We start from the raw sequence: 115,343 nt of genomic DNA on the forward strand, positions 1-115,343 counted from the left end.
GGGGCCGCCAGCATTACCACACGGCATTATTATGAGCGTGAGCACTGCATCAACAACGATCGCTTACACCACATTCCGGTCGATATTCGCAATCTTGAGTCAGTAGCACCTCGACAGTCACCGAATGATGCCGAGATCGCCGCAGGCATCCAGCGCGTCACCACGTTTGTGAGCGGCAACGTGATTACAATGAACAATGAAAACAGTCCATCGTGGGTATCAAGAGTACCCAATCAGTTTATGCCACCGAAAAAAGACGACTCCCACGACTCCATCACCTATGCTGCCCGCGACAACGTGTACAGCATGGCGCCGTTTGTACTCGGCCCGGATCAGGCACTGCTGATCCGAGGCCGCTTTCCAAAGTGCCGATTTGCCAATGTGGTGTTATTCAATCGATTCCTGCAGACCCTGAACTACGAGGAACGCAGTATCTCACTGAATAGAACGCAAACTGTGCCCAACGAGGACGGCAGCTTCGAAATGATCGTGGCACACCGAGACCCGGGACGCCCTAACTGGTTGGACACCGAAGGGCGACCCTACGGCATCATGTTCTGGCGCTTTCAATTACCCGAAGGGGATATTCCAGCGCTGGAAACCGAGGTCATTACGTTGTCATCGGGCTCTGGCAAAAACGGACAAGCCTCTGCATAAATTAGCCAGCTCAAGGCATTAAGGATCAACTGCCGAAAAACGGGCTGCTCAAAGGATTCTGCTTTGTGCCCCATGGCGGCATAAACACTGCGCCCATCGCCCACGCAGTTAGCCCACACAACCGGATGATCGCCCATTCGCAGGTCTCGCTCATAATCCATAAACTTCTGCACCGGGCTATAGGAGGCTTCGTCTAAAGAGGCTAAAACAGTAAAGCCTTCTACTCGCGGGCTTTGTTCCCACGAGTACCACTCCTCTTCGTGCTGCCAGGTATCAGGCATGTCTAATAGCACCGGGTGTGCCTGATTCTCCATGACAACAGTGGCGCTCTGGAATTGAGGGCCCATGATATGGGCAGTAAAGGTCGCTCCGATCAGGTTGTCTGTGTACCACTGCCACTCGGAATGTGAATCATCACCCGCTGAGTGAATCCCCAGCCATCCGCCACCCGCTTGGAGCCATGACTGAAACTCACCCTCCTGTTCGTCACTGAGCACATCTCCAGAAGCATTTAGAAAAACTACCACGTCAAAACGGGCCAGATCGTTTTCATTGAACACGGCACCGTTTTCCGTATGGAACATCCCCCACTGCTGAGCTCCCGTTATGGTCTGCAGCGCCTTTACGCCTCCGGCAATACCCTCTGTGTGGCGAAAGCTGTTGGTCTTGCTGAACACCAGAACAGCAGGAGACACCATATCTGACGGAATAACGGGCGCCACAATATCGTGATGATGTGATGGAAAAACCAGATTCCAGGCGCCTACCTGCCAGACCACTACCAAAGACACGCCAACAAGCACCAGCCCGAGCAGCAACACCATTCTCAAAAATCTAGTCAGCAAACTTCTACGTTTGGCCATTTTTTTCTACGCCTCTGGATGACTCGTCTGATCAAACTATGCCAACAAAACTAGCTTATCGTGCGTTGATTGAGCTACTTATGATTATTTTGTACCGTCAAACCAGTCGTCGAAGCCCAGTACTGTCGACGGCCCTAAATGCATCTGCTCCAGCACACCATGACCCACCTTATCACCACACGTTGCCTTTACGATCTGCTGGATATGCAGATTCTCCAGCGCCAGCGGATCTAGATCACTGTCCTTCCAACTTTCGCCTGCTATGGCCAGCTCGCCCTGCCACTTACCGTGACCCCACTGAGAATGCTGATAACCCAGGCCTTTCATGCGATGCACCAGCACCGGCTCCAAATGCACTTCCATACTTTCACCGGATCGGTCGTGCATGGTAATGGTCGCTGAGCGGGCGCGCCGCGTACCCGGAATCATATTGAGCTGGTGCTCTACCTTACCTTGCCATACGCGAGCCTGAGGGTCGATGGTGCCTGGAATCGCGTCCATACTGGAGTAGTGTGGCAAAAATGCTTGGTCCGTGTGCCACTGGTAGCCGTTGCCGTCTTCAAACCAACCCGCAAGGCTGCACTCGTTCTCCCAGTGAATCGGCATCCAGCAAAAATGCACGGCCTGATACTCAGCCAAGGGTGCGCCGCCGGTATAGGCATCTCCCACGGGGCGAATGCCCCAGGAGCGATCCTTCAAACCGAAGGTCGTGCGCCCATCAACCTTCAACTCTTTACCGTCGTAGCGAATCCAGCCTGACCAGAAGCCAAACTGATCGAGACGAGTCGCGTCCATCACGATATGTCGCTCGTTGCGCAGCGTCTGACGCCCCTCTTCTATACAAGCGGTGCGGGGGGTAAACAGCAGGTCGCACTCTATACCCGTTTCATTGGCCTCTATCAGGATTCGATGACGTCCCATCGGCTCCAGTATCTGTAACGCAAAGGGACCTACCGTGGTGTCAGTAGGTTCCTGGGGGGCTCTGCGCGAGCCGTGAAAGGCGTACTGGTGTCCGTCTATAGCCAAACTCAAACTACAATCGAGGATGCCGAGGTTAGCGTAGCGGCACATCCCCACACCGAAATAAAAGCTGCCGTCCTGAGCATGCCCGTTATACCAGTAACGATCATAGAAAAAACGATCACTTGAGGCGGTATGAAAGACAGGCTCTGCGGTCTGGTGAATTGGGTAATCATCAAATTTGGATAGCATAGTAATAGACGTCCATAGCATTATTTTGCCCAGCATGGACCACATCGGCGCTATCGACAAGTTGAGATCAAAATCCCAGTAAGCATGTATAATAAATCAAACTCGACGCCCGATTGAAAGCAACCTTCTGGCCTAACAGATTAGCTACAACCGCCAATAACGGCTTGGTTACAAAAAACGACTGCTGCAAAGTAGCCTATTTTGATACGACACGATCGTTTGACGGTATTTCTTCTCAAGAAAATATCAACAACATAGAAAATAGACACTATGAATAAAAAATACGACATCCATCCCGACTTCGAAAAATTTCCCGTGGTGACCTTAACTTTCAACGCAGTGCTACTGTGGTTAATTAACACGGCCATGAAAGCGCAGTGTTTCTTTGCGAGGCGCTCACTCAAGCTGACGGTCGCGCATCACATCATCACAAGAGCCGATGGTAGTCGTCTGAAGATTTTCACCATGACACCTCATAACCTGGCGGCACGGGTTCCTGCCCCTGCCCTCGTTTATTACCATGGTGGCGGCTTCGGAATCACCTATGCAAGCCTCCACCTACAAAGCTGCGAACGCTATGCCAATGAAACGGGATGCATCGTACTCTTTGTCCCTTATCGACTGGCACCCAAACATCCATTCCCCGGTGGCTTCGACGATTGTTACGCTAGCCTAGAATGGGTCATCACAAAGGCTGGAAGTTTAGGCATTGACGCTAATCGCATCGCCGTCGGAGGCGATAGTGCCGGCGGCGCGCTAGCAGCAGGCGTGGCACAAAAATCCCGGGACGAAAAGCTCATCAAACTCTGCGCACAGCTACTGATTTATCCGGTACTGGATAACACTTGCTCAACGCCGTCTGCAACCGAGTTTGTCGACGTGCCGGTGTGGAATGCCCGCTCCAACAGACACATGTGGGATATGTATCTGAGCCGCTACCGAGAAACAGCTATCCCTGCCTATGCGGCCCCCGGCCATGGGCAATTGCACCACCTGCCAATGACCTATGTGGAAACGGCTGAATTTGACCCGCTCAGAGATGAGGGTCTAAGCTATATTGCGGCCCTGCAGCAGCAAGGCATTGAGGTTTTCATCAACGAAACCAAACAAACAGTGCATGGTTATGATGCCATGGCGAAGAGTGAGATTTCAAAACGCTCAATGCTGGCGAGAATTGCTTTCCTCAATCAGGCATTTGCGCCATCCGATGATTAAATGACGCTATGACTACTTTAGGTAAGCACTGAACTAATTAAAAAAACACTGCATATCGACACTATCGCATTGAATTAATTAACATTTATTATACACTGTGGCGTGGTTAATTTTGATTAGGCAACTTGAATGCAGACTTTGTGACCAAGATAATCATCATGCGCTTATTGCCGGCTCTGGCGTTCGGCTTGCTTGCCACTATGCAGGCAAGGGCTGATGACTCTGCCCTGGTAAGCGGCCTCGCCCCAACACTGAACCCTGCCGTAATAGCAGAAGCCGTTGCCGCTATGAAATGCGCGCAGAATAATGGTGTTGGACAATCGGCCAGCCGCCTGGCTATTATCGACTACACTATCCCCTCTCAGCAGCAGCGTCTGTGGGTAATTGATTTGAACAATCGGACATTATTATTCAAGGAGCATGTTGCGCATGGTCAGGGTTCTGGCGGTGACATTCCCAACGCATTTTCAGATCGTGAGGGCAGCCATCAAACCAGCTTAGGTTTATTTCTGACACAGACAACCTATCAAGGCGGCAATGGCTATTCACTGAGACTGCAGGGGTTAAGTAAAGGCTTCAATGAGTCCGCGTTGCAACGCTTTATCGTTATGCATGGGGCGCCCTATGTGGATCCCGTCGCGGCAAAAGTACAAGGTCTTCTGGGGCGCTCATGGGGTTGCCCTGCAGTACGGGCCGAGATTGCCGAATCCATGATTGACACGCTAAAATTAGGCCAGTTTATTTATGCCTACGGGCCAGGCACCAACCAACTCTTGACCTGCAAAAAAGAAAACCTGTCGTTAGCGCATAATGCAACATTACGTTTTGCGAGCATGTGACTCAGATGCGCAAGGAATGAGCATGGTAGACGCACAACGAATTCAAAGGGTTTTGTGAATCCTACAACTGTATTTTTTAAGGAGCATATATTGTGACGTTCATGCAGAAACTATTTTGGTTTATTGCTCTGGTACTTTTCCCAGCCTCTATCTATATAGCATCCAGTCATTGGGCCCCAGCTCACGTCATCTCCCTCATTCTTGGACTGTACGTGGTGGTTGGTATACATGATTTATGGTTCAGTCCTCACACGCTAAATCGACTGTATCCAGTGGCGGCCTATATGCGTTACGCGCTGGAGTTTATCCGCCCGGAAATTCGCCAATACTTTATCGCCGGCGATACCGAAGAACTGCCCTTCAATAGAGAGGAGCGTGATCTCGTTTACCGCAGAGCGCAGGGGCTGGACGACACCCAACCTTTCGGCACCGCACATGACATCACGCAAGCAGGCTGGTTAGGCGCTGCACACTCGATCGCACCGACCGAGGTGCTCGAGGAATCTAAACGTGTGTTGATTGGTGGCGACCAGTGCACCCAACCCTACAATGCTGCGCGCCTGAATTGCTCCGCCATGAGCTTCGGTGCACTCAGTGCCAACGCCATTATGGCAATCAACAAGGGCGCAAAGCTGGGCGGTTTCTACCATAACACCGGCGAAGGAGGCTTCAGCCCCTATCATCGACAGGGTGGCGACATCGTCTGGCAGATCGGTACTGGCTATTTTGGCTGTCGCTTACCTGATGGCGGATTCGATTCAGAATCATTCAAAGCCTCAGCCACGCTTGACCAGGTCAAGATGATTGAAATAAAAGTATCACAGGGTGCAAAGCCATCTCATGGCGGCGTGCTACCCGCGGCCAAGGTATCGAGCGAAATTGCCCAAATCAGACTGGTCCCTATGGGTGAAGATGTGATCTCACCGCCTGGACACAGAGAGTTCAGCACCCCAAAAGGTCTGCTGAATTTTGTGACTAAACTCAGGGAGTTGAGTGGCGGAAAACCCGTGGGCTTTAAATTGTGCATTGGTCGCAAGTATGAATTTTTAGCCATTTGTAAAGCCATGCTCGAGACCGGCATTACGCCCGACTTCATCACAGTCGATGGCGCCGAGGGAGGCACCGGCGCAGCACCAGTAGAGTTCAGCAATCGACTAGGGGTTCCCTGTCTGGAAGGCACAAACTTCGTGCACAACTGCCTAGTCGGCACGGGCCTGCGTGGAAAAATTCGCATCATTTCGTCGGCAAAGACAGCAACTGGCTTTGACATAGTCACCAAGTTGGCGATTGGCGCTGACGCTGTTAATGCAGCCCGCACCATAATGCTGGCGCTAGGCTGCCTTCAATCTCAGGCCTGCAACACCAACAAATGTCCTACCGGTATCGCCACGCAGGATCCAGTGCGCGGAAAGGCATTGGACGTAGAGAGTCGACACAAGCGGGTTGCCAGTTTTCAGCAGCGCACACTGCGGTCAGCCTTCGAAATCATCGGCGCAATGGGTCTTGACGACCCCAAAAAAATGTTTCCTCATTTGATCTGGCGGCGCGGCGCAAATGGCATCAACCAACATTTTGACGACGTTTTTCCACCTCTTGCAGCGAATGTTTTATTGAGTGATGTTGTGCCAGACGACTGGGCCCGCGACTGGGAATTAGCTTCGGCCGATACGTTTGCGCCTCAGTTGTGAGTGCATTCCTCTGGTGTCATTCTATTTTAGTGTTTAGCGTCTTGGACATTGCATAGGCACTGGCGAGAGAACCTATCAAACGTGACGCGGTGGAGGGGACATTGTTTAATGGGCATTGCGATCAGCGCTCGATGAAAATACCCCTCTAGCTGACTTTTACCACCAGCTTTCCGAAATTTTGACCGGAAAAAAGACCGAGAAATGCCTGTGGCGCATTTTCCAGACCATCGACAATATCCTCTCGGTATTTAATTTTCCCCGCGGCAAGCCAATTGCTCATGTCGCCGATAAAAGCCGGAATACGGTCACGGTAGTTGCTCACAATAAAGCCCTGCATTTTCAGGCTGCGCTGTAGAATAAGCCCTTGAAGCAGCGACATGCGGTCAGGCCCGGAAGGCAACTCGGTCAGATTGTATTGTGAAATCAAACCGCAGATCGGCACCCGTGCAAAATTATTGAGCAGCGGCATGACCGCTTCCCAAGAACTGCCACCCACGTTTTCGAAATAGACATCAACACCATCCGGACAGGCCGTGGCCAACTGAGCTGCCAAATCATCGTCATAGTGACTCACACAGGCGTCGTAACCCAACACGTCTACTGCATAGGCACACTTCTCTTTCGCACCCGCAATACCCACCACACGACAGCCTTTGAGTTTTGCAATTTGGCCTACCACCGAGCCCACCGCTCCGGTTGCGGCAGCCAACACTACCGTGTCCCCAGGTTTAGGTTGGCCAATATCGAGTAATCCTACATATGCGGTCAGCCCTGGCATGCCAAGCACACCCAGTGCGTAAGAGGACGGGACAATACGCGGATCAAGTTTGGTTAAATCACTGCCGTCAGACAACGCATAGTCCTGCCAACCCGCATAGGCCGTTACCAGGTCACCCACCTCAAAAGCAGCATTGTTAGAGCGGGTCACTTGGCTCACCGTGCCCCCGACCATCACGTCACCTAACTCAACTCTGTCCGCGTAACTTTTACCCGCGTTCATCCTGCCTCGCATATAAGGATCCAGCGATAGAAACCGGGTCTGGAGTAGCACCTGACCGTCCTGCGGCACAGGTACGGGTAATGTTTCCAGCTTAAAATCGTCTTTCGTCGGCATACCGACAGGGCGCGCAGCCAGCACAATCCTGCGATTGACCGGAGGCCCAGCTGCTTGGACCGGATTTAGCGCCAGTGCACTCAACGCAGTGAGAGAAGCGAGGGTAAAATTACGGCGATTAAGATCCATGGGGCTGCCTCTTGTTGTTAAATAGCATCAGATTAACCGTAGACCTGTATCGACCGGTTGTCTAGGCTATGGCGAGGATAGCGCATATTCAGTCGGGCAGAAAAGGAATGCAATAGGTCGTCTACAGATCGCCACAAATCCGTAAAATTTAAACCGACTGAAGCATTTAACAAGCGTGGACTAGCATGGGCCTCAGTAAGTTAAGTACACTGTATGACGATATCCGTTGGAGACAATAAACATGTACGATCTAGTAATCCGTAATGCAAACATAGTCGATGGTACGGGCCTACCCGCATTTTCTGGTGACCTCGCCATCAATAATGGCAAGATCGCTGCAGTGGGCGATGTCAAAACCAAAGGCAAAAAAGAAATCGATGCCCAGGGCAAATTGCTGACCCCAGGCTGGGTGGATGTGCACTCTCACATGGACGGACAGGCCACTTGGGACCCCCTTTGCAGCCCCGCTGCGAACCACGGCATTACCACTCTGATCATGGGTAACTGTGGTATTGGTTTTGCGCCCTGCGAGCCCAATGCAGACGCTCAAGGTCGCCTGATCACAGTGGTTGAGGACGTGGAAGACATTCCCGGCGCTGCGCTGCATGAAGGTGTGAAATGGGATTGGGAAACTTTCCCTGAATATCTCGATGCTGTCGAAAAATTCCCGCGCGCCATCGATGTCGGTGCTCAGGTGCCTCACTGTGCTGTAAGAACCTATGTGATGGGTGAACGTGGCGCCAAAAATGAGATAGCAACGCCTGCAGATGTCAGCGCTATGGCAGCCATTGTCAAAGAAGGTATCGAATCCGGTGCTATCGGGTTCACCACATCACGCACCGAACTGCACACCACTGGCGGCGACCAGGCCATGCCGGGAACCTATGCCGACGAAGCTGAGCTACTCGGCATTGGCAAAGTCATTGGCGAACTGGGCGGCAAGGGTATCTTCGGCCTAGTATCTGACTTCCATAACTGGGAGCAGGAAATGGACTGGATGAAGCGGCTGTCGGTCGACAATAACTGCCAGATTAATTTCGTGCTTTTTTTCCGTGAAGAGGCGGACTGGGATCGTGTCCTCAAGCAGCTGGACTACTGTCGCCAGGCCAATGCTGAGGGCGCCCAACTGATTCCTCACGTTGGCGCTCGTCCGGTGAACATCTTGCTTAGCTGGGACGGCACCATCAACCCGTTCAGCTTTCATGCCAACTATGGCCCTCTCTCAGTCATGTCCCATGAGGATCGCTTAGCTGAACTGCAAAAACCTGAAGTCCGCGCTGCCATTGTCGCTGAGGACTTGCCGCTAATGGGCGATTCGTTTATGGATACCATCATCGGCGGCTATGACAAATTGTATCCTTTAGGTAATCCGCCGAACTATGAGCCGGCCCCCGAAGACAGCATTGCAGCCAAAGCGGCAGAGGCTGGCGTGTCTCCGCAAGAATTCTGCTATGACCTGATGATGCAGGACAGCGGAAAAACGGTCGTGTACTTTCCCTGCTTTGGCTACGGCGCGAATGATCTCAGTCGACAGGTTGAACTGCTAGAGGATAGCAGCACCGTTATCTCTCTCGCAGATACCGGTGCGCACTGCGGCGTATTGTGCGACGCCAGCATTCCTACCCAGATGCTCAGCTATTATGTACGTGACCGCGAGCGCGGCCATCGCCTGAAACTCGAAGATGTTGTCAAGATGCAGACCTTTGACACCGCGCGCTGCGTAGGTCTTGAAGATCGCGGTACGCTGGAAGTCGGTATGAAAGCTGACCTTAACTTGATCGACTTCGAGACGTTACAACTGGAATCACCGCAAATTATTTACGACCTCCCTGCGGGCGGACGACGCATGTTCCAAGGTGCAAGTGGATATATCGCCACCATCGTCAATGGTGAGATCATCATGGAGAATGGCAAACACACAGGAGCCGTGCCCGGCGCGCTAATCCGAGGTGCCCAGCCCGCGCCAAAAGCGGCCTAATAGAACGGCTCAATGCTGAATACCAGCGCCAACCTGCGTCTGAACATGACGGGCGCAGAGTTCGACCCGGCTCTTCAGTCCGCACGGTATCGCACCGCTATTATTAGGACAGGGAAACACTCATGCGTAAAACATTGGATTTCTACTTTGACTTCGGCAGCCCCACGGCCTATCTGGCGCACAAGCGGCTCGGTCAATTGGCTGCGCTGTACCCTCTGGATGTGACCTACAAACCAATGCTGCTCGGCGGTGTATTCAAGGCCACCGGCAACACTTCCCCGGTAGCCATTCCGGCAAAGGGGCACTACATGATGGCGCACGATCTACCGCGTTTTGCACATCGCTATGGTGTGGAGTTGAATCCCAACCCCTACTTTCCGATCAACACCCTAAACCTGATGCGGGCTGCCATCGCTGCCCAGCGTCTCGATTGTGCGCAGACCTTTATCAATGCCATGTATGACGCGGTGTGGGTGCAGGGGAAAAACATGGGCGACACAGAAGTCGTCGTAGCCGCGCTGACGGCACATGCACTGGATGCACAGGCGCTGCTGGCCTTGTCCCAAGATCCGGAGGTAAAGACAGAGCTCATCGCCAATACCGAGGCGGCTGTCGCACGCGGCATCTTTGGTACGCCAACATTCTTCATGGAGGACCAGATGTACTTCGGCCAGGACCGCCTGGATTTTGTAGAAGAGGCACTGCGCCACTAGCAACGGGTATTACTTGACCACAACTGGCGCCCTATACCGGGCTTATAAGAGCTTTTGATAATGTTCAGCAGTGAAGCCCCGATACTGCATAAAGCGAGCGCGTCGAGCTTTCTCTTTTATATCACTGGGCGCTAGAGCACCAAATTTCTTAAGTATCACCTCAGACGCGGCAGCGAACCAGTCAACCTGTAACGCTTTCATTGCAGCGGCAACATCAAGGCCTGACGCTCCCCGCTCCCGCAGTTCCTCACGCACGCGCACAGGACCGTAACCGCGACCGATGCGCTGTCGGGCATAACTTTCAGCAAAGCGCAGATTGCTCTGCAGATTCTGACCGGTGAGGCGAGCAATCTGCTCATCAATCATTGAATCATCAGGAAACCGACGTTTCAGTTTATTACGCAGCTCACGCACCGAGTGTTCTCGACGCGCCAACAGGTTCATCGCAGCCAAGCGAACATCCGCTGGCGTTATTTCAGCGCTCGCCGCCTCCTCCGCTTGGTTGCTTTCTAGTGAAGGGTCTTCAGACATGATAGGAACAGGCGCCGAGAGCTGGAGAGAGATAAGCGGGACCTCGGCACCTGTGATAAATGTTCAAAAATAATACTGCGACCAGAGTATCGCTACTTCAGCGCAGTTTCCTCGGTGTTTTCCGCAACATCAGCAGAAATTGCAGCCTTCTCCGGCGTAGTTGGCGTCAGCATTTGCGCGCGGATCTGATCTTCGATTTCACGAGCGACTGCAAGATTGTCGCCTAGGAACTTGGCGGCATTGGCCTTGCCCTGCCCGAGCTTGTCGCCCTTGTAGGCATACCAGGCGCCGGACTTTTCCACCAGGTTCAACTTCACACCCCAGTCGACCACCTCACCCATCCGATAAATACCATGACCATACATGATCTGAAATTCTGCCTGTTTAAAGGGTGGCGACACCTTATTTTTCACCACCTTCACTCGCGTTTCGTTGCCTATTACTTCATCGCCATCCTTGACCGCGCCAATACGGCGAATATCCAGACGTACAGATGAGTAGAACTTCAGAGCATTACCACCGGTGGTGGTTTCCGGACTACCAAACATCACTCCGATTTTCATACGAATCTGGTTGATAAAAATAACCAGACTGTTGGTCTGCTTGATGGCAGCCGTCAACTTTCGCATCGCCTGACTGAGCAACCGCGCCTGCAGACCCACATGAGAAGCACCCATCTCACCTTCGATCTCAGCCTTGGGCGTCAATGCCGCCACTGAATCGATGACCAACACATCAACCGCGCCGGAACGCACCAACATTTCTGCGACTTCCAGTGCCTGTTCGCCTGTGTCAGGCTGAGAGAGAAGCAGTTCATCCATCTGCACACCCAGCTTCTCAGCATAGGCGGGATCTAATGCGTGTTCGGCGTCAATAAAGGCGGCGGTGCCGCCCATCTTCTGGGCCTCGGCAATCACCTGCAGGGTCAATGTTGTCTTACCAGAAGACTCGGGGCCATAAATCTCACAAATACGCCCCCTAGGCAGGCCACCGATGCCCAAAGCAATATCCAACCCCAATGAACCGGTAGAGATGGCAGGAATAGCCACATGCTCCCGGTCTCCCATGCGCATGACAGTGCCTTTACCGAACTGTCGTTCAATCTGGCTCAGTGCTGCGTCCAGTGCTTTTCCCTTGTTAGCGTCCATAGTGGCCTCTCTCATTTTGCGAATACTCAACTGATTCTCGTTTAGTTTACCGGGTTAACTCCGGCCCCGCCTGCGGCAGACCTCGTTTGGCTGCCAGCAAAACTACTGTATATATAATCAGTTGTTTAAAATAGGATTGCAAGCCCTAAAAGTCACTAAATGCGATCATTTGGCAAGCATGAAAATAACCCGCCTGAATAATCGACAGGTCATTTTCTCAGCAATCTATTGTGCTCAGACGGCGCTGTCCGGACTGAAGGTAATACCCGCATCGGGCAGAAGTTCCTGCTCCAAAGACTTCCGGTCCTGCACATCAAGAGCCTGCCAGCTTTCCTTCAACTCCCGCCAGACGCGCACTTGGAAGGTTTTCGCAACAGCGCGGAACGGATGCCCCAGGAGATGTCCGTCGTAAAGCGCACGATGACGATCGAACGCCGCCTCGTTAAACACGGTTTCGCCATCGGCTACAGCGTCTTCGTAAGCCTTTTCGTTCTGCCGCATCAGCGCGACAAACGTACTGGTGATGATGCGCAGCAGGGGTTTCAGGCTTGAGGTCAGTGCTAAACCTGCTCTACCCTGCTCACCCTGTCGGCCGTCGCGGATAGCACATAGCCAGCGAAAGGTGTTCGGCGCCAACAACTCCAGCTGCGCAATAGCCTGCGGGTCAACCAGGTTCATGCCCAGCTGACCGTAGGCGCTGGCATCCGCCAGCGTAAAACGCCCCCCTAACAGATAAGGCTGATTAGCCAGCAGGTGTTCCATGGCTGCCAGATAGCGACGCCATGCCCCGTCCAGCAGCGCGTGCGTCGGTGGAAAACCCGGCCGTGAGGGCGGTGTTCTGTCTCTGGCAACACCCGCGTCGTAACCCTGGGGCGCGACGCTGAACAGGTAGGGGCAGCGCGATATCTGGCGTCGATACAAACGGCGTGCAAGGAGCGGTTCAAAGCCCGGCGGCAATAGTCGACGAAATTCCCGGGCTGTCATCTTACCCATGGGCGTGGTCTGGGCCGAACCCACCCAACGCATGTGGTGCACCATGTATAGGCCAAATTCGTCAAAGGCCTCGTCGATCAATTGGCAAATGAAAGCCAGCCTCGGATCCTGCGGAATCAGCAGGCTCGTCTGACGTCCCGGATCCTGATCCAGGTGGTGCGCCATAGCCGATGAATCATAGTAAAACGTTTTGCCATTGTGTGTATAAAACGGGACCGCAGGGTACTCGTCAAACTCAGCGGACATCGCAGGAAACCGTTGGATTGTGCCGCGGCGCTTTGCCACTTCCAGACGCAGAATCATAGACAGGGCAGACCTGCGACCGGCCTGTTGCGGCCAGCGCTCCCAGTCATGTCCAGTGAAGTCCAGTAGCGACTGCATCTTCAACTGATAAGGTGACGCCGCCAAGCCCCACAGAATACATTTTTTCATGTGTCAACATTTCCCTCCGTTCCGCAAAGGACACTGACATTGTGCACCCGCCGATACCCATGATGTAGCGCACGATCGCACCGCTCGCTCTCTGCAAAATAAGACAAAACCACAGAGCATGCCTATCAGCCCGGTGCTTTTTAACGACCCATTCACGGGAGAGGGCGACACAGTCCGCTTCAAAGAAATACTCTCCGGATTGATGGGGAGCCTGCAAAAGGCAGATAGCTTTAGCCACATATTGGCACACAATAATGTCCGGCATCCGGGGTAACGCTACGCTAATTCAGACTGCAAAAAGTCCAGTGTCGTCGCCATTTTGCTATCACCCACCGTAATCACTGCCGCGTTGAAATCGGTCACCCCGACATCACGCAAGCGAGCGATCTCAGCGCGCAGTGTGGTCTCGTTACCCACTATCGACAGTTCTGCAGGCCCGGAGACACCCTCGCGATCAAGCATGGCACGATATGATGGCAACATGCCGTAAATCTCCAGCGACTTGCCAATGTGCTCCCTGGCCGCGTCGACATCGTCAGTAAGGCAGATAGGCAAACCACAGACAATACGCGGCGCAGGTTTGCCAGCCTCGGTAGCCGCAGCACTGATGATAGGGACGATATGATCCTCGATCGTATTGGGGCCTGTCATCCAGGTGCTGGTACCATCGGCCCAAGTGCCGGCCAGCTTGAGCATCGCAGGGCCAAGCGCTGCCACCAGCAGCGGGACAGCATCTGTATCGGGAGTCTCCAGAGCCAGTTTAGCCGTCAATTGCTCCCCTTCGAATTGCACGCCTTTGCCGTGTAACAGCGGCGTAAGAATCTGCAGATACTCCGACATATGTCGCGCCGGCTTGTCATAGGATAAGCCGTACATGCCCTCGATGACGACCTGGTGGGACAAGCCAATACCCAAGGCAAAGCGACCATCGCAGGCCAGCTGTGTCGTCATGACCTGCTGCGCCAGCGCCGCGGGGTGTCGTGGATACGTTGGCGTTACTGCGGTACCCAGCTCAATGCGTTGCGTTTCCCAACCGGCAATAGCACAGGCCCCGATACCATCCATGCCAAAAATATTTGGCAACCACAGCGTATCAAAGCCTCGCGCTTCAACATCAAGGGCGAAAGCCACAAGGCCAGTGAGCCCAAAACTAGTCTCTGCAGTTGCCCCGGCAAAAATCCCTATACGCATAGTGTTAGCCTTGGTATTGAGTTTGCACGCACTATGCTGTCGCGTTATCTACTGCTGCTTAATGGCCAGCGTCACGTTGACGGTTACCTTGTAGCTGTTTTCTCCCGCAGCAATGGGCACTGACTCTGCCTTGTAATCCATCGCCATCCTGGCCATGGGCATTGGCCGTGAATTATACTGCTGCTCAGAAATCTCCAGAACCTTGCCTATGCGGACACCGGCCGCCTTTGCCAGGGTCTCGGCCTTGGACAGTGCCTCTTGCATAGCTTCTGTTCGCGCCTGCGTTATCGCCGCCGAAGGATCGTCGTTGGCAAACTGGATGCCGCCACCGTCATTGACGCCCAGTGTCACAGACGTATCCAGCACCTCACCCACTCGGCTGATATCTCTGACTCGAACGGTCAACGCATTGCGCACCGTGTAGCCCACCAACTTAGGGGCCTCAGCAGCGCCTGAGCTCTGCCTAGGCGGACTCGTATAGCGCGGCTGAATGTTAAAACTGGACGTCTGCAGATCCCGCTTGGCAATACCCAAAGTGGTCATAGCCGCTAGCACCTTGGTCATGGCGGCAGAGTTAGCGGTCAGCGCTTCACGCGCCGTCAAGGCTTCTCGCATGACACTCAAGTGCAGCACTGCCATATCCGGCGCAATATCAACGCTGCCGGCTCCCGTAACGAGGATACGCGGTGCAGGATCTTCCCCCGCGACGGCCAACTGTCCCCCAACCACGAAGCATGCTGTGATCGCCAGCAGGGCTGCGCCCCTTAACATTACATTATTTTTCACGCTATTCTCCCACTCACTCAGTATTGTAAATGTCATGCCAACGTTAACCAGCCTAACACTTTTATGCTGGGCTCAGGCCACTAAAAACGCCGTCATCAAGACACCAGCGATGCTCGAAACAACAAAACTGCGCGACAAAACTCGCTGATCAATTGTAGACATTTGCACCAGTGGATCGCGACTGACACGGACACGCCGTATCACTGGCCACTCAATAAATGCGGCGAATACCACGCTGGCGATTGCGCCGCCCTGCAGTGCGGCACGACCCCAGCTATCAGCGGGCACCGAAATCCACAGTATACTCAAAGCAAGGATACCACCGACGCTACCAGCAACACTCATAATGAGAAATTGACGCACGCTATTGTGGGTGAAATCCCAATTGTAGAGAAACAGTCCCTGCTTATGCGGAATATCGTAGGCTGCGCCAGAATAACGAGCACCCAAATAGTGAAACCATTCGTGAACCAGCGTTGTCAACGTAATGCCGGCTAGCGCACCGGTAACAACACAAAGCACTGTCGCAATACCCAGCCCAGTAATTGTACTCCAGCTATCGGCGGCAGCGAACAACGACAGAGCGACCACAAATACAAGGGCATGCGTTGACGCCAGTCTTGCCAGACGCATACCGCGTGACTTAGCAGGCGGTGGTGGCGGGGTTTTTGCGGTATCTTCTTTCATCGTTGTATTATCCATTATTCAGCTGTCCTGCGCCTGTGATCCGAGGGAGATCCATCATTGTAACCACACCGGGTCTCGCAGCGCATACCCCGGGCAGAGCATTGACCACCCAGTTGGCTGCGGACGCGTTACCACCGCCAGCCAGGCCAGGCTCGTAGTGATCCTCGCCATGTACACTGACATGCAAGTCAGGGTCGCCACTGATAATCACCTGATGACAACCTCTCCCCTCAGGAGGATACGGCCAGTCGGGGGCACATTCATCGTCGATACGGGTGACGTGCTCGAGGGCATAAAGTGGTTTATCACCGTGATATCCCAACACTTCAAATCGAAACGCGCCCTGAGTGCCCGCCTCAAAAGTCCCCATACCAGGAACCTCTATCGTACGCTGCAGGGGCAAACGCTCGACCTTCACTTCCAGTTTTTCTACCGGCTTGTCTAGCGCCTCACCCACTAAGCGCACCATCGGACCCCACACCATTTCAATCGCGAAATCGTGCAGCATCATCGGCAACGCATCCATCGGGCCACCAAAACCGATCACCTCTCGCACGACGTGTGGCTGATCGTAAAGCGCGTAATTAAAAACCTCCCGGGTGCGGATCTCGCGAATACCCGACACCGCACCACTGAGCACAACAGGAAGCATATCCATAACCCAGCCCGGATCAATCCCGGACACAAACAAGGATGCGCCACTTCGTGTGCACACATCGGTGATGGGCTTAAGAGCATCTTCCGGAGTAGACGCAGGATCCAGATAAGAATAAAAAGCGGTAGAGACTACATTGATACCGGCCTCAAGACAGGCCAACAGATCACTCATAGCCTCGGCAGGGCGTGTGTCCGCTGTGGCGGTATAAACGACAGCATCCGCACCTGCGTCTATCACGCTACGCCAGTTGTCTGTGGCAATCACGCCGGTTGCGCCGACGCCTGCGATCTGCCCCGCATCAACGCCTACTTTGTCCTTACTTGCAACAATCACTCCAACGAGGTCGAGATCACGGTGTGACATTACCGCACGAATCGCTGGTCGTCCGACATTGCCTGTTCCCCACACGATTATTTTCAACGCCATATCAATATTCCTTATCGCTATTATTGAGGCAGTATATAGGATGTAACATCATCCACCGATCACAGCGAAAAAATGTTGAGGCATAGCACAGTGAGTAATACCCCTCTCCAACAATAAGGACCTTGGGGCCTTATGCGACGCCTAGTGAGTCTAGAGTACGAGGGAATGAGAGCGCTAAGACCACTAGTCTTTACTTGGCCTTTCGCCCTGATCTTCTGCCAGCTTCTCAGCCACTTCCTCTGCGGTCTCTGCAGAGTCATTACCTGCCGACACTTCTGTCGCGGGCCAGGGGCTTAGAGGCCATGGCTTGTCGTCGGTACGGAACAGGATATAACGGAGTGTACCGTTAACAACCGTGATCAGAGCGTCAGAGAAATTGGACAGTCGCGGGCCCACGCTACCTTTTATCAGGTAACGGACAACACTGAGCAGCACTAATAACAGTGCCGCATAAACAACCTCAAGATACAATGCTACAGACAAAAGCACGACGAATAAAAGCTTCTCCCAATCTTTTCCCTTGATCGTCTCGGACACACCTTCCTCGCGCGCCGCCTCTACAGTATTTTTTCCATCTTCCTCATTCATATTAATCTATCACCTCTGTTTTATGCATTTTTGCGCCCCTTAGGGGAAGCTCATGCCATTACCGTCGCGCATGAGCCTGAAGTATAAGAGATATTCAGTGTGTGTCGAGAGTCATTAGTGGCCCAAAAAAGAGTCTCCTACTTCCATTTATGGCAAACAACTGGCGCGGTGCCTACTAATAGTCAAGGCCGCCAAAAGCGGCAATTATGGCAACAACGCACAACGCGCCGATGAATTCGCAGGCCTCAATGTTTTCCCTGTGGAGCATTCGTCGCCGCCGTCAGCGCAACGTCACAAAAAGTATTTGAAGTCGTGTTCTTAAGCGATGTTTGCCTTATTATAGCGGCTTGCGGAAAACCGATGCCCTTTAATAGCTAAAGATAATTTCCATTTGAATCAAGATGTTATACATACACCAATGATGCAGCAGTTTCTGCGGATCAAGGCAAATCACCCTCGGGACCTGCTGTTCTATCGCATGGGTGATTTTTACGAACTCTTTTTTGACGATGCAAAACGGGCGGCGGAGTTACTCGACATCACGCTCACAGCACGCGGAACGTCTGCCGGCGAACCCATCCCCATGTGCGGCGTTCCGTATCACGCTGCAGAGAACTATCTTGCGCGACTGGTAAAGGCTGGCATCTCGGTTGCCATCGTTGAGCAAATCGGCGATCCGGCGACCAGCAAAGGGCCTGTAGATCGCCAGGTGGTGCGGGTAGTCACTCCAGGCACCCTGTCTGACGAAGCGCTACTGGACGATAAAGTCGACAACCTGCTACTGGCGATTTCCCAGCATCAAGAGCGTTATGGTATCGCCTACCTCGACCTCAGTACCGGGCGATTTCGGGTGTTGGAAATCAGCGGGGAGGAAGCCCTGACGGGAGAGTTGCAACGGCTAGACCCTGCTGAGACGTTGTACCACGAGTCCATCTATCACCCCGTGATTACCGCACGCCGAGGCGCTCGCAGCCAGCCGGCGTGGGAGTTCGATTCACAAAGCGCCCAGCGCGCACTGAATACCCAATTTCAGACCCACGATTTGCAGGGCTTCGGCTGCGACGACCTCGAACTCGCCATTGGTGCCGCTGGCTGCTTACTACAATATGTAAAGGATACTCAGCGCAGTAACCTGCCGCATATTCGCTCCATTCAGCAGGAAAACCTTGCCGAAAGTGTCATCCTGGACGTCGCTACACGGCGCAATCTTGAAATTGACCTCAACATGACCGGGGGGCACAGCAATACGCTGCTGTCGGTAATGGATAGCTGCGTAACGGCCATGGGAAGCCGGCTTTTGAGACGTTGGCTACACCGACCACTGACCGATATTCAGATACTGCGGCAACGGCATGGCGCAATTCATGCCCTGTGCGAAAACGATGTCTATGAACCTGTACGCAATGCCCTAAAGCCCGTGGGTGACATGGAACGCATTCTCACGCGTGTTGCCCTGCGTTCGGCGCGCCCTAGAGACCTGACGCGAATGCTGAGCTCACTGCAAGCATTACCCGAGGTGCGCGCGGAGCTTTCCCGTCTTACTGCCGAACTTCTTTGCTCACTCAGTGCGCAAACCGGTGACTACCCACAAATGTGTGACTTATTGAGCAGTGCCATTATCGAGAATCCACCCGTTGTGATCCGCGATGGCGGCGTTATCGCAGACGGGTATGATCAAGAGCTCGATAAGCTGCGCCAAATCAGCACCAATGCCGGACAGTTTTTACTGGATATCGAGCAGCGTGAAAGACAGATCACGGGTATCAGCACGTTGAAAGTAGGCTATAACCGGGTGCATGGCTATTACATTGAAATCAGCCGCGCCCAATCTGATCAGGCACCAGCGGAATATATTCGTCGTCAGACGCTAAAAAATGCCGAGCGTTTCATAACCCCAGAGCTTAAAGAATTCGAAGACAAGGCACTGTCCAGTAAAAGTCGCGCGCTGGCGCGAGAAAAGGGCCTCTATGATGAGCTGCTCGAGCGCCTTAATGAACAATTATTGGCCTTACAGAATACTGCTGCCGCAGTCGCCGAGATCGACGTATTAGCGAATCTGGCGGAGCGCGCGGACAACCTCAATTTATGCCAACCACAATTTTGTGACGAGCAGGTATTCGAAGTCATCGCGGGACGGCATTTGGTGGTAGAGCAGGTGCTACAAGAACCGTTTATTGCAAACGATACCCTGCTCAATGAACAGCGGCGCATGTTGCTTATTACCGGACCCAATATGGGAGGAAAATCCACCTACATGCGCCAGAACGCGGTCATAGCCCTGCTCGCTCATATCGGCAGTTACGTGCCCGCCAGTGCCGCAAAACTGGGACCATTAGACCGCATCTTCACGCGCATTGGCTCCTCCGATGACCTAGCGGGAGGCCGCTCTACGTTTATGGTCGAAATGACCGAAACCGCCAATATCCTGCACAATGCTAGCCCTCACAGCCTGGTACTGATGGACGAAGTGGGACGCGGCACTAGCACGTTTGACGGTCTCAGCCTGGCTTGGGCTGCCGCCGTACAGTTGGCCCGCTCCGTAAAAGCTTTTACGCTGTTTTCGACCCACTACTTCGAGCTGACCCGCCTGCCCGAACAGTGCCCGACCATGGCCAATGTGCATCTCGATGCCACCGAGCATCAGGACCATGTGGTGTTTTTGCACAACATCCAGGAGGGACCTGCCAACCGCAGCTTTGGACTGCAGGTCGCAAAACTCGCCGGGATTCCCGCCCCGGTATTACAGGCCGCGCAAGAAAAACTGCTGGAACTAGAGCGTGGTGCCATTTTGGAACAGCAGGCTAACGCCGATTTTAGAGCCCAAGATGATCTATTTAGCGCGCCCCAGCCCCACCCAGTCATCGACTTATTAAAAGCGGTCAATGTCGATGACCTGACCCCCCGCGAGGCCCTAGACACACTCTATGAGCTGAAGACTCACCTGGACTGATCACATCTCGAAATCAATCGAAAATTCAGCCGTACTGAAGATTGTCGCCACCTGCACAGAGCCGCAGAATATCGTCCTACAGCCCTTCATTTCTGAGCGTCCAGCGAGTAAACTAACGCCCCGTAGTTACGATATTATTTTTTAAGAGGCTAGCCAGGAATGACATTTGTTGTAGGAGAGGATTGCATCAACTGCAAGCACACAGACTGTGTTGAAGTCTGTCCGGTCGATTGCTTTTACGAAGGGCCAAATTTTCTGGTGATTCACCCAGACGAATGTATTGATTGCGCACTGTGCGAGCCAGAGTGTCCGGTAGATGCCATATTCTCCGAAGACGAGTTGCCAGAAGATCAGGCAGTGTTTCTGGAACTGAATGCCGAACTGGCAGAGGTCTGGCCCTGCATTACCGAAATGAAAGATGGCCTACCCGACTCAGAGGAATGGGCGGGCAAACCCAATAAACTGGCTTTACTGCAGCGCTAGATCCCAAACCTCCGTTACGCGGCCATGACGGGGGTTTTATTGTAGCGGTCGTCAGCGCTTCATCACATCACTCACAGCGTTAACGAGTGAGCATTTCCTTCGCTAAAATCAAACTTAAAAGCTCGAGCACTCCGTCTATATTCTAGAAAAAATGACTACTCGCAAGGGCGTTAAGCGGATAACAGACTTACCCCTGATGGTTTTCAAAGAACTCAAGCACCAACGGATCGCCCGGCCGCTCTAAATAAGCCACCGCCAGACCTTCATCCCAACGCTTACCCCAGATTACCTCATAACCCAATGAGTCGGCGGCTTTAATCTTTTTCTCTAGATCATCAACAATAAATCGCAGATGGTGCATGCCTTCCCTGCCGGCCTCTAGAAATTCTTTATGCGGGCAACCGCCAGACACCCACTCAATCAGTTCAATCTCCACGTCGCCACTTTTACCAAAGGCGAGACGTATCACGCACTCTTCCTGCACTCCCCGGTAGTCATAGGTCATCGGGCCAGGATCCATGGTAGAAAATGGCCCGAACAATGGCTCATACAATGCAAGTGCCTGCGCCAGATTACCCACAACAAAGCCCACCTGATTGAGGTCAGGCAGATTCAGTCGCTTGCGGATATCTTCGGACATAGTGGCTGTAACCTATATTTTGTCAGACTAACTGCATACTCGCATAAGGTTGGCATGCATCCATTAGTGCGACCTTGCTGGTTTATAGGGAATTCTGATTTAAATTCCTGAGTATAAAATTATTAGGGCCAATGCGTTAAATCTTGGCGCATAAATGATAGAGGACATTGCAAGTAAAGCACTTTAAGGTTTAGCTAAACAGCGATTCGCCACTAAGACCGTGCGCTTCCATGATACCGCGCAATTGCTCGAGCGCTTCAATCTGAACCTGTCGCACACGCTCACGGGTCAATCCAATTTCACGACCCACTTCCTCTAACGTACTGATCTCATAACCGCGCAAACCGAAGCGACGTGAAACGACTTCCTGATGGTTGTCCGGTAATTCTGCCAACCAAACACTAATATGGTCTTGAATATCACTATACTGCAATAGCTCTGAGGGGTCAGACATGTGCGAATCGACAATTGCATCAGCCAGGGTGCCATCCGAACCATTCCCAGACGGCTCATCGATCGAAACAACCCGCTCATTGAGACCCAACATTCGCTCCACATCAGCAACTGGACAATCCAGTAGGCTCGCGACCTCCTCCGCAGACGGCTCATGGTCAAGTTTTTTCCTGAGTTCTCGCGCTGCACGCAGGTAGACGTTTAGTTCCTTCACAACGTGTATCGGCAAGCGTACGGTACGCGCCTGATTCATGATCGCCCGATCTATAGTCTGACGTATCCACCAGGTCGCATAAGTAGAAAAACGAAAACCAAGCTCTGGATCAAACTTTTCAACCGCTTTGATCAAACCCAGGTTACCCTCTTCAATAATATCCAAAAGGGTAAGGCCGCGATTAAAATAACGGCGAGAAATTTTTACCACCAGACGTAAATTGCTTTCGATCATGCGTTGACGACTTGCCTCATCACCACTGATCGCGAGGCGGGAATAATGTTTTTCTTCATCTGCGGTGAGCAGAGGTGTGTAGCCTATTTCATTCAAATATAACTGGGTAGCATCAAATGAATGATCTAATTTGCGGGGACGTTTTTCTTTCGCTGCTTCAAAATCAATATCGGCGGCATCAATCGAAGGTTGAGCCCCCCCTGCCTCAACACCTTCGCTTGCCTGCTCTGCTTTGGATGAATCAACGCGTTGTTTACGTCTGGATTTAATCGATAACGAATTGGCCAACACGGCTTTTTCTAGAACAGGAGCACGCTTCGCGACGGTGCGTGCTGTCGAATCTCCTTCCGAACCTTCGTTTGCTCTATCCATAGCCATGTCGATAGCCCATTATTTTTTCTGGCGGGGTACCAGTATTGCTGCACTACCGTCAACACTAACCTAAGTTAATTGCGGATTGCAATCGCGGACAAAAGCGCTATATAAATTAGTTTTAGCTAGTCTTTCACATTTGCGCACCCGCACACCTAATTTTGCAGTAATCTAACGCCGCGGCAATACTTTTTGCGGGTCAATGGGCCTGCCCTCCTTGCGTATCTCAAAATGCAACTTTACCGTGTCTGTGCCAGAACTGCCCTTCTCAGCAATAATTTCTCCTGCGCTGACAGCCTGGCCCTCGCTAACCAGCAAGCGATCATTGTGCCCGTACGCGCTAAGGTAAACATCGTTGTGCTTGACGATTAGCAGCTCGCCAAACCCAACAATGCCGGTTCCCGCATACACCACTTTACCCGCGGCCACCGCAACAATTGGGTCCCCACGATTGCCGCCAATATCGATTCCCTTATGCACATTTTGCGAGTATCCCCGCGTGACAGGCCCAGATGCCGGCCAGAGCCAGGTCGTAACATTGGCGCCCACATAGGTCTTTGGTTTGGGCTGAGAGGCCGCAGGCATCGGCGAGGCTGTCGGGATTGGCTCGCCGACAATAGGCTTAGCTTGATTGTCTATCAAGGGCACCGGCGCCACTGGCGCGGGCGCCACTGGCACTGGCGAGAATGCGGCCCCGGAAGAGGGAGGTGTATTATCAACAGGCGTCGATCCCTGTGCGGGCATCACAAGAGGGCGGCCAGACTCACGGGGGGAGACCACCTCTCCCAAATTGATTTTCTGACCAGGGTAAATAGTGTACGGCGCAGTAATGCCATTAACCGCCGCGACACTGCGAAAATCCAGACCGTAGCGAAAGGCAATGGAATAAAGTGTATCCCCCTTGTTCACGCTGTAGACCAATTCCAGTGACTCAGTACCCCGATCTTCGATGGGCGCGCGCGTATGACTGCCACAGGCGACAAGGCAGAAAAACACCAAGCTCAGTAGAATTCTTGCTAGCACACACTTCCCTCAACATGGGCTTGACCCACGTTAGTCATGTCTCCAAGAGGCATGTATCAGCCAGACAAGCGCAAACCCCGCTATCATCAGGGATAAACAAAACCACAGTTGAGGGTCTTGTCCGGTATAAACCTGGTAGTCCAAAGGAGAGACAGGGAACTGCTGCGCAGGCTTTAACTGGCCGTGGCTCCCCTCCACCCACTCCAACACACGCTTCCATGGCCATACGACTAACAGAGAACCAAACAGGAACCCTGTCAGTACGGCCATCGTCCCCTGATGAAATCTCTGTAATAACCAATGCAATAGGCGTGAAAAACACAGCAGCCCGCACCCCGCGCCAATAACAAAGACCAGTATAAACACTAAGTCCAGTGATTTAAGCGCCACCAGAGTGGTACTGTACATGCCCAATAACACCAAAATAAAACTGCCCGATATTCCCGGCAATATCATCGCGCAGACCGCAAGAAAGCCCGCCAAAAAAACACCGGCAAGGCCCATTTCCAGACTCATCACCGGCGACAGCGCAATACATACGGCAACTGCACCAGCGGATAACAGACACAGCACTTTAGGCACTGACCAGTTGTCCACTTCACGCAGCAGCACTAGCGCCGAGGCCAGAATCAAACCAAAAAAGAAGGCCCACAGCGGCACCGGGTGATGTTCCAAAACCCAGGACACGAGTTGTGCCAACGAAAAAATACTGGTGGCAATACCCAGCAATAAAGCCAGTAGAAACCTCCCATTGATATGCTGCCAGGCGCCCGTTATATCGAGCCGAGACAGCTTCGCCAGAAACGCGAGGTCGACTGCCCGGAGACTATCGAGCAACTGATCATAAATACCGGTAATGAAAGCGACGGTCCCCCCGGATACTCCAGGCACTATGTCCGCTGCACCCATCAGCAACCCACGCAAGAAAATACCCGCGGATGACAGAGCCATTACTTCTCCTTGCCTGAACACAAAGGCACGAAATAGACAGCCTCGACAATGTCAGTTTCGTAGCCCTCATGAGTGCGGGTCACCACCTGTAAGTGTTGGTATTCGCCCCCCACCGGTATCACCATGCGGCCACCCGTGGACAACTGCAACAGCAAGTCTTCGGGAATTTGCTCCGGAGCGGCAGTCACAAGGATACCGTCAAAGGGTCCGCACTCCTCCCATCCCATCGCTCCATCGGCATGATTCATATGCACATTGCGCAACTTAAGTGTGCGCAAACGCTGGCGTGCCTTTTGCTGCAACGACTTGATACGCTCCACGCTATACACCTCGTCTACCAATTGCGCGAGTATCGCAGTCTGGTAACCAGAGCCAGTGCCGACCTCCAATACCCGAGAACGCGGCCCCGCAGCCAACAGCAATTCCGTCATTCGTGCCACGACATAGGGCTGTGACAATGTCTGCTGAAAACCGATGGGCAAAGCCACATCTTCATAGGCGCGATGCGCCATTGCCTCATCGAGAAATAGGTGGCGCGGCGTTGTGCGCATAACATCCAACACCGCCATATCACTGACACCCTGATCAACCAAGCGTTGTATCAAACGCTCTCGGGTTCTCTGGGAGGTCATTCCGATGCCGTGAAGATCAATCCTATTCACTGACGATACCACTCTCTGTATACCCCTCTTTATAGTGTACGAACTCAGCTAATAGCGCAGTAGCGTAACTGCCAGCACCCAAAGCAAAGTCCAACCGTAAGCTACCATCATCACAAAACTGCCAGCAAAAGTCATCAGGCACCATGCGCGCTGAGCGCCAAGCAAGGTCCAGGCCGGATTCTTCCAGGAAGCCACAAATCGCATGACACTGTGCCAGACACTCCATCTGCAGTTCGTTAAACCCCAACTCTGCCCTGCTCTGACTTCGACCCCACAGCGGCAAACCTGGGTGAATGTCACCGCGGCTCGCTCGGCTACAGATATCATCATTAACCTCATCGCAAGTGAAAAAGCTGCGTGTCCCGTTTAACAAACACACATCACCGGACCGGATCTTATTCCAGTCACCATTTTCTACTCGAACCGCAAGCAATCGGTTAAACACATAGGCGCGAAGAGCAGAGAAATACAGACTGCGCTTTTCGCGCGAGATCCTGCGGCCGCTTTGCATCCAACGCTGCGCCTGCTCAAGTGTCGAACCATTGCGTCCAAAACGCTGCTCGCCAAAATAGTTGGGAACACCTTCATCGCGCAGTGTCTGCAGCCGCTGCTCTAGAGCAACTCTATCTCCGATCAACTCACGCAATACCAGCGTAAAGTGATTGGCGCGGTGCACGCCGCGCCTGAGCTTGCGCAAGTGGCGAGAAACCTCCAACACCTTCACATCACCATCGGATTCCAGAGATCCCCAGTTAGGCTCAGCGCGCCCTGCCATACCAACACTGAACCACTGCCGGGTAACCGCGTTGCGATCCTTGAGACCGCTGAGACCAATATCACGCTGTGCTACGCCGCTGAGCTCAGACACGCGTTGCAATAGCTGCATGCTGTTGAGCTGGCGCTTCTGCAGGTACAGAAAACTGTGCTCGCCGTCACCCGATAGCTCAAAGCCCAGCCGTTCATTGACGCAAAAATCTTCTGGCCTGCAGCGGATAAGGGCGCTGCCGGAAGACAAACCCCATGCCCGGGGCCATGGCGTGATCATCCAGTGGGGATCTGCAGAAGCACTACTGCGTGGGCTGCAATACCCTCCTTGCGACCGGTAAAACCCAAGCCTTCGGTGGTCGTAGCCTTTACATTGACTTGCCCGAGGCTCGCCGCCATATCAGCGACCAAATTCTCGCGCATACCCTGAATGTGGGGCGCCATGCGCGGCGATTGGGCAATGATCGTGGCATCGAGATTGCCCAGCACCCAGCCTGACTGATGCACTAACTGCATCACCCGGCCTAATAAAAGGCGACTGTCGATACCGGCATTGGCTGGGTCCGTATCAGGAAAATGTTGCCCAATATCGCCCTGACCCATCGCACCCAATAGTGCATCGCAGATTGCATGAATCAGCACATCGCCATCAGAGTGCGCCACCAGGCCGCGATCATGCGCTATATGCACACCACCGAGCACCAGCGTCTCTCCGTCTCCAAAGCCGTGTACATCGTAGCCATGGCCTATACGCATTGATGACCGCTCCCTATTTTACGACTCACGCCAAACCACTCCATTTTGCGTTTGCAGATACCAGTCGGCCAATGGCAGATCAGCCGGCACGGTAACCTTTAGGTTACCCGCTGACCCGGCTACTAATTGTACCGGATATCCAGCCATCTCCATGGCGGAGGCTTCATCAGTCACCGCCAGGCCCTGGGTCTGCGCCTGCTGCAACGCCTCGCGCAACTCATCAAGACGAAACATCTGTGGCGTTTGGGCCCGCCACAAAGTGGCACGATCCAATGTGCGCAAAACTCGCGCGTCCGCTGAAGCTTGTTTCACCGTATCGACTATTTGTTCCGCCAGTATCCCGCCAGTCTCATTCGCGATCACGGTCGCTATCAATCTCATAATATCGTGCGTTTGCAGACAGGGCCGCGCCGCATCGTGGACCAGAACCCAGTCGCGCAGAGCCGCCTGGGACATCAGGGCATCAAGCCCCGCCAAAACAGAACCGTTGCGCTGCTCGGCACCAGAGACCATTTGTATTCGCGGATCCTGAAATATAGGCATTCCTGCCGCTCGGGTATCGTCAGCGTGCAGCGCCACAATGATTCCCAAGATTTGCTCACAATTGAGCAAGGCACGCAAACTGTGTTCGAGTAAAGTGGCGCCAGCCACAGCCATATATTGTTTCGGAATCTCTGCGCCCATGCGACTGCCGATACCGGCAGCGGGCAGGACCGCCCAGCAGCGCGCCTCGGCTTTACGCGTCATTTGCCGTCCGGAGCAGCATTGGGAGGACTGTCGACGACTTGATAAAATGTCTCACCTTCGCGTATCAATCCCAGCTGCTCCCGAGCGCGCTGTTCAACGCCGTTGTTGCCACTTTGTAACTCCAGCACTTCACGGTCCAGCACCGAATTGCGCGCCTGCAGTTCACTATTAATCAGCGTCTGCTCCTCAACCTGAAGCTCCAGTCGATGTTGCTCAGCCAGACTGCCCTCAGCAAACCAAAGTCGGTACTGCAGTGCACCCAGCACCACTAACAGAGACAGAAGTAGCCAACGCAAAACTAGGCCCTCACTGGCGAAAAAATTCTGCTAGGCCGCGATAGGGTGCGCCACCGGCCAGCTCCGCTTCGATACGCAAAAGGCGGTTGTACTTGGCTACCCGGTCGGAGCGACACAACGAGCCTGTTTTAATTTGGCCGGCGGCAGTGGCGACCGCCAGATCGGCAATAGTCGTATCTTCAGTCTCGCCACTGCGATGGGAAATCACCGCAGTATACCCAGCCGCCTTCGCCATAGCGATGGCATCAAGCGTCTCAGACAGACTACCAATCTGGTTAAACTTGATCAGGATAGAGTTCGCGACACCCTTCTCGATACCCTCCTTGAGTATCTTGGTATTGGTGACAAACAGGTCGTCTCCCACCAACTGTACCTTGTCACCAATCTTATCGGTCAGCATTTTCCAGCCATCCCAGTCAGATTCATCGAGACCGTCCTCTATCGAAATAATAGGGTGGCTGTGCGCAAGGTTTGCCAGATAATCAGTAAAGCCTTCACTGTTAAACTGTTTGCCCTCACCCGATAAATCGTAGACGCCATCGCGATAAAACTCGGAAGCTGCGCAGTCCAGCGCGAGGGTAATATCGGTGCCTAATTTGTATCCGGCCTTCTCGACCGCCTCGGCAATCACCTCAAGGGCCACCTCGTTCGATGGCAGGTTTGGTGCAAACCCGCCCTCATCTCCCACCGCTGTGCTCAAGCCACGCGCCGACAACACTTTTTTCAACTGATGGAAAATTTCTGCACCCGCGCGCAGTCCCTCAGCAAAACTGGGCGCAGCCACTGGCTGCACCATAAATTCCTGTATATCGATATTGTTGTCCGCGTGCTCACCACCATTTAAGATGTTCATCATCGGTACCGGCATCGTAAAGCCAGAGGTCCCATTGATATCAGCAATGTGCTGGTACAGAGGAATCCTCCGAGACAGTGCAGCAGCCTTTGCGGCAGCCAGAGAAACGGCAAGAATCGCGTTGGCGCCAAACGTGGCTTTGTTGTCAGTTCCGTCCGCCTCAATCATGGCCGCATCCAGCTCGCGCTGGGCGTCCGCATCACGCCCCAACAAAAGCGACTTAATGGGGCCATTCACATGACCGACAGCATTGAGCACGCCCTTGCCGCCATATCGAGCAGCATCGCCGTCACGCAGTTCCAGCGCTTCACGCGAACCAGTAGAAGCGCCGGAGGGTGCAAAGGCGGCACCTACCTCACCCGATTTTAGCGTTACTTCCGCCATCACGGTGGGGTTTCCTCGGGAATCCATGACCTCAAAGGCCTGAATGTTGGTGATCGATGTCATGCCGTCAAACTCCGTAATTACTAGTCAATTTCCAGTGGAGGCAGTGATTTCACGAGGTCATCTACCGCTTTCACCTGCGCCAGAAACGGTTCCAACTGTGCGAGAGGAAGCGCACTTGGACCATCACAGCGCGCCTTGTCCGGATCGGGGTGAGCCTCGAGGAACAAGCCGGCTAATCCGAGTGCCATGCCGGAGCGCGCCAGCTCCACCACCTGCCCCCGACGACCGCCGGAAGCAGCTCCCCCGGTGTCCCGGCACTGCAGTGCATGAGTGACGTCAAAAATCAGAGGGGCATTTCCACAACTCTGCTTCATGACACCGAAACCCAGCATATCCACCACCAGATTGTCATAACCAAAGTTACTTCCGCGCTCGCACAACATGACACGGGTATTGCCGCACTCGGCAAATTTTTCCACGATATTGGCCATTTGTGCAGGGCTGAGAAACTGCGGCTTTTTGATATTGATCACCGCGCCCGTCGCCGCCATGGCGGCCACCAGATCAGTCTGACGCGCCAGAAATGCAGGGAGCTGAATAATATCGCACACCTGCGCAGTGGGTGCCGCCTGCTCCGGAGTATGCACGTCGGTAATGACGGGGACGTTGAAGGTTGATTTCACCTCGGCCAGAATTGACAAGCCTTCGTCGAGACCCGGACCCCGAAATGAGTGAATGGAGGAGCGGTTAGCCTTGTCAAAAGAGGCTTTGAAGACATAGGGAATGCCGAGTTTATTGCACACTTCAACATAGTGCTCGGCCACTCGCAGGGCAAAGTCCCTACTTTCCAGTACATTGACGCCGCCCAGCAATACGAACGGGGCGGTATTGTCGATACGCACTGTTCCAAGAGAAATGCTCTTATCCGTCACGGCCCGCTCTCTCTATCAGTTTTGGTTGTCGGCCTTAACCCGGGAGTGGGCAATGGCCGCTTCGATGTAACTGGTGAACAGTGGGTGTCCGCCACGGGGCCGAGACGTAAACTCAGGGTGGAACTGACAGGCAATAAACCAGGGGTGAGCAGGCAACTCGACTATTTCTACTAGAGAACGGTCATCAGACCAACCTGCTACACGCATTCCAGCAGCCTGCAACTGACCCACATAATTGTTATTCACCTCATAACGGTGGCGATGGCGCTCCGCTATCAGTTCGGTGCCGTAAATTTCGCGCACCTTACTGCCCTCTTCCAGATGGCAAGGCTGCGCACCCAGACGCATGGTGCCACCGAGGTCTGAAGACTCATCGCGCTGCACTGCGCTGCCATCGGCTTCCATCCACTCTGTAATCAGAGCCACAATAGGATGCGGGGTAGACAGATTCATTTCAGAAGAATCAGCGCCCTCAAGACCACAAACGTTACGCGCGTATTCTATCAATGCGACGTGCATACCCAGACAAATACCCAGAAAAGGAATATTGTGTTCCCGCGCATACCGCACAGCCGTGATCTTGCCTTCCACGCCACGATCTCCGAAACCGCCCGGCACTAGAATGGCATCGACTCCATGAAGCGCATCGGTACCATTGTGCTCAATGTCTTCGGCGTCGAAATACTCGATCTTGACATCAGTCAACGTCTGCAACCCGGCATGAGCAAGCGCTTCGTTGAGTGATTTATAGGCGTCTTGCAAATCAACATACTTACCCACCATAGCCACTCTCACCCGGCCACTGCTGCCGGCAAGTTCGCGCTCGACAACATCGTCCCAGTCGGACAAATCTGCTTCAGGTTTAGCGTCGATACCAAAACGCTCCACAACAAACCGGTCCAGACCAAAATCTCGCAGCATGCCAGGAATTTTGTAAATTGAGTCCATATCCAGCAGCGGAATAACGGCACGCTCTTCCACGTTAGTGAACAGAGAAATCTTCTTTCGTGCGCTCTCCCCTATCTCAACAGAGCATCGGCATAACAAGATGTCCGGCTGCAAACCTATGGAGCGCAGTTCCTTAACCGAGTGTTGAGTGGGCTTGGTTTTAATCTCGCCGGCCGTGGCAATATAAGGCACCAGCGTGAGGTGCATCAGCAATGCGTGACTGGGACCCATTTCCAGCTTGAGTTGCCTGGCAGCCTCCAGAAAAGGCAGGCCCTCAATGTCGCCCACAGTGCCGCCAATCTCAACCACAGCGATATCTGCGTCGCCCGCGCCCAGCACAACACGACGCTTAATCTCATCTGTAATATGGGGGATGACCTGCACCGTGCCGCCCAGATAGTCTCCGCGACGCTCCGCACGCAGTACTGAATTATAAACCCTGCCGGTAGTGAAGTTATTGGTCCGCTTCATCACCGTATGGGTGAATCGTTCGTAATGGCCCAGATCTAAGTCGGTCTCTGCCCCATCCTCGGTGACAAATACCTCACCATGCTGGAACGGGCTCATGGTGCCGGGATCGACGTTAATGTAAGGATCGAGCTTGAGCAGCGTCACCTTAATACCCCGCGCCTCGAGCACTGCAGCCAGTGACGCAGCTGCGATACCCTTGCCAAGAGACGACACTACCCCACCTGTGACGAAAATATAACGCGCCATGACATGCCCATATTGATGGTGTATTTACGAACACAAGACATAATATCCAGTGTCCATTGGGGGTTCGATTACTGGCGCAAGTCCTGCAAAAGATGGGAACCTAAGATACCAGAAAGGCTGGGCCAGCTCAATCAGAACTGGCGCTAGCGGACCGTTCCCAGCGCACCAGCCAGAGAGATTCACTGCCCTGAGCAACCTCCTGCCATCGGTCGGACTCACACCTGCCCAAATCACCCACCGCCACTAGCTCGTTCCCCAGATAGAGCAAAGGCACTCGGCCGCGCCACCAGGGAGGCACTTTCCACGCCTGCATTAGCCCCTTAAGGCTGCGACTACCGGCCCGACCCGGCAAACAGCAGCGCTCCCCGCCCTGACGCCAGCTCAGTGTGAGCTGCTCCTCAGGCATCAGCCGCAGGCCATCACCGTCTGATCGCACCAGACTGACGGTGCCTACTCCGGGGACTTTCACACTCGCACCAGGCGCCAGCGCAAACGATGATGCCGCCGGAGGTGCCGAGAGATCAGGCAATCGGTATACAGCATCATGATAACGTTGCAGGCCATAGGATCCGCAGACCAGTCTCGGATTGCCGTCTACAGCAGTCACTCGCAACTGGCGCAGAAACTCGTCCACCGCGGCGCGGTCTGGCGCCTGATACTCGGCCGCCCTCAACCATGCCCGCAGCAGCGCCGCCGCGATATCCTCTGACGCATCAACCAACTGCGCTAACAGCAAGCCAGGGTCACCCAGCTCACTATAGACCGTTTCCGGTACACCGAGATTCTGCGCCAGCGTGCTAGAGGCTGTCGCCATGTGCTCGCTGGCACGGGTGACGGACCGTCGATACGCGGGCCAGCGCTTAGCTAGAAGCGGTAGCACCTCTTCACGCAAAAAATTGCGGTCCATCGCGGTATCGTGATTGGAGGGGTCTCGCACGTATTCAAGATCGTGGTCGGCAGCATACTGTTCTATCTCGCTGCGACCATAGGCTAGCAGAGGACGCACCAGCTGAGCCTGCCCTAGGTTGCGCGCGCGAGGCATCCCGGCCAGCCCTTCTACCCCTGCTCCACGCAGTAAACGCAAAAAAAAAGTCTCCACCTGATCATCAAGGTGATGGCCCAAAAACAGTACCGTATCTGCCGGCAGCAGATCCTCAAAGGCACTGTAGCGCGCGCCCCTAGCAGCGGCTTCAGCACTGCCACCCGATGGCACTGCCACCGTACGACTGATCAGTGGTATCGCAAGCCGATGACATAAGCCTGCACAATGAAGCTCCCAGTCGGGTGCCGCTGGCTGCATGCCATGATTAATATGAATGGCACTCAACCCCGGCGCTGAGGGATTGGCCGCACGCCAATTGTGCAGCAAATGCAGCAGCACAGTGGAATCTGCACCACCACTCAAACCCACATACCAGTGGGGGGCTGTGACTAAGCCGGTTAGCGGGCTATCGAGTTCGGCAAAATGGAGCAATCCCGCCTAGTTTCCGTAAGACATGAGTCGCTGATAGCGTTTGTCGAGCAACTCTTCTATCGGCATCTCCTGCAGGGTGTCCAACTGCGTCAGGATGTGTTCCTTGATCCGCTCAGCCATCAGGTCAACATCCCGGTGTGCACCGCCAAGAGGCTCAGGAATCGTGGCATCAACAATGCCCAGGTCCTGCAGGATCTTGGAAGTAACGCCCATTGCTTCAGCCGCATCCGGCGCATTGGCCGTATTCTTCCAGATGATATTGGCACAACCCTCTGGGGAAATAACAAAATACGTCGAGTATTGCAGCATCGCCAAATGGTCGCCCACGCCAATCCCCAGGGCACCACCGGAACTGCCCTCGCCAATCACAATGCAGATAACAGGTGTCGACAAACGCGACATCACCGCCAAATTCTGGGCGATAGATTCGCTGATACCGCGCTCCTCGGAGTCAATACCAGGGTATGCTCCAGGCGTATCTATCAAGGTAACAACTGGAACTTTGTACCGCTCAGCCAGCTCCATCAGGCGCAGGGCCTTGCGGTACCCCTCTGGTTTTGGCATGCCAAAATTACGCATGACCTTATCCTTCACCGCCCGCCCCTTCTCCTGACCAATCACCATCACCGGACGGCCATCGATGCGGGCAAGACCCCCAACAATCGCGCTGTCATCGGCGAAGTGGCGGTCGCCGTGCAATTCATCGAACTCGGTAAAGATACGCGGGATATAATCAAGCGTGTAGGGGCGCTGCGGGTGGCGCGCCACTTTGACGATATCCCAGGAACTCAGGTTAGAATAGATTTTCTCCGTGAGCTTGGTGCTTTTATCCCTCAGATTCTCTATCTCGGAGCCGATATTGATCTCGTTATCCGAGCCCACCAGTCGCAACTCTTCGATCTTAACTTCCAGCTCGGCAATCGGCTGCTCAAAGTCCAGGTAATTGGGGTTCATCTGCGGGCATTCTCGACTGGCTGAGTGAACGCACAGTGTACAAAATTAATGCGTCCCAGACCAATACGAGATTCACTTTGGCATCGAGATAACCGCTTCGTGCCAGACAGCCACAGGCGACATAGCACAATACAGCAAGATCAGGTCACCGGATGACCCTCGCTGGAGAGAGTGAATGCTTCGCTACAGCGGTTGCTGTAAGCTGTTCGACTGCGGCCGCTCAGGGGTTTGCTCTCGAAAAGAGGGGCGCAATACAATCACAGGCAGACCAAACAGCCCTTTGACCAGCACGCTACTTGTTTGAATGAGACACAATGCAGGAACTACCCCCCTATCTTGTTCCCCACAGCACAGAAGAAATCGTCATTTTGTATGCAGACGACGATCTTCTGTTGGTGCGAAAACCCCATCTCCTGCTCAGCATCCCGGGCCGCCATCCCCTGAACAAGGACTGCCTCATCACCCGACTTCAGGAACGCTACCCCACCGCAAGCATCGTGCATCGTCTGGATTTGGATACCTCAGGAATCATGGTAATACCCCTTAACAAGCCGGCTCATGTTCACATCAGCCGCCAATTTCAGCAACGCGAGGTCAAAAAGGCCTACCACGCTGTCGTGTTCGATGTGGTGGAGCAGGATGAAGGCCAAGTGAATCTGCCGATTACCAGCGACTGGGAGCGACGCCCGCTGCAAAAAATCTGCTACGAGCGCGGCAGGTCTGCCTTGACCCACTATCAGGTCTTGGAGCGCGGCGGTGACCGCAGCAGAATGTTGCTGAAACCCGTGACCGGGCGCTCACACCAGCTGCGCATCCATATGCGAGAACTAGGCCACCCCATTCTGGGCTGCGATATGTACGCACACGCCACGGCATTAGACATGGCCGATCGGCTGATGCTCAATGCTAGCGTGCTGGAATTCACCCACCCCACCAGCGGCAAGTGGCTGCGCGGCGACTGCCCCCCCGATTTTTAAGGCGTTTATAGCAGCAGTGGATGATCGGAGGGTAGTTGCCTGGACATCCACAACGCCAATTTATGTTTCATATTGGGTTCGGTGTCCTGACCCTTAGCAAGCGGCTGAATAAGCTTGTCGTGCACTAGCAAGCGATAAAGGTAGGTGACTTTTTCCTTTGCTGAGTCAGTTTCCTCGAATTGGCCCACGCCGCGTTTTTTAGCATACACCGCGCCGACACGCAGGGCTTGGACCACCAGTTCAGCTTCATGCTTTAGCTTCTGCATACCGTCCTCCGGCGTTGATTACAAATACGTACACCAATCACTCCGGCTACCAGGGTAAAAAGTGACGTTGTGCTTTTCTATGAGCGCCAGTGAAAAAAATTTAACGCAAGCAGCCACTTCAGAACCGCAGTAAACAACACGTTTCTCCGCGTCCAACGCCTCCCCCAGTGTGCCTTCAACCTTCGTTCCAATAGGAACATCCAAGCTGGCATTGTGGCTAAGCCCTCTACTGTTCAGACTACCCGATTGGTTGGCTAAAGGCTTACTCGTGCTCTGATGACTGGTGTCTATAGAAGCATGCACACTATCAAATTGGAATAGATTGGGGTCTATGAAAACGCTTAGCAACCTTGAGGCCCACTGTGGCGACTGGCGATCATGGCAGGACTGCTGTCTCTAGTGGCCATCAGGAAGCTGCGTAAAGCCTGAGCCCTCTCAAGCCCGCCTAGTGTGGGTTTTTTGTTGTCTATTAGCCCTATTACACAAGAGCCAGCGTGGTATAGTCTGCTCAATTCAATAGTGAACGAGACGCTTCTAATGACTAATGCTTCAACAGCCCTAAAACGCCATCTACTCGCTCCTGCAATATTAATGCTCTCAATGCCCCTGTCGGGCAGTGTGTTAGCACAGGTGGCACAAGACAGCAGCACCAAAGACCCTGTTGAGATGGAGGTCAATCTCAAAGACGTGGTGAAGTTCAACTGGGGCTTCCAAGGGGCCACACAAGGCGCAGGCACACCTAACCAAGCAGGTCTTGGCTTCTTCCTACCCATGATGGTGAGCGATAACGGCGTGCTGTTCTTGGACGTCCTTGCCAATGCCAACTTTGCAGACTTCGGCGACTACTCCAGCATCATTAACACAGAAGTGGATGGCACCACGCTATCGACCTCGACACGCATAGGGTATCGCTGGCTCACCGATGACAGTGCTTGGATGTTGGGTGTGAATGGCGGCTATGACACGCGTGAGATGGCAACAGGGTCTGCTGATACGGGTGTGCCAGTGACCAACTCGCAAGAGGTTGATTTCCAGCAGGTGGCTTTCGGCATAGAGGCGGTTTCGGATACGTGGAATGTCAATGTCTATGCGCTGGTTCCCGTTGATGACACAGAATACCGACTCAACAGTGTCTATGACGGTGGGTCCTTGGATACCTACGGTGTCGATGTGGGCTACAGCATTACGCCTGAGTTCCAAACCTCCGTTGGTTACTACTACCAAAAAGGCGACCTTGGATATGCTGACGGCTCGGGTGTGCAAGGACGCGTGGCTTACAACATCGGTAGTGGTTTCAGCATCGGCACCAACCTGTCTTACGACGATGCCTTCGACGGACGAGTATCGGCGGATATCCTTTATCGTTTTGCAACGCCCGAAGCCCCAAAGGCACCCGTCAAAAAAGCGTGGAACGCCCCCACGATAAAAGGGCTTACCGATGCCGTCGATAATCGCGGTGTCCGAGTTCACGATAGTTGGGACGATTGCAGTAGCACTTTTACTGTTTTTAATAGTGCTTGTTAGTAAAAGTGTTAGTTGCTAGGCGCACCTTAACCTCAAGCTAGCACTTGAAAAAAGAGTCACGTCCGCTCTTATAGTGGGCGGGCTTTATCCGTTATGTTGAGTGTGTTTATGACGTACAGCCAAAACCGTTGAAAGCGGTTGCGTTCATCAATCAAACCTCGCAATTCGCTACGATGCCAGTGAACCCACCTTTAACAGCGGCTCCTTCGGGAGCCGTTTTGCTGGCAGGCGCTCTGACGCTCGTGGTTTATAGTTGGCAAGGTAGTTAGCCGAAGCACACCAGCGTACGCGCCATATTCCCCTATATATTCATTGTAGGTCTTAAGTATCCTCAAACTAAAAGATAGCGACCACCTAGCACTTCAGTCGACCACCACAACACACTCCAAGCCCGCACATGTCTGCGCCGGACAAAGAAACGAAATACTGGATCAATGCGCTGTGGTAAAAGCCAGGACGATGACGAAGCGAGAAGGACACAACCTGCGCTGGCTCTTGTGTAATAGGACTAATCCACAACAAAAAATCCGCACTATGCGGGCTTAGGCCGACTTTAGTTCCTAAAACGCTAAGAACTTGCCAAAACCATATCGCGGTTTGCCCATTAATAGTCACGCAATCATCTGTCCGCAACAGCATTGCTCACGGCCCTTTTGTTTACCCTATACTTTGACCTATACTCGCACCGTGTTAAGACAATTTTCAATGTTGTTATTGGGGCTGCTTATTCTCTCAGGCACCGCGTCGGTGATGGGACAAACCGCACCCACTGGCAAAAGTGGGCCTGCCATTCAAGTCCCCGGCGAGAAAGCCGCTCCTCCCACTAAGACCAACGATGAGCACCCCTGGTCGATTGCCGAGCAGCTCCCCGGCACGGCTTCCCCTCGCGATGTCGTTGAACCCGAGCAGCTCGACAGTCCCCGTAGCCTGATGTGGAGCTTAGCCCGCACGCTTGATGCCTACCGAGAGGCATTGATCGCTGGCGGCCGGACCTATAGCACCTACGAACATCTAGACTGGATTCAGTATCGACTTGCACAGTGCTTTGACCTCTCCGATGTCGCGCCGGAGTTCCAACTCGCCACTGCAACTGACGCCGCTGTGCTGCTGCGGGGAATACTGCTCCGCGTACCCATGGCCGACTGGGATACGATTCCCGACGCAAAGATGATTTCCGATATGCCACTGGATCAACGACCGACCCGCTTTCGATTCAAGAACGTACCGATTGAGCTGATCCAGTTAGAGTCTGGCGACCGCTCTGGAGAATGGGTTATCTCTCAGGAAACACGGGAGATGGCCAGTGATGCCTATAAGCGCATGGCCCACCTTGACCCAATCGGCGGCACACTGGGGAAAAGCCTGCACCGCCTTCACTTCTTCGAGCCGGGTTGGCTGATCCCCTCTGCCTTGGTCAATAATCTGCCTATTTGGACAGGACATGAGGTTTTTGGACAGGCCATTTGGCAGTGGACGACGACCTTCATAGCCATTCTTATCGTAGGGGGAGGCCTTGTGCTCGTCTTCGTCATCATGAGACGCACGCTCAAGCGGCCGATCACGCTTACCGGACGGATCGTCCATTTCCTATACCTTGTGCTAACTGGGTGCGGCGCAGCGGCGTTCGTGGACTTTCTGCAGTACCATGTTTTTTTGAACGGCATGGTGCTCGAAATCTTCATCTTCGCCGGCTCGACCATCATGATGTTCGCTTTCATGCTGGCGATCCTTTCGCTGGGGGTTATAGCCGCTGAGATGGTCATCGCCTCACCCCGCATTGGTCCCCGAAGCCTCGATGCCGCCCTGATCCGGGTTGCGGGTCGCTCGATTTCGATCATCCTTGCCGCTTTTGTATTCTTCAAAATTCTAGCTCAGCTCGGATTTAGCGCCAGCACGCTGTTGGCCGGAGCCGGCGTCACCGGGCTGGCCATCGCCCTCGCCGCTCAAGATACACTGAAGAACTTTTTCGCCAGCTTAACTTTGCTGCTGGAACGCCCGTTTCGTGAAGGGGACTGGGTTCGCATCGGCGAGGATGTTGGGAGCGTAGAATCCATCGGTCTCCGCTCGACCTGCATGCGCATCAGCGACGGCAATCTCATTTACATGCCCAACGAATTAGTAGCCCATGGCCGCCTCGAAAACATCTCACGCAGGCCCCATATCCGCTGCGAGATCTCTATCAGCGTCACCTATGCTACAACACCGATCCAAATGAAACGTGCCGTCGAGATCATTCGGAAGATCCTCGATGAGAAAACCACTGCCCCCTTCGAGTTCGAGCCGAGAGTGCACTTCGCCGACTTTGGAGATTCTGCACTATTAATCAACTGCACCTACTGGGATATTACCACCCACTACTCACAAAGTCTGGCCATCTCTCATGATGTCAATCTGGCGATCCTAGAGCAGTTTACGGCCGAGAATATCGACTTTGCATTCCCGACCATGACGATCAATGGCATTTATAACGCCTTTCTACCCGGTCTAGAAAGCAGCGAAGCGCCGACGCCGTAAACGAGCGTCTACAGGCTAATAACTTCAGGGCAAAAGACTGACCCGCTGGCTCTTTTATTTCGTCAAGTATAGGAAGTATTAATACCCCCTCACTTTGCTCAATCTACTACAAGGTCCCGGCTACTGATAATCGTAAAAGCAGGACGATGATCGGAAGAAAAATATACAACCTGCAATTAGCAGGCTACACTGGAGAAGTAACTGGCAGACAAATCAAGTGCCTGACTTCGACAATGCATCGGTTGGTCAGCGGGCTACTGAGCCACAGAGAAAATCCGTCCGGAGTACATGCAAATGTTCTATACTTTTCATTTATTTCTTTGTCAAAATGGATACGCAAAAATGAACATGTCTAAGATCGTTTCTTATCTGGTTGCAGTTGCATTGGTGAGTCTGCAGGTTAGTTCTGCAGGCGCATGTACTTTTATTACACTGACAGGCGCTGATGGCACTGTAGTTGCATCACGAACTATGGAGTGGGGTGCGTTTGATTTATCGCCGGAGATGACATTTGTGCCATCAGGCACTGCCTTCTCTGCAATGACAATGCCGGATAGGCAGGACGGCGCTGAGTGGGTTGCGAAATATAATATTGTCGGTGTCACCTTACTGGGTCAGATGCTTTTTGGTGACGGTGTTAACTCCGAGGGATTGAATGTTTCATTGCTCTACTTACCGGGGTTCGCTGAATATCAGGCTTATGAACCTGACAAGGCTTCGATCTCGCTAGCTCCTGTCGACGTTTCGGGCTTTATTTTGGGTCATTTCGCAACGGTTGCAGAAGTCAGGGAAGGGCTTAAGACTATCAGGGTTGTACCGATCGTCACCCCTGAACTGGGTGAGGCAGCGCCAGTGCATTTCTCAGTCACCGACAAAAGTGGTGACCAGATCGTTATTGAATATGTAGATGGCGCTCTCAGTGTGTACGACAAGACATTGGGTGTTCTGACGAATTCGCCGCCCTATGACTGGCATATCAATAACGCACGTAACTACGTGAACATGCGTGCTGACGCCTGGCCGTCGAGAGATGTCAACGGTATAGATATCGCTCCGATGGGCTACGGCAGCGGCTTGATCGGGTTGCCTGGTGATTTTACCCCTCCATCACGGTTTATCCGCGCGCTGGCTTGGACGCAAACAGCACGGCACACTTCGGGTGGCGAAGATACGGTGCATGAATCCATTCGCATTCTTTCAAATTTCGTGCTCCCCATGGAGGCAGTTGACAAGAAATTGAATCCGGCAGAACTTGAGGTTCTCAAGTATGGCGGGACGCAGTATACGGTGTCTTATGACTTACAGAATTTGAAGGTGTATTTCCAAACCAGCGACAATCCCAGCGTACGCAGTGTGGACATGTCGACCTTTGACTTCGACGCGCTGTCAGCACCGATAAAAGTTCCAATGCGAAACCTTGCAACCTCGTTTGCGACTGACGTAACGCCCGCATCCTGAGTGATAGACGATCGCGTGCGGCGCACCATGTTGCGCCTTCCCGCCAAGCCCCCGCATTTAGGTAACTATACTCAGCTAAAACTTGCTCGCGGCGGATATTATAAATTTATATTCGTTTATTCCTGAACGATTGCACACAGCGACCCAGGCCATGAGGTTTTTCAGTGGCGTCCCTGCGGACCGATTGCGATCCGGTAGGTGATGGAGCCCCACGCGGATAGCGATAAACGGTGTTCGATGCTGTACGTTTTACCTGTTGTTATTTATGTATGTATAGAATCCCGCGGAATCAGGCACACCATAACCCCAAGCAAGCACTTGAAAAAAGACTCACGTCCGCTCTTATAGTGGGCGGGCTTTATTACCTGTTATGTTGAGTGTGTTTATGACGTATAGCCAAAACCGTTGAAAGCGGATGCGTTCATCAATCAAACCTCGCAATCCGCTACGGTGCCAGTGAACCCACCTTTGCACATACTCCCGCAACCGATTGACATCAGCTGTTTGCTCATAAAGCTGGCGAGCATGATTTAAGAGGCGAGTTAAGCTTGTACTTGACGGCACAAGCGGTTTATTCGGTTCCAGCCAATATCCCAGAAAATCAAACCCCCTTATAGTTGTCCCAATAAAGCGTTTCTTGGGATGTAAATTAACCTTTAAATCCGCAAGAATCGCATGCACTTTTTTAATGACGGCTATTAATTTATGCCTTGATGTAGCACAAATACTAGCGCGGTCGTTGTACACTGGCGCTGTGATTGTAGCTATCCAAGGAACCCGTTATCAACATTGAACTCAACGCCTGCTTCAAACGCAACCCAGAAGCCGTTTTCAGCGAATTGGATGGCGAAATCGCACTGTTTCAGAGCAAAACCAGCGATTATCTCATCCTCAACGACGAAGGGTCGGCCATCTGGGATGCACTCAGCCAACCGCAATCTCTGGATGAAATCTGCACTCATTTAGTGTCTATCTATTCGGTTGAAGTTGATCAATGCAGACAAGACGTCCAAGCTTGGCTTCATCAAGCCTGCGCAAAGCGTGTTGTCGTGTTGATGCCTTAAGCGTTAGCAGATTAGACGCTGACAACTATTGTCAGACGCGACACCAACACGTTAGGCTTTATCGACATTCTCGTAGTCAAAGCGCCGCATTACCGCTGGCAAACCCTCTGCCAAACGCTGGCGCTGTTCAAGCGTTAGCTGCTGTGCACCTTCTCCAGAGCGCCCAGAACGGAAAAAGCGCTCAGCACCTTTGGGTTTTTCTGCAAAGCCGCCCACCTGATCTTCGAGTTTCTGCAGGCTCTCAATCGAGGTGTTAAGCAAGGCCTGGTTAACCAAGCTCGGGGCATCCGGTAACCTGAGAAACTGGGCTAGGGCAAGGAAGGTTTCGGGCCCTTTCATCAGCATGTCTTCATAACGCATCACCAGCACGGGCAGCTGCTGCTGGTCTACCCACGAGCGTACATGCTGATCCCAGCGGCCCATGTGCTGCCTCACCTGATGGTCGCCATGACGTTCAGAGGGTACCAATGCCGCCGAAGGGTCTAGCAGAAAATTGACGCATTGCGGCAGTGGCCAAGAGAAGAAATGGCTGAGAGATACTGCCACATCCTCTGGATGGCGCAGGATGTAAACCACTCCGAGACACCCCGTCGTACTCACCACCGGACGGCCGCGCGAGTCCAGTGATTGAAAGGCGTCGTGCACCTTGTGAAAGCGCTCACCCTCGGCAAACAACCAAGCGCTTTCTCCGGCACGACCGCGGAGGGGATCAAGCTCAGCAAAGCTAAGATCACAACTGTTGATTCCGAGCTGATCATCCAACCACAGGCGCGATGAGGCGATGGCGCCGGTTTCCACGTCCTGATTGAGATTGAGCTCCTCGGGCGTCTCTTCTCCTGCCAGCCGCTGCAGCTCGGTGATAAACACTCGACACCAGGTGTTCCCTGATTTCGGATATGACGCTAAATACCAATAGCCGCCGTCTTGCGTGCTCATCGCGCTTCCTCTTGCGCTTCTGCCGAAGCGTCTAATTCGACAGTAGGCTTAGCTTCCAGACTGCTTGGAGCCAAAAGATCCACCTTCTCAAGCGCCTGTTGCATAGGTTTCACGCCATCGGACAGCTGCAAGCTGTAAATAGGCACGCGTCGCGCCAAGGCGCTTACCTGAAGAAACAAGTTGGCCTCTTGATCCATGGCTCGATAGACCCGTGGTTGATAGGCGTTGTTGCGCAGCCTCAGTAGCGCAACCGCCTGCCTCTCCAAGCGTCGAGTCTGGATTTCAGACTCCTGTGCGTCCTTCCTATTGTTCCGCCTGCTGATGATATAGATCATCTCCAGCGGGGCGGCCTGAGAACTAACCTCTGCTTCAGGCGGCAGCAGCGCATAGCGTTTCAAACCCCGGCGAACCAGAGGCATCTGGGCCCAATTCAGGCCCAGGGAAGCCGCGCTGTCATGCCAAAGCTTCAGCTGCTGAAGCCCTGGCAATACTAGCCCTTGTTCATTTATCACACTCAATTCACTGCTGAGAAGCTTCCAGCCCTCTTGTTGCAAGCAGCAGGCCAGCGTCGATTTACCACTGGCCGGTGCGCCCAACAGCATCACCGCTTGGCCATCTCGCACCACGGTAGTGCCCTGCAGCACCAAAGCTCCGCGTTGAATCAGCAGGGCAGCTAAGCCACTGGTCACTAGGAACGTGCGCAAGTCGCGATCGCTGACGCTGTCGTCCCAGCGCTCATAGCTCAGAGTTTCGCCCGCATAGGCACGAAACCAGCCGATGCCCTCTAGTTCCAAGCGCCAATCCCCGAGCGCCATTTGCAGCGATGGCGTACTGTGTTCATTTGCCACCAACGGCGGCCAATCCTCATGGTTCGAAGCCGCAATGTGCAGTGCCAATGGACTCAAATCTGTGCCGGCATGCACCGGCAGCTCAGGTAGCAGCATATCGCTGAGAATGTTAAGACCAAAGGCCTCGTAGTGATGCTGATACGTCGTGAGTTCGCTCATAAGGCCACCGAGCTAAGCGCTCATTTTGCTAAACATGATAGGGGTGCAATGCTGCTTCCGCTACATAAAAGCCTGCGTTGGTCGCTGGCAGGCTGAAGTATAAGACAGATAAAAAGGCTATGGGAGACATTTCCTTCCAGTATCCCGATGCGTTACAGGCATTGGAACGGGCGATGGCCATCAGGTGTACTGAGTTCACGCTTGAATTGATGCACTTGCAAATCCTTGGTGTTGGTTTCCATCCCACCGATGCTTGGGGTAAACGTCACATGAAACCGGGTCAGATTGACACTAGACTGCCATCGGCCCGACGCCTATCATCAAGCAACGCGACATTATGGAGAATAAAAAATGACGCACAAAAAAGTCTTCATGACAGGCTGTTTGACCCTCGCCCTATGCGGCTGCTTCGATTCAGAAAACTCGCTCAACGATATGCAGACGAATGAAAACAAGGGTTTGACCGGCATAGCGCGCGGTGTCAATACGCTGCTACCGGCTAACGAAGAGATTCTGACACTGCGCGCTGCGCCCAACCCCGACCGTAATGCTTACTTCGGCGATCTGCATGTGCATACGGCCTACTCGTTTGATGCCTATGTTTTTGGCACCGTAAGCAGCCCTGACGATGCCTACCGCTATGCCAAGGGGCAGGCACTAGACCACCCCAGCGGCTATCAGGTGCAATTGCAACAACCCCTAGACTTTTACGCAGTCACCGATCACGCGATGCTGATGGGTCTAGTAAAAGAAGCTGCAGACACCAGCAGCGAGTTCTCGCGTTATGCCGTGGCAGAACCGCTGCACAACTTAAACGCACCGAGCAACATGAATGTTCTCAGCCTAATCGCCCGCGGACAAGCCTTTGGCACCTTTATCCCCGGTGTGCTGAGCGGCCTGCTTGATGGCACGATCGACGCACCGATGGCGGAGGCCGTGACCAAGTCAGCGTGGCTTGACACCATTCGAGCGGCGAATGACGCTTATTTACCTGGCAGTTTTACCACGTTCGCCGCCTTCGAATATACGTCGTCCAGCGATGACCAAGGCAACCTGCACCGCAATGTCATATTCCGCGACACAGGACGCTTACCCGCTGTTCCCTTCTCGCGCTTTAACTCGCAAAATCCAGAGGGCCTGTGGCAGTGGATGGACGGTCTGCGCAATCAAGGAATAGAAAGCCTGGCGATTCCCCACAATTCCAACGGCTCCAATGGCCAGATGTTCAAGTTAACCAACTGGGCAGGCAATCCCATTGACGACAATTATGCAAAACAACGCCAGCGCAATGAACCGCTGGTGGAAATAACACAGATCAAAGGCACGTCAGACACCCATCCTCTGTTGTCACCGAATGACGAATGGGCAGACTTTGAGATCACACCGTTCCGTGTCGCCACCAAACTCTATAGCGAGCCCGCGGGCAGCTACGTGCGCGATGCCTATTTACGCGGCCTGCAACTGCAGTCCGGTGGCGTCATCAACCCCTACAAGTTTGGCCTAATCGGCTCCAGTGATACCCACGACGCCGCAAGCTCTGAAGATGAAGAAACCTTCTTCTCCAAGGCCGGCATGCTAGACGGTACGCCCGAACTGCGTGGCTCTATCCCCGCATCCTTTCTTTACGGTACCGCGATCAAATATATGGATCCCGGATTAGTCAAAGAGGTCGATGGCAGAGATTATCTCGCCAGTTCCGGCTTTGAATTCTGGTCGGCGTCCGGCTTGGCCGGTGTCTGGGCGGAGGAAAATACGCGCGAGTCGATTTATCAAGCGTTCCGTCGCAAGGAAACATTCGCCACCAGCGGGCCGCGCATCAAGGTGCGCTTCTTTTCCAGTTATGACTTTGACCCAGAACTCCTGCAAAGCCCACAACTCACGACATTGGCCTATCAACAGGGTGTCACAATGGGCAGCGACCTAACCGCTAATGGCGACCAAATACCCCAATTTCTGGTGTGGGCTGCTGCTGACCCGATCGGCGCTCCCTTGCAGCGCGTGCAAATCATTAAAGGCTACCTAGAGGGCGGCCAACACCAAGAGCGCATCTACGATGTTGCCTGCTCCAACGGGCTAGAGGTTGACCCAAAGACAGCGCGCTGCCCCGACAATGGTGCGAGCGTCAATATGGATGACTGCGCTACCACTGGCAGCGCCGGCGCCAGCGAGCTTAAGGCGTTGTGGCGCGACCCTGATTTCGATTCAAGTCAGGAGGCTTTTTACTACGTGCGCGTGCTGGAAAACCCGACCTGCCGCTGGTCCACTTGGGATGCGATTCGCGCCGGTGAACAACCGCGTTCAGACCTGCACAAAACGCTGCAGGAGCGCGCTTGGTCCTCGCCCATCTGGTACCGTCCGGACACAACAGAAGCCCTGTGAAGAAAGCGTCATTAACGCGAAGGCAATTCGCAAACCAAACGCAATAAAAGGAACAGATCATGATTGTCGTCAACGCCGTTGTAACCAGTAAACCGGAGGACATCGCCGCACTGCAGAGTGCAATCCACACCATGGAAGCAGCCAGCAGGGAGGAGTCTGGCTGTAATGACTACACCTTTAGCGTAGAATTAAACAACCCCAATAGGCTGCGAATAACCGAAAAATGGCTGAGCCTCGAAGCGCTCAAGGCGCACATGGCAACGCCGCATATGGCCGAATTCCAGGCGGCTATGGGGGCTCACCCTCCGGCCTCGCTGGAGGTTACGTTCTATGAAGTGACAGAGATTCAACCGTTTTGATCTCCTAGGAACAACCACGGTATTGCCCAACAAGAGACCCAGTACAACATCGCAGCTACGCTGCGAATCAATCCGATGTCAATGGCAGCACTAGAGAGCCGATAGACTTCACCCGCGACCGAGATATCTTCCGTCTTCGTCTCCTCTTCGGCGAGCAGAAACACATACTCGCAGTGAGGACTTTGACGACTTTGATAGAACCCCAATGCAACGCCCGAAAAAATGATGTTGCAAAGTTAAACAGGTGCATTAGTGCCGCCAGCGCCAGATTCGATTTCTGGCTGAAATCGTCAAGTAACATGGACTCTTGTTCGCACCGGAAGGCCCAAATCCGGAACTTCAGAATGGCTATATTTGTGGTACACTGTAAAAAGCAATGGTGTTTCACAAGACCGTATTAGAAGGCTCATTGTGTACCCTCGGTACAGTCATTTGACTGCGCTGATTGCGCACTAGGTATATTAATAATGACCAACCAAGTTACATATCTCGTACCCGGTTTCTATTTGGCCATCAGCGAGAAACAGCATGCCCTGCATTTTGCGCAGCTCCCTGGAATGATGAAGCGTGCTACGCCTGTCCGGCTTGCCATTGTCGATTCATTTAACCACGGTTTTGAAGGGGATATTGAAGATCTGGTAGACGCTATGGCGAAGCGGTTTGATGCTAAGCGGATTGCGGTAGTCACCTTTATTGAAAATCTTGAAATGGCAGGCTGTCTGACAGACTCGAAACCCGTGCATCGATTTTTGGGTGCTGTCTCAGAGAAATTGGGGACGGTCGGGTCTGATGACATCACGATAGCCGCTCCCATAAGCCTGCTGTCGCAAGATGGAAATTTCCTTTGGTACAATCATGATGGCGTGTTACTGATGGAGCTCACACTCGCCGAAGTGCGTGCGGTCAGTGTTTTTGCCGAGGCTATTACTGTAGAGACGGCGCGCACTCTCTATCTTGAGCAACAGTATCCAGATGCTATGAACAGCTCTCAGTTCGACGAGCTGATATCGCGCATGGCAGGAGCCGGTGTGTTTATGGCGCCGCTGCACATTGATAATTCAATGGAAAAAAAGCTGTTCGGCAACGTTGACTACGCCGAAGTGCAAGCCTTAGTGGATGCCCGCGTTGCGGCGCACGATGAAAAAGTGGCTGACTCTGGCAAAGATTTAGTCCCGGTGATACCTGTCAATATGGACAAGGGGATGGCTCCTGCGTCATTGGGTTTGGTGACCGCATACGCGATGGAGTATGAAGGGGGCAAGCTTCGTGAACGTTACGATTTTGTGCCCATGTTTCTAGCCGATGAAGCGCGTCTTGTGGAACGGGCAGCAACGCCCGGGGTGTTTATTTTTTCTAACTACCTGTGGACTGTTGACACCAACTTGAAACTGTCGGCCGCAATTAAAGCGGTTAATCCAGCAAATATCACGATCCATGGCGGCCCGAGCACGCCATCTTACGAAAAAGATTGCGAGATGTTTTTCGCTGACAACCCCCATGTGGATGTTGCTGTGCGCGGCGAGGGCGAGCATACCTTTGCCGATTTACTGGACAAGCTAGACATTCACGCTGCTGATCTTGACGTTCTCAAAAACGTGCCCGGAATTTCGTTTCGCTCTTCTGGTGGTATCGTGCGAAACGGTGACCGTGATCGTATCGCTGACCTCAACACCATTCCATCGCCCTATTTAATGGGCTTGTTTGACGAGTTTGGCTCAGTTAGAGCCGGTGCGATTATTGAGAGTAATCGTGGCTGTCCTTATGGCTGTACGTTTTGTGACTGGGGTTCCGCGACTTTATCCAAGGTGCGCCGCTTTGATCTCGATCGTGTTTATGCGGAGTTGGAGTGGTCGGCGAAGCATCAGATTGAGGATGCCTCCATCGCAGATGCAAATTTCGGCATGTTGGAGCGTGATGTGGACATTGCCTTAAAAATTGCCGACCTACGCAAGACTTACGGGTTCCCGCGCTCAGTCCCTATTAATTACGCGAAGAATCAGGTGCGTTACCTGCGCCAGATTATCGAGATATTTGCTAATGTCAATATCCTCACTGAGGGCCTAGTGTCGTTGCAATCGATGGACGAAACCACATTGAAGGTCATTGACCGCTCCAATATCAAACTGGAGAAGTATCACGAGGTTGCCCGTGAGTTCCGCCGGGCCAAGCTCCCGCTGGCGGCGGATATTATGATGGGCCTGCCGGGCTCAACGCGTACCTCCTTCAGTACTGATCTGCAAAAATGTGCCGACATGGATATTCGCGTGCGAGCCAACAAGACCACGTTGTTACCCAATAGTCCCATGAACGAGCCGGGTTACCGCAAAGAACACGGCATTGTAGCAAAGCCGGGTGAAATATTAATGGAGGCGGCCAGCTATACGCGTGAGGACTGGGAAGAGATGGATCAGCTGCGGCTTGCGTATTATCTGTTTGATGTTTATGGCTTGCTGCGCTACGTCGCACGCTATGTGCGCCGCGAGACAGGCATGGGAGAAGTCGCGTTTTATGACAAAGTGCGTTCCAGCGCGTCCCGCCATCCGGATGATTGGCCGGTGATCTCTAAGACATTAAAAACATTGGAGGGTTATATGGCGCCTCCGGGCTCCTGGAGTTTGTTTATTGCAGAAATCGGTCGCTATTTGATTGAGGTTCTTGAGTTGGCTGACGATTCTGCCCTACGCACGGCACTTGCGGTGCAGCATGCGCACCTGCCGGCTCCGGACCGCACGTTTCCCGCCGTATTGGAACTGGAGCATGATTATGTCGCATGGCAGGACCTCCTGCTGATTGCGCGCGAAGAAGGGCATCGAGACGATTGGCAGGATCACGTGCCGCGCCTTTGTGAGTTTGGTCCTGCTACTTTGGTCATCGAAGATCCCAGCGAAGTCTGTCAGCGTGACATCGGCAAGGCTAAGGTGGTACTGGATTTACACCTGCATACCTGGGAACTTGAATCTCCTGTTGCCCGACCCCGCCTGGGCGCGCTCGCGCTCTAGCACTAGCGAGCTGCTAGAAAAACATGACGGCCACTGACTTGGTAGGTGGCTGCTGTTTGCGCAGTTTCGAGGGAATATTGGTATTGCTTCAGGTATCATCGCCGCCAGTTCAAATTGGCTCGTATTTGACGTAGGTCGCCGATATAGGGCGAGCAAAGCGGAACCAGCAGCACGACAAAAAAATTGAGCAAAAAATGACCGATTCAAGCAAAAAAAGTATAGGTTTCATCAGCTTAGGTTGCCCCAAAGCACTGGTTGACTCCGAACGTATTCTCACCCAGCTGAAGATGGATGGATACGATATCGTTTCCACCTACGAGGGAGCAGATGTCGTGGTGGTCAATACCTGCGGATTCATCGACAGCGCAAAACAGGAATCGCTGGACACTATCGGCGAGGCCATCAGCAAAAATGGCCGGGTCATCGTCACTGGCTGCATGGGCAAGGGCAACGATGCGCAATCCATTATGCAGCTGCACCCCAAAGTGCTCAGTGTCACTGGACCAGCGGCTTATGAAGAGGTGGTTAGCGCGGTGCATGAGTACCTGCCTTACACGCCAGTGCATGACCCCTTCGCTGACCTAGTGCCGCCTCAGGGCGTTAAACTCACACCACGCCACTATGCCTATCTCAAGATTTCCGAAGGCTGCAACCATCGCTGCAGTTTTTGCATCATCCCCGACATGCGCGGCGATCTGGTCAGCCGGCCGATTGGCGATGTCATGGAGGAGGCCGAGCGTCTGGTGCGGGCTGGCGTTCGGGAACTGCTGGTCATCTCCCAAGACACCAGTGCCTATGGCGTCGATACAAAGTACCGCACAGGATTCTGGAATGGTCGCCCCCTGAAAACGCGCATGCAGGAATTATGCGAGGCGCTGGGTGAGTTCGGCATCTGGGTGCGTCTGCATTATGTCTACCCTTACCCTCATGTGGATAAGATAATCCCGCTAATGGCCGAGGGCAAAATACTGCCCTATCTGGATGTCCCTTTTCAGCATGGCAGCCCTGAGGTGCTCAAACGCATGCAACGCCCGGCTGCAGCGGAAAAATCCTTGGAACGAATCAAGGCATGGCGCGATACCTGTGCCGATATCACGCTTCGCAGTACGTTCATTGTTGGATTCCCGGGAGAAACCGAAGATGACTTTGATGTGTTGCTCGACTTTATGCGCGAGGCTCAGCTTGATCGCGTGGGCTGCTTTCAGTACTCCCCCGTCAAGGGCGCAAAAGCCAACGATTTGCCCAACCCCGTAGCGGATGAATTAAAGCAGGAGCGCTGGGAGCGTTTTATGGCGTTGCAGCAGGACATCAGTGCGGCAAAACTACAGACAAAAATAGGCAAAACGATCGAAATCCTGATCGATGAAGTTGACGCGGACGGTGCCATAGGTCGCTCCAGCGCAGATGCCCCTGAAATTGATGGCAGGGTATTCTTAGAAGGCGCAATTGAACTGAGCCCCGGAGACTTTGTAGAGGCAGAGGTTACCGCGGCTGACGACTACGATTTGTGGGCCGGTTAGCCGCACTTTGAACCTGATACTGTTCACCGATAGCGACCGAGTGGCGCCGAGCAAGATCGCGCTGCGCGGGCGCCGCCTGCAACACCTGCGGCAGATACACCGCGCCAACAGTGGTGACATCCTGCGTGTCGGTGAAATTGATGGCTTGATGGGCGAAGGAGAAATCCTTGAGATCAATGACGAGTTTGCCACCTTGGCTATTTCCCTCCATCAGTCACCGCCTGACAAACTGCCCCTAAGCCTCGTGCTGGCCATACCCCGCCCCAAAATGCTGCGTCGAATCCTACGCACCATTGCTGAATTGGGAGTACCCGAGTTGCATCTGATCAATAGCTACCGCGTAGAAAAAAGTTATTGGCAAAGCCCCGCTCTGGAGCAAGACACTGTGCGGGGCTATCTACTTCAAGGGCTGGAGCAATCCCGAGACACTCAGGTGCCACTAGTGCATCAGCATCGCGCATTCAAACCCTTTGTCGAGGATCACTTGCCAACAATGATTAGGGGGAGACACGCCCTGCTGGCCCACCCGGGCGGACAGTCTTTATGCCCACGCAACATCGACGGCAACACGCTGCTGGTCATCGGACCCGAAGGCGGCCTCATTCCTTATGAGCTAGAAAAGCTTGAGAGTGCCGGCTGCGAGATAGTGTCTCTCGGCCCGCGTATTCTGCGCGTGGAAACTGCAGTCACTAGCTTAATAGGCAGACTTTTCTAGATCATTTCGACAAAACACCTATTACTGCCTTAGTCAAACATCTTTGCATCAGACTTCTGCAGTAGCCAAAAGGATGAACCATAGACCCCTTTGGGTAATGGGCAGATTAGAAAGTCCGTCATAACCGTAGATTTGAATGTTTCATGGTGATAGATTTAGATTGTCACCGATAACAATTAAGAGGTACCGCAATGATCTCTCGTCCACGCATCATAGCAATACAACTGTCAGCGGCTCTAGGTATCACCTCCGTAGGATTGGTCCCTACCGTAGCTCTCGGGCAAGCGATGCTTGAAGAAGTAGTCGTAACCGCCCGAAAGCGCGAGGAATCACTGCAGGAAACGCCGGTAGCAGTTTCTGCGTTTACCGGTAAAAGCCTACAAGAGTTAGGCTTGACCAACATCTCGGACCTGACAAAGGTGGTTCCCAATGTCGACATGGGTATCGGCAACGGCACGACCGGAACGGGCAACGCCTTTATTCGTGGTATTGGCGCTCGCAATACCGGGGTGAACTATGACTCGGGCGTCGGCATATACGTCGATAATGTCTATGTTTCCCGCGCCGACGGTGCAATTGTAGATAATGTCGACGTGCAAAGCGTTCAGGTATTGCGCGGCCCCCAGGGCACATTATTTGGCAAGAACACGACCGGTGGCGCGATTCTGTATGCGACGAATCGGCCCGAAGATGAGTTCGGCGGCAACGCATTAGTGCGCGTTGGTAACTACAACAAAATCGACAGTACATTAACCGTCAATGTGCCGCTGGTCGGTGACACGCTGATGTCGCGCTTTTCACTGTATCAAACCAAAAATGACGGCTACGTGCAGAGCGAAATTCCAGATGACCTGCCGCCCCAGGCTTTGGGCAATTTTCCTTTCTATGAAGGCGAATATAATGATATCAACCGTTACGGCGGCCAGGCGCAATTGCGCTGGTTAGCTGCCGACGATCTGACTCTGGATCTGAACTATAACTACGGCAAAACCGACCAAGCCGCCCGCGGGCAAAACTGTGAAGTGGTGACGGACATACCCGGTACGGGCTGGCAGGGGGACCTGCAGAACCCCTTCATCGTTATACCGTCCACTGGCGAGACGATTATCGACTGGTGTCAACGGAACGACGATCTGGGCAAAGACAAAATTATGGCTAACCTAGAACCTAACCAATACAAGGCTGAAGTTAACACTCTAGCACTGACAGTGGACTGGGAAATCACTGACGTATTGAACTTTAAAAGCATCAGCGCCGCACGCAGTGCCGAGGGTGGCGAGGTCAATGAGCTTGATGCCATCGGCATCGCACTGTTAGGGCGCACCAATTTTGCCGGAAATGGTGCGGAGCAGCGCAACACTGATTCCTACAGTCAGGAGTTTCAGTTATTGGGCAGCGCCTTTGACGATAAACTCGATTATGTGGTCGGTGCGTTTGGTTTTACCGAAAAGACAGATAAAGGCGCGGCCACCTCGCCTTCCCTGTTCTTTGGCGCACTAACCATTCCCAACCTTGCATTTTATCAAAGTAATCTGACCAAATTGGAGGCAAAAAATACGTCGGCCTCAGTCTTCGGCCAAGCCGATTGGCATTTTGATGATTACTGGACCGTGACTTTGGGTGCACGCTACACGTGGGAAGAGCGGGAAGTGACACGCACATTCCGAGTGCCCGATATCAGTGACTTGGCAACCACCGGTGATGCATCGGTGTCTCCAATATCCGACACTTTTATTGACTTCCCCAGTGGTCCAGAGACGTTCAATCCAAACCACGGTTACGTTGTCGATATCGACACAAGGCCTTTGTCTCCCACGTTTGGTATGCCCGACCCCCGCGCTGACCAGACGCGGAAGCTTGACGATTCTAAAATCACGCCAATGATGAGTATTCAGCGCACGTTTGACGGCGTCGGCTTCATGGATTTCGGCAATGCCTACCTAACCATTGCCAACGGTTTTCTGTCCGGCGGCATTACCGATACGGTCGATACGATCACCGGCCTCGTTGGAGAGTACGACCCGGAAGAAGTTTGGAACTATGAGATCGGCTTTAAAATGGACGCTTGGGAACGTAAATTGCGTCTCAATACCGCTATATTTTATACCGACTATACAGATCGTCAGTTAACCACCATCCGCATCAGTCCCGAGGGCCGTATTGCTGGCGCACTCATTAATGCCAAGTCGTCTTATATCTCCGGCATTGAAATGGAGGCTGTCATACTGCCCACCGACAACCTTCAATTGACGGCGAATGTCACGTTCAACCACGGCAAAATCGAAGAGTATGATGATTTCCGTATCGAGAGCATACCGGCATCAGGTATACGGCCAGAGTGCACTGCTATCGAAACCGGAGCAGGCGAGGTTGCCAACTGTCCGATCGATCGCTCCGATGAAGACCTACCGCGTCTTCCCGACAGCATCTTCTACCTAGCGGCGCAATATACCTTTGAGACAAACTATGGCTCAGTGGTTCCAATGATCTCTTGGTCCTACCGCACCAATCTGCAGAACTGTTTTGACGCGTCCAGTTGTCTCTCTGGTGTCTACAAAGTGGACCAGGAAGATCTCTCCGCTCGCCTGACCTGGAACTCACCAGATATGAACTGGCGAGTAACCGGCTTCGGCAATAACCTTACAGATGACAGATATGTACAGGGTGGCACACCACTGGTGGACGTCACTTCGACTGCAGGCACGACGTATAACCTACCACGCACTTATGGCATTGAAGCCGCCTACAACTGGTAAGCTTGCCAGTACAACAAAGCCCGGGATGACCTGATCATTCCGGGCTTTTTTATGACGCTCTCTTCAGGAATAACGGCACTGGCAGTACTTTTCAAAAAAGAAAGACCCGCGATCTACGTCATCGGCAAACCTGCCGGACAGGTCACGCCCGTGCCGCCTAAGCCGCAGTAGCCATTAACATTCTTGGCCAGATACTGCTGATGATAGTCTTCTGCGTAGTAAAATTGTGGCGTCGACTGAATTTCGGTCGTGATAGGGCCATATCCTGCCGCCTCCAACGCCTGCTGAAAGAGCTCTTGTGAGGCGGCTGCCAGCGATGCTTGGGTATCATCCGAGACATAGATACCTGAACGATACTGAGTACCCATGTCGTTACCCTGACGCATGCCCTGAGTAGGATTGTGCCCTTCCCAGAATGCCTTGAGCAATTGTTCCACGCTCACTTGCGCGGGATCGAAAACCACCAACACCACTTCGTTATGCCCGGTGCGTCCGCTGCACACCTCCTGATACGTGGGATTGGGTGTTGAACCTGCCGCGTAGCCAGCAGCCGTGGAAAACACCCCCTCCAACTGCCAGAATATGCGCTCCACGCCCCAGAAACAGCCCATGCCAAACACGATCTGTTGCAAGTGCGCGGGAAAGGGGCCACGCAGCGGATGACCATTAACATAGTGGGCTTGTGGGACGGGCATTTCTTCGGCCCGACCGGGTAGTGCTGTTTCCGGCGTTGGCATGCGGTGCTTCCTGCGAATATTGAACAGTTTCATGGGGTCCAAGTATAGCGATAAATGGGGTAAAATGGTCGTCTTCACGTTTAAAAGAACCCATCGTCATGCCTATTACGCGCAGAAATATGTTGGGGCTACTGTCCAGCAGCACCTTTTTTTTAACCCTTGCCCCGGGTGGGGCGATATCGGCTCAGCTGCCGCCGGATGCTCCTATGCTGGAGTTTCCACAGGGCGTTGCGTCGGGCGACCCCCAACCCGACGGGATTATGTTGTGGACCCGCGCTGTGCCCGCAGCACAGACCAATACCCCAGTGCACCTGCTGTTGCAGGTCAGTTCCAACCGCGATTTTTCCACGCTGCTGCTGCAAGAAAACATCCAGACTGATGCCGACAGCGACTACACAGTGCGCACGTATATCGACGGGCTCGCACCGGACACGCACTATTATTACCGTTTTATTGGTGCCGACAAATCCGTATCGCGCACTGGGCGCACTCGCACCGCGCCGTCGCCAGGGCAGGCAAGCAAGGTCAATCTGGCCTTCGTTAGCTGCCAGAGTTTTGAGCAAGGCTACTACGGCAGCTGGGCGCGCATGCTGAAGGAGGATCGTGCCGCTGACACCGCTGACCAGCTTCAGTTTGTTTTGCACCTAGGAGATTTCATTTACGAGCGTTGCTGGAAGGAGCGCTTGAACGGGACTGCACTGTCTCGGATAGTGCCGCCATTTCCAAATGGTGTCACCACAGACAAAAACCGGTATGCCGTTTCACTCGCTGACTACCGTCACCTCTATAAAACCTACTTGAGTGATCCTCATTTACAGGAAGCGCGGGCAAACTGGCCATTTATCTGCATCTGGGACGACCATGAGTTTGCCAATGACAACTTCCAAGGCTTTTCAACTTATGATGACGCGCCCGTCCTTCAGGCGCAGCGAAAAATGGACGCCAACCAAGCCTGGTTCGAATTTATTCCGGCGGTGTTGAATGAACTTGGAACACAGCCTGCCCACGATTTTGAACCACAAGTATTGGGGGAAGATGAGGCCATCCAGAATCAGGCCGCTGTTAATAGCTTGCGCATCTACCGAAAACTAAGCTGGGGCAAATACGTCGACATAGTACTTACCGATACCCGCAGCTATCGCAGCGCGCCCTGCCTTCCGCACGGCCTTTCTGCGTCGATGGAACTGCCACTGGATCCTGTCGAATTAGTCTCCATTGCCGATGCCGGCAGTGCCTATAATGAGGGCAACCCGCCCAAGACGCTTCCCTTCGGGGACGGCACGGTCCCCAATCCGGCACAGCACCGTGCCCCCGGCAGCATGCTGGGGCTTGAACAACGGGACTGGTTTTTGGAGACGATCAAGACCTCCACTGCCCCATGGAAGCTTTGGGGCAACGCCATGCCGCTGCTGCCTATGCGATTAGACATGTCTACCCTCCCCTTTGCCGGGTATCACGATAGCGTTTTCAATATTGACGGCTGGGCAGGCTATCCTTTTGAATTGAGCGTGTTGATGCGTTATCTCGAGGAGGAAAATGTGTCCGGGCTAGTATCGCTATCAGGCGATCACCACATGCAAGGGGCTGGCACTATTCGCCAATCGACCACGGCGGCAGATGCGCCCGCAGTCGCTGTGGATTTCAACGTCGCCGGCATCAGTTCCTCGCCACTTTTTGAGGACTTAATTGCCGTGGCAAAAGAGGATCACGCCGGCTTTGGTCCGTTGGTCTATCGCGAGACAGAGGACGGAACAGAGCCTGTGTGGAACGTTTCCATGCTATCAGGCGTGCTTGCCGCCTTCGCATATGGCAAAACCGGGTCCGATACGCTAACCGACTGGCTGGGCCCCAATAGCGCCAATCCCGGCCTGCAATATGTCGATACAACGGCCAATGGCTATGGCCTAGCAAGCTTCGACGCCGACGAGATGCAGGTACAGTTGATCACCATGGAGGATTGCCAAGTGAGCTTTATCGACCCTCCAGGTATCCGGCATATCGCCAAATTCCACCTGCCACATTGGAGCGCCGGAGAACCGCCAGTGTTGGACGGACCCGACTTTGAAAGAGCCGCCCCCTTTCCTTTTAAGGCCCCTGCAGTGTAAACTGCAATATTGCAAGCTGAAATCGCAACTGTGATTTCACGCGATTGTCACACTCACATCATACAATCCCCCTAGTTTTACAATACTGCGGGGGTGTCTCGGGCATTTTGAGCATGGGACGACGCACAGAACGGTAAGTCACAATGAACACACATAAAATTAATGCACATCAGCTATCCAGCCGTAAACTCTGGCAGCTGGCAGAGACATCATCAACCGATGGACTCAGCGGTGATGAGCTATCTGAGGTTATCGCTGAACTGGCCAAGCGCTGTCACGATCTGGATAAATTGGAACAGATAGGCAAACTAGATACCAGTTCCAAGGACTGAAGCCCTGTGGTTAGGACTGCACTATGACCAAACCACCCGCTCGCCGGTCCTCCTCGCAAGAAATCGCACAGTTTCTGCAAGAAAGCCGAACCATCACCCAGTTTGTCGATAAGCAACCCCGCTTGCTCTTTGCCGTTGACGCCACCGCCAGCCGTCAGCCCACCTGGAATCGCGCTCGCCAATTGCAGCAGGAAATGTTCCAGGTCAGCGGCAAGGTCACAGCACTGGCGGTGCAGCTCTGCTATTTTCAAGGCTTCGGTGAGTTCCGCGCCAGTCGCTGGCTAACAGACAGTGCCGAGCTCGCAAGGTTAATGGGGCTGGTTCAGTGTGAGGGCGGTCGCACTCAGATCGCACGGCTGCTGAAACACGCCCAGAGCGAGCACCGTAACACGCCCATGCGTGCCTTGGTGTTCATCGGTGATGCGGTGGAGGAAAACCCCGATAATCTCTGTGACCTCGCGGGGCAATGCGGCCTCTTGAAGCTTCCGCTGTTCCTTTTTCAAGAAGGCAGCGATCGCCAGGTAGAGCAAACCCTTCGCACTATGGCTAAACTCAGCGGCGGCGCCTACGCCCGTTTCGACAGCAGCAGCGCCGATTTATTGGCAGGCTTACTGGGTGCCGTGGCTAGCTTTGCCACCGGCGGACGAACTGCACTTGAAGCACACGGCGGTGACGGTGCTAAGCTGCTGCTCAAACAGTTGCTTGATGGTGGCAACTAATACGGTGGCACTAGCCCTGGCATCCTCCAGCCGCTTGGCTGCTGCATGAGGCAACGGAGTCTGCGCCCTAACGAGGCATCTGCAAACACACAAGCCGGCCTAGTGTGGTTCTTTTATTGGCTGGCGATTGCCGAGGTGCTATGCCAGTAGTACGCCCACATTCGAAATAGGCTTTACCCTCTATAAGGACGTGAGCCAGACAGGATAATATTGCCAGAAACTGTTAACTGATCTAAGGTTGGAGACTCAATGAGCCACTCTATTACAAAGAGTACAGTACATCGCTTTGTTGCCTCGCTAGCCTTGTTTATCTCAATACTTCTATCGGCCTAGGCTTTGCGCAGCTTACTGCCCAGCATAGAGGCCGCTGAAAACCCCATGACACGGACTACTTTGGACACTCCTTCATAGATGAAGAAAGCAAATGACATTGACGTTCTACGGGTAAGATGCCTTGACCTCTAAAGAAGAAATAAAAGATAAGAACTTTTTAACCTATCTCCTTGTCGTACTGTTCATTATACCTTTGTCGGGAATGGGAACTGATATTTATGTGCCCTCTTTGCCTGCTATTAGTCATGCTTTTCATATTTCGACTACATTAGCGCAAACCAGTGTTGCCATTTACATATTGGGCTATGGAGTGGGGCAGTTAATTGTAGGCCCCATATCAGATCACTATGGCAGGAAGCCAATTGTCATCATTGGCTTCTTACTGTACATCAGCTTGATCCTTGTCTTCTTATTTTTTCCTACTGTCAGGTCTTTAATGGTGTCGCGGTTTTGTCAGGGGCTAGTTCTTGCTGCTGCAATTGTGCCGTGTAGATCAATTTTGAGTGACGTCGCAACGGGGGAGCTATACAAGAAGCTGGTAAACTACATGACAATAAGTTGGTCTTTCGGCGTGGTTTTTTCGCCGGTTATTGGAGGCTACTTACAGCATTATTTTGGATGGGAATATAATTTCTATTTTTTGCTTGCCTATAGTTCAACTGGGCTTTTTGCTTTCGTTTTTCTCTATAAAGAAACACATTTTCCACAAGCTGCGTTTAGCATTAAAGTCGCCGCTAGAAACTATTTTAGTTTATTGACAGATATACAGTTTGTTAGCAGCATTTTTCTATTAGGTTTGCTTAGTTCATTAATTATTCTATTTAATATAGTTGCTCCATTTTTAGTTCAAGTTCAACTTAATTTGAGTTCCATAGATTATGGAAATTTGGCATTTCTAATAGGCATCGCATGGCTATTTGGAAATATCGTAAGCCGTATCTTCATAGCTAAGCCCGTTAGGATCAGGATGAAATATTCAATCCTAGGCTTATTGCTGTCTGCAATTTTTATGGTGTTTATAAGTCAGACAATGCCGTTAAGTCTTCTCTCACTCGGGCTTGGAACATGGTCCATCGTCTTTTTTGGCGGATTTATTTTCCCTATTTTTGTCGGCTATAACTTGGCGCGCTATCGCAACATGGCCTCAACATCTAACGCACTTTTGTTCTCTGGTATTTGGGTGGTGTGCAGTGCAACTACATCGTTAGCTTCTAATTTCGAGGATGTTAACCAAATACCGTTATCATTTGCGCTATTGGCTAGCACTATTACCGTCGCTGTTGTTTATCGGTTGTTTTTAAGGGCAAAGGTAGCTTGATATCTTTGGCCACAATAGTGGCGCTGACTAGCGAGCCGTATAACCCCGTCAAGCCGCTAGAGAAGACCACCAATACAGAACCAAGGACGGCGCTGAACATTTGGTCGGCATGGTTTCCTGTGAGTTAGGCCCGCACACCGACCAGGCTCTCGTGTGCCAGAACGGGCGTAAGGTTTAACCCGCCTTCTTCTGCAGTGCCATGGCAAAGAGAGTTGGCACAGCCCGCTTGTTCAAACACGGTCGCCTGTATTGCGTCAAACGGGATACGGGAAGAACATGTCCCGCCATAGCCCCTTTATTTATCCTATACTTGGCGCATAGACCGTTCTGACCCTCAGCTGCATAGTATTATCGGGAATCCCTCACGTTTACTGCACAGATCAGTCTTAGAGGGGCTTACAGAGCGCCCTAGAGCGTGTATTCTAGGGTTCAATATCAATGCTGGATGACCCTGGGACGGGATTAATCAAAAGAGATTCAACGTGTACCCAAACTGTCACCAACTTACTGAAAACTTTATATAAATCAACAGATACTTAATGTTGATCCAACAGTTGAAGTCCTGAGAGAAAATGTGCCCCGATTAATATTGCTGCTAGCAATTATTGCCGTTGTCTACATCCTTCTGCGGCGAGCGCAAGCCATGCCTCCGCACAAGCGCCGTGCTGAATACATCAAGCTGGGGCTGGGAATCGCCCTAGTGACAACACTATTTCTCGCGGCAACCGGCCGCATGAACTGGATCGGCGCCGCGTTCGCCGGCCTGCTGGTCGTCGCGCGTCAGGGATTACCGCTAATTTCACGTCTGTTTCCAATGCTCGCGCATCTGCGCAATAAGGGTGCTCCTGCGGCCAGTCAAAAATCGACCGTTGAGACCGCCCTACTGCGTATGGATATGGATCACGATAGTGGCGCATTGCAGGGCGAAATTCTCCAAGGAGCCTTTAAAGGTTGGCGCCTGACAAACATGGATCGGCAACAGCTTGAGCAATTTTTCGCTTACTGTGGCAGTGAGGACGCAGACTCACTCCAATTGCTGGACAGCTATTTACAACAGCATTTTCCGGGCGAAAATTTTTCTGCAGGACAACAACAGTCGGCCCCGGGAGGTAGCAGCGCCATGGGGCGCAGCGAAGCACTGGCCATGCTGGGTCTGAATGATGATGCGACCAACGAAGATATTATCACTGCACACCGTAAACTCATCCAAAAACTGCATCCTGACCGTGGTGGCAATGACTACCTAGCAGCACAAATCAACCAGGCCAAAGACCTGCTTCTTGGATGACGCCAAAACTAGCAACATTCCTGTCAAATGCTTACACTAGCGCGCGGATTTTTTGAGGACAGACCACTGCCATGACTGACATATTTGTTGTTCGGAACCAACTCGGGCACTACTGGGGGAAATCCAAAGCGTGGGTGGACGGATCAGTTCCTCGCTTGGTGATGCGCACCCAGCATGAAGACGACGCCATTAATACGCTGTTTGAGCTCAGCTCCAAGGATGTGGAGTTGCGCGGTGAAGTCATTGCGTCAGTGCTAACCGAACGCGGCGACCCGGTTATTGAGCCTAGCCAGATACCACTGCTAGAGGATCCTGAATTAGAGGATGAGCACACAAATCCAGAGTGTCAGGATGAAACCCAGGCTTCAATAAACGCCTAAAAAGTGCCTACGGTAGCGGTATCGGTATCGGTATCGGTATCGGCTAACACTAATGCCTGGCTATTACGTTGTCATGCCGATTGCTATACAGCAATTTCACGCATTGACATCCTCCCGTTCAACTAACGCGACGCTCCACATGGACCCGCTCGTTGGCGACTTTCCGTCGCAATAGCGGAACCTACTCAATGACTGGGGCTCACGCATAGGCCTCAATGTCATCTTCGGTGCTCGAGTTACCTGGCAACCGTTCCCCGTGCGATACCAGACTATTTTTTTAACGCATACCAATGAACAGTGCAGGCAAGAGAGTGCTACGATAACACTGCTAATTAACCGCAGGATACAAAATGCAGTCCGGTGCCTATCTCTCTCTTACCGTTTACTTTATCGCCATGTTTTCTATCGGCATTTACGCTTACTCTGCGACAAAAGGAGACCTGACTGGTTTCATGCTCGGTGGGCGTAATTTAAACCCAGCGGTGACCGCATTATCAGCGGGAGCGTCAGACATGAGCGGTTGGATGTTACTCGGTTTACCCGGAGCAATGTATATTTCAGGGCTCAGTAGTGCATGGATAGCATTGGGGCTGACGCTCGGCGCCTACCTGAACTATTTACTGGTTGCGCCAAGACTGCGTGTGTTTACCGAGCTACTCGACGATGCTGTAACGATTCCAGAATACTTTGAGCGCCGATTTGATGACAGGGGTCATCTGATTAGAATATTAAGCTCTGTCGTTATCATTATTTTCTTCGCCATATATACGACCTCGGGCGTCGTCGCTGGCGGAAAATTATTCGAGTCATCATTCGGCTTAAACTACGAACTAGGACTTTTCATCACCGCTGGTGTCGTCGTAGCCTATTCTACATTTGGCGGCTTCCTCGCGGTCAGTACGACTGATTTTGTACAAGGCTGCATCATGTTTTTGGCCTTGATTTTGGTTCCCATTGTCACCCTAAACCAGATAGGCAGTGTGGCGCAGACACAGCACTATCTAATGGAACTAAGCCCTGCGATGCTGACTCTCGGCGGAGGCTCTCTATTGGGAATACTTTCTGCCGCTAGCTGGGGCTTGGGGTACTTTGGGCAGCCCCATATTATTGTTCGTTTTATGGCAATACGGTCTGTTCGAGAGATAAAAATTGCCCGACGCATTGGTATGAGCTGGATGATTATTTCTTTGACGGGAGCGATCGCCGTTGGGCTGGTCGGTGCAGCCTATATTAAATCCATCGGCGGAAATCTTAGTGACCCGGAAACCATATTTATATTCTTATCCAATACTTTATTTGATCCCCTCGTCAGTGGTTTTTTATTAGCTGCGATTCTAGCAGCAATTATGAGCACCATTTCGTCCCAACTGTTAGTCACATCCTGTTCTCTCACTGAAGACATCTACCACACATTCTTACGCAAAAAAGCCAATGACACTGAGTTAGTACTCGTCGGCCGCCTTTCTATTGTTGCAGTTGCTTTGCTAGCAATATTTTTAGCGCATAATCGAGACAGCAGTATTTTATCCTTAGTCAGCAACGCATGGGCCGGATTCGGCGCAGCATTTGGCCCCGTGGTGTTATTGAGTCTGTTCTGGGCAAGAATGACTAGGCAGGGCGCATTGGCTGGAATCGTAGTGGGCGCCAGTGCAGTCCTGTTTTGGATCTACGGTGATTTCACTATCAACAATCAAACACCCAGTGATTACATCTATGAAATAGTGCCTGGATTTTTCGCCGGGGTTATCGCTATTGTTACCGTCAGCTTGTTAACCAAGTCCGAACACGACACGACCAGTGCGTTTAGTGATATGAAGAATGAGGTGGCTCATAGGCTGAGCTAGAGAGTGCTGCCGCCGCGCGATTGATTCTCAATCAATTGAGGTTCGAGACTATTTAGGGAACGATCCACGACTGTGCGTGTCCCATGAATACCTCTTACACTGAAGTCTACGCCACGCGGATGGCTACTCGAGCCTGCCAAACGAGGAGATACAATGCGACTACTTGCTATTGTTACTCTGGCATGCCTGGCAGGGTGCAGTCACCCGCTGGAGATAGCCGGAGAAGGCGATATAGTGTCTGCCAGTGGGGAGCGCGGCTGTAGTCTGGAAGAATACAATTCTGGCGCACCCACTTGCTCGGAAAATTATATCAGCGGTGCATATGACGAGATCTACCAAGCCCTGCCGCGTCCGGGATGGGAGTTCGAAGGCTGGGGAAACTGTCAGCACGCAAATCCGCAAACACAGTATTGCGGTTTTTCAGTACCTGCAAAGACTGTGCAAGATTTTTGGGGTAATACCGTGCCGCCTCTGGTCGCATACTTCACCAAATTTTCCGCAGCTGTTCCGCCGATTACAGATCTGTATGATGCGACGACGAATTTGGAGCCCGCTCAGCAGATATCCACCGCATCCGCCTTGATTACCCGCTTTGCCGACCGGGCGCGCGACAGGCATGCGCGTGAAGATGAATTTCAGAGCTATGACCACTATCTGTCGTTCTACTGGGAGCATCGCACGGCAGCTGTCGAGATTGTTGACACCATTGGCCGAGGAGGAAATACGATCACCTTCAATGTCACCACGCAGTGGAAGCTGAGTCCTAACGAGGCAGAACTGCGCTTTTTCTATCGCGGCATCAACACTGTGGCGGAGTACCATAACAATGGGGTCATGACTCGAATTGATGACACTCATTATACTCGTAACGTTTCTTACAATAGTAAAACGAACGCGCCACTTCAGATCGGAGATCGGCTCGAGTTCGAATTGAGCCAGTTTTTAGAGGGCGTGCCCAACGGGCGCAACAACTATTATGGGACGACCTACTTATACATTGTAGGACAAGGGATCGTGCCTTGGGAGACCCGCGGCATATTCGGTGATTTTTCTACAGAACGGGAAGATTCCTTCCCAATATCTGCAACGGGTTGGCTAGGCGGTGAGACCACCCTGCCCTACGAGTATTCCAATGAGCCGGATAATCACTTCCTGCAGATGGCGACCAACCTGTCCAGCATCAACGGCCAGAATTTCGTTCTGGGGCGCAGGGTACACCACACCGACTTCGAGGATGGCGGGCACAATGAATCTCCGCAAAATCCGCCCTTCGACGCGCTGGCAGGACTGCTTGGTAATCACTATGTAAACCACTCCTGCGTCTCCTGCCACACGCGCAACGGTCGCGCGCTGCCGCCTGCGGTGGGTCAGCCACTGAAGCGTTATCTCGTCAAGGTCGGAGACGCGAACGGCAACCCCGACCCACTGATCGGCGCGGTACTCCAGCCGGAGTCCAGCATGGGTAATCCCGAGGCGGGGGTAACACTGGGGCCGTGGCAAGAAAGTAACGGTCTGCGTCGCCCCAGTTTCGTATTCTCTGGTGTGCAACCAGAGTATTTTTCAGCGCGTATTGCTCCGCAACTGGTGGGACTGGGCCTGCTTGAAGCGATTAAAGAGGACGATATCAAGGCGCTGGCGGATCCTAATGATCTGAATGGAGACGGTATTTCCGGGCGCATCAGCCGTATCAGTGATCCCGAAAGTGGGCACACCCGCCTCGGACGCTATGGGTGGAGGGCTGAACAGGCAACGGTTCGGCATCAGGTCGCATCCGCCCTGAACACCGATCTTGGCGTGATGACCTCAACGTTTTCAAATCCAGACTGCGGTCAGGCGCAGACCGATTGTGGTGCCTCTGGTACTGAGTTGCCCGACGAGCACCTGGACACGCTGACGGACTACATCTCTCTACTGGGCATGCGAGCCAGACGGGGCTTGGACGAGCCCGTCGCATTGCGCGGTGAGGCACTGTTTGATGCCGCGGGTTGTCTCAACTGTCATGTCAATACGTTTGATACCACTGCGCATCACCCTCACGCCGAACTGCGTAACCAGACCATTCACCCTTACACTGATTTACTACTGCATGATATGGGTCCGGGCCTGGCCTCGACCCTGGACGAGATCCATGCCAGCGGTCGCGAATGGCGCACCGCGCCCCTGTGGGGTATTGGTCTTACCGCGGATGTAAGTGGGGGCGAGGCCTATCTACACGATGGGCGAGCCCGTACTCTCGACGAGGCCATCCTTTGGCATGGTGGCGAGGCTGAGGTATCGAAGCAAGCTTATGTAGCACTCACTGCTGCAGAGCGGTTAGCCCTCGTTACTTTTCTCAAGACGTTGTGAGACGGTTGCCGCGCTGCGGGCGCAATGAGCCCGCTACAGGCGGACCCGCCACTGCCATCGCCATACTTTATTGCGTATACTGGCGGCTGATTCTAAATCTGGAGCTCTATGCTCGATATTCGCACACCTCTGCTACTGATATTCCTGAGTTTGCTCTGTGCTTGTTCCGGCGACAGTGAACCCATGCGCCAGCTGTCTGGACCCACCACCCCCACCGATGCCCGCGTGGCAGAGCTGTACAATCGCTCTTGCCGCAGTTGTCACGCGCAGGGCGCAGGATGGGCGCCAAGGACTGGCGACCTGCAGGCCTGGGCCCCGCGTCTGCAAAAGGGTGCTCCCGTGCTACTGGAACACACCATCGACGGCTTTAAGGGCATGCCTCCTATGGGCATGTGTTTCGATTGTAATGAAGAGGATTTCACTAAACTGATATCCTTCATGAGCGGCGGTTAGTCATGCCAAACAGGCGTCAGCTACTGAAATATTTCGCGGCCTTAAGCGCGGCCAGTTTCGGTGGAGGGATGTTAAGCCAATCTGCAGCAGCGCGAGTTATCGGGTGGAAGAACTGGTCAGGATCACAATCCTGTGTTCCCAGCGCGCGCCTCGCCCCGGCTTCACTGCCTGAACTGCAACAGCTGGTGGCGGAGAGTGTGGGTCCAATTCGGCCGGTTGGCGCTGGGCACTCTTTCTCTCCTCTGGTTCCCACCGATGGACAAATTGTGTCCCTCGCCAGGCTCAACGGACTTGTGTCCCATGATCCGGCTCAACTACGGGCGACGTTTCTTGCCGGCACTCAGATGTCAGCCATGGGCGCACCACTGCATGAAGTAGGTCAGGCATTGATCAACATGCCAGATATTGATGAGCAGGTCATTGCCGGTGCAATCGCAACGGGCACCCACGGTACCGGCGCCAACATAGGTGGATTGCCGAGCTTTGTCACCGGGCTGGAAATGGTTACTGCTACCGGCGAACTTATACAGTGTGATGCTGACAACAATCCAGAGGTGTTCCAAGCAGCCCGCTTGTCTCTCGGCGCACTGGGGATTGTCACCAAAATCCAGATGCAAAATACCCAACCCTACCGCTCACGACGCGAGTCATGGATCTTGGATTGGGAAGACACCCTTGCCCAAGCAGATCAACTTGCCAACAAGCACCGTAATTTTGAGTTCTATTACATCCCATTCTCCGAGCGTTGCTTCCTGTCCACTCACGACATCACCGAAGAGGACAAATTTTCTACCTCCGTTAGCGATGGTAATGAGTCCGTGCAGGACCTAAAAATGATTCGCGATTACCTGTCTTGGTCTGACACCCTGCGCGGCCTGCCCATCAAGGCCATTGCCGCAACAATGGATAGGGAAGTCGTTGTGGAAGCCTCGTGGCTCAACTACGCCAGTGAACGCAATGTGCGCTTTAATGAAATGGAGTATCACCTTCCCCGAGAACAGGGACTGGCGGCCTTGCGCGAAGTGCGGCAGGTATTGGAACAACACCACAAGGCGGTGTTCTTCCCGCTTGAGGTACGCTATGTGAAGGGCGATGACGTTTGGCTAAGTCCTTTTTACCAACGCGACAGCATGTCAATTGCCGTGCATCGCTTCCACTCGGAAGATTACCGACCCTTGTTCAACGCCGTCGAGCCAATCTTTAGAAAATACGGTGGCCGCCCCCACTGGGGCAAGATCAATAGCGTAAAGCGAGCTCAGTTTGCACAGATGTATCCGCGCTGGGAAGCGTTCGTTGAAGTGCGTCAGCAACTCGATCCTAGCGCTAAATTTCTCAACCCTTATCTGGCATCCCTCTTTAGCGGAGCGGCATGAGGCGTCGTCAACTACTGCTTGCTGCCGCCGTCGGTGGCGCTGGTATACTGTGGGGCTTGCGCGCCAAAAATAGCGATAATGGTGGCGTACACAGTGCCTATTTCCAGACCCTAAGTACCGCTTTGGATAAAGCAGGGTTAGCGCGACCGACGCTCATCATCGACAAGCAGAAGTTACTGGCCAACGCCAATGTCTTGCATCAACATCTGGCGGGTCGTTACGACTACCGCGTGGTCGCAAAATCGCTGCCCTCACTACCACTGTTAGAAACAGTGATGTCACATACTGATACGCAGCGTCTGATGGTTTTTCACCAACCCTTTCTCAACCTCATTGCTAAAGAATTGCCGAATGCGGATGTGCTACTGGGCAAGCCAATGCCTGTTGCCGCCGCCGCGCGCTTTTATCAGCAGCACAGAACAACACAATTTGACGCCCGCCATCAGCTGCAATGGCTAGTAGACTCACCGGCAAGACTGATCCAATACGCGGATCTCGGACGACAACGGCGTGAACTGATGCTGATTAACCTAGAGCTGGATGTCGGATTGCACCGCGGTGGCATTAAAGATGAAGAGCAACTGGCATTGGCGCTGGACATTATCGAGCGGGAACCATTTCTGCAATTCAGCGGTTTTATGGGCTACGATCCGCACGTATCAAAAAACCCCGGATTACTGGGCGGCCCGGAGGCCGCTTTTGCCTCGGTGCAGAAGACCTATCAGAACTTCGTTACCATTGCCGAAAGACAGCTGCAGCGGTCTCTGTCGGGGCTGACACTCAATGCCGCGGGCAGTCCCACCTATCAGCGCTACACCGGTGCCCAGGTGGCGACAGAGTTGTCCGCCGGTTCGGCATTGGTGAAGCCGACTGATTTTGACTTAGATACGCTGGCAGATCATGAGCCAGCCGCGTTTATCGCCACCCCTGTTTTAAAATCGCTGCCGGTGGCGGAGGTTCCGGGCATTGAAAAACTGGCATCACTGCAAAGCTGGTTTAATCCGAATAGCCGGCAGGCGTTCTTCATCTACGGCGGTCACTGGAAAGCCACACCGGTGTCACCCCCGGGCCTAAGCCTTCACCCCCTGTACGGACGATCCACCAATCAGGAAATGCTTAACGGCTCCAGCAGTGTCAAGCTGCAGCCCGACGACTGGGTCTTTATGCGACCCACTCAGAGCGAGCATGTGTTTCTGCAGTTTGGTGATATAGCCGTGTACGACGACGGCGCGATAGTAGACAGCTGGCCGGTGTTTACGCAGAGCTGACACCTTTACAGAATCATCGCGGCGGCAGCACTGCTGAAAGAATAGACTCATTCCGTCAAAAAAACAGAGCACTGCACCTTATCCGTACAGGTCTTCCCCCGCTGCCCACGTCGCATGAAACCCCACTGGCACTCGGTGTGGCATAGCAACGCTTGCAATGGGCCCCTGCGCAATATCGGTGGCGTCAAACACCAGGCAGTGCGATGTAGCGTCTTTACTGTCGGTGACAAGTGTTACAACGTAGCCGTCATCTTCAGCTGAGCGTCTGTCTGCACCCGGCTTCGGAGCAAATACGGCTTCGCTGCCGAACACGCCTTCACCGTAATCCCACTGCGTGCTCTGTCCTGTGTCGTTGTTGTATTTCACTAAACCAGTAAAACGAAGAGTATGGCCGCCTTCGTGTAGCAAAGGAATTCGTTGATGATAGGAGTACTGACTTTTTACGCCATGAAAAATGGGGTTTGATTTGTTGAATTCCGTATTAAGATCATCGATGGCACCTTCGCGGACTTCACCCGTTGCTAGATTGAACTGCCAGCGGTAGGCGTTTGCCTCAAGACGCATGTAGGCCAGCATGGATGCAAGTTCACCGTCACCAGACTGACCAGAAGGCATGGGATTGATTGAACGACAACCGTCCATCACTACCCAGTCACCCTCTTCCCAACAGTTAGTGGTGTGTAATATGTAACAAGGCTCACACTCGAACCAGCGCACATCCCTACTTTGTCCGCGACGAGGAATAATGCCGAAACGGGTGGGGATGTCTTTGTGAAATGTCAGCACCCGATACTTGTGCTTGCGCAATACTTCCATGTCATGAAAGAAGGGCAGGTCATGAAGGACCGCGTAGTGAGTAGTGAAACCCAAATCATGTGGCAGTCTGGGCCCCGGCAAATCAATAGCCACTTCGTGCACTAACCGGCCGGAGGGGTCAGCAACGCCATAGGTCATGAACGGAGCTTCATCGCCATAATCAAAGAACAGCAGCTCGCCCGTTGCCCAGTCTACTTTGGAGTGTGCCGACATACGACGCTGTGTACGGCCTTCTAGATCATAGTGCGCTTTAGTTTCAAGAGTGAGACTGTCTAAGCGATAGGGGTCGCCCGCGTTATACCACAGCGACATCAAGTCACCTGCGTACCAGAACAAATCGGTGTTGGACGTGTCTTTAATGCCAAAGCGGGAAATATCGTAATCAAACGGGCCCATGACACCTGGGGACATTGATTTTCCGACGCTCAGTTCCTGTGTAAGCGCCGCGGTCTGTACGTAGCGATTGCGATAGCTGGCGGCACCATCACTGAAATACACACCGTGAACCATGCCATCACCATCAAACGGGTGATAGCGATTCTTGGGGTGGTGCAAGGGGTTGGGGCCATTACGAAAATAGGCACCCGAGAGATCACGGGGTAAAGCGCCCGTGACGACCAAACTCTCTTCATGGAGCTCATTGACTGTGGGCGCATAAACGCCGTGCAGATAAGGATTGTCCAGCTCATAGATCCAGCTCGGAGTACCCTCTAGCTCCCTAACCGGGCCAATACTCTGCTCGGTGATCGGATATTCGCGCATTAAAGCCATAAACCGTTCTCCTGTTGCCCTCACTAAGCGCTACGCGGACTGACCTCGACCACTACCGTTAGCGGAACCTTCTGCAACGAATCAAAATTGTAGCACTATCGTGTCCTGCGTGTTCGCCTTGCTCGGCGGCTGACACTTCCCTACTATTCTAGTATTGCCCTGGGTTGCTTGGTCTTTTGATAGCCACGTATATCCAGTTGCCCCTCAGGAGACATATCATGAGTCAGCCGATATACATTTTAGGTGGCGCACAGACCGACTTTGCGCGCAATTGGGCGCGGGAAGATTTGCAGATCTACGACATGTTCGCAGAGGCCCTGCGAAGCGGCATACACAATGCCGGCATCGAGCCCTCCGAAATAGACGTGGGGCACGTAGGCAACTTCGTGGGTGATCTGTTCGCTGGGCAAGGTCTGATCGGCGGTTTTTTTGGGCAGCTTTATCCTGAGCTCGCTTCGCTGCCTACCTCACGACACGAAGCCGCCTGTGCATCAGGCTCTATTGCAATTTTATCTGCTATGCGGGATATAGAGGCGGGGCACTACAATGTGGCCTGCGTTCTCGGCCTTGAATTAATGCGCAACGTGACGGGAAAAACTGGCGCAGAATATCTGGGCGCAGCGCGCTGGATTGGGCATGAGGCCGACAACGCAGACTTTCCCTGGCCACACATGTTTGATCGTATAACAAGAGAGTACGATAAGCGCTATGGCATCAACAGTGATCACCTCAACACCATTGCGGAAATCAATTTTTGTAATGCCAAGCAAAACCCCTATGCACAAACACGCGAATGGAATTTCCCCGAAGGTTGCTTCAGCAATAACGACAAATTGAATCCCGTGATCGACGGTGCAGTACGAAAAATGGATTGCGGACAAATTACAGACGGCGCCGCTTGCATCATTCTAGCCGGTAAAAGCGCCGCCAAGGATTATGCCGCTCGCAACGGGCTGTCATTGGCCGACATTCCGCGCGTTAAGGGCTGGGGTCACCATTCAGCACCTATTCTGTTGGAAACCAAACTGCAGCTTTCGGCGGATCGGCCCCTATTATTCCCGCATGCTAAAGCCACCCTAGATGATGCACGGCAACGTGCAGGCTTTAACGCGCTGACGGATCTTGACGGCATGGAAACCCACGACTGCTTTACCGTTACCGAGTACATGGCTATCGACCACAGTGGTTTAACCGCGCCAGGCGAAAGCTGGAAAGCGATAGAAGAAGGCCGCATTGCCAAAGACGGCAGCTTCCCTATCAACGCCAGCGGCGGCCTAATTGGTCTGGGACACCCCGTGGGCGCTACCGGTGTGCGAATGGTACTAGACTGTGCCAACCAGGTGAGCGGGCAGGCGGGAGGCTGCCAAATTGCCGACGCCGAAAACATGATCACCTTTAATGTCGGCGGCAGCACAACGACCTGTGTGAGTTTTGTGGTGGGTGTAGGCTCGTAGGCATAGCATGCTGAAAGAAGCCTTTAATCGTGGCACTACGCTAAGTCGCCTGCATTGAATGCCTTCGCCTACCGATAACCACGTTTCTCTGACATAAACATCTCTATCGGTGCCGCTATTTTGCTGTATGTCCTAGCAGGCTTTTACACCTGATTGCCTGATTCATTCGTTAACCGTATTACCGCATTTAAAAACCCACGTGTTTCGAAAGTTCAATTTTTAGCACTACTAAAAATCTTCATCTCTGTGTATGCTTATCGTGGAGAAAATGAGGAGCTTACCTATGAAATATACAAAACAACTTCTAGCACTAGCCGTCGGCACATTGCTGATTGTATCCAATATAACCTGGGCGCAAGAACCCAAGTACGCAGCTAAAGTTCCTGACTCGGTTAAAACGCCGGATAAAGTCCAAACAGAATTCCTCGGCGATTTGGAATTTTTCGATGGTGCGCCAAGTCGCGCCACTGTCGAGAAGGCCTATGATTTCTTGGATTTGTCTCGCGGGACAACAACCTTCCTTAAAGGTATTCCTGCAGCTTCAGTCTATGCTCTTCTAGAAGGCCTAATACAGGCAGGTGTGCAGCCAGGGGATTTGGGTATTACAGAAGACCTTATGGATGCGCGCTCGCTATTCTTAACTCCAAACTCAACGACTGTTTACGGCTTTGCCGAAATTGATGTTAAAGATGGACCTCTTGTCGTAGAAATTCCTCCAGGGGTGCTCGGTCCCGTAGATGATGCATACTTCCGCTGGGTAACCGATGTTGGTGTGACCGGACCTGATAAAGGTGAAGGGGGAAAATATCTGTTTGTTCACTCCGATTACAAAGGCGATATCCCAGATGGCTATTTTATTGCAAAAACGCCGAGTTATCGCAATCTAATGCTGATGCGTGCTTTCGTTAAGGACGGAGATGTTGCGGGTGCGGTTAAAGGCGTAAAAGCAAAATTTCGAATCTACCCGCTTTCTGAAGAAAAAAGTCCACCAGAGCAGCGTTTTGTTAATATATCAGGTAAGCAGTTTAATACCGTGCATGCTAATAACTTTGACTTTTATGAAGAGTTGAACGCTGTTATTCAGTATGAGCCGGCCGACTCCTTCAACCCCGAAATAGTCGGACTTTTCGCCTCCATTGGCATCAAGAAGGGCCAGCCCTTTAAGCCAGATGCTCGCATGAAGACCATACTGACCGAAGCCGTGGCAGTGGGTAATACTATTGCTCGAGCTCTTTCCTATGCTCCACGCAATGAGACTGTCTATTTCTATCCCGACAGAAAATGGACTTCACCGTTTGTAGGCGGCAGTTCAGAATTTATGAATAACGGTGAACTCGTGCTCGATGACAGAATCTTTTTCCACTATGTAGCGACAGGCATTACTCCGGCCATGGCTGCTCCGAGAGTGGGATCTGGATCTGCCTATGGTTTTGCCACAAAAGATGCAAGTGGCGAATATCTTGATGGTGGAAATACGTACAAGATAACGCTGCCAGCCCCTATTCCTGCGAACAACTTTTGGTCTTTCATGGTTTACTCTGGCCAGCATCGCTCAATGCTCGAAACCGATCAAAAACTTGCAGGCCTTGATAGTAATAATCCATCAGTGCAACCAAACGCTGATGGCTCTTATACCATGTGGTTCGGACCAAAGGCACCCAAAGGTCATGAAGGCAATTGGATACAAACCATGCCGGATAAGAGTTACAGCGTGCTGCTACGCCTCTATGGGCCGCTCGAGCCATGGTTTGATAAATCCTGGAAGCCCGGTGATTTCGAACGTGTTAAATAATTGCAGCTAACCCCCAGTTCTAGCGGATGCCGCTAACGCGTCATCGCTGAACTGGGGGTTAGCATCCTCATTCGACACGATGAAAGTATGGGCCCTTAGCTGTGCTTCGTGCCCCGCCGACTACGAAATCAAAATCCAATGGGCGAGGCTTTTCTAGCACTGCACCAATGCCTGATGAGGCACCTATTATCACGGCTGTCTCTTTACCCATTCCCATCCCATCGCCCTCATTATTCACTCGCACCCTAACAGGGCCAGGGCCTGAGAAATTACATCCCTAACAACTCCATAGTCGAGCATTCATCAAGTTTTTTTCCATAGGCATTATTGATGGTTCTGTCATACCGCATACCACAGTTATCACAGCTCGCTCCCATGATGTGATACCCCACGTCATCTTCATCATCTTCCTCATACTCAAGGGGCATGTCTCCATCGCACTCCTCGCAGGTCCATGTTGCTTCACGCAGAATGTTTTCGGCTTTTGTCTTTAAGTCTTGGTCATACGACATAGGATTTGAACGCCCCTGAGATTCGTGAGTCATCGTTGTCATTGTAACATCAGATCGGCCTTTCAAGCCGGCGATATTGCACCGAGAGGCACTCCAACTCCACCTGCGCGCTAGCGATCATAGCCTTGGGCTAACCCGCTCAATAAGTGACGTCGTTAGCATCTCTTATCGAAGTGTTCGACGCTATTAAATCAGAACACTATTGTGCCACCAGGATACACACGGCACTGGCGCCCAACGGAAAGGCGGATGCCGTTAACGCGTCGTCGCTGAACTGGGGGTTGCATCCTCATTCGACAGGATTAAAGTAAGCACCCTGATCGCCGAGCAGCATTGGATTTTAGCACTATTTAGTGATCTCAACTTAGCAGACGACGTGCAGACTGCTCTTTGAGAACCAATCAGGTTTACCCAGTATGAAGGCAGAGAGTCCTGCTTCAGCCATGTGCTGCTCTAAGGGCTTGCCTGCAGGTAAGGGAAAAGCACGTAGTTCAGTTATACGCTTTTCTATCGTCTTAACGGAGACAGACAAGGCCTCTGCCATACCTTTTCGGGTCCAACCCATCAACATGAAGCGGAGTACCTGCATATCTCTAGCAGAGATGTATACATCATATCTTGGTACGTACAGTCTGTGATTTTTGAAATCCAGATGCTGGTACCAAAGAGGATGGAGGACAGATGCAGAGACAAATCTCGTATTACCGATTAGGGTGTCTCTTTCGGTGCGGGCCACCACAGAAGACGTAAACACTAAGCCGTGGTCTTCAGTCTTTACCCACGACTGTATGAGTCTAGGGGTTTTTCCTTTGAAAAGAAGCTGCTCTTCCTTATGAATTTCATCGGCTATATCAACCAGGATGGGCAGATCGTCATTGGTTAATTTCATCGACGGATGGAAAGGTTCAGTGAGGCCTGAAAGAGCAGCCGCCATTTCACTGAGTTTTAAATAGACGTTGTCGCTGTCTTTTTCGTAACTGGACGTTGCTACTAGATCTGCACTCTGCATAAATACTTCCCTAGTATGATATTTTATACTCTTAAAAGATAAGTTACCAGAATCTACCAACACTTACCAGACTAGAAAAAATAGGCAGCCAAAAGGGCACCGAAGCCACGTCTCCCGCGTGACCGTGTCGTTTAATCGACCGGCAAAGCACCTCGATACAGATGAATCTCTCTGTATCAGCGTCATCATGCGTCGCATATGGAAGTTATAAAATGGATGTGCCGATCAGATTATCTAGCCCGGCTTGATCGATGAGGCCTGCGAAAAAGTCCCCAAACCCCTGAGTCACTCGACTGCAACGGGCTTCACTAAATACTCGCTCATGGGAATGACATTGATCTTTTGAAAATCGATGAATCGTGCGCAGCTTTCAATCATCGCGTTCATATGTTTTTGCAGCAGAGCCTCATCGCCACCAGTTGCATAGAACGCATGGTCTGATGCCATCGCCTCCGGCGGAAAATTCTCCTCCACTACGGCAAAACACACAGGCGTGTCCTCGCTCAATCGACGCACCACCAGGTTCTGCCGGTAACCGAAGGTTGACTGAGTGTCTATTGCCACCTGAGTATGGCTGTCCTTCCAGATCGACAGCCACTCGTCCCGATCCATATCATCAGGAGGAGACATAAACACCACCTGACACACACCGTAAAGCCGCTCTCCCGGCATTGAAGGGTGCGTTTGCTGACTCACCAAAGGCTCAGCCTCGGCAACCAGATAAACCGTCTTAGTCCTAACGTGGGCATCGATTAAAGGCTCCCAATGTCCTGCCGCGCCGGCGAAATCCACCCACAGGGACAACATAGCATCCGGCACCGGCGCATGACTTTCAATAGACCGGCCGGCTGCCGCAGACACCGCGCTGTCCACCACGCAAATGCGCAGGCCATGAACGCCTTCAACCCGTGTCAGTTGCGGCGCAAGCTGCAGCAGCAGCTCGTCGCGAAACTCATCACCGCTGAGGGACGGGACTTTCCAAAGGGGATACAGTAGTTTTTCCACGATGCTCTCCTAACGCGCTGGCTAAATACCCACTGGCGGTGTGATAGTCGCCGCATTGTCTATCAACATCTCTGCACCGTTGATAAAACGGGACTCCTCGGAAGCCAGAAATAGAACCAGATTAGCAATATCCTCGGGGTCGCACATGTTGCCAAATGCACTGAGCGCGTCAATATCGGCCTGCGTCGCCGTCTCCTTTCCTGTAGCGACCTTGACCACCATAGGAGTCTTTACGCCATCGGGGTGTATCGAGTTACAGCGAATACCGTTTTTCTGTTCTTTACAATACATGGCGATGTTCTTGGTCAGCGCACGCACCGCGCCTTTGCTGGCAGTATAAGCCGCAACAAACGACTGGCCATGAATAGCTGCGACCGAAGACATATTGATAATGGAGCCGCCCCCGGAGGCCGTCATGGCCGGAATCGCATGTTTACAGCCCAGGAATACGCCGTCACTATTCACCGAATTGATTAGGCGCCAAGATTCCAGCGTGGTGTCGACAATACTACCAAGGGCAATAATACCGGCGTTATTGACCAAAATATCGAGCCGGCCAAACGACTCGAGCGTCGCAGCAATGACCTGCTTCCAGTTTTCCTCGTCGGAAACGTCGAGCCGCATGAAAATAGCGTCCTTACCAATCTCTTTTACAACTGCCTGACCGGCAGACTCATTCAGGTCCGCCAGCACGACAGTGGCGCCCTGTGCAGCAAGCAATATTGCATCAGCCTGTCCCATGCCACTGGCTGCTCCGGTTACAATGGCGACCTTGCCCGCTACTCTACCCATAGTTCTTCTCTCGATGTATGACAGTGAATTTCACGGCGACCTGCTCCGCCGCGATCAAGATCCAGTTAATCAGATGCCTCGTGACACCTCAAACCCCCGACGCCTAAACTCGTCACAGGGCTACCCAATTGAACCGTTAGAACAAGCCTTCAAGCCTAGTTGATGACGTTGCAACCACACGCTTGCGACAGCCTCTTGCGCTGACAACCTCGCCTCCACTCTAGCCATATTGGTGCCATTGCACTCTACCGGTCAATTTTATGGCAATCTCTGACCCAGTGGTGCTGACTGTGCATACGGCAATCAGATGCTTTGTCGCAGTAACTCAGATCCTCCATCTCTGAAACCACCGCAGACGGTCTAACCGCGCGCACATGAGGCCTCGCCAGCACGGGTCGCCACGGTGTATTCTTAGCTTCTATTTCACGCATATCGATGAGGGAGACACAATGAACCCACAACACAACATGCCACGCCTGATTAACTGGCTCGGTTACTTCGCTATCGGCTTGTTACTGATACTGCCACTGTCCGTACTAACCATCCGCACCGGCCAATGGCAGCTGGGATTACCCCTGTATGCGATCGCTTGCTTTGGCAGTACGCTGCTGCTAATTCTGGCGATCGTCCTACTACTGCGGAGTCGTTTCACACCTTGGCGCAAAGACATCCTGCTGCGCGCGCTGTTTGCTCTGCCCGGCGCGGTCTTGCTGCTAGCACTGACCAGTGGGGGGAATCACCCCATGATTCATGATATTTCCACCGATACGGCAGACCCACCAACGTTCACAGTGGCGCTACAAGAGCGCGGGGCAGAGTCCAACACTCTCGAGATCAATCAGGACGTGATGCGACAGCAAGAAGAAGCCTATCCGGACCTGAAGACCCTGGTAAGCCCGCTATCCACCGACGAGGCCTACAACCGCGCGCTGCAAGTGGCGACTAATTTGGGGTGGGACATTTACCACCAAGATAGCAACACCGGCGTGATCGAGGCAGTGGACACCACCAGCATCATGGGCTTCAAAGACGATATCGTTATACGGGTGCGCAGCAGTGCTCAGGGGACGCTACTTGATCTGCGTTCGGTATCTCGGGTAGGTGAAGGCGATCTGGGGGCCAATGCAAAACGGATCCGTGCCTTCCGCGACGCATTCCAGCAGCAGGAATAAAGCCTGCAGAAGCAGAACGTTTTTACGATAGAGTACCGCCGTCGACCCGGATATCCTCGCCGGTGATGTGCACGCCATCATCGGACACCAGCATGGCGATGACCCCGGCCACCACTTCGGGCGACTTGGCGCCGGTCAGCGACATGATGCGAGGCATGAGTTCAAAATCCATGGCCTTGGGAAATGCGAGCTTATCCGTCATACCCGTGTTGATATCCCCGGGGCAAATACAGTTGGCGCGCACACCACGCTTGGCATACTCAACGGCAATACTGCGCGTCATGGCCAGCACTCCACCCTTACTCGCCGAATAGGCCAGACCGCAGGGAAGTCCAGACAGGGCTGCTGTCGAGGCTGCATTGACAATACTGCCCTTAGTTTCCACTAGGTGTGGTAACGCTGCGCGGCATAAAAACATGGTGCCCGTAAGATTGATATCGATGACTTTTTGCCAGTCGTCAGTTTGCAACTCCTCGGTATCGTCAAAACGTAGAATTCCCGCCATATTGACGACACCATAAAGGCTCCCATAGCCCTCAATACAAGCTCCAACGGCTTCCTGCACACTCGCTTCGTTACCCACATCACAGACCCAAGGAGTGGCCACCCCACCTTCTGCGGTAATTTCAGCGGCCGCAGATTCCACTGCTTCCCGGTTAAGATCTACGCAAAAAATCGAACCGCCCTCAGCAGCTAAACGCAATGCACTGGCCTTACCAATACCACTGCCAGCGCCAGTCACCAGAACCACTTTCCCCATAAACCTTTGCATAACTTTCTCCCAGAGTCCGCACTGCACAATGCCCTCTGTTGCCCGTTCGGTCAAACTCGGCAGTACGAGGCAATGAACCGGCACGCTATGTTTAAAATAGGCACCTTATATGCTTTATTTAGTCACTTGGGACTGACTTTTTAAGCCATTGCCTTGTACTGCGTGTGCTGTACCTTTATCTGCACTGGATGCACCCGTATCATACTGCAAACTCAAAACCATGGCGCTAGACAAGGGTCATGGAAGGCAGCAGTAACAGCAGCTATTAGGAGAGAGATTTTGGAAGACCTAGATCAGTTTGGTTTAGACGTGCGCGATTGGCTGGAGGCTAACTGTCCCACCTCACAGCGCCAACCAATGGGACCTGAAGATCAGTATTGGGGTGGCCGACGGGGGACGTTCCCCAGTGAGGATGCCAAAGTATGGTTCGAACGGATGCGGGATAAAGGCTGGACCGTGCCTGAATGGCCCACGCAATACGGCGGCGGCGGACTCACTCCGCAGCAGTCTAAGGTGCTCAAGAGCGAGATGAAGCGTATTCAGGCCCGCACCCCTCTGTACGGCCTCGGCATCTGGATGCTGGGCCCGGCAGTGCTTGAATATGGAACAGAGAAACAAAAGCAGCAGCATATTCACGCCATCTTAAATGGGGAGACGCGCTGGGCCCAAGGTTACTCCGAACCCGGCGCTGGGTCTGACCTGGCCAGCCTGCAGTGTAAAGCTGAAGATATGGGCGATCATTTTCTGGTTAATGGGACCAAAATCTGGACCACCGCAGGCGACAAATGTGATTGGATATTTTGCCTGGTACGTACTGACCCTAATGTCAAAAAACAGGAAGGTATCAGCTTCCTTCTTATCGATATGGACGACCCGGGCGTTACCACGACTCCGATCGCACTGATCAGCGGAGAATCCGAATTCTGCCAGACTTTTTTCGACAATGTAAAAGTACCTAAAGAAAATTTAATTGGGGAATTAAACAAGGGATGGTCTGTTGCCAAGGCTCTGTTAGTGCATGAGCGCAAGCTGATGGCGGAAATCGGCAGCGACAGCCCCCGCCATATTTTGCAACCCAACGTGGCGGCCCGCGAATACCTGGAATTTGAAAATGGCAAAATCACCGATGCCCGACTGCGCGACGACCTAGTAGAGTACGATATGCTAATGCAAGCAGTCGCGCTCACTCACTTTCGTACCTTCGAAGAGAAATCAAACGGTGTGCGCAGCGCAGCACCAATGGTCATGAAGTACGTGGGCACGGAGGCAGAAAAAACTAAGAGTGAGTTGTTGCTGGCCATCATGGGCAGTCGCGGAATGGGCTGGGAAGGTGACGGCTTTACGCCCCAGGAAATCGATACGACACGCCTATGGGCCACGTCCAAGGTGATGACCATCGCGGGTGGCAGTTCCGAAATACAGCTTAACTTGATTGCCCAAAAAGTCCTCGAACTACCACAGCGCTAGGAGCAAACGATAATGGCACTGGTACTCAATGAAGAACAACGCTTGCTACAAGATACGGCAAAGGATTTCCTGTCCAAGTATGCCCCGATAGCGTCTCTACGCAAGCTGCGCGACGAACATAATCCCATCGGATATGACCCTGATCTATGGCTGCAGATGACCGAAATGGGCTGGGCGAGCGTCATACTGCCGGAAGCCTATGGCGGTCTCGAATTTGGTTTTCTGGGACTAGGTGTAGTACTGGAAGAATCAGGGCGCACGCTAACCGCATCGCCCTTGTTTGCCTCCGCTGTGGTCGGTGCGTCTGCTGTGCTGCTAGCGGGTAGCGAGCAACAGAAGCAAATGTTATTGCCGCAAATCGCTAGCGGAGATCTTACTCTGGCACTGGCACTGGAGGAATCCCATCACCACAGGCCCACGCATATTGCTACCACCGCTAACATGCAGGGCGACGATTTTGTTCTCAACGGCAATAAATGTTTCGTGCTCGATGGCCACAGCGCTGACAAGCTGATTGTGGTAGCCCGCTCTAGCGGCACAGAGTCTGACAGCGTCGGGTTAACCCTGTTACTGGTGGACCGCAATGCAAAAGGAATAAACTGCAACCGGATCATCATGGCGGACAGTCGTAACGCCGCTAACATTACATTTGAGAATGTCATAGTGCCTGCTGGAGACATTCTCGGCGCAGTCGATAAGGGCTGGTCGATTCTCGAGCCCGTACTGGATCGAGGACGAGTGGCCATCGCTGCAGAAATGATGGGTTGTGCGCTGGAAACCTTCGAACGCACCGTTGCCTATCTAAAAGAACGGGAGCAATTTGGTGTGAAAATCGGATCCTTCCAGGCATTGCAACATCGGGCTGCGCATATGCAATCAGAGTTAGAGCTGTGTCGATCAGTATTGCTGCAGGCGCTGTCCACGGTGGATGACGCACCGGAACAGCTGCCTTTGTTGGCCAGTCTAGCCAAGGCCCGATTGAATGTTCTGGTAAAGCTTGTCACTAATGAGGCGGTACAGATGCACGGTGGCATCGGTGTTACCGATGACCTGGAAATCGGTTTCTTTCTCAAGCGGGCTCGGGTTGCTATGCAAATTTTTGGAGATACCGGGTTTCACAAGGATCGCTATGCCACATTGTGTGGCTACTAACAACGAGGATATCAGTATGGAAGCCAACACAATGATAGCCATGGTTCACAAGTACGTGGAAGCATTCGAAAAACAGGATATGGACATTATCAGAGAAATTTACTCCCAGGATGCCTTGGTTGAGGATCCGGTCGGCACTGACGTGCACATAGGGATCGATGCCGTATGCGCTTTCTATGAAGGTGCTTTACAGTCCGGCGCCAAACTAGCGCTGAGCGGTGAGCCGCGCTGCAGTGGTAACGCAGTTGCGTTTCCTTTTCAGGTTCAGATGCCAGGGATCGCCATTGATATTATCGATGTGTTCGAGTTTAACGCTGAGGGCAAAGTCAACAGTATGAAGGCATATTGGAGCGACGGGAATATGAAGTCAGTGTGATTCTGACGGTGGTCGCATGATTCTCGGTACAGCTGCTATTGAGTTTAGCTACCGAGACCATCATTATCGAATGTCGCCGCGTAGCGCTCGATCCATTCTAGTGCAGCCTCGTCAGGGCTGAGTAGTCGGCCACACTCTCTAAGCATGGCCCGACGGTATTCTTTGATCTGCAGACACTGATTTTCCATGCGCAACCGGAACGCGTCCTGACCCATCAACATATCATTTCTACTGTGCACAAACCCGTTAGACACGCTGCTCTCCACTCGCTACCTACAGGGAGTAGTAATACCACCCCAAAGCAGAAAAAGCAGTGGCCCTAAAGGTAGGTTGTGAAGCAATACACAGAATTAGCTTGGTTCCATCGTGGTTTGTGCAATATTACCGCGCTATCGAGTTTTGTCTTCAGCCATTAGAGCGCCTTGATAGAGAGGCTCTGGATTATGGGTTGCGCGCCGAGACTGAATACAGCATCGCTATATTTTGGGGGCCCAAATTTCGCCACGGCATTATTGGACAGGGCAATCGGTTCTTTGGGCATACCGATAAAATTTGTTTTCAACTCGCCATCACCATCCTGATCATAAAATACAGACAGCGCATAATCACCGAGCGGCAATAGCAGCTCCGTCCGCACCAGGTCTCCGTCAAGGGCATCAGCGATGTCCACTTTTTGATTGAGCACCATGTCATCACTCAACCAGGTTGAATCAGAATCATAGACTGCAATATACACATTACCAGACGCATCTTTGAGGCCCGAGATTTCGACCATCAAAATACCCGTGAGCTCTTCCGCCTGCGCGGACTGGAAACTCAGTACCAACACTAAAAATTGCAGCACACAGGCTGCTCGCATCAACCGAGTCATCATAGTAACTTCTCCCTATCAACCACCAGCATAACTCAAACCAGCAACTCATCCAGCCCTTTCGTGCGGCTAAAAGAGAATACACAATGCCACAATGGCAGCGGAAACTCCCCGCGCACCCAATAGAACCTTTCCGCCAAGCCCAAAAATTCAGTACACTGTATCCCTGTTTTTATTAAGGCGTAAAGCTATGTCACTGGGTTCCTGGGATCCAAAGATCGAAGCACGGAGCACCGAGCTCTTGTTAGAGTCTGACCTCCTACGCCGCCTCATCGCTTATAGCCATGAGGAACAGTTAGCGCAGCTCGAGCAACTACTGAACGCGAACGACAAGCAACGTTTAGCGGGACTGATGAAAATAGACCCTCTCATTTGGCAAACCGCCGCCGAGCCCTTGCTGGAAAATGACCTGTTGCATCTGATTCGCTTTTTCGCCGTGGCCGAGAACCTGCCCGGGTGGGAGGCTGGAGCCACGTCTCCGGTAATCCCGCTGGCTAAAATCCTGCGCCAGCGGGGCGTGCGCCTAGACAAGTCCCTGCTAAAGTGGCTTCGCGAGGTCAACGACAACCGCTACCTGCCCTACGGCCCGCTTTAACCGTTCACTCTGATTTAGCTTTTTCAAACGCCGCCATGCTCTCGTCAGTGGCCGAAGTCTGGTATTTCAGCTTCCACTGATCATATGGCATACCATACACACGCTCTCTGGCCTTGTCATAATCCACCTCCAGTCCGGCGTCGTCGGCTGCTGCCATATACCACTTGGACAGGCAATTACGACAAAAACCCGCGAGGTTCATCAGGTCGATATTCTGTGCATCCTTGCGGCTGTCCAAATGGGCTAGCAGACGACGAAATACCGCCGCCTCAATTTTGTCTGAATCGTCCATTTTTCTCTCACTCCCTTTACATAATGCCGCTGACTAAACGGGCATATATTCGCCACCATTAACATCCAGTGCTGCACCCGTCACGACGCTAGCGTAATCCGAGCCGAAGAACATAGCGGCCTTGGCGCACTCGCCGTCATCGGGAATAATCCCCAACGGAATACTGCGAGTAACGTCCTTGATCAACTCGTCCTGACTCTTACCAGTCGCCTTGGCCTGCCAGGAAAAATAACCCTCCACACTCGGCCCCCACATCCACCCCATATGGCAACTGTTCACTCGAATATTGTACTTCCCCAGCTCCAATGCCAGATGCTTAGTGGCACAACGCAACGCGGCCTTGGATGAGCCGTAACCGGCCTGAGTCGCCAATGGCTTGTGTTCCACCATAGTGGCAATCATGACTATGGCACCACCGCCACTTTCTTTCATATGCGGGACACAGGCTTGCGTAAGATGCATCGTGCCGAAAAAGTTGACGTCCATGGCGCGCCGCCAGCCGTCCATACTCGCTTCTTCGATCGGCTCAAAACTGCCGGGGTCATACGCACTGTTGAACAGCACATCGATACGCCCAAACTCTTTTGCGACGCGGTCTGCTAATGCCAGACACTGCGCCGGATCGGAAATATCAGTAGGCACTTTGAGGACAGCTGTTCCCAGACCCAGGTTAAGTATCTCCTGCTCCGCGACATCAAGTTTTGCTTGAGTGCGCGCTGCCAACACCACCGCTGAAGCGCCTTCTTTTGCAGCGAGTGTCGATAACTCCTGACCAAGGCCGGGGCCAATTCCGGAAACAATGACCACTTTGTCTTTCATTAACATACTGAGTTTCTCCTATATTTAGAGCATTGATAACACTGAATAGACACATTCGATGAAAGAGCTGAACAAGGATTCAAGAATACGCTAACGCAACACCTTCACCACCTAATGCGTCGCGCAATTCCTGCAATAATTCATCACTGGGCACGACTTGCCAGCCAACGCCCAACCTAATACGCGCCGAATTGTGCGGTTGTCGGTAAATCAACGACACCGGACAACTGCCTCCGCGGGCGCTCGCGAGCGTTTTCTCCAACAGATCAGCAAACTGATCATTCATCTTCTCAGCGCTTATCTCGATTGTCAGCTCTGAAACCTTACTCTGTCTGGCTTCAGCAAGACTGCGCAAGCTATTGGCACGCATTGCCAGCTTTCCCGTTTTTTCATCAACGGATATCCGCCCTTCTGCTATCACTATCGTATCTTTTATTAGCAATTGCCGAAACTCGGAAAACGCCTCAGAAAATAACGTTACCTCAATCTGAGCACTACTGTCATCGAGGGTAATCACCCCCATGGCACCGCGCCGACTGTTCATAGAGCGGGTCGCCATAATGAGTCCAACGACAACCTGGTTACCCTGTTTGCCTCGAGTGTTAGCACTAAGATCGGCAATGCGGTTAGGCGCGAACTTACGCACTTCCGCCCTGTATTCATCAATAGGGTGCCCAGTAATGTAGAGCCCCAATGTATCGCGTTCGCCGCCCAGGCGCTCTTTGTCCGACCACGTGCGAGCCGCGCGAAAATCAGCATAGACATCATTGCTACCATTAAGCTGGCTTGGCACCACTTCCCCGAACAGGTCGTTCATACAGTTATCACGATTGCTGGCGCTCTGCTCAGCCGCTTTCAGAGCATCGTCCAGAGCCGCCATCAGCGTCCAGCGCTCCACGTTCAGTGAATCGAGGGCACCCGAGCGAATCATCGCTTCGAGAGCACGCCGATTGACCTTGCGCGGATCTGTGCGAGCACAAAAATCAAACAAATCAGAAAACGGACCACCCTCATTGCGTGCCTGCAAAATACAATCAACAGGCCCCGCACCCAATCCCTTGATAGCACCAAGGCCATAGATAATGTCGTCGCTCGTATTTACCGTAAACATATACTGCCCTTCATTGACGTCAGGCAGTTTCAATACGAGCTTCATACGCTTGCACTCGTCGACAAACACCACGATCTTGTCAGTGTTATCCATTTCTGAGCTCATCACTGCAGCCATAAAGTACGCCGAGTAGTGCGTTTTCAACCAGGCGGTCTGGTAGGACACTAGGGCATAGGCAGCGGAGTGAGACTTGTTGAAGCCATAGCCGGCAAATTTTTCCACCAAATCGAAAATCTTAATCGCGAGACCGCCATTTATACCCTTCGCTGCGGCACCCTCTTCAAATATCTCGCGCTGCCTTTCCATCTCTTTGGGATCTTTCTTTCCCATGGCACGACGCAACATATCGGCACCACCGAGCGTGTAACCTGCAAGTACCTGGGCGATCTGCATTACCTGTTCTTGGTAGAGAATAACACCGTAGGTGGGCTGCAGAATGGGCTGTAACCATTCATGTTGGTACTGGGCGTCCGGGTAGGAGATTTTTTCACGGCCTTGCTTGCGATTGACGAAATTATCGACCATACCGGACTGCAATGGGCCGGGTCGAAACAGTGCCAACAGCGCCACAATATCTTCGAAACAATCAGGTTGCAGCCGTTCGATCAACTCTTTCATACCCCGAGATTCCAGCTGGAAAACGGCTGTAGTCTCTCCAGACCGGAGCAGCTCAAAGCTGCGCATATCGTCCAGAGGTATTTGCAAGATCTCCAGTGGCAACTCCCCTGCCCGCGCTCGAGCAGGGTTAATCATTTTTACTGCCCAATCGATGATGGTCAAAGTGCGCAGACCGAGGAAGTCGAACTTCACCAGACCCGCGTCTTCCACATCACCCTTGTCGAACTGTGTGACCAGACCCGAACCACTCTCGTCACAGTAAAGAGGTGAAAAATCAGTGAGCTTTGAAGGTGCAATAACCACGCCGCCGGCGTGTTTGCCCACGTTTTTCACCACGCCTTCGAGTTGTTCAGCCATATCCCAGATTTCTTGGGCCTGCTCATCCTCCTGTAAAAACTCGCGCAAAGGTTCCTCTTGCTCCAGAGCCTTGGCCAGGGTAATGCCCACCTCAAAGGGAATCATCTTGGACAACTTGTCTGCCAGTCCGTACGACTTACCCTGAACGCGGGCCACGTCGCGTACCACGGCCTTGGCTGCCATGGTCCCGAACGTAATAATCTGTGAAACAGCCTCCCGTCCATACGTTTCGGCCACATAATCAATGACTCGGTCGCGTTTTTCCATACAGAAGTCCACGTCGAAATCCGGCATGGAAACACGCTCGGGATTCAAAAAACGCTCGAACAGCAACTCATACTCAAGGGGGTCGAGATCAGTAATCTCCAACGCGTACGCCACAAGCGACCCTGCACCTGAGCCTCGACCCGGACCGACTGGAATGTCGTTATTCTTAGCCCATCGAATGAAGTCCATCACGATAAGAAAATAGCCCGGGAAGCCCATCTGGATAATGGTATCCAGCTCGAATTCAAGACGATCGCGATAGGTTTGCTGTGTCTGTTGAAAATCGGGCGCACTAGCATCAAACAAAGCCTGCAGCCGCAAATCTAAACCTTGGTGCGACTGCTGCCGGAAAAACTCATCCATGGTCAGGTCATCGGGCACCGGATAATCGGGCAAGTAAGGTTTACCCAACTCCAGTACCACGTTACAGCGGCGTGCAATCTCTACACTGTTCGCCAGAGCTTCAGGAATATCCGCGAACAGCTCCACCATCTCCTGCGTGGAACGCAAATACTGCTGCTCGGTATAATGACGCGGCCGCCGAGGATCATCCAGCGTACGACCCTCGCGAACACAGACTCGTGTCTCGTGTGCTTCAAACTCCTGAGCATCAAGAAAACGGACATCGTTGGTCGCTACCACGGGACACTGCAGACCTTGAGCCAGTTTTACCGCAGCATGCAGGTGGGTCTCATCGCCCTCTCGACCAGTACGGTGCAACTCGAGATAAAAGCGCTGGGGATACAATTGCATCCAATAGCTCGCTCGCTCTAGCGCGAGCGCGGCTCTTTCACCCAATAGTGCCTGCCCCACGTCCCCAGCCGCGCCAACTGACAGCGCAATTACCCCCTCCGTGGTCTCTTCAAGCCAGCGCTTACTGACATAGGGCAACCCCAGATACTGGCCCTCGGTATAGGCTCGTGAAATCAACAACGTAAGATTGTGATAGCCCGCCTGATTCATCGCCAACAGGCACAACGGATAGGCCCGCTCTGGGTCATCCGCATCCATCACCATCAGGTCTACCCCAAAGATAGGCTGGACACCTGCGGCAATTGCGGCTTTGTGGAACTTGATCAGACCGTAGAAATTACACACGTCGGTAACGGCCACCGCGGGCATAGCCAGTTCTGCAACCCTCCCTATCAGGGATTTTATGCGAACCAGGCCGTCGACCAGGGAGTACTCAGTGTGCAGGCGTAAGTGGACAAACTCAGTCATGAAATGATTCTATACGGCTTGCTGCAAATGTTGTACAAAAGCTAGCATGCAGCCAGTATTTTTTTTACCGGAGCGAAGCTGCGGCGATGAACCGGCGTCACACCGAGGGTCTTCAGAGCCTGTAAATGCATCACTGTGGGGTACCCTTTGTGAGCAGCAAATCCATAGCCCGGATACACCCTATCCAGAGCAATCAGAGCATTGTCTCTATGAACCTTCGCCAGAATTGAGGCAGCGGCAATCGCCGGCACTCTGTCGTCTCCTCCAACCACTGCTTCCGAGGCATAGTGCCAACGGGGTAGCCGATTACCATCCACCAGAATGTATTCAGGCTGGGGCTGAAGCGTCTGAACCGCGCGATGCATCGCTAAAAGAGAAGCCTGCAGGATGTTCATCTCATCGATTTCGGCCACACTGGCACTGGCAATCGACCAGCCCAGAGCTCGAGACCTGATCAACTGGGCCAGCTCCTCCCTGCGTGCAGCGGTCAGTTTCTTTGAATCGCGCAGCCCCTCTATTGGCTGCTGTGGATCCAAAATGACGGCGGCCGCTACCACGTCACCGGCGAGTGGCCCACGGCCCACTTCGTCTACGCCCGCCAAAGCGGAGCCTTTGTAGCTACTTTCAAAAAGATCTTTCATCCCGACTCACCGAAGGCTGACTCTGTGCCATCTCGCGCTAGCGATCCGCGCAAAGTATTGTGGCGCTGGCTGCCAGCTCACCCTCTACGTCAGAACTTACATCGAACTTCCAAATTCCGCGACGCTGTGAAACGACAGTAGCCCGCAACATCACCCGATCCCCGGGCACACAGGGACGCTTAAAACGGAGCTTATCTGCGCCAGCAAAGTAATACGTCGAACCATCGTCGTTAGTCTTACCTTGACTATAAAAACCTAAAATTCCGGCCGCCTGAGCCATCGCTTCAAGCAGCAATACACCGGGGAATATGGGATTGTCTGGAAAGTGTCCGTCAAAATAGGGTTCGTTGATACTGAGGTTCTTGTAAGCAACAATGAACTCGCCCGCTTTCAGTTCCACCACGCGATCAACCAGTAAGAATGGGGAGCGATGCGGCAGATGCCTGCGAATATCCGTAATGTCCATCATCTTGAGTATAGCGCCGGAAACTGTCGGATTTCATCGATACCGAGGTTAGTCCGGCGCCCAGAACGCCTGTTAGTCCGCCGAAAGTTGGTTCAACTTGTCCGTTAGCTGCGCAGTAATGCTATAACTGGGCTCAGCATGGATTACCGCGTTACGCTGCAGCAAAAGACCAATACCGTCTTTCTCAATAATTTCGCGCAACACTTCTTGCACCTTTGGCGCCATCTGCTCCAGCAGTGCCTGGCCGGCCGACTGTTCAGCCTGCTGCAATTTCCCAGTCACATGGTCAAGATCGTCCTGCATACTACTCAGTTGCTTCTGGGCCGCAATCTTCTGGTCCTGACTCATCACCGCTGCGTCTTTCTGGAACGTCTTGAGTAGCGCTTCGCCCTCAGCCTGAAGCTTTTCATACTCTGCTTTGTTTTTCTTAAATTCTTCCTCGTTCCTAATTTCATCAACACGCTTCTGGGCAACATCCGTTTGCAGAATAGCGCCTTGCACATCAACCACGGCTATTTTGCCCTGAGTCCAACCAAGGGTCGGCATCGACAGTGCCAGCACAGCAAGTGAAAATTTAAATAATCTAGACACATTCTTCTCCAAAAATTAACAACAGAAAATCAGAAACCACGACCCAAAGTGAATTGAAAGACCTCTTCCTCGTCAAAGTCGCCAGAATTTATCGGCTTGGCAAGACTGAAAGACATAGGACCAAACCCCGTGACCCAGGTCAAACCTATGCCTACTGAATAGCGCAGTTCACCGAAGTCAACGTCATTGCAGCTCTGCTGCAATGGCCCGCAATCGGTATCAAACACATTACCCGCATCTAGGAAAAAAGAAGTGCGCAACTGGCTTTGATCCTTGATAAACGGGAGTGGGAACAACAACTCAGCACCGCCCTCGATCAGCACATTACCGCCAAAGGGGTCATTATCGTTATCAATCACTCCATACGACAGCTGTCCGTCACTGGCGACATACCCGAATTCATTCCCGTCGGGGCCACCAATTTGCGTCGGATTGCCTTCATCATCTATTTCAGTAACGGGCTGCACCACTCGGTATTGTTCCGCCGGTGTACTGCGTGGTCCCAGGGTATTGCTCTCGTAACCTCTTACTGAGCCAAAGCCGCCAGCGAAATAGTTTTCATAGAAGGGCAACCCAGTAGTATTACCGTAACCATCGCCATAACCTAGCTCCGTGCGCAGGCGGAGTGTCCAAGTATTCAGAAACGGCACCGGATAGAATACCTGAGCTTCATAGGTCAATTTGTAGAATTCAAGGTCGGAGATTTCTGGCGCAGACACTTCCAAAGCCAAGGTCTGCGATGCCCCCCGCGTCGCCATACGGCCTCGATTCAATGTCGACTCGGTCCAACTGGCGGTCATGGTCCAGTTTAGGAACTCATCACCATTTTCATCGAGAAATCCGGGGCCAGAGGGCGGAGCAACCTGATAGCTAGGCGGCAAGTCGCTCAGAGTATCCAGCACCTCAATGCCACTGTATGTACCATCACCATTATTAGTACTTTGGAACCAGCTATAATTTTCATCCAGTCGAGGGCTGGCTCGAATTTCCTGCACAGCATACTGCCCCGTACTAATATCTGTATTCGCCACGCCAAAACTGAATCCGAGGCGGGCTGTTTCCTTGATAGGATAGCCAAAGTTAACAGCGCCACCAAACGTGTTAGTGCTGTAGTTCGCAATATTGACTTCACTGAGGTCAGTGGAGCGATAGAATATATTAAAACCACGGCTCACCCCATCCTCTGTATAATAAGGATTGGTGTAACTGAAATTATAGACATCCTGATAACGGGAGGCGTTCAGGCCGATGCCAACTCGCTTGCCTGTTCCCATGAAATTATCCTGCTGCAGGTTAAGGCCATAAATAATGCCTGCATCCTGTGCATAACCTACGCTTGCGCCAATACTTCCAGAGGACTGCTCCTCTACAGTGTACGTCACATCGATCAGGTCGTCCTGCCCCGCTACGCCTGGCGTCTCCACGACGGCCCTGCTGAAGTAGCCCAGACGCTGCAGGCGGACGCGTGATTGTTCAATCTTAGCCGCGGAGGCAGGCGCACTCTCCATCTGACGCATCTCACGGCGCAGCACGTTATCTGCTGTTTTTAGGTTACCCTTGAAATTAATTCTACGCACATAGGTGCGCTTACCTGGATCGACAAAAAATTTCATGGCGACCGTATTGTCTTCGTCGTTGACATCAGGAATACCGGTGACCTTGGCAAAATTGTAACCCTCATCACCTAAACGGCGAGTCAAGTACTCCTCGGTGGAAGTCACCATCTGCTGGGAAAAAATCTGCCCGTCGGCAATGAGTAAAAATCTGCTCAAATCAGACGCAGGCAGCACCAGGTCTCCCGACAGTTCCACCGAACTAATAGTGAACTTTTCGCCCTCGGTGATATTGGCAGTGATGTAGACCTCTTTTTTGTCTGGAGAAACTGACACTTGCGTGGAATCAATACGGAACTCTAGGTAGCCCCTGTCCATGTAGTAGGACGTCAAACCCTCCAGATCGCCGGTCAGCTTTTCTTTTGAGTACTTATCGTCATTGGTAAAGAAGGAGAGCCAACCGGTAGTGTGCAGTTCGAACACGTCACTCAGCTGATCCTCGGTAAAAACTTTATTGCCGACCACGTTGATATGTTTGATGGATGCGACAGTACCTTCGTCAACATCAATACTCACGGTCACTCGATTGCGTGGCTCAGGTATCACTTCAGTTTCGATAGTGGCGTCATATCTGCCCTGAAGCACATACTGTCTTTGTAGCTCCAGTTGCATACCTTCCAAGGTGGAACGTCGAAAAACCTGACCCACTGAGAGACCGGCCCCTTTCAATCCTTCCAGAAGTGCTTCCGTTTCAATCGCCTTATTCCCTTCGATATTGATCTCGCTGATACTGGGGCGTTCGGTCACAATGATCACCAAAACATTGCCGTCCTGACCAATATTAATATCGTCGAAGTTGCCCGTGGCAAACAGGCTGCGCGTTGCAGCTCGGATCATGGGTTCGTCGACAACGTCACCCACACCCACCGGCAGTGCAGCGAATACGGTCCCAGCTGAAATACGCTGTAAGCCCTCCACTCGAATATCTGAGATGACGAAACTATCGGCAGCAACCCAAGGTGCAATCAATACCAGCACCAAAATGAGCGCTTTAGCCGCTTGTTTATTCAAAATGCATCCAATCACCGAATGTTCGCCCCAATTTGGAGAAGTCCAAAATCTGTTATTCCCATAGCCTTTGACTAAAGGCGAGTGAAATCATTATACAGCGCCAGCATCATTATCCCCAAGACCATAAACAATCCAAGCTGATACCCCATAGCTTGTATCTTCTCAGGTACTGGTCGCCCCGCCAATAGCTCAACCGTATAAAACAACAAATGCCCCCCATCCAGCACTGGAATAGGCAGCAAATTCAATATCCCCAGACTGATACTCAGCAACGCGATGAAGCTGATGTAGGACTCCAGTCCGGATTTAGCCGAAGCGGTGGCCACTTTAGCAATGGTGATAGGTCCACTCAAGTTTTTTGATGAGATTAAGCCCGTCAACATCTTCTTGATGGATTTCAGGGTAAACACTGACAATTCACCCGTTCGAACGAGGCTGGCGCCAAGGGCCGCTAGCGGTCCCCGCGGATAACTCCTCACCATCTCTGGCGGCATGTCGGGAATTGCGACAGCAACACCGACACGGCCAATATCTTCACCGTTTTCATCGGCGATACGTTGGGGCACTATAGTGGCCTGCAAAAACTCGCCATCACGCTCGTAATCTAGCTCGATTGCCTGTTCAGGGCGCGCCCGAACATAATCGACCCAATCTCCCCACAGCGGCATAGCCACACCATCCACTCGCAATACCTTATCTCCGGGAACCAAACCTATGGCCGCAGCCGGACTCTTGGGTACCACTTCGCCTACTATCGCAGGAACGTCCGGTATGTACAGGCGAAGACCCAAGCCCGCATAAATATCGGGTTGCTCCTGATCCGACAGCCACCGATGAATAGTCGCCTCAGACTCATAGATCACATCAGAATCGGGATACTTCACCGCAAATTTAATAGTGCCGCTATCGCCTATGCGATCAAGTAAGCGGAGACTGAGCGCCTGCCATGTCGGCGTTTCACTACCGTCGACAGCCACAATTTCCTGGTCGGGTTCCAGGCCTGCCACCGCCGCCACTGAACCCTGCTCAACCTCACCGATAATCGGCACATAGCCTGTTTCTCCGGCCATGAACAGAAACCAGTAGGCGACTACCGCCAGCAGTAGATTGGCTAGGGGGCCTGCGACGACTACAGCGATACGCTGTAAGACCGGTTTGCGATTAAACGCCCGATGCAGTTCTGAATCGGGAACCTCTCCCTCACGCTCGTCGAGCATTTTGACGTAGCCGCCCAAGGGTATCGCTGCAATACTATACTCAGTGCCTTGACTATCACGCCAGCTATAGAGCGATGTGCCAAAGCCTATGGAAAAGCGCAACACCTGCACCCCGCAACGCCGCGCCACCCAGAAATGGCCAAACTCGTGAATCGCCACTAAAATTGCGAGGGTGCCAAGGGTTAAGCCAATGGTGTAGAGAAGCTCCATCAGACTCGTTTCGATGTGCTAGTAAAGCGCTGCAAATCAGCCAAGGCACCCAATGCGCATTCTCTTGCCTGGGCATCGGCATCTTCGGCCACAGACAACGTAGTCACTTCAACAATATTCACGCGCTCCAACGTTCGCTCAATGATCACGGCGATATCTGTAAAACGAATTTTTTTATCCAGAAATGCTGCTACAGCAACTTCATTAGACGCATTACACACAGCCATAGCCGTGCCGCCGACTGCGACAGATTCCCGTGCTAGGCGCAAGCAAGGAAAACGCGTTTCATCTGGAGCCTCAAAATCGAGACGGGCTGTGGCAACAAGATCAAGCGGGCCCACTCCTGACGCTAGACGCTCAGGCCAACCTAGCCCATACGCAATGGCGGTACGCATATCTGGATTGCCCATCTGCGCCAACACCGAGCCATCCAGGTATTGGACCATAGAGTGGACAACACTCTGGGGATGAACCACCACCTCCACTCGCTCAGGTTGCAAGTCAAAAATCCAACACGCTTCAATAAATTCCAGGCCCTTGTTCATCAAGGTCGCAGAATCAACAGAAATTTTGCGCCCCATGGACCAATTGGGATGAGCACACGCTTGGTCCGGTGTGGCCTCAGTCATTTGCTCATAACTCCAGCGGCGAAAGGGTCCACCAGAGGCCGTCAACAGCACTTTACTGACACCCTTGTGGCCTGGTGTCGCCTGGTCGTCGACCGGCAGACACTGAAAAATTGCATTGTGCTCACTGTCAATGGGCAACAATCGGGCCCCCGCTTCACGCACCGCCTGCATCAGCAAATGCCCTCCCATTACCAGCGATTCTTTGTTTGCCAATAATAGAGTTTTTCCCGCCCGCGCGGCCGCCAGCGTGGAAGGCAAGCCCGCCGCACCCACAATAGCCGCCATCACCACGTCAACTTCTGGCGCCGTAACCACATCCGCTAAGCCGCTCTCTCCGTGCTTTACTTCAGTGGCACATTCCGCGGGCAACTGTTGCCGCAGCAAAGTCGCTGCCGCCTCATCCATCATAACCGCGTAGCGAGGTGCAAACGCCAAGCACTGGGCCAGCATGGCATCCACCGATGAATTTGCCGCCAGTGCGTAAACCTCAAAACGACTTGGATGCCGGGCTATCACGTCGAGAGTATTGATCCCAATAGACCCGGTGGAGCCCAGTACGCTGACCCTACGTTTGATGTTAGCCATAGCTACCAGCCCACCAGTAGCAAGCCCATTGCAAACACCGGCGCTGCACCACACAAACTGTCTAAACGATCCAATACCCCACCATGACCTGGCAGGAGACTACCGCTGTCCTTGACACCACTTTCGCGTTTGACCATGCTCACGGTAAGATCACCAATCACCGAGGCGAGTGCGGTAATGACTGTCACCACCACTACCGACGCCAATCCAATATTTGCAGCGTGACTTGGCAACAGGCTCCACAGCACTACTGCCAGCAGCGCACAGGCTGCCAAGCCTCCCCAGAACCCTTCCCAAGTCTTGGACGGGCTGACCAACACAGCCAGCTTGTGCTTACCAAAACACCTACCAGTAAAATATGCGCCTATATCTGCCGTCGCTGTCACCAGCACCATGGCCACCATTAATACTCCCCCCTCGGGAAAACTGAGCAGGTAGACAGAAGACATCCAGCCCGGCACAAGAATCAGCATACCCATAACGCTGCGCATCGCCACGCTGCGCCAAAGAACTGCACTAGTAGGGAAACCCTTGACCCATAGCAACGCGAACGACCACCACAGGCAGGCAAGTCCAAGCAAAGGCTGCACCTCACTCCGCAGCGGAACACCACCCAACTGACAGTAAACGTAAACAATGCCCAACGCTGAGAGTATCATTAACACGTATATAGCCCGCGCAACCGGATGTTCCCAACCGGACAGTCTTGACCATTCCCACGCGCCCAAACCAACAAGAATGGCAAGCAACAGGGCCAGCAATGGCAACGGGAAATAGGCGATGGCCGCACAAAATAATCCAGCCATTATCAGAGCGGTAAAGACTCTCTGCCTAAGCATTATAACGGAGGCCTGCAAACAGATCATCAGGCTCTCTGATACCGAAACGACGTTCGCGCCGGCTGTATTCGTCAAGGGCGCACGCAAATTCAAACTCTGTAAAATCGGGCCACAGAATATCGGTAAAATACAGTTCGGTGTAGGCAAACTGCCACAACATAAAATTACTGATGCGAAAGTCGCCGCCTGTGCGGATACATAAATCCGGTCGCGGCAATTCACTAATGGACATATTATGATCCATTAACTCGGGCGTAATATCCTCTGGCTGCAAGCTTCCGGCCTGAACCTGTCGAGCCAGGGCCTGAGCTGCCTGAGTAATATCCCACTGGCCACCGTAATCTACTGCGATCACTATGGTCGCACTCGTATTGTTGCGAGTCAGGTCCTCAGACTCTTGCATAAGTTTCTGCTGTCGCTGACTAAAACGCCCCCGCTTGCCAATAAACCGCACGCGAATTCCATCTTTGTGTAATTCTTTCACTTCGTTGCGCAGATAACGGGACAAAAGCGCCAGCAAAGCGCGCACCTCGGGCAAGGGACGACCCCAGTTTTCACTACTAAATGCGAACAGTGTCAGTACTTCAACCCCATGATGCTTGCAAGCACGCATCACTCCCCGCACCGCCTCCACTCCTGCGCGATGGCCTTTAGGACCGCTCATACCTCTGCGTTTTCCCCAGCGGTTATTACCATCCATAATAATAGCCACGTGGCGCGGAATTACTGGGGGCGCACCGTATTCTGAAGCAGTTACGTTATAGCGATTAGACACTGGCAGGCTCTATATTTCCATTAGATCGGCTTCTTTATCACCTAAAAGCTTTTCAACTTTGGCGATGAAACTGTCAGTCAACTTTTGCACCTCATCCTGTCCTCGACGTTCGTCATCTTCACTAATGTCTTTTTCCTTGACCAGCTCCTTAAGCATGGCCATGGCGTCGCGCCTGGCATTGCGCATCGAAACTCGCGCTGACTCAGCCCCTTGTTTGGCCTGCCGAAAAAAACCCTTGCGGGTTTCCTCCGTTAGCATCGGCATGGGTATGCGGATCACCTCTCCGGCCGTGACAGGATTGAGACCCAGGTCGGATTTGTAGATGGCCTTTTCAACGGCAGGAATCATAGTCCTGTCCCACACTGTGAGTATCAGTGTGCGGGCATCTTCCACGTTAACATTAGCAACTTGATTGAGTGGCGTATCCGATCCGTAGTACTCAAGCCTCAATCCATCCAACAAGCTAGGGTGAGCTCGCCCTGTGCGAATCTTGTTAAAATGATTAGACAGCGCGTCGAGACTCTTTCCCATGCGATCCCTAGCTTCGTCTTTGATATCATTAACCATACTACTCCTCCTACCTAGGCCACACTACTCGATCAATGTGCCTTCGTGGCCGCCCCTGACAATATTCAGCAGCGCCCCGGGCTTTTCCATTTTAAATACCCGCACCGGCATTTTGTGGTCTCGGCACAAGCAAATAGCGGTCAAATCCATAACCTCCAACTTCTTTTCCAATACTTCATCGTAGCTAAGACGCTCGTACTTCACCGCATCGGGTACTTTCATCGGATCGGCAGAATACACACCGTCGACCTTTGTCGCCTTCAGCACCAGTTCGGCATCCATCTCAATCGCGCGCAGGCAGGCCGCAGAATCAGTTGTAAAAAAGGGGTTGCCCGTGCCTGCAGAAAAGATCACAACATCGCCATTCATAAGTGCTCGAATGGCCTTGCGACGATCATAGTGGTCTACAACACCAGTCATCGGTATAGCCGACATAGCTTGCGTGGCAATATTGGAACGCTCAAGCGCATCTCGCATCGCCAGCGCATTCATCACCGTGGCCAGCATACCCATATGGTCTCCGGTCACCCTGTCCAGTCCAGCTTTCTGCAGAGCGGCACCACGAAACAGATTGCCTCCTCCAACGACGAGACCCACCTGTACTCCGATGCCCACTAACTGGCCGATAGCCAACGCCATCGAATCTAGAACTTTCGGGTCTATCCCGAAGCTTTCACTACCGGTAAGTGCCTCGCCACTGAGCTTGAGCAGTATCCGCTTATATTTTTTTTCAGTCACCAACTGGGGCATAAAAGTCCCTCCAAAAGCTGACATGCATACTACAGGACATCAGGCCAAGTCCCTAGTGGCTGGGGCGATATTTCTGGCTCTTTTAGCGTTTACACGCATGTGCGCCACTCAGTGAGACAACTTGACTTATAGCGCTGCCCAGGCAAATTTCGACCACAAAAAAGGGGCCGAAGCCCCATTTTTCAACCTGTTGCTAACTCGCTCAACCGTTGAGCTGTGCCGCAACCTCTTCAGCAAAGTCCACTTTATCGACTTGTATACCTTCGCCGACCTCAAAACGAACAAACGAAATCACTTCTGCTCCAGCGTCGGAAACCAACTGGCCTACAGTCATATCAGGATTCTTGACGAACGACTGCTCAAGCAGACTATTTTCCGCCAGAAACTTTTTGACGCGACCACCGATCATTTTTTCGATGATTTCGTCAGGCTTACCCGACTCCTGAGCCTGCGCCCTAAAAATTTCTTTTTCCTTTGCCACTAGCTCTTCAGGCATATCCGCTGCAGAGACTACCTGCGGATTAACTGCCGCCACATGCATGGCCACATCCTTGGCTAGATCCTGATCGCCACCCTTGAGCTTCACCAATACTGCGATACGATTGTTACTGTGCACATAAAAACCGACAACACCTGAATCAGCGTCGATCAACTCAATACGGCGCACACCAATATTTTCACCAATCTTCTGCACCAGTGCTGCGCGAGTCGCCTCCAACTCCCCAGACATCAAAGCTGCAACATCCGACTGCCTGGCGTCAAAAGCAGCATCAACAACACTTTTGACAAAGGCCAAGAAGCTTTCATCTCGCGCCACAAAATCAGTCTCACTGTTCACTTCTATCAACACGCCAAAGCCACCGTCGTCGGCCACGCGGGCGGATACAACGCCATCAGCTGCAGTGCGACCGGCCTTCTTAGCCGCTTTCATACCACTTGACTTACGCAGTTCCTCAATCGCCAATTCAACGTCGCCGCCGACACTAGCAAGTGCCCTTTTACACTCCAAAAGGCCCAGACCTGTGCGCTCGCGTAATTCTTTTACCAGTGCTGCTGACATTGGTACTTCTCCTCTTAAAAACCCAAAAACCATGTTCCTTGAAACGAAAACCCCCGGCAGCCTCACCAGGGGAAATAAAACTCTCTGACCAAAAAGCCAGAGACGATATCAATCACTTACGCTGCGGGCTCCGAGCTTTCTTCAACTACAGCTGCCTCAACTGCAGCTTCCGCCTCAACTACAGCTTCCGCCGCAACTACTTCCTCAACTTCACCTGCATCCCCGGCAACGGGCTGTGCTTCAATGTCGACCGCCACAGCTTCTTCTTCAACAAATTCATTGGCTGCCGTTGCCGCTTCTCCGGACTCAACCTTGGCCTGAATGCAAGCATCAGCCACCGCCGTCACATACAACCTAACGGCACGAGTCGCATCATCATTGCCGGGAATAATGTAATCCACTCCATCGGGGTTGCTATTGGTATCAACAATACCAATGACGGGAATACCCAACTTATTCGCTTCGGTAATAGCGATGCGCTCGTGGTCTACGTCGACAACAAACAGAGCATCGGGCAAACCACCCATATCCTTGATACCACCAATACTGCGCTCGAGTTTTTCCATGTCCCGGGTTCGCATCAAAGCTTCTTTCTTGGTCAAGCTCTCAAACGTGCCGTCACCCTGCTGGGCTTCCAGATCACGTAAGCGCTTGATTGAGGCCCGAATTGTTTTGTAGTTGGTCAACATCCCACCCAACCAGCGATGGTTGACATAGGGCATACCGGCGAGTTGAGCTTGCTCTTTTATGACTTTTCCAGCAGCGCGCTTGGTTCCAACGAACAAGATCTTGTTCTTGTTAGCGACCAGTCGCATAACCATTTCCAGCGCATCGTTAAAGGCTGGGACGGTATATTCAAGATTAATAATATGGATTTTATTGCGAGCACCGAAGATGTACTGGTCCATTTTAGGATTCCAGTAGCGGGTCTGGTGACCGAAGTGCGCACCTGCTTGAAGCAGTTCGCGCATACTAACTTGCACTTGAGACATAATAAATTACCTTGTATGGGTTAATCCTCCACATATCCCTGCAACCAAACCTACTGAGCCTTATAAGGCCAGACGGCACCCTGGTACAGGTGTTGATATGTGTGCGACGTTTAGGTTTCTATTTACTTACTCTTAATCCACGGTCCTGATCTATCCCATGCGGTTTAGGTTACAGCACCCCCGAAAAGAGGCGCGCTTTATACCATAACAAGGCCATGGATAAAAGAACTTTGCCTCACAGCGACACCGTGACATTACTCATTTGCACTTCGAATAGGGTAGAATGTCGCCGCGTAAGCGCGAAAATTACGTGCATGCCACCCATTTTTTTAATATATATCAATAGGTTACTGATGAGTGCATCAATCAAAACAGCGGGTGAGATAGAAAAAATGCGCATCGCGGGTCGCCTCGCCGCAGAAACTCTCGAAATGATTTTACCGCACGTTCAGGTGGGCGTTACCACCGGCGAGCTGGACCGCATTTGTCACGAGCATATAACTCAGGTCCAGCAAGCTATTCCCGCGCCACTGAATTACCACGGATTCCCGCGTTCCATCTGCACTTCAATTAACGATGTGGTGTGTCACGGTATTCCTTCTGATACAAAAAAATTAAAAAATGGCGATATCGTCAATATTGATGTCACCGTCATCAAAGACGAATACCACGGTGACACCAGCATTATGGTGCAGGTAGGTGACGTGGCCACCCATGCTAGTCGACTAATAGACGTTACCCAAGAATGCCTGTACAAAGCTATCGAGCTGGTTAAACCCGGTACAACACTGGGGGATATCGGCCACGTCATCCAGCAATATGCGGAAAAGAACTACTACTCGGTTGTTAGGGAATACTGCGGCCACGGTATCGGCAAGGTGTTTCACGAAGATCCACAGGTCTTGCACTATGGGCGCAAGGGCACCGGACTGGTACTCGAACCCGGAATGACATTTACTATTGAGCCCATGATCAATGCGGGCCGGCGGGACACCCGCTTAAACAAGACCGATGGATGGACGGTCACCACACTGGATGGTCGATTGTCAGCCCAGTGGGAACATACTCTATGTGTTACCGATGATGGCTGTGAGGTACTCACGCGTCGCAGCAACGAAGCAAGGCTGGGCGCATAGTGAACCCACCCATGCTGTTACCAGCAGACATGTTTGATGCAGCCCTTTTCAAAGTAAAGCTCGATAGCGAAAATGAAATCCAATGCTGCAAAGCCGCTATCGCCAGCACCACACAATACCTACATCAACAATTTCTCTCAGGGGCTCACGCTAGGGATCTCATTCGCCAGCGTGCTGTCTTCGTCGACACACTGCTGGGCATCCTGTGGGACCGTCAGAACTGGGAGCCATCGGAATTAGCTATGGTCGCTGTGGGCGGTTATGGGCGCGGCGAACTGCATCCACACTCTGATGTAGATCTACTATTCCTCCTCGGGGACAACGGCGAAGACTGCAAGGATGTACTCTCTGGCTTCCTGACCGTGCTGTGGGATATTGGCCTCAACATTGGACACAGTGTTCGCGACGTGACCGATTGTGTCGAGCAGGCCGCGGGCGACATCACCATACTGACCAACCTGATGGAGGCCCGCCTTATCCGTGGGCCCGAATATTTGATGCAACAGGTGCGCGAACTAACAGGTCCGGACAAAATGTGGTCAAGCCAGAACTTTTTTCAGGCCAAGTTGCAAGAACAGACAACCCGACATACCAAGTTCGCAGATACCGAGTACAACCTGGAACCCAATGTCAAAAGCTCTCCGGGAGGGTTACGTGACCTGCAGATCATCGGCTGGATTGCCGAGCGCCACTTCGGTGTGGAATCTCTGGAGAAGATTACAGCGGAAGAATTTCTGAACCCTGAAGAGATGGCTATTCTAACGACGGGACGAGATTTTATGTGGCAGGTGCGCTACGCACTGCACATGATTACAAACCGCGAAGAGGACCGACTGCTGTTCGACCACCAGCGTGAAATTGCAGCTCTGTGGGGCTTAAAAGACGGCGACAAGCTGGCAGTAGAGCAATTCATGCAAACTTACTATCGCTGGGCCTTGGCCCTTGGGCAACTGAACGAGGTTTTGATCCAGAACTTTGATCAGGCAATCCTGCGCCAAAATATGGAAGATGACATTAGCACCCTTAACGATCGTTTCCACGTTCGTAACGGCTATATCGAGGCCAGCAGCAGCGATCTTTTTAGCAAGCATCCCCAAGCACTGCTGGAGGTATTCCTACTGTGCGGCACCCACGAAGAAATTACAGGTATCGCCGCTCCCACGATACGCCTGATACGTGACAGCCGATCATCAATAGACGACACCTTTAGGGCCGACAAACACAACAAACAAACCTTCCTGGAAATTTTGCGCAGCCCTCACGAATTGACATCGCAACTGCGTCGCATGACTCGCTACGGCATCCTGGGCGACTACCTGCCTGAATTCGGTCGCATCATGGGTCAGATGCAACACGATCTGTTCCACACTTACACGGTTGATGCGCATACTCTGGAGGTAATCAAGAACACGCGACGCTTCCGGATTCCCGATGCTGAGGACAGGTTTCCAGTGTCCAGTCGAGTGGCAAGGCGACTGCGCAAGATTGAGTTATTGTATATCGCCGCCCTATATCACGATATCGGAAAAGGGCGTGGCGGTGATCATTCAGATTTGGGAGCAGTCGATGCCGAACGCTTCTGTCGAGAGCATGGACTCGATCAAAAGGATACTGAATTGGTCGTGTGGCTGGTGCGCAACCATCTGCTTATGTCGGCCGTGTCGCAACGCAAGGACATATCAGACCCAGAGGTCATCCAGCAATTCGCAGAACATGTCGGTGACGAGGAGCATTTGGACTATCTATTTACGCTGACGGTGGCGGACATTAATGGCACCAATCCGACCTTATGGAACGCCTGGCGCGGCAGCCTACTGCGTCAGCTCTACACTGAGACAAGACGGGCCCTGCGCCGTGGGCTGGATAACCCCATCGACAAGGAGGCCGTGGTCGCTAAGGCTCGCGAAGCATCTGCGGAAATACTGGAAGGCCGTGGGTTTACATTGGAGGAACTCACCGAGTTATGGCAGGGTCGCACAGAAGATTATTTCCTCAGAGAGCGTAGTGAAGATATCGCATGGCATACCGAGGCCATCGCGGGCCACTTGGAATGCGATGTCCCGCTCGTGCTGGCCCGCAATAGTGTGGAGTCGAGTGTTGCCAACACCACACAAATTTTTATTCATGCTCGTAGTAACGCCAAGCTGTTCTCCAGCATCTGTGCCAGTCTGGAACAGCTTGATCTGAGCGTACATGACGCCAGGATATATAATGCTAACGATGGCATGAGTCTGGACACTTTCTTCGTTCTCGATTCCGACGGCCAACCCATCGCAGAAGATGGAGCACGACTGGCACACATCAAGGAACATCTCAGCAAAAATCTGGCCAATATCTCCGAAGAGTTAACACATCCTAATTGGCACACGCCCAGAAAAATGAAATCCTTCGTCGTCCCCACCGAGACCAGTATGTCCCTAGATGAGGTCAAGAACGTCTCTGTGCTGGAAGTCTCCACCCCTGACAGACCTGGCCTGCTGGCCCACCTGGGCAGAATTTTCATGTCGTTCAATGTCGAGCTGCAAGCAGTCAAAATCCAAACCTTGGGGGAGCGAGTGGAAGACGTGTTTTTCATCACCGATGATCAACAACAAGCTCTCACAGACCCAAAATTGTGCAACGCGCTACAACGCACGATTTGCGACGAGCTAGACGAACAGGCTGCAAGCTGAAAAACTGATGAACCCTTATTTACAGCACCTTCAGCCCTACCCTTTTGCAAAACTGGATCAGCTATTCAGTGACCTGACGCCCGCCGCCGAAAAAACACGCATCGCATTGTCGATTGGGGAACCGCAACACGAGTCGCCCGCCTTTGTTCTCAAAGCAGTCTCAGATAACCTGCACCGACTTGCCAACTACCCCTCAAGTGCGGGACTGCCTGAACTGCGAAGCACAATTGCCCTCTGGTTAAAGCGCCGCTACGGGTTAACTGATGTTGATCCCGACACGCAAGTCCTCCCTGTGAGCGGAACTCGGGAAGCATTATTTTCTTTCGCCCAAGCGGTAGTCACGGCGAGCCCAACAACGCTGGTCATGAGCCCCAATCCCTTTTACCAGATTTACGAAGGAGCAGCGTTGCTAGCAGGGGCCACGCCGCACTTTATCAACTGCACTGAGGAGTTCGGACTGTTGCCCGACTTCAGTAGTGTGACAGAACAACAGTGGCGGCGATGCCAGCTGCTCTATCTGTGCAACCCTGGCAACCCCACGGGCGCTCTCATGTCTCTTGAACAACTCCAGCACGTCATCCGACTGGCTCAGGAACACGACTTTGTCATCGCCAGTGATGAATGCTACTCAGAAATTTATTTTGATGAAGAATCCCCACCGCCGGGTCTACTGCAGGCCTGTGCTGCAATGGGCAACAGCGACTATCGCAACTGCGTGGTCTTTCACAGCCTGTCTAAGCGCTCCAACCTACCCGGCCTCCGTTCGGGTTTTGTGGCTGGAGATGCCCGAATACTGCGTGGCTTCCTTCAGTATCGAACCTATCACGGCTGTGCTATGCCGATACACCACCAGCTTGGCAGCATCGCAGCCTGGAGCGATGAACAACATGTCAAAACCAACCGACAGCAATACCGTGACAAGTTTGCAGCCGTTCTGGCAGAGCTAGAAGGCCATCTTCCTGTGGCGGCACCGGACGCAGGCTTTTATCTATGGCCACAAACGCCCATCAGCGATACTGAGTTCGCTCGTCAACTCTACGCCGAAGAGAATGTCATCGTATTACCAGGCCGCTTTCTCGCCAGGGAGTCGGCTGGCATCAACCCTGGAGAAAATAGGGTGCGCATGGCTCTCGTGGCCACCATCGAGGACTGTGTCGAAGCCGCCCAGCGCATTGTTCACCGCCTAGAAAAGTTCTAGGCTCAGTAACGTGCTGAAAGCTGAACGTGTCAAATATATCCTACAACGCCTGCAGGAATTGTACCCAGAAACACCGGTCCCACTGGATCATAGTGACCCCTTCACACTGCTCATTGCAGTGCTTTTGAGCGCACAGTGTACCGACAAACGCGTGAACACAATAACGCCTGCTCTGTTCAAGCTAGCTGACAATCCGGCAGACATGGCGACCAAAAGCGCAGAGCAGATCAGAGAGATCATACGGCCGTGTGGCCTGTCACCACAAAAATCCAAAGCCATTCAGCGCTTGAGTGAAATGCTGCTTGAAGAACACGGTGGTGAAGTGCCCGCCCACATGGAGGCACTTGAGCGCCTGCCCGGCGTCGGGCACAAGACTGCCAGTGTCGTTATGTCTCAGGCCTTTGGCGTACCGGCATTTCCCGTGGACACACATATACATCGGTTGGGGCAGCGCTGGGGGCTGACTAGCGGCAAAAATGTCGTGCAGACAGAGAGAGATTTGAAGCGGCTATTCCCACAAAAGTACTGGAACCGCCTTCATCTGCAGATCATTTTTTATGGCCGAGAATATTGCTCAGCGCGCAGCTGCGATGGGCGAGTATGCGAAATATGCCGTGTCTGTTACCCACAGCGAAAACACCCAAAGAAAACCCTCAAGGCTTGAAGCGCGGTTATTCCCCTCGATTATCGGAGCAACGAATACAATCGGTGCGTTACAGGGCAGCTATAACTCAGCGGCCGCCTTTGCTATGCTACTCGACCCATCAATACGCTACCCATGGGAGTATTACTATGATTACACTCTATGGCATCAAAAATTGCGACACCGTGAAAAAAACGCGAAAATGGCTGGATACACATGGAATCGATTACCAGTATCACGATTTTCGGGAAGATGGGTTGGACCCGGAAGCAGTTACAGCATGGATTGAGGAGTTGGGCTGGCAAAATCTATTAAACAGGCGCAGTACTAGCTGGAAGGCACTCGATGAACAGGCCCGCATGACAATGGACGAGGTGCATGCTCACAAGGTGATTCTGTCACACCCCACGCTAATCAAACGGCCACTACTGGACACGGGACAGCAGCGATTTGTCGGATTTTCCGCGGCGAACTACGCCAAAATATTCAATCTACGCACCCTCTGAATGGGTGCTTAATTTATGGTGGAACGAGAATGAAAAATGGCGCATTTGCCCTTGGACTGGGTGTTGGCACTCACAATAGTCATAGAGAGTGGCTGGAAATATTCTTTCCGCTACCGATCTTGCATCCCACGCAGCACCTAGCGGCTGCACTGGGAAATTACGATAGCAATGACACACTCAGCCTTAAGCAGTTGACGGAGCTGCAGCTAGCGCTGGAGACAGCGGGCGCGACCGATCATGCAAGCCTTGCCGCACAGCTTATCGACAGTGGCAGACCTGCCGTGGCCGTACTGCTTAAGGAAGACCTGCCACCGTGCAATGTGCCTGAGGCCTACTTAAAGCTACACTTACTCTCACATCGTCTGGTATCTCCACACGGCACCAACCTAGAAGGTCTGTTTGGCGCGCTGCCCAATGTCGCATGGACCAGTGAGGGCGCGATCGATATCAGTGAACTGCCCGCGCGCCAACTATCGGCGAGATTGCGCGGCGAGGTACTTGAGGTTAGCAGTGTCGATAAATTTCCGAAGATGACGAATTATGTGGTTCCGGGCGGAGTCCGCATTGCCCATACCGCCCGTGTGCGTTTAGGGGCTTATCTGGGAGAAGGCACAACGATCATGCACGAGGGCTTTGTCAATTTTAACGCGGGCACCGAGGGTCCGGGTATGATCGAGGGCCGTATTTCAGCGGGCGTCATGGTGGGTACCGGATCTGATCTGGGCGGAGGATGCTCTACCATTGGCACCCTGTCTGGCGGCGGGAATATCGTAATATCTGTGGGAGAGAAGTGCCTAATCGGCGCCAACGCAGGCATTGGCATCCCGCTCGGTGATCGCTGCACCGTAGAGGCTGGATTATTTGTCACGGCCGGTACAAAAGTCACGATGTTGGACGCTAACGGCATGCCAGTGGAAATGGCAAAAGCACGGGATCTCGCTGGAAAATCGGATCTGCTATTTCGTCGCAATTCCACCACAGGCGCGGTGGAGTGTTTAACCAATCGCAGTGCGGTCGAACTGAACAACGAGCTGCACTCTCACAACTAAGCCCAAGGATAGACATTCAACATGGAAAAAACGCTGGAACTATGCTGCGAGCTGATCCGTAAGCCCTCAGTAACCCCTGAGGATGCCGGGTGCCAGGCGCTGATGATTGAACGACTGCAAGCGCTTAATTTCAACTGTACTGGACTTCCCTGCGGTGACGTCAGTAATTTTTGGGCCGAGCACGGCGATCAGGGTCCACTGCTGGTTTTTGCGGGGCACACTGACGTGGTTCCGCCCGGACCAGCCAGCCGCTGGAGCAATCCTCCTTTTGAGCCTACCGTGATCGACGGCATACTGTTTGGTCGCGGGAGCGCGGACATGAAAGGCAGCCTCGCAGCTATGCTGATCGCGTGTGAAGAATTTTTAGCTGAGCAACCCAACCATGCAGGGCGGATTGGCTTTCTGATCACGTCGGACGAAGAAGGTCCGGCGGTGGATGGCACGGTCAAAGTCTTGGATTATCTGCGTGAAAGAGGCGAGTCGATAGACTGGTGCGTAGTAGGAGAGCCAGCAAGTTCCGCCACTTTAGGCGATGCCATTAAAAATGGCCGCAGAGGCTCGCTCGGAGCGACACTGACTGTGCGTGGTGTGCAAGGACATATCGCCTATCCACACTTGGCAGACAACCCCATCCATCGGCTTCTTCCCGCGCTGCATGCGCTAACCTCTGAAGTATGGGATGAGGGCAATGCGTTTTTTCCGGCCACGTCGATGCAAGTTTCGAACATTAAAGGGGGCAACGGCGTCACCAATATTATTCCGGGCGAAGTAGAGGTTGTGTTCAACTTCCGCTTTTCTACCGAGGTCAGCGATGAGGAACTGCGTCAGCGAACCGAGTCAATATTGCAGTCTCACGGGCTTGATTACGCTATAGAGTGGAATTTGAGTGGTCAGCCATTTCTAACCCCTAATGGAAAGCTGTTGGACGCCGCCATAGCAAGCGTACTGGAAGTCACAGGGAAGGCACCTGAGCTGTCGACTGCCGGGGGCACGTCTGATGGCCGCTTTATTGCGCCTACCGGAGCTCAAGTAGTGGAAGTGGGCCCAGTCAATGCGACCATCCACAAGATTGATGAACAGGTGCTGGTCTCTGACCTGCCGCGCCTGGCCGCGATCTACAAAGGTATTCTGACGCGGTTGTTGCTATAAGTCGTCTAACTGCCGTTGCAGGCCCGCCCTTGCGAGGTCGACATTATCATCGCCGGGCACAACGAGCACCTGTCCATTACCCAGCGCTGCGAGACTGGCCGCTACAACGGCGTCTGCATTCATCCACATCTGATCTGGAATCCGGCTGCGATCAAAGCCATCTTCTGCCATAGAATCGTGGAATTCCGTGTGTGTGAATCCCGGACAAAGCGCTTGCACCTCAATCCCAGAACCTGCCAGCTCCGCCTGTAAAGCCTGTGAGTAATAGTTGAGGAAGGCCTTAGACGCGCCATAAACCGCCATCCCCTTGCCCGGAAAAAATGTCCCCAGTGAAGACACGTTAATAATTCTGCCGCTACCAAGCTCACGCATAAAAGGAATCGCTGCGCGGCACAGAGTGATGCAAGCGTCAATATGCAGATTCACCATGTCCCGTTGCCCATCAATCGGCAACTGGTCGAAATGACCAAAGGTGCTAAAACCTGCATTGTTAACCAAATAGTCGACCGGACCCTGCTGGCGGATGGCCTCCATGGTTATGGCCACCCCCTCGACCGTACCGAGGTCAGCCTCTAGACAGCGCACCTCCGCAGAATCGGCTAATTCACTTGCCAAGGCGTCAAGCTTCTCCTTACGTCGTGCCACTGCGATGATGACATCACACAGCGGAGCCAACTGACGGCAAAACTCCGCACCCAGACCCGCCGAGGCGCCAGTAACCAACGCAGTAACTTTGTGCTCAGACATGAAATCTCCCAACCTTTTTAAAGTGGCCGCCTGCGCAACCCCTAGGTTAACTGTGCCACGATAACACGGTAAAAAAACGGCTCCGCTCGCCGCGGCTCAAAATAGTTTGCGGTGCACGTAAACATCATAACGCACTGACTTGCCCTCGATGCAGTGAGATGGCTTCAGCGTCGCTAGATTTGGCGCCTTGGAGGGACGCTTGACTACCACTCTGGCAGTGTCCTGTTCCCATGCCCAGGCCAACAATGCATCTGCATCCTGCGGATCTGCTGAGCACTCCAGTAACAGCTGAAAAAGGGCCATCTCCTTTTTTACGGCGGCACTTTTAGTCCGCTGTGGAAACATTGGGTCCAGATAGATTACATCCATACCCTGCACCTCCTTCGCACGCACATGTCGTGCATCTTGTGAACACAAGCGCATGCGCTGGACAACACCGGACAACCAGATATCGCTGCTGCTAGTTGCACTTTGCAAGCCGCAACGCAGCATCTCCAAAATGACGGGCTCGCGCTCACACATCAGGACCTCACAACCTAGGTCAGCGAGCACAAACGCGTCCCTGCCTAGTCCAGCGGTCGCATCCAATATCCTTAGAGGTGTTTTCTTACCGTACCCTACGGCCTTGCCCAGTAGCTCACTGGTGCCTGAGCGACTGCGATGGCGCATGCCTGGACTGCCAAAATTTACCGCCACGGGGCCCGGCACTCCTCTCCCGGTTTGCTGCAGATAGAGTGCCTGACCACTGACAACCAATACGGCTCTTGCCAGGGTAAAATGAGCAAGATCTATGCCCGTCGTTAGCAAAGGCAAACTGAGCCTGTGCGCCAATTGAACAGCACAGACTTCGTCTGCGGTGGTAGCGGCCTGCAGCGCCAAACCTTCCTGTGCTGGCCTGCTGGCATCGTTTGTTGTCGACATCTGGGTACTCGTCGTTTAATGTCTTAAGAATAGTGAAGTGCATCGCAACTACTGGCATTATAGAGGCCTGTCGACGCGGGAGCTATGCTGAACCGACCGAATCAGCAGACTTTAGTGATTCAGATAACCATTGGGAGTGCCAGGCATGTTACGCCGTCTAGTCTATTGTTTTGTGGGGCCCGTATTTCTTATCCTTAGCGCCTGCCAGGAATATGACTTTAAGGTCAACGATAAAATCGTTTACGCACCAAAGCCGCTTTTTCGCGACTACGCTATACCCGACACAGGTTTGAATGATTGCGTGAAACAGGCGATCAATGATGGGACTATCACGACCGCGCCACAGCTGATGAGCCTCGACTGCAGTTTTGCCGGTATCGAAAGTCTCGAAGGACTCTCTATCTTCACAGGCCTAAAAGCGCTGCGTCTATCGGCCAATCAAGTCCGCAATTTGGTCGAACTCAGCCAGATGGCAACATTGGAGGCCCTCTATCTTGATGACAACCAAATCATTGACCCCGTGCCGCTTTATGGCTTGGCCGGACTTCGTGAGCTCGATCTATCCGGCAATCCAAACTTGCAGTGTCCAAAGCCTGGAAACCTCACGCAGGTGACATCCATGATACTGCCGCAGCACTGTCGCTGAGTAACCCGAAAAGCGTTTTTCTAGGTGAGATCCAACCAACCAAAACCGTCAACCTGATCGGCAAAAATCACACCATCGAGAGAATCGAGTAACGATAATAGTGCGTTTTCTGCTAGCCGCCTGCTATTATTTTTTTCGCTGATATGCGCTACCACCAGATGACGCAGTGCCACATGGTTTATCTGAGCCAATAAATCGACGGCCTGCTGGTTATTGAGATGCCCCCAATCGCCACTCACCCGCTGCTTCAGATGTGACGGATAAGGCCCCCCCATCAACAGTGGAAGATCGTGATTGAACTCCAACAACAGGCCGTGACAGGCACGGAAATTATCAATCACATGGGGTGTAATGCTGCCTAGGTCGGTGAGAATCCCCAAGGTGCAACCCCCCGAACTCAGACGATACTGGCAGGGTTCCACTGCATCATGAGGCACAGCAACCGCCTTGATTGACAGACTGCCAATACTGAAATCATCCTCGCAATCAAATAAGCACTGATCAAAGCTATCATCACAGCGACCGGTACTGAACGTGCCGTGAGTCAGGTATACCGGTATCTGAAATTTGCGCGACAGTGCCGCGACACCACTACTGTGATCGGAGTGCTCATGGGTGACCAGTATGGCATCGAGCTGACTCGGATCAGCGCACAAACGCGACATTCGCCGCACAGTTTCGCGCACCGAAAATCCGCAATCGACCATGACCAGAGTATCGTCGGCCCGAACCAGAGTGGCATTGCCTTTACTCCCCGATCCGAGAGAGGCGAATTGCACTCGCTAGTTCCTCGCTCCAGACTGCACGAGTTAGTTTATATTGCCCTTTATGAGGGACAACAGTTCCTGTGCTTTGCGCTTTCCGAAGGGAACACTGACGTCCTGAGGTTGAATAGTAATGGTCATCGTCGTCCCCGTTGGTAGAGCTTTCAGAAAGACGACTAACACCTCATCGAACAACGTTTCATCGTCAGCGCTGTCCCAAAAATCGCCCCACCATCCGTCTTCATCTTCTGCGCCACCCTCAAGAAAACGGATATAGTAAGTGCCATTACTGCGGTCGCGATCAGTGATTTCAAACGAAGACTTTTCCAATGCGCGACCGAGGGACGCCCAGGCTCGATTAAAGGGCAATTCAAGTCGCAAAAAAGTATAACCATTTGGCGCTTCCTGCATGCTTATTTTTCCACTGGCGGCAATCCCCTGCTCGGCAATCATTGACACCGGCGCAGAGTCAGCACTATCCGCTAGAAACTGCGCGATTGCTCTCAACATTTCAGCGGCTTGATCGGGATCATCAGATTTGGCAGGCCACGCAGATACCGTGCCCGTCTGCTGCATCTGCAGTACATGCAACTCACTCGTCTCACGCTGCACGCCCTGCTCCATACGAAACTGGAAACGGCTTGCCAAAGGCTGCCCTTCCACTGTCAGCCAGTTGGACTCCATGACCCCAGCCCGCGCATCAGCATGGACAATCTGCATCCCTGAGGCAGCCATAAAATTACGCACCTGAGGCCACACCTGACCTGGCGCGAGACTAATCAGGGCCCAACTATCGTCGCCGAGCTTTTGCAATCGAACCACTTCCGTCCCGTTTCCGGCGGACAAAGGTACCGGCTTGGGCACCTCGAAGTCTCCTTGTGACAGGAACTTATCATCGATCTCTGGGATCACGTAAATATCTCGCAGAGGCACGCTCTCGGTCCCTGCAGGCAAAATAACCGAGGGAGTTTCCACCGCCTTTTTGTAATCCTCAGAGCTATCGCGAAATACACCCTGGTCTCCTAATATCGCCCCACAGCCGGTACTAGACAGCAACAAACCGCCCACCAATATCGCTTTCACCCTATTCACCTGCATAACTATCAAACTCCGGCTGTTTCTAGGGCCTTAAGAACCTCGGACTGATACTGCTCATCCAAAGCTGTCAAAGGCAGACGTATGCCCTCTCCGATCAAACCACGCTGACATAACGCCCACTTGACGGGAATGGGGTTGGGCTCCAAAAACAAAGCCTGGTTCAAGGGTAATAGGCAACGATTGATCGCCTCGGCTTGCTCACGCTCGCCCGCCAACGCCAGCGCACACAACTGCGACATCAGCGATGGCGCCACATTAGCGGTAACCGAAATATTTCCATTGCCCCCGGCCAGCATCAACTCCATCGCCGTGGCGTCATCTCCCGAATAAATCCCAATAACATCACCACAGCGCTTTATCAGCGCCTTGCCCCGCGCGACATCTCCCGTCGCATCCTTGATCCCTACAATATTATCCAGTTCTGCCAATCGGGCTACCGTATCATTGGCCAAATCGACGGCAGTGCGCCCGGGTACATTGTAAAGGATCTGAGGTATGTCTACCGCCTCGGCAATGGTCCTGAAATGTTCGTAGAGTCCGCGTTGGGTCGGACGATTATAATAGGGAGTGACTAACAAACACGCGTCTGCGCCAGCCCCTGCGGCCGCCTTGGTAAAATAGACCGCTTCCCGCGTGGAATTAGAGCCTGTTCCTGCCACTATAGGGATGCGACCCCCACTGTGCTTGACACAAAATTTAATCACCTCACAGTGCTCTGCGGCGTCGAGCGTGGAACTCTCGCCGGTGGTGCCTACTGCGCCAATTGCCGCCGTGCCAGCTTCCAAATGTAAATCCATAAGCCGCGCCAAGGCAGACCAATCGACACTGCCGTCGGCGTGCATTGGGGTAACCAAGGCCACGATACTGCCGGTAATCATTTGCTGTCTCCGCATCATGGTCTGTGGGGTAGGCCCAAGCGCCCAAATTGAACGCCATCATTATAAATGACGGCAGCAGGATGACAACCTTGTAGGTCAAAATGAACAGAAAGCTGCTACTGTTAATGCCATCACAACGTTAGCGCATGCAGGGCATTAGATGACACCGCCAAAAAAAATCAGGCTCGCGCTTTTGCTTTTGCTGTGCTGGGGCTCGCCTGGGAGTCTGGCACAGGAACCAACGTGGATTGGCAATTGATGGCTCAGCAGCGGGAGACTATGCAAGATTTAGCTGTGATGAACCTCGGTCGACAATTCAACGGCGACCGCAAGCTCGACCTAGCACTACTGCAGGCGCTGCTGGACAAGCCATTGGTGTGACCGGACCAGGCCAGCGAACTGCAAGCCATGGGGGTCATTATGGGTGACCTGCTCGCTGCCGAACTGGGTATGCGCTGGGTGCTCTATGAAGACAATGTCGGCCGCAGCCGTGCCCTGCGCTACCAGGAAAGCGATACCCTTCTTTTCCCTATCACCATGATTGCCAGGCGCAGGGAAGCGGGAAACAAGACTTCCGTCGTCGAAATTTACCAAAAGGCGTCCAATGTTATCGCCAAAAGCACATCTACTTTACCGTTTCAGTAGGGCATAGCAATTACAGGTACTAGCCATTAGACTAACAACCTCTAGTCGACAATCAACACTCCATGAATTCACTGCAGCCAAAATACAAGCTTGCCCCCGACGCAATGGACACGTCTACATTGTCATTTTCCGGGGACTGGGTGCAAGGTAAGAACACAGCAAGCTTCAGTATTTTACAATCTGAACTGCGCAGTAGCCGCCCCAGTCATCTGACTATTGATGGATCATCTTTAGGGGCGTGGGATTCCATTTTTATGGCATTTTTGCTGCGATGTCACGACTATTGCCATACTCAGGGCATCGCACTCCAAAATCAAAATATGCCTGCGGGAGTTGATAAACTGCTAGCTGTAGCAACAGCAGTACAACCCTATCAACCTACCGCAGAGGACTCACCATCTTGGTGGTCAACCCTCAATCCCCGACACTTACTCCGCACAGTCACCCTCGATATACGGGAATCCTTGTCCTTTAC

105 protein-coding genes and 2 pseudogenes (2 of these 107 running past the window's edge) are annotated in these 115,343 nt (G+C 52.7%); 48 read left to right on the forward strand and 59 right to left on the reverse strand.

What is annotated here, in order from left to right; translation table 11 throughout:
* A protein-coding gene (locus ABXT62_RS11500) for a DUF1214 domain-containing protein (RefSeq protein ID WP_415355431.1) crosses the window boundary here: on the forward strand, window positions 1-657 show its 3' portion. 561 nt of this gene lie to the left of the window's left edge; 657 of the gene's 1,218 nt are visible here — the last part of the coding sequence; the start codon falls outside the window, past its left edge; the stop codon is at window positions 655-657.
* On the opposite strand, the gene ABXT62_RS11505 is transcribed toward ABXT62_RS11500, so the two are convergent.
* Together ABXT62_RS11505 and ABXT62_RS11510 are read right to left on the reverse strand one after the other, a co-directional pair.
* Window positions 567-1,520, reverse strand: a complete 954-nt coding sequence (locus ABXT62_RS11505) for a ThuA domain-containing protein (protein ID WP_415355432.1) — start codon at window positions 1,518-1,520, stop codon at window positions 567-569. The two genes, ABXT62_RS11500 and ABXT62_RS11505, sit on opposite strands and share 91 nt — an antisense overlap.
* A gap of 84 nt (window positions 1,521-1,604) precedes the next feature.
* On the reverse strand, window positions 1,605-2,732 hold the full coding sequence (locus ABXT62_RS11510; protein ID WP_415355433.1) for a hypothetical protein: 1,128 nt from the start codon (window positions 2,730-2,732) through the stop codon (window positions 1,605-1,607).
* Between the two features lie 270 nt (window positions 2,733-3,002).
* Here ABXT62_RS11510 and ABXT62_RS11515 point away from each other — a divergent pair, with 270 nt between their 5' ends.
* The 3 genes from ABXT62_RS11515 to ABXT62_RS11525 all read left to right on the forward strand — a co-directional run bounded on the left by ABXT62_RS11515 (window position 3,003) and on the right by ABXT62_RS11525 (window position 6,474).
* A complete protein-coding gene (locus ABXT62_RS11515) occupies window positions 3,003-3,947 on the forward strand; it encodes an alpha/beta hydrolase (RefSeq protein WP_415355434.1) in 945 nt (314 codons plus the stop codon).
* Window positions 3,948-4,087: 140 nt separating this feature from the next.
* A complete protein-coding gene (locus ABXT62_RS11520; protein ID WP_415355435.1) occupies window positions 4,088-4,786 on the forward strand; it encodes a murein L,D-transpeptidase catalytic domain family protein in 699 nt (232 codons plus the stop codon).
* Window positions 4,787-4,887: 101 nt separating this feature from the next.
* A complete protein-coding gene (locus ABXT62_RS11525; protein ID WP_415358204.1) occupies window positions 4,888-6,474 on the forward strand; it encodes an FMN-binding glutamate synthase family protein in 1,587 nt (528 codons plus the stop codon).
* 145 nt (window positions 6,475-6,619) lie between these two features.
* On the opposite strand, the gene ABXT62_RS11530 is transcribed toward ABXT62_RS11525, so the two are convergent.
* A complete protein-coding gene (locus tag ABXT62_RS11530) occupies window positions 6,620-7,717 on the reverse strand; it encodes an NADP-dependent oxidoreductase (protein ID WP_415355436.1) in 1,098 nt (365 codons plus the stop codon).
* Between the two features lie 241 nt (window positions 7,718-7,958).
* On the opposite strand from ABXT62_RS11530, the gene ABXT62_RS11535 reads away from it, so the two are divergent.
* Both ABXT62_RS11535 and ABXT62_RS11540 read left to right on the forward strand, forming a co-directional pair.
* Window positions 7,959-9,695, forward strand: a complete 1,737-nt coding sequence (locus tag ABXT62_RS11535; protein WP_415355437.1) for an N-acyl-D-amino-acid deacylase family protein — start codon at window positions 7,959-7,961, stop codon at window positions 9,693-9,695.
* A 122-nt stretch (window positions 9,696-9,817) separates the two neighbouring features.
* Entirely contained in the window at window positions 9,818-10,408 is a 591-nt protein-coding gene (locus ABXT62_RS11540; protein WP_415355438.1) for a 2-hydroxychromene-2-carboxylate isomerase, read from the forward strand.
* A 42-nt stretch (window positions 10,409-10,450) separates the two neighbouring features.
* Here ABXT62_RS11540 and ABXT62_RS11545 read toward each other — a convergent pair whose 3' ends face one another.
* The 8 genes from ABXT62_RS11545 to ABXT62_RS11580 all read right to left on the reverse strand — a co-directional run bounded on the left by ABXT62_RS11545 (window position 10,451) and on the right by ABXT62_RS11580 (window position 17,848).
* The gene (locus tag ABXT62_RS11545) at window positions 10,451-10,939 is read right to left on the reverse strand and encodes a regulatory protein RecX (RefSeq protein ID WP_415355439.1); all 489 of its coding nucleotides are present in this window, start codon (window positions 10,937-10,939) and stop codon (window positions 10,451-10,453) included.
* A gap of 92 nt (window positions 10,940-11,031) precedes the next feature.
* Complete coding sequence (gene recA / locus ABXT62_RS11550) at window positions 11,032-12,087, reverse strand: recombinase RecA (protein WP_415355440.1); 1,056 nt, start codon at window positions 12,085-12,087, stop codon at window positions 11,032-11,034.
* Between the two features lie 234 nt (window positions 12,088-12,321).
* A complete protein-coding gene (locus tag ABXT62_RS11555) occupies window positions 12,322-13,512 on the reverse strand; it encodes a glutathione S-transferase C-terminal domain-containing protein (protein ID WP_415355441.1) in 1,191 nt (396 codons plus the stop codon).
* 276 nt (window positions 13,513-13,788) lie between these two features.
* Window positions 13,789-14,703, reverse strand: coding sequence for an LLM class F420-dependent oxidoreductase (locus tag ABXT62_RS11560; protein ID WP_415355442.1), 915 nt, complete (start codon window positions 14,701-14,703; stop codon window positions 13,789-13,791).
* Window positions 14,704-14,751: 48 nt separating this feature from the next.
* Window positions 14,752-15,489 (reverse strand): SIMPL domain-containing protein, encoded by a 738-nt coding sequence (locus ABXT62_RS11565; protein ID WP_415355443.1) that lies wholly within the window; start codon window positions 15,487-15,489, stop codon window positions 14,752-14,754.
* A gap of 72 nt (window positions 15,490-15,561) precedes the next feature.
* The gene (locus tag ABXT62_RS11570) at window positions 15,562-16,191 is read right to left on the reverse strand and encodes a hypothetical protein (RefSeq protein ID WP_415355444.1); all 630 of its coding nucleotides are present in this window, start codon (window positions 16,189-16,191) and stop codon (window positions 15,562-15,564) included.
* On the reverse strand, window positions 16,184-17,260 hold the full coding sequence (locus tag ABXT62_RS11575) for a hypothetical protein (RefSeq protein WP_415355445.1): 1,077 nt from the start codon (window positions 17,258-17,260) through the stop codon (window positions 16,184-16,186). Before ABXT62_RS11575 ends, ABXT62_RS11570 begins: the two co-directional genes overlap by 8 nt.
* A gap of 183 nt (window positions 17,261-17,443) precedes the next feature.
* Complete coding sequence (locus ABXT62_RS11580; RefSeq protein WP_415355446.1) at window positions 17,444-17,848, reverse strand: DUF4389 domain-containing protein; 405 nt, start codon at window positions 17,846-17,848, stop codon at window positions 17,444-17,446.
* A gap of 418 nt (window positions 17,849-18,266) precedes the next feature.
* Between ABXT62_RS11580 and mutS the strand changes: the two genes are divergently transcribed.
* Together mutS and fdxA are read left to right on the forward strand one after the other, a co-directional pair.
* Window positions 18,267-20,798: a DNA mismatch repair protein MutS gene (mutS, locus tag ABXT62_RS11585; RefSeq protein WP_415358205.1), complete on the forward strand. Its 2,532-nt coding sequence runs from the start codon at window positions 18,267-18,269 to the stop codon at window positions 20,796-20,798.
* 159 nt (window positions 20,799-20,957) lie between these two features.
* The gene (gene fdxA, locus ABXT62_RS11590) at window positions 20,958-21,281 is read left to right on the forward strand and encodes a ferredoxin FdxA (RefSeq protein ID WP_415355447.1); all 324 of its coding nucleotides are present in this window, start codon (window positions 20,958-20,960) and stop codon (window positions 21,279-21,281) included.
* 187 nt (window positions 21,282-21,468) lie between these two features.
* Here the strand turns inward: fdxA and ABXT62_RS11595 are convergent, their stop codons facing one another.
* The 14 genes from ABXT62_RS11595 to accA all read right to left on the reverse strand — a co-directional run bounded on the left by ABXT62_RS11595 (window position 21,469) and on the right by accA (window position 34,659).
* On the reverse strand, window positions 21,469-21,921 hold the full coding sequence (locus ABXT62_RS11595; protein WP_415355448.1) for a VOC family protein: 453 nt from the start codon (window positions 21,919-21,921) through the stop codon (window positions 21,469-21,471).
* Between the two features lie 190 nt (window positions 21,922-22,111).
* Window positions 22,112-23,194, reverse strand: coding sequence for an RNA polymerase sigma factor RpoS (rpoS, locus tag ABXT62_RS11600; RefSeq protein WP_415355449.1), 1,083 nt, complete (start codon window positions 23,192-23,194; stop codon window positions 22,112-22,114).
* A gap of 171 nt (window positions 23,195-23,365) precedes the next feature.
* Entirely contained in the window at window positions 23,366-24,217 is an 852-nt protein-coding gene (locus ABXT62_RS11605; RefSeq protein WP_415355450.1) for a peptidoglycan DD-metalloendopeptidase family protein, read from the reverse strand.
* A gap of 30 nt (window positions 24,218-24,247) precedes the next feature.
* On the reverse strand, window positions 24,248-25,168 hold the full coding sequence (locus ABXT62_RS11610) for a DUF368 domain-containing protein (RefSeq protein WP_415355451.1): 921 nt from the start codon (window positions 25,166-25,168) through the stop codon (window positions 24,248-24,250).
* Window positions 25,168-25,830: a protein-L-isoaspartate(D-aspartate) O-methyltransferase gene (locus ABXT62_RS11615; RefSeq protein ID WP_415355452.1), complete on the reverse strand. Its 663-nt coding sequence runs from the start codon at window positions 25,828-25,830 to the stop codon at window positions 25,168-25,170. The genes ABXT62_RS11610 and ABXT62_RS11615 overlap by 1 nt, the downstream gene beginning before the upstream one ends.
* Window positions 25,823-26,875, reverse strand: coding sequence for a tRNA pseudouridine(13) synthase TruD (gene truD, locus ABXT62_RS11620; RefSeq protein ID WP_415355453.1), 1,053 nt, complete (start codon window positions 26,873-26,875; stop codon window positions 25,823-25,825). The genes ABXT62_RS11615 and truD overlap by 8 nt, the downstream gene beginning before the upstream one ends.
* Window positions 26,872-27,351, reverse strand: coding sequence for a 2-C-methyl-D-erythritol 2,4-cyclodiphosphate synthase (gene ispF / locus ABXT62_RS11625; protein WP_415355454.1), 480 nt, complete (start codon window positions 27,349-27,351; stop codon window positions 26,872-26,874). The genes truD and ispF overlap by 4 nt, the downstream gene beginning before the upstream one ends.
* A gap of 18 nt (window positions 27,352-27,369) precedes the next feature.
* Window positions 27,370-28,098, reverse strand: coding sequence for a 2-C-methyl-D-erythritol 4-phosphate cytidylyltransferase (gene ispD, locus ABXT62_RS11630; RefSeq protein ID WP_415355455.1), 729 nt, complete (start codon window positions 28,096-28,098; stop codon window positions 27,370-27,372).
* Entirely contained in the window at window positions 28,095-28,394 is a 300-nt protein-coding gene (gene ftsB / locus ABXT62_RS11635; RefSeq protein ID WP_415355456.1) for a cell division protein FtsB, read from the reverse strand. The genes ispD and ftsB overlap by 4 nt, the downstream gene beginning before the upstream one ends.
* 10 nt (window positions 28,395-28,404) lie before the next feature.
* Window positions 28,405-29,694, reverse strand: coding sequence for a phosphopyruvate hydratase (gene eno, locus ABXT62_RS11640; RefSeq protein ID WP_415355457.1), 1,290 nt, complete (start codon window positions 29,692-29,694; stop codon window positions 28,405-28,407).
* 20 nt (window positions 29,695-29,714) lie between these two features.
* A complete protein-coding gene (gene kdsA / locus ABXT62_RS11645) occupies window positions 29,715-30,566 on the reverse strand; it encodes a 3-deoxy-8-phosphooctulonate synthase (protein ID WP_415355458.1) in 852 nt (283 codons plus the stop codon).
* 15 nt (window positions 30,567-30,581) lie between these two features.
* Window positions 30,582-32,231, reverse strand: coding sequence for a CTP synthase (locus ABXT62_RS11650; protein WP_415355459.1), 1,650 nt, complete (start codon window positions 32,229-32,231; stop codon window positions 30,582-30,584).
* A gap of 127 nt (window positions 32,232-32,358) precedes the next feature.
* Window positions 32,359-33,705: a tRNA lysidine(34) synthetase TilS gene (gene tilS / locus ABXT62_RS11655; protein ID WP_415355460.1), complete on the reverse strand. Its 1,347-nt coding sequence runs from the start codon at window positions 33,703-33,705 to the stop codon at window positions 32,359-32,361.
* A gap of 6 nt (window positions 33,706-33,711) precedes the next feature.
* Window positions 33,712-34,659 carry an acetyl-CoA carboxylase carboxyl transferase subunit alpha gene (accA, locus tag ABXT62_RS11660; RefSeq protein ID WP_415355461.1) on the reverse strand — a complete coding sequence of 316 codons (948 nt, stop codon included), beginning with the start codon at window positions 34,657-34,659 and terminating at the stop codon, window positions 33,712-33,714.
* Window positions 34,660-34,973: 314 nt separating this feature from the next.
* Here accA and ABXT62_RS11665 point away from each other — a divergent pair, with 314 nt between their 5' ends.
* A complete protein-coding gene (locus ABXT62_RS11665; protein WP_415355462.1) occupies window positions 34,974-35,636 on the forward strand; it encodes a pseudouridine synthase in 663 nt (220 codons plus the stop codon).
* Window positions 35,637-35,641: 5 nt separating this feature from the next.
* Here ABXT62_RS11665 and ABXT62_RS11670 read toward each other — a convergent pair whose 3' ends face one another.
* Window positions 35,642-35,902 carry a DUF5062 family protein gene (locus ABXT62_RS11670; RefSeq protein ID WP_415355463.1) on the reverse strand — a complete coding sequence of 87 codons (261 nt, stop codon included), beginning with the start codon at window positions 35,900-35,902 and terminating at the stop codon, window positions 35,642-35,644.
* A 537-nt stretch (window positions 35,903-36,439) separates the two neighbouring features.
* On the opposite strand from ABXT62_RS11670, the gene ABXT62_RS11675 reads away from it, so the two are divergent.
* From ABXT62_RS11675 to ABXT62_RS11685, 3 genes are all read left to right on the forward strand, one after another.
* Window positions 36,440-37,426, forward strand: a complete 987-nt coding sequence (locus ABXT62_RS11675) for a hypothetical protein (RefSeq protein WP_415355464.1) — start codon at window positions 36,440-36,442, stop codon at window positions 37,424-37,426.
* A gap of 705 nt (window positions 37,427-38,131) precedes the next feature.
* Window positions 38,132-39,940 carry a mechanosensitive ion channel family protein gene (locus ABXT62_RS11680; protein WP_415355465.1) on the forward strand — a complete coding sequence of 603 codons (1,809 nt, stop codon included), beginning with the start codon at window positions 38,132-38,134 and terminating at the stop codon, window positions 39,938-39,940.
* A gap of 342 nt (window positions 39,941-40,282) precedes the next feature.
* On the forward strand, window positions 40,283-41,398 hold the full coding sequence (locus tag ABXT62_RS11685) for a linear amide C-N hydrolase (protein WP_415355466.1): 1,116 nt from the start codon (window positions 40,283-40,285) through the stop codon (window positions 41,396-41,398).
* A gap of 764 nt (window positions 41,399-42,162) precedes the next feature.
* Here the strand turns inward: ABXT62_RS11685 and ABXT62_RS11690 are convergent.
* Window positions 42,163-42,360, reverse strand: a complete 198-nt coding sequence (locus ABXT62_RS11690) for a hypothetical protein (protein WP_415358262.1) — start codon at window positions 42,358-42,360, stop codon at window positions 42,163-42,165.
* Here ABXT62_RS11690 and ABXT62_RS11695 point away from each other — a divergent pair.
* Entirely contained in the window at window positions 42,310-42,462 is a 153-nt protein-coding gene (locus ABXT62_RS11695; protein ID WP_415358206.1) for a PqqD family protein, read from the forward strand. The two genes, ABXT62_RS11690 and ABXT62_RS11695, sit on opposite strands and share 51 nt — an antisense overlap.
* 51 nt (window positions 42,463-42,513) lie before the next feature.
* Here the strand turns inward: ABXT62_RS11695 and ABXT62_RS11700 are convergent, their stop codons facing one another.
* Window positions 42,514-43,398, reverse strand: coding sequence for a sulfotransferase domain-containing protein (locus ABXT62_RS11700; protein ID WP_415355467.1), 885 nt, complete (start codon window positions 43,396-43,398; stop codon window positions 42,514-42,516).
* Window positions 43,395-44,405: a hypothetical protein gene (locus ABXT62_RS11705; RefSeq protein WP_415355468.1), complete on the reverse strand. Its 1,011-nt coding sequence runs from the start codon at window positions 44,403-44,405 to the stop codon at window positions 43,395-43,397. The genes ABXT62_RS11700 and ABXT62_RS11705 overlap by 4 nt, the downstream gene beginning before the upstream one ends.
* A 351-nt stretch (window positions 44,406-44,756) precedes the next feature.
* Between ABXT62_RS11705 and ABXT62_RS11710 the strand changes: the two genes are divergently transcribed.
* Complete coding sequence (locus ABXT62_RS11710) at window positions 44,757-46,784, forward strand: DUF3604 domain-containing protein (RefSeq protein ID WP_415355469.1); 2,028 nt, start codon at window positions 44,757-44,759, stop codon at window positions 46,782-46,784.
* Window positions 46,785-46,843: 59 nt separating this feature from the next.
* The gene (locus tag ABXT62_RS11715; protein WP_415355470.1) at window positions 46,844-47,143 is read left to right on the forward strand and encodes a putative quinol monooxygenase; all 300 of its coding nucleotides are present in this window, start codon (window positions 46,844-46,846) and stop codon (window positions 47,141-47,143) included.
* Here ABXT62_RS11715 and ABXT62_RS11720 read toward each other — a convergent pair.
* Window positions 47,131-47,349, reverse strand: a complete 219-nt coding sequence (locus ABXT62_RS11720; protein WP_415355471.1) for a hypothetical protein — start codon at window positions 47,347-47,349, stop codon at window positions 47,131-47,133. The genes ABXT62_RS11715 and ABXT62_RS11720 overlap by 13 nt on opposite strands.
* Before the next feature lie 261 nt (window positions 47,350-47,610).
* On the opposite strand from ABXT62_RS11720, the gene ABXT62_RS11725 reads away from it, so the two are divergent.
* From ABXT62_RS11725 to ABXT62_RS11740, 4 genes are all read left to right on the forward strand, one after another.
* Window positions 47,611-50,142 (forward strand): B12-binding domain-containing radical SAM protein, encoded by a 2,532-nt coding sequence (locus ABXT62_RS11725; protein WP_415355472.1) that lies wholly within the window; start codon window positions 47,611-47,613, stop codon window positions 50,140-50,142.
* 194 nt (window positions 50,143-50,336) lie between these two features.
* The gene (gene rimO / locus ABXT62_RS11730) at window positions 50,337-51,662 is read left to right on the forward strand and encodes a 30S ribosomal protein S12 methylthiotransferase RimO (RefSeq protein WP_415355473.1); all 1,326 of its coding nucleotides are present in this window, start codon (window positions 50,337-50,339) and stop codon (window positions 51,660-51,662) included.
* 7 nt (window positions 51,663-51,669) lie between these two features.
* Window positions 51,670-52,377 (forward strand): 16S rRNA (uracil(1498)-N(3))-methyltransferase, encoded by a 708-nt coding sequence (locus ABXT62_RS11735; RefSeq protein WP_415355474.1) that lies wholly within the window; start codon window positions 51,670-51,672, stop codon window positions 52,375-52,377.
* 191 nt (window positions 52,378-52,568) lie between these two features.
* Window positions 52,569-55,133 carry a TonB-dependent receptor gene (locus ABXT62_RS11740; protein ID WP_415355475.1) on the forward strand — a complete coding sequence of 855 codons (2,565 nt, stop codon included), beginning with the start codon at window positions 52,569-52,571 and terminating at the stop codon, window positions 55,131-55,133.
* 113 nt (window positions 55,134-55,246) lie between these two features.
* Here the strand turns inward: ABXT62_RS11740 and msrA are convergent, their stop codons facing one another.
* Window positions 55,247-55,903 (reverse strand): peptide-methionine (S)-S-oxide reductase MsrA, encoded by a 657-nt coding sequence (gene msrA, locus ABXT62_RS11745; protein WP_415358207.1) that lies wholly within the window; start codon window positions 55,901-55,903, stop codon window positions 55,247-55,249.
* 65 nt (window positions 55,904-55,968) lie between these two features.
* Between msrA and ABXT62_RS11750 the strand changes: the two genes are divergently transcribed.
* The 11 genes from ABXT62_RS11750 to ABXT62_RS11800 all read left to right on the forward strand — a co-directional run bounded on the left by ABXT62_RS11750 (window position 55,969) and on the right by ABXT62_RS11800 (window position 69,629).
* The gene (locus ABXT62_RS11750; protein WP_415355476.1) at window positions 55,969-57,975 is read left to right on the forward strand and encodes an alkaline phosphatase D family protein; all 2,007 of its coding nucleotides are present in this window, start codon (window positions 55,969-55,971) and stop codon (window positions 57,973-57,975) included.
* A gap of 143 nt (window positions 57,976-58,118) precedes the next feature.
* A complete protein-coding gene (locus ABXT62_RS11755; protein WP_415355477.1) occupies window positions 58,119-58,307 on the forward strand; it encodes a hypothetical protein in 189 nt (62 codons plus the stop codon).
* Between the two features lie 23 nt (window positions 58,308-58,330).
* Window positions 58,331-59,026: a VWA domain-containing protein gene (locus tag ABXT62_RS11760; protein WP_415355478.1), complete on the forward strand. Its 696-nt coding sequence runs from the start codon at window positions 58,331-58,333 to the stop codon at window positions 59,024-59,026.
* A 454-nt stretch (window positions 59,027-59,480) separates the two neighbouring features.
* Complete coding sequence (locus ABXT62_RS11765; protein ID WP_415355479.1) at window positions 59,481-60,677, forward strand: MFS transporter; 1,197 nt, start codon at window positions 59,481-59,483, stop codon at window positions 60,675-60,677.
* 574 nt (window positions 60,678-61,251) lie between these two features.
* Window positions 61,252-61,965 (forward strand): molecular chaperone DnaJ, encoded by a 714-nt coding sequence (locus tag ABXT62_RS11770; protein WP_415355480.1) that lies wholly within the window; start codon window positions 61,252-61,254, stop codon window positions 61,963-61,965.
* A gap of 71 nt (window positions 61,966-62,036) precedes the next feature.
* Window positions 62,037-62,345 carry a hypothetical protein gene (locus ABXT62_RS11775; protein WP_415355481.1) on the forward strand — a complete coding sequence of 103 codons (309 nt, stop codon included), beginning with the start codon at window positions 62,037-62,039 and terminating at the stop codon, window positions 62,343-62,345.
* A 350-nt stretch (window positions 62,346-62,695) separates the two neighbouring features.
* On the forward strand, window positions 62,696-64,189 hold the full coding sequence (gene putP / locus ABXT62_RS11780; RefSeq protein ID WP_415355482.1) for a sodium/proline symporter PutP: 1,494 nt from the start codon (window positions 62,696-62,698) through the stop codon (window positions 64,187-64,189).
* Between the two features lie 153 nt (window positions 64,190-64,342).
* A complete protein-coding gene (locus ABXT62_RS11785) occupies window positions 64,343-66,535 on the forward strand; it encodes a di-heme oxidoredictase family protein (RefSeq protein ID WP_415355483.1) in 2,193 nt (730 codons plus the stop codon).
* Between the two features lie 108 nt (window positions 66,536-66,643).
* Window positions 66,644-66,988, forward strand: coding sequence for a c-type cytochrome (locus tag ABXT62_RS11790; protein WP_415355484.1), 345 nt, complete (start codon window positions 66,644-66,646; stop codon window positions 66,986-66,988).
* Window positions 66,989-66,990: 2 nt separating this feature from the next.
* Complete coding sequence (locus tag ABXT62_RS11795) at window positions 66,991-68,361, forward strand: D-arabinono-1,4-lactone oxidase (RefSeq protein WP_415355485.1); 1,371 nt, start codon at window positions 66,991-66,993, stop codon at window positions 68,359-68,361.
* Window positions 68,358-69,629, forward strand: a complete 1,272-nt coding sequence (locus ABXT62_RS11800; protein ID WP_415355486.1) for a DSD1 family PLP-dependent enzyme — start codon at window positions 68,358-68,360, stop codon at window positions 69,627-69,629. The genes ABXT62_RS11795 and ABXT62_RS11800 overlap by 4 nt, the downstream gene beginning before the upstream one ends.
* A 78-nt stretch (window positions 69,630-69,707) precedes the next feature.
* Here the strand turns inward: ABXT62_RS11800 and ABXT62_RS11805 are convergent, their stop codons facing one another.
* Complete coding sequence (locus ABXT62_RS11805) at window positions 69,708-71,216, reverse strand: carotenoid oxygenase family protein (protein WP_415355487.1); 1,509 nt, start codon at window positions 71,214-71,216, stop codon at window positions 69,708-69,710.
* 218 nt (window positions 71,217-71,434) lie between these two features.
* On the opposite strand from ABXT62_RS11805, the gene ABXT62_RS11810 reads away from it, so the two are divergent.
* Entirely contained in the window at window positions 71,435-72,670 is a 1,236-nt protein-coding gene (locus tag ABXT62_RS11810; RefSeq protein WP_415355488.1) for an acetyl-CoA acetyltransferase, read from the forward strand.
* A gap of 283 nt (window positions 72,671-72,953) precedes the next feature.
* Window positions 72,954-74,462, forward strand: a complete 1,509-nt coding sequence (locus ABXT62_RS11815; RefSeq protein WP_415355489.1) for a DUF1254 domain-containing protein — start codon at window positions 72,954-72,956, stop codon at window positions 74,460-74,462.
* Window positions 74,463-74,731: 269 nt separating this feature from the next.
* Here the strand turns inward: ABXT62_RS11815 and ABXT62_RS11820 are convergent, their stop codons facing one another.
* The 4 genes from ABXT62_RS11820 to ABXT62_RS11835 form a co-directional block, all read right to left on the reverse strand.
* Window positions 74,732-74,974: a hypothetical protein gene (locus ABXT62_RS11820; protein WP_415355490.1), complete on the reverse strand. Its 243-nt coding sequence runs from the start codon at window positions 74,972-74,974 to the stop codon at window positions 74,732-74,734.
* A 364-nt stretch (window positions 74,975-75,338) separates the two neighbouring features.
* A complete protein-coding gene (locus ABXT62_RS11825) occupies window positions 75,339-75,983 on the reverse strand; it encodes a hypothetical protein (RefSeq protein ID WP_415355491.1) in 645 nt (214 codons plus the stop codon).
* Window positions 75,984-76,268: 285 nt separating this feature from the next.
* A complete protein-coding gene (locus ABXT62_RS11830) occupies window positions 76,269-76,988 on the reverse strand; it encodes a hypothetical protein (RefSeq protein WP_415355492.1) in 720 nt (239 codons plus the stop codon).
* Window positions 76,989-77,009: 21 nt separating this feature from the next.
* Window positions 77,010-77,780 (reverse strand): glucose 1-dehydrogenase, encoded by a 771-nt coding sequence (locus tag ABXT62_RS11835; RefSeq protein ID WP_415355493.1) that lies wholly within the window; start codon window positions 77,778-77,780, stop codon window positions 77,010-77,012.
* 449 nt (window positions 77,781-78,229) lie between these two features.
* Between ABXT62_RS11835 and ABXT62_RS11840 the strand changes: the two genes are divergently transcribed.
* A complete protein-coding gene (locus ABXT62_RS11840; protein ID WP_415355494.1) occupies window positions 78,230-78,952 on the forward strand; it encodes a DUF1499 domain-containing protein in 723 nt (240 codons plus the stop codon).
* 22 nt (window positions 78,953-78,974) lie between these two features.
* Here ABXT62_RS11840 and ABXT62_RS11845 read toward each other — a convergent pair whose 3' ends face one another.
* On the reverse strand, window positions 78,975-79,724 hold the full coding sequence (locus ABXT62_RS11845) for an SDR family NAD(P)-dependent oxidoreductase (protein WP_415355495.1): 750 nt from the start codon (window positions 79,722-79,724) through the stop codon (window positions 78,975-78,977).
* A gap of 279 nt (window positions 79,725-80,003) precedes the next feature.
* On the opposite strand from ABXT62_RS11845, the gene ABXT62_RS11850 reads away from it, so the two are divergent.
* The 3 genes from ABXT62_RS11850 to ABXT62_RS11860 are packed head-to-tail and all read left to right on the forward strand — an operon-like array spanning window position 80,004 to window position 82,719.
* On the forward strand, window positions 80,004-81,191 hold the full coding sequence (locus ABXT62_RS11850) for an acyl-CoA dehydrogenase family protein (protein ID WP_415355496.1): 1,188 nt from the start codon (window positions 80,004-80,006) through the stop codon (window positions 81,189-81,191).
* A 12-nt stretch (window positions 81,192-81,203) separates the two neighbouring features.
* Window positions 81,204-82,343, forward strand: coding sequence for an acyl-CoA dehydrogenase family protein (locus ABXT62_RS11855; RefSeq protein WP_415355497.1), 1,140 nt, complete (start codon window positions 81,204-81,206; stop codon window positions 82,341-82,343).
* A gap of 16 nt (window positions 82,344-82,359) precedes the next feature.
* Window positions 82,360-82,719, forward strand: coding sequence for a nuclear transport factor 2 family protein (locus tag ABXT62_RS11860; protein ID WP_415355498.1), 360 nt, complete (start codon window positions 82,360-82,362; stop codon window positions 82,717-82,719).
* A gap of 44 nt (window positions 82,720-82,763) precedes the next feature.
* Here the strand turns inward: ABXT62_RS11860 and ABXT62_RS11865 are convergent, their stop codons facing one another.
* Together ABXT62_RS11865 and ABXT62_RS11870 are read right to left on the reverse strand one after the other, a co-directional pair.
* Window positions 82,764-82,973, reverse strand: a complete 210-nt coding sequence (locus ABXT62_RS11865; RefSeq protein ID WP_415355499.1) for a hypothetical protein — start codon at window positions 82,971-82,973, stop codon at window positions 82,764-82,766.
* Between the two features lie 158 nt (window positions 82,974-83,131).
* Entirely contained in the window at window positions 83,132-83,593 is a 462-nt protein-coding gene (locus tag ABXT62_RS11870) for a DUF2141 domain-containing protein (protein WP_415355500.1), read from the reverse strand.
* A gap of 187 nt (window positions 83,594-83,780) precedes the next feature.
* Here ABXT62_RS11870 and ABXT62_RS11875 point away from each other — a divergent pair, with 187 nt between their 5' ends.
* Window positions 83,781-84,185 (forward strand): hypothetical protein, encoded by a 405-nt coding sequence (locus ABXT62_RS11875; RefSeq protein ID WP_415355501.1) that lies wholly within the window; start codon window positions 83,781-83,783, stop codon window positions 84,183-84,185.
* Window positions 84,186-84,189: 4 nt separating this feature from the next.
* On the opposite strand, the gene ABXT62_RS11880 is transcribed toward ABXT62_RS11875, so the two are convergent.
* The 15 genes and pseudogenes from ABXT62_RS11880 to rpsB form a co-directional block, all read right to left on the reverse strand.
* The gene (locus tag ABXT62_RS11880) at window positions 84,190-84,477 is read right to left on the reverse strand and encodes a DUF1244 domain-containing protein (protein ID WP_415355502.1); all 288 of its coding nucleotides are present in this window, start codon (window positions 84,475-84,477) and stop codon (window positions 84,190-84,192) included.
* Window positions 84,478-84,510: 33 nt separating this feature from the next.
* The gene (locus tag ABXT62_RS11885; protein ID WP_415355503.1) at window positions 84,511-85,302 is read right to left on the reverse strand and encodes an SDR family oxidoreductase; all 792 of its coding nucleotides are present in this window, start codon (window positions 85,300-85,302) and stop codon (window positions 84,511-84,513) included.
* A 73-nt stretch (window positions 85,303-85,375) separates the two neighbouring features.
* On the reverse strand, window positions 85,376-88,870 hold the full coding sequence (gene dnaE / locus ABXT62_RS11890) for a DNA polymerase III subunit alpha (protein WP_415355504.1): 3,495 nt from the start codon (window positions 88,868-88,870) through the stop codon (window positions 85,376-85,378).
* A gap of 41 nt (window positions 88,871-88,911) precedes the next feature.
* Complete coding sequence (gene rnhB / locus ABXT62_RS11895) at window positions 88,912-89,511, reverse strand: ribonuclease HII (protein WP_415355505.1); 600 nt, start codon at window positions 89,509-89,511, stop codon at window positions 88,912-88,914.
* A gap of 37 nt (window positions 89,512-89,548) precedes the next feature.
* Window positions 89,549-89,980: a 3-hydroxyacyl-ACP dehydratase FabZ gene (gene fabZ, locus ABXT62_RS11900; RefSeq protein WP_415355506.1), complete on the reverse strand. Its 432-nt coding sequence runs from the start codon at window positions 89,978-89,980 to the stop codon at window positions 89,549-89,551.
* A gap of 69 nt (window positions 89,981-90,049) precedes the next feature.
* Window positions 90,050-90,568 carry an OmpH family outer membrane protein gene (locus ABXT62_RS11905; protein WP_415355507.1) on the reverse strand — a complete coding sequence of 173 codons (519 nt, stop codon included), beginning with the start codon at window positions 90,566-90,568 and terminating at the stop codon, window positions 90,050-90,052.
* 29 nt (window positions 90,569-90,597) lie between these two features.
* The gene (gene bamA, locus ABXT62_RS11910; protein ID WP_415358208.1) at window positions 90,598-93,159 is read right to left on the reverse strand and encodes an outer membrane protein assembly factor BamA; all 2,562 of its coding nucleotides are present in this window, start codon (window positions 93,157-93,159) and stop codon (window positions 90,598-90,600) included.
* A gap of 104 nt (window positions 93,160-93,263) precedes the next feature.
* Window positions 93,264-94,619 carry an RIP metalloprotease RseP gene (rseP, locus tag ABXT62_RS11915; RefSeq protein ID WP_415355508.1) on the reverse strand — a complete coding sequence of 452 codons (1,356 nt, stop codon included), beginning with the start codon at window positions 94,617-94,619 and terminating at the stop codon, window positions 93,264-93,266.
* Window positions 94,619-95,833, reverse strand: a complete 1,215-nt coding sequence (gene ispC / locus ABXT62_RS11920; RefSeq protein ID WP_415355509.1) for a 1-deoxy-D-xylulose-5-phosphate reductoisomerase — start codon at window positions 95,831-95,833, stop codon at window positions 94,619-94,621. Before ispC ends, rseP begins: the two co-directional genes overlap by 1 nt.
* A 2-nt stretch (window positions 95,834-95,835) precedes the next feature.
* The gene (locus ABXT62_RS11925) at window positions 95,836-96,672 is read right to left on the reverse strand and encodes a phosphatidate cytidylyltransferase (RefSeq protein ID WP_415355510.1); all 837 of its coding nucleotides are present in this window, start codon (window positions 96,670-96,672) and stop codon (window positions 95,836-95,838) included.
* Complete coding sequence (gene uppS, locus ABXT62_RS11930; RefSeq protein WP_415358209.1) at window positions 96,665-97,396, reverse strand: polyprenyl diphosphate synthase; 732 nt, start codon at window positions 97,394-97,396, stop codon at window positions 96,665-96,667. The genes ABXT62_RS11925 and uppS overlap by 8 nt, the downstream gene beginning before the upstream one ends.
* Window positions 97,397-97,456: 60 nt before the next feature.
* On the reverse strand, window positions 97,457-98,014 hold the full coding sequence (gene frr, locus ABXT62_RS11935; RefSeq protein ID WP_415355511.1) for a ribosome recycling factor: 558 nt from the start codon (window positions 98,012-98,014) through the stop codon (window positions 97,457-97,459).
* 24 nt (window positions 98,015-98,038) lie between these two features.
* Entirely contained in the window at window positions 98,039-98,764 is a 726-nt protein-coding gene (gene pyrH / locus ABXT62_RS11940; RefSeq protein ID WP_415355512.1) for a UMP kinase, read from the reverse strand.
* A 202-nt stretch (window positions 98,765-98,966) separates the two neighbouring features.
* Window positions 98,967-99,824, reverse strand: a complete 858-nt coding sequence (tsf, locus tag ABXT62_RS11945; protein WP_415355513.1) for a translation elongation factor Ts — start codon at window positions 99,822-99,824, stop codon at window positions 98,967-98,969.
* Window positions 99,825-100,081: 257 nt separating this feature from the next.
* Window positions 100,082-100,816, reverse strand: a pseudogene (rpsB, locus tag ABXT62_RS11950) (30S ribosomal protein S2); the annotation flags it as partial.
* Window positions 100,817-101,169: 353 nt separating this feature from the next.
* Here rpsB and map point away from each other — a divergent pair.
* The 7 genes from map to dapE all read left to right on the forward strand — a co-directional run bounded on the left by map (window position 101,170) and on the right by dapE (window position 109,169).
* Window positions 101,170-101,952: a type I methionyl aminopeptidase gene (gene map, locus ABXT62_RS11955; protein ID WP_415355514.1), complete on the forward strand. Its 783-nt coding sequence runs from the start codon at window positions 101,170-101,172 to the stop codon at window positions 101,950-101,952.
* A gap of 11 nt (window positions 101,953-101,963) precedes the next feature.
* Window positions 101,964-104,624, forward strand: a complete 2,661-nt coding sequence (gene glnD, locus ABXT62_RS11960) for a [protein-PII] uridylyltransferase (RefSeq protein ID WP_415355515.1) — start codon at window positions 101,964-101,966, stop codon at window positions 104,622-104,624.
* A 7-nt stretch (window positions 104,625-104,631) separates the two neighbouring features.
* A complete protein-coding gene (dapC, locus tag ABXT62_RS11965) occupies window positions 104,632-105,822 on the forward strand; it encodes a succinyldiaminopimelate transaminase (RefSeq protein WP_415355516.1) in 1,191 nt (396 codons plus the stop codon).
* 10 nt (window positions 105,823-105,832) lie between these two features.
* The gene (gene nth, locus ABXT62_RS11970) at window positions 105,833-106,486 is read left to right on the forward strand and encodes an endonuclease III (RefSeq protein WP_415355517.1); all 654 of its coding nucleotides are present in this window, start codon (window positions 105,833-105,835) and stop codon (window positions 106,484-106,486) included.
* A gap of 128 nt (window positions 106,487-106,614) precedes the next feature.
* Entirely contained in the window at window positions 106,615-106,971 is a 357-nt protein-coding gene (locus ABXT62_RS11975) for an ArsC family reductase (RefSeq protein WP_415355518.1), read from the forward strand.
* A 29-nt stretch (window positions 106,972-107,000) separates the two neighbouring features.
* Window positions 107,001-108,020: a 2,3,4,5-tetrahydropyridine-2,6-dicarboxylate N-succinyltransferase gene (dapD, locus tag ABXT62_RS11980; RefSeq protein ID WP_415355519.1), complete on the forward strand. Its 1,020-nt coding sequence runs from the start codon at window positions 107,001-107,003 to the stop codon at window positions 108,018-108,020.
* A gap of 21 nt (window positions 108,021-108,041) precedes the next feature.
* Window positions 108,042-109,169 (forward strand): succinyl-diaminopimelate desuccinylase, encoded by a 1,128-nt coding sequence (dapE, locus tag ABXT62_RS11985; protein ID WP_415355520.1) that lies wholly within the window; start codon window positions 108,042-108,044, stop codon window positions 109,167-109,169.
* Here the strand turns inward: dapE and ABXT62_RS11990 are convergent.
* Entirely contained in the window at window positions 109,164-109,916 is a 753-nt protein-coding gene (locus tag ABXT62_RS11990) for an SDR family NAD(P)-dependent oxidoreductase (protein ID WP_415355521.1), read from the reverse strand. The genes dapE and ABXT62_RS11990 overlap by 6 nt on opposite strands.
* Before the next feature lie 96 nt (window positions 109,917-110,012).
* Entirely contained in the window at window positions 110,013-110,837 is an 825-nt protein-coding gene (locus ABXT62_RS11995; RefSeq protein ID WP_415355522.1) for a class I SAM-dependent methyltransferase, read from the reverse strand.
* Between the two features lie 145 nt (window positions 110,838-110,982).
* On the opposite strand from ABXT62_RS11995, the gene ABXT62_RS12000 reads away from it, so the two are divergent.
* A complete protein-coding gene (locus tag ABXT62_RS12000) occupies window positions 110,983-111,483 on the forward strand; it encodes a hypothetical protein (RefSeq protein WP_415355523.1) in 501 nt (166 codons plus the stop codon).
* 20 nt (window positions 111,484-111,503) lie between these two features.
* Here ABXT62_RS12000 and ABXT62_RS12005 read toward each other — a convergent pair whose 3' ends face one another.
* From ABXT62_RS12005 to dapA, 3 genes are read right to left on the reverse strand one after another with little or no spacing between them, the layout of a single operon-like run.
* Window positions 111,504-112,262: an MBL fold metallo-hydrolase gene (locus ABXT62_RS12005; protein WP_415355524.1), complete on the reverse strand. Its 759-nt coding sequence runs from the start codon at window positions 112,260-112,262 to the stop codon at window positions 111,504-111,506.
* 30 nt (window positions 112,263-112,292) lie between these two features.
* Complete coding sequence (gene bamC / locus ABXT62_RS12010; RefSeq protein ID WP_415355525.1) at window positions 112,293-113,345, reverse strand: outer membrane protein assembly factor BamC; 1,053 nt, start codon at window positions 113,343-113,345, stop codon at window positions 112,293-112,295.
* Window positions 113,346-113,350: 5 nt separating this feature from the next.
* Complete coding sequence (gene dapA / locus ABXT62_RS12015) at window positions 113,351-114,223, reverse strand: 4-hydroxy-tetrahydrodipicolinate synthase (protein WP_415355526.1); 873 nt, start codon at window positions 114,221-114,223, stop codon at window positions 113,351-113,353.
* A 243-nt stretch (window positions 114,224-114,466) separates the two neighbouring features.
* Between dapA and ABXT62_RS12020 the strand changes: the two genes are divergently transcribed.
* The 3 genes and pseudogenes from ABXT62_RS12020 to ABXT62_RS12030 form a co-directional block, all read left to right on the forward strand.
* Window positions 114,467-114,604: a hypothetical protein gene (locus ABXT62_RS12020; RefSeq protein ID WP_415355527.1), complete on the forward strand. Its 138-nt coding sequence runs from the start codon at window positions 114,467-114,469 to the stop codon at window positions 114,602-114,604.
* A gap of 15 nt (window positions 114,605-114,619) precedes the next feature.
* Window positions 114,620-114,868: pseudogene (locus ABXT62_RS12025) on the forward strand (DUF3806 domain-containing protein); the annotation flags it as partial.
* A 62-nt stretch (window positions 114,869-114,930) separates the two neighbouring features.
* Window positions 114,931-115,343 carry the beginning of an ABC transporter permease gene (locus tag ABXT62_RS12030; protein WP_415355528.1) on the forward strand. The gene runs 718 nt beyond the window's last position, so 413 of the gene's 1,131 nt are visible here — the first part of the coding sequence; it begins with the start codon at window positions 114,931-114,933; the stop codon falls past the right edge of the window.

The sequence above is a fragment of the Halioglobus sp. Uisw_031 genome, from assembly GCF_047729875.1.
Classification (GTDB): domain Bacteria; phylum Pseudomonadota; class Gammaproteobacteria; order Pseudomonadales; family Halieaceae; genus Marimicrobium.

Coding starts and splice junctions, on each gene's coding strand:
- ABXT62_RS11505 (WP_415355432.1), bottom strand. CDS start 1,520: ATGGCCAAACGTAGAAGTTTGCTGACTAGATTTTTGAGAATGGTGTTG.
- ABXT62_RS11510 (WP_415355433.1), bottom strand. CDS start 2,732: ATGCTATCCAAATTTGATGATTACCCAATTCACCAGACCGCAGAGCCT.
- ABXT62_RS11515 (WP_415355434.1), top strand. CDS start 3,003: ATGAATAAAAAATACGACATCCATCCCGACTTCGAAAAATTTCCCGTG.
- ABXT62_RS11525 (WP_415358204.1), top strand. CDS start 4,888: ATGCAGAAACTATTTTGGTTTATTGCTCTGGTACTTTTCCCAGCCTCT.
- ABXT62_RS11530 (WP_415355436.1), bottom strand. CDS start 7,717: ATGGATCTTAATCGCCGTAATTTTACCCTCGCTTCTCTCACTGCGTTG.
- ABXT62_RS11535 (WP_415355437.1), top strand. CDS start 7,959: ATGTACGATCTAGTAATCCGTAATGCAAACATAGTCGATGGTACGGGC.
- ABXT62_RS11540 (WP_415355438.1), top strand. CDS start 9,818: ATGCGTAAAACATTGGATTTCTACTTTGACTTCGGCAGCCCCACGGCC.
- ABXT62_RS11545 (WP_415355439.1), bottom strand. CDS start 10,939: ATGTCTGAAGACCCTTCACTAGAAAGCAACCAAGCGGAGGAGGCGGCG.
- recA (WP_415355440.1), bottom strand. CDS start 12,087: ATGGACGCTAACAAGGGAAAAGCACTGGACGCAGCACTGAGCCAGATT.
- ABXT62_RS11555 (WP_415355441.1), bottom strand. CDS start 13,512: ATGAAAAAATGTATTCTGTGGGGCTTGGCGGCGTCACCTTATCAGTTG.
- ABXT62_RS11560 (WP_415355442.1), bottom strand. CDS start 14,703: ATGCGTATAGGGATTTTTGCCGGGGCAACTGCAGAGACTAGTTTTGGG.
- ABXT62_RS11570 (WP_415355444.1), bottom strand. CDS start 16,191: ATGGATAATACAACGATGAAAGAAGATACCGCAAAAACCCCGCCACCA.
- ABXT62_RS11575 (WP_415355445.1), bottom strand. CDS start 17,260: ATGGCGTTGAAAATAATCGTGTGGGGAACAGGCAATGTCGGACGACCA.
- ABXT62_RS11580 (WP_415355446.1), bottom strand. CDS start 17,848: ATGAATGAGGAAGATGGAAAAAATACTGTAGAGGCGGCGCGCGAGGAA.
- mutS (WP_415358205.1), top strand. CDS start 18,267: ATGATGCAGCAGTTTCTGCGGATCAAGGCAAATCACCCTCGGGACCTG.
- fdxA (WP_415355447.1), top strand. CDS start 20,958: ATGACATTTGTTGTAGGAGAGGATTGCATCAACTGCAAGCACACAGAC.
- ABXT62_RS11595 (WP_415355448.1), bottom strand. CDS start 21,921: ATGTCCGAAGATATCCGCAAGCGACTGAATCTGCCTGACCTCAATCAG.
- rpoS (WP_415355449.1), bottom strand. CDS start 23,194: ATGGATAGAGCAAACGAAGGTTCGGAAGGAGATTCGACAGCACGCACC.
- ABXT62_RS11610 (WP_415355451.1), bottom strand. CDS start 25,168: ATGGCTCTGTCATCCGCGGGTATTTTCTTGCGTGGGTTGCTGATGGGT.
- truD (WP_415355453.1), bottom strand. CDS start 26,875: ATGATCACGCCATGGCCCCGGGCATGGGGTTTGTCTTCCGGCAGCGCC.
- ispF (WP_415355454.1), bottom strand. CDS start 27,351: ATGCGTATAGGCCATGGCTACGATGTACACGGCTTTGGAGACGGAGAG.
- ispD (WP_415355455.1), bottom strand. CDS start 28,098: ATGACGCGTAAAGCCGAGGCGCGCTGCTGGGCGGTCCTGCCCGCTGCC.
- eno (WP_415355457.1), bottom strand. CDS start 29,694: ATGACATCGATCACCAACATTCAGGCCTTTGAGGTCATGGATTCCCGA.
- ABXT62_RS11650 (WP_415355459.1), bottom strand. CDS start 32,231: ATGGCGCGTTATATTTTCGTCACAGGTGGGGTAGTGTCGTCTCTTGGC.
- accA (WP_415355461.1), bottom strand. CDS start 34,659: ATGAACCCCAATTACCTGGACTTTGAGCAGCCGATTGCCGAGCTGGAA.
- ABXT62_RS11665 (WP_415355462.1), top strand. CDS start 34,974: ATGCAGGAACTACCCCCCTATCTTGTTCCCCACAGCACAGAAGAAATC.
- ABXT62_RS11670 (WP_415355463.1), bottom strand. CDS start 35,902: ATGCAGAAGCTAAAGCATGAAGCTGAACTGGTGGTCCAAGCCCTGCGT.
- ABXT62_RS11675 (WP_415355464.1), top strand. CDS start 36,440: ATGACTAATGCTTCAACAGCCCTAAAACGCCATCTACTCGCTCCTGCA.
- ABXT62_RS11680 (WP_415355465.1), top strand. CDS start 38,132: ATGTTGTTATTGGGGCTGCTTATTCTCTCAGGCACCGCGTCGGTGATG.
- ABXT62_RS11685 (WP_415355466.1), top strand. CDS start 40,283: ATGAACATGTCTAAGATCGTTTCTTATCTGGTTGCAGTTGCATTGGTG.
- ABXT62_RS11690 (WP_415358262.1), bottom strand. CDS start 42,360: ATGAGTGCAGATTTCATCCAGAGATTGCGGTTGGCTGAGTGCATCCCA.
- ABXT62_RS11700 (WP_415355467.1), bottom strand. CDS start 43,398: ATGAGCACGCAAGACGGCGGCTATTGGTATTTAGCGTCATATCCGAAA.
- ABXT62_RS11705 (WP_415355468.1), bottom strand. CDS start 44,405: ATGAGCGAACTCACGACGTATCAGCATCACTACGAGGCCTTTGGTCTT.
- ABXT62_RS11710 (WP_415355469.1), top strand. CDS start 44,757: ATGACGCACAAAAAAGTCTTCATGACAGGCTGTTTGACCCTCGCCCTA.
- ABXT62_RS11715 (WP_415355470.1), top strand. CDS start 46,844: ATGATTGTCGTCAACGCCGTTGTAACCAGTAAACCGGAGGACATCGCC.
- ABXT62_RS11725 (WP_415355472.1), top strand. CDS start 47,611: ATGACCAACCAAGTTACATATCTCGTACCCGGTTTCTATTTGGCCATC.
- rimO (WP_415355473.1), top strand. CDS start 50,337: ATGACCGATTCAAGCAAAAAAAGTATAGGTTTCATCAGCTTAGGTTGC.
- ABXT62_RS11740 (WP_415355475.1), top strand. CDS start 52,569: ATGATCTCTCGTCCACGCATCATAGCAATACAACTGTCAGCGGCTCTA.
- msrA (WP_415358207.1), bottom strand. CDS start 55,903: ATGAAACTGTTCAATATTCGCAGGAAGCACCGCATGCCAACGCCGGAA.
- ABXT62_RS11750 (WP_415355476.1), top strand. CDS start 55,969: ATGCCTATTACGCGCAGAAATATGTTGGGGCTACTGTCCAGCAGCACC.
- ABXT62_RS11755 (WP_415355477.1), top strand. CDS start 58,119: ATGAACACACATAAAATTAATGCACATCAGCTATCCAGCCGTAAACTC.
- ABXT62_RS11760 (WP_415355478.1), top strand. CDS start 58,331: ATGACCAAACCACCCGCTCGCCGGTCCTCCTCGCAAGAAATCGCACAG.
- ABXT62_RS11775 (WP_415355481.1), top strand. CDS start 62,037: ATGACTGACATATTTGTTGTTCGGAACCAACTCGGGCACTACTGGGGG.
- putP (WP_415355482.1), top strand. CDS start 62,696: ATGCAGTCCGGTGCCTATCTCTCTCTTACCGTTTACTTTATCGCCATG.
- ABXT62_RS11785 (WP_415355483.1), top strand. CDS start 64,343: ATGCGACTACTTGCTATTGTTACTCTGGCATGCCTGGCAGGGTGCAGT.
- ABXT62_RS11790 (WP_415355484.1), top strand. CDS start 66,644: ATGCTCGATATTCGCACACCTCTGCTACTGATATTCCTGAGTTTGCTC.
- ABXT62_RS11795 (WP_415355485.1), top strand. CDS start 66,991: ATGCCAAACAGGCGTCAGCTACTGAAATATTTCGCGGCCTTAAGCGCG.
- ABXT62_RS11800 (WP_415355486.1), top strand. CDS start 68,358: ATGAGGCGTCGTCAACTACTGCTTGCTGCCGCCGTCGGTGGCGCTGGT.
- ABXT62_RS11805 (WP_415355487.1), bottom strand. CDS start 71,216: ATGGCTTTAATGCGCGAATATCCGATCACCGAGCAGAGTATTGGCCCG.
- ABXT62_RS11810 (WP_415355488.1), top strand. CDS start 71,435: ATGAGTCAGCCGATATACATTTTAGGTGGCGCACAGACCGACTTTGCG.
- ABXT62_RS11815 (WP_415355489.1), top strand. CDS start 72,954: ATGAAATATACAAAACAACTTCTAGCACTAGCCGTCGGCACATTGCTG.
- ABXT62_RS11820 (WP_415355490.1), bottom strand. CDS start 74,974: ATGTCGTATGACCAAGACTTAAAGACAAAAGCCGAAAACATTCTGCGT.
- ABXT62_RS11825 (WP_415355491.1), bottom strand. CDS start 75,983: ATGCAGAGTGCAGATCTAGTAGCAACGTCCAGTTACGAAAAAGACAGC.
- ABXT62_RS11835 (WP_415355493.1), bottom strand. CDS start 77,780: ATGGGTAGAGTAGCGGGCAAGGTCGCCATTGTAACCGGAGCAGCCAGT.
- ABXT62_RS11840 (WP_415355494.1), top strand. CDS start 78,230: ATGAACCCACAACACAACATGCCACGCCTGATTAACTGGCTCGGTTAC.
- ABXT62_RS11845 (WP_415355495.1), bottom strand. CDS start 79,724: ATGCAAAGGTTTATGGGGAAAGTGGTTCTGGTGACTGGCGCTGGCAGT.
- ABXT62_RS11855 (WP_415355497.1), top strand. CDS start 81,204: ATGGCACTGGTACTCAATGAAGAACAACGCTTGCTACAAGATACGGCA.
- ABXT62_RS11860 (WP_415355498.1), top strand. CDS start 82,360: ATGGAAGCCAACACAATGATAGCCATGGTTCACAAGTACGTGGAAGCA.
- ABXT62_RS11870 (WP_415355500.1), bottom strand. CDS start 83,593: ATGATGACTCGGTTGATGCGAGCAGCCTGTGTGCTGCAATTTTTAGTG.
- ABXT62_RS11875 (WP_415355501.1), top strand. CDS start 83,781: ATGTCACTGGGTTCCTGGGATCCAAAGATCGAAGCACGGAGCACCGAG.
- ABXT62_RS11880 (WP_415355502.1), bottom strand. CDS start 84,477: ATGGACGATTCAGACAAAATTGAGGCGGCGGTATTTCGTCGTCTGCTA.
- ABXT62_RS11885 (WP_415355503.1), bottom strand. CDS start 85,302: ATGTTAATGAAAGACAAAGTGGTCATTGTTTCCGGAATTGGCCCCGGC.
- dnaE (WP_415355504.1), bottom strand. CDS start 88,870: ATGACTGAGTTTGTCCACTTACGCCTGCACACTGAGTACTCCCTGGTC.
- rnhB (WP_415355505.1), bottom strand. CDS start 89,511: ATGAAAGATCTTTTTGAAAGTAGCTACAAAGGCTCCGCTTTGGCGGGC.
- fabZ (WP_415355506.1), bottom strand. CDS start 89,980: ATGATGGACATTACGGATATTCGCAGGCATCTGCCGCATCGCTCCCCA.
- rseP (WP_415355508.1), bottom strand. CDS start 94,619: ATGGAGCTTCTCTACACCATTGGCTTAACCCTTGGCACCCTCGCAATT.
- ispC (WP_415355509.1), bottom strand. CDS start 95,833: ATGGCTAACATCAAACGTAGGGTCAGCGTACTGGGCTCCACCGGGTCT.
- ABXT62_RS11925 (WP_415355510.1), bottom strand. CDS start 96,672: ATGCTTAGGCAGAGAGTCTTTACCGCTCTGATAATGGCTGGATTATTT.
- frr (WP_415355511.1), bottom strand. CDS start 98,014: ATGGTTAATGATATCAAAGACGAAGCTAGGGATCGCATGGGAAAGAGT.
- pyrH (WP_415355512.1), bottom strand. CDS start 98,764: ATGCCCCAGTTGGTGACTGAAAAAAAATATAAGCGGATACTGCTCAAG.
- tsf (WP_415355513.1), bottom strand. CDS start 99,824: ATGTCAGCAGCACTGGTAAAAGAATTACGCGAGCGCACAGGTCTGGGC.
- map (WP_415355514.1), top strand. CDS start 101,170: ATGAGTGCATCAATCAAAACAGCGGGTGAGATAGAAAAAATGCGCATC.
- glnD (WP_415355515.1), top strand. CDS start 101,964: ATGCTGTTACCAGCAGACATGTTTGATGCAGCCCTTTTCAAAGTAAAG.
- dapC (WP_415355516.1), top strand. CDS start 104,632: ATGAACCCTTATTTACAGCACCTTCAGCCCTACCCTTTTGCAAAACTG.
- ABXT62_RS11975 (WP_415355518.1), top strand. CDS start 106,615: ATGATTACACTCTATGGCATCAAAAATTGCGACACCGTGAAAAAAACG.
- dapD (WP_415355519.1), top strand. CDS start 107,001: ATGAAAAATGGCGCATTTGCCCTTGGACTGGGTGTTGGCACTCACAAT.
- dapE (WP_415355520.1), top strand. CDS start 108,042: ATGGAAAAAACGCTGGAACTATGCTGCGAGCTGATCCGTAAGCCCTCA.
- ABXT62_RS11990 (WP_415355521.1), bottom strand. CDS start 109,916: ATGTCTGAGCACAAAGTTACTGCGTTGGTTACTGGCGCCTCGGCGGGT.
- ABXT62_RS11995 (WP_415355522.1), bottom strand. CDS start 110,837: ATGTCGACAACAAACGATGCCAGCAGGCCAGCACAGGAAGGTTTGGCG.
- ABXT62_RS12000 (WP_415355523.1), top strand. CDS start 110,983: ATGTTACGCCGTCTAGTCTATTGTTTTGTGGGGCCCGTATTTCTTATC.
- bamC (WP_415355525.1), bottom strand. CDS start 113,345: ATGCAGGTGAATAGGGTGAAAGCGATATTGGTGGGCGGTTTGTTGCTG.
- dapA (WP_415355526.1), bottom strand. CDS start 114,223: ATGATTACCGGCAGTATCGTGGCCTTGGTTACCCCAATGCACGCCGAC.